Genomic DNA, 113,606 nt, shown 5'->3' with positions numbered 1-113,606 from the left:
TGATCAGTGCCTGGCGGACCTTCGGGTCGTCCATCGGCGCGCGGGAGATGTTGAACCAGAAGTGCTGGCTGGTCGGGATCAGCGGGCCGGCCGAGAATTCCGGGCCGAGATCCTGGATGATGGTCGAGGTGACGAGCTCGGTATGGGCGTTGAACTCGCCCGACTTGATCAGCGACGTCGCAGTGACATTGTCCTCGATCGAGGTGATGTCGATGCGGGCAAGCTTCGGCTTCTGCCCAAAGAAGTTCTCATTCGGCTCGAACGTGATCTTGCCGGCATCGATATCGATGCTCGTCAGCTTGAACGGGCCGGAGAAGACCGGCTCATTCTCAGGCTTGTACCAGTCGATGATTTCCTCGCCATCGCTGCCGCGCGACTGCGATGCCTTTGTGATCGGCGCGATGTGGTTTGCCAGGCGCATGAAGAAGATCGGATCAGCCGCGGCGAGCGTCACGACCACCGTCCCCTCGTCGGGCGTCGCGACACCGGTCAGCTCGTTGCCGGAGCCGGCGGCGATTTCGGCGTAGCCCTTGACCTTGCTCAGCACCTGGTCGGCGCGCTGGCTCTTGGTGTTCGGCATCGAGGCGACTTCCCACGATCCCTTGACGTCGGCGGCGGTGATCTTGCTGCCGTCGGAGAAGACGGCCTTGGGGTCGATCTTGAAGGTCCAGACGGTGTTGTCGGCCGATTCCCAGCTGGTGAAGACGTAAGGCTTGATATTGCCTTCGCTGTCGAAATACATCGGCGCGGCCCACCAGATGGAATTCCAGCGGAAGGTTCTGCCGCCGCCGCGCAGCGGCGACCAGTCCTGATCGAAGGCCGGATGCGCGACCTTCAGCACCTGGCCTTCATCGGCCAGCACGATGCGCGCATTCATACCGAACACGGTGAGGCCGACGCCCGCCGCAAGGCCGAGCTTCAGCGCGTTGCGACGTGAAATATTGGTTTTATCCGATTGATCAAAAGACATGGCATTCCCTCCCACGGTGAATTCGGCAGCGTTCTCCCTGCGCCTGCCGGGCGCAGCACAATCCGTCGCCTATCGTTCACTCGTTAATGTAAATATGTCAACAAAAAATCGCAGTTTTGACCCGTTGAAAATTTTGAGCTTAAAATAATTCAACAATTACAATAATGTAGATTTTCGCTCTCGTATTAATCAATTTTGTCTTCTTGACAAAAGCGTCACGATGGAAAAGTTCTTGGCACTCATCGCCACAGACGAACGACAATTTTTCTGCGCAGCCGGCCCGGCAAGCGCGCCTAAGGGAGGGCGGAATGAGCCATCACAGGATTACAGGCGTTTTCAGCGCGGCCGCTACGCCGCTGACCGCAGATAACGCGCCGGATCTCGCTCTTTTCACCAATCATTGCCGTCGGCTGCTGACCGAGGGCTGCCATGGCGTGGCCCTGCTCGGCACCACCGGCGAGGCCAATTCCTTCTCCGGAGCCGAACGCCGCGCCATTCTGGAAGCGGCGCTGGAAGCCGGCATTCCTGCCGGTAAGCTGCTGCCGGGTACGGGCGTCGTCGCCATTCCCGAAACCGTCGAACTGACCCGGCACGCGCTGTCGCTCGGCGTCACCAAGGTCGTGATGCTGCCGCCCTTCTACTACAAGGGCGTTTCCGACGACGGCCTCTTCGCCGCCTATTCGCAGGTGCTGGACAAGGTCGCCGACACGCGCCTGCAGGTCATCCTCTACCATATCCCGCAGGTCTCAGGCGTACCGCTCTCCATTCCGCTGATCGGCCGGCTGATCGCCGCCTTCCCGGAAACCGTCGTCGGCATCAAGGAATCTGCTGGCGATTTCAACAACATGCAGGCAATCATCTCCGCCTATCCCGGCTTCTCGGTGCTGGCGGGCGCCGATCCGCTGCTGCTGCCACTGTTGAAGGCCGGAGGTGCGGGCTGCATCACGGCAACCTCCAATCTCGTGGCGGATTCGCTGCGCACCGTCTACGACCACGTCCATGACGAGGGGCGTGCCAGCGACGTCGAGGCGGCGCAGGCGCGCATCAACGCCTATCGCACGCTGTCCAACTCCTACGTCCAGATCCCGACGATCAAGGCAATGGTCGGGCTGAAGACAGGCAATCCCGCCTGGAAGCGCACGCGCGCACCGCTGATGCCGCTCAGCGAAGCGGATTATGCCGCACTCGCCGAAAGCTGCGCCAAGCTGCCCTGAGGAGACCCGCCATGAGCTTTACCGGCCTGCGCCCCGAAGCCGTTCCCGCCCTGATGACCGGGATCATCGCTCCTCATCCCTCCTTCAAAGGCCGCGCGGATGCCTATCTGCCCTCGCCCTGCATTCAGAACCACGCGGCAAATCTTGCTTTTCTGCCCGACGGTACGCTGACCTGCGTCTGGTTCGGCGGCACGATGGAGGGCATGGGCGATATCTCGATTTACATGTCGCGGCTGGCGCCGGGCTCCGATCGCTGGTCCGAGCCGGAGAAGATGAGCGACGATCCGGAGAATTCCGAGCAGAACCCATTGATTTTCAACGCTCCTGACGGAAAGACATGGCTGCTCTATACCTCGCAGACCTCGGGCAACCAGGACGGTTCCGTTGTCAAATGCCGGATATCCGAGGATGGCGGCCGGACGTTCGGCCCGGTCCGGCTCCTCTGCGACAGCCCCGGCACATTCGTTCGCCAACAGATCGTCGTAAACGACAGGGGCGAGTGGCTGCTTCCGGTCTTCCGCTGCGTCGGTCTCGACGGACGGCGCTGGAGCGGCGACGCCGATACGGCAGCGGTTCTGATCTCGCGCGACGGCGGTGCGAGCTGGCAGATGCACGACATTCCGAACAGTATCGGCGCCGTGCACATGAACATCCTGCCGCTCGGCGGCGACGAGATGGTCGCCTTCTACCGCAACCGTTTCGCCGAAAACATTCTTTCCAGCCGATCGAGTGACGGCGGCAGGACGTGGAGCGCGCCCGAGCCCACGGAACTGCCGAACAACAATTCCTCGATCCAGGCAACAGTCCTGAATGATGGATCGATCGCAATGGTTTACAATCATTCGAATGCAGCCATGTCGGACGCGCGGCGCCAATCTCTCTATGACGAAATCGAGGGCGACGAGGCTGGAGAAACGGCCGCCGTCCTCGCCGATATAGCTCGCAAGGCGGTCTGGGGTGTTCCTCGTGCGCCCCTGAGCCTTGCGATATCAAGGGATGGCGGCAAGAGTTTTCCGCGTCGCATGGATCTCGATACGGGTGACGGGTTCTGCCTCAGCAACAATTCCAAGGACTCGCTGAACCGCGAATTCTCGTATCCCTCGGTCATCCAAGGCGGCGACGGTACACTTCATGTCGCCTACACCTACTATCGGCGGGCGATCAAATATGTGCGCCTCGCCCCGCCACTCCTGCCGTAGCGAGGCGGCCGCTGGCTTGTTGTAAATTTGCGTCCCATCTAGCGCGAAAAGGTCGCTGGCATGATCGGTTCGGCCGACTGAACGTGGAGAAATTGACAACAGAGTTGGCAGCCTCGTCGCCAGCGCAGTGAAGGCCGGCTCGCACCGTCTACTATCGACGAAGTTCAGCTATATATCTGATTATAATTATCAAACATCAATGCAGATGGCTGCTGAAACCTGAATCCAGCGCATACCAGACGATAAAATTTCGCGCTCTCAGAAATGCCCGCTTGACTTCGATATGACAACTTTACATTAAAGAGGGCGACACTATTGCCGCAAGATCCTGCAGGGAGGACTGGTCATGGCCAGCTTGGGTTCGCCAATCACGATAATTCGGCCGCATCAGATCGAATTCGGCATCGGCACGGCAGGAAAGCTCGGCAAATGGGCTGCCGAGAAAGGTTATCGGCGCACGCTTGTCATCTCGGACGCTTTCAACGCTTCGCGCGTCGACGTGCTGGAACTGAAGGGCGAGGTTGCGGTTTTCTCCGAAGTAACGCCTGAGCCTGATACGGCCAATCTCGACAAAGTGATGACTGCGGCCAACGCCGCCGATGCCGAGCTGGTCGTCGGCTTCGGCGGCGGCAGCGCCATGGATCTGGCAAAGCTCGCCGCCGTTCTCGCCGGTTCCGGGCAGACGCTGCATGAGGTCGTCGGCCCGAACAGGGTACGCGGGCCGCGCAAGGTGGGACTCGCCCAGGTACCGACAACCTCGGGCACCGGCAGCGAGGCCGGCATCCGCGCGCTCGTCACCGACCCTGCGACGATGGCGAAGCTTGCTGTGGAGAGCCTGCATATGCTGGCCGACATCGCAGTCGTCGATCCAGCCCTGACCTTCAGCGTGCCGGCGCGCACCACCGCCGCAACCGGCGTCGACGCCATGGCCCATTGCGTCGAGGCCTTCACCAACCGCAAAGCCCATCCGATGGTCGACATCTATGCGATTGAGGGAACGCGGCTCGTCGGCAGATATCTCGCCCGCGCCGTCAAGGATGGCAACGACGCAGAGGCGCGCGCCGGCCTATCGCTCGCCTCGCTTTACGGCGGCTTCTGCCTCGGCCCGGTCAATACCGCCGGCGGCCATGCTCTCGCCTACCCTCTCGGCACGCGCTGGCACGTGGCGCATGGAGCGGCGAATGCCCTGATCTTCCCGCATGTTCTCGCCTTCAACACGCCGGCGGCCGCGGAGAAGACGAAAGCGGTGATGGCAGCGCTCGGCTATGAAGCCTCGGACAATGCGGCATCGGTCTTCGATGCGGCTTATGCTTTTTGCGCCGAACTCGGCATTGAGATGAAGCTCTCCGGCCTTGGCGTGCCGGAAAGCGATCTCGACGCCATGGCTGACGACGCCTTTGCCATTCGCCGTCTGCTTGATAACAATCCGCGTGATCTCAGCCGAGCCGACATCCGCTCGATTTACGCGGCCGCCTTTTAATACTGTTTCAGAAGGGACTTTGGTGATGGACAGGAATGCGAAAGTCGCCGTGACGTTGGGCGATCCGGCTGGAGTCGGCCCCGAGGTGATCGTCAAGGCCTTGGCGGCGCTTCCGAGTGAAGAGCGCCGCGATTTCGTCATCGTCGGCAACGTGGAAGCGCTGGAGCGGGCTGACCGCGTTAGCGGCACCGGGTTGAAGTTCGTGCCTGCCGATAGATCCGATGACGACAGGATTGCCGTCGATGAAGTCCCGCTCGGCGCACCGCTGCCGGAGATCGGCAAGGTCAGCCCGGTCGCGGGCGATGCGTCCGTGCGCTATATCACCCGCGCCGTCGATCTCGCCATGTCCGCCAAAGCCGATGTCATCGTCACCGCGCCGATCAACAAGGAGGCGATGAACCTTGCCGGTCATCACCATGACGGCCATACCGGGCTTCTCGCGCATCTCACGGGCTCGAAAAGTTCCTTCATGCTGCTGGCCTCCGAGCGGCTGAACACCATCCACGTCTCGACCCATATCTCGCTGAAGGGCGCGATCGAGCGCGCCAAGACCGAGCGGGTGCTGGCAACCATCGAAGCCGGCCACAGGCATTTCCTGCGCCTCGGCAAGACCGCGCGCATTGCTGTTGCCGGCCTCAACCCCCATTGCGGCGAAAACGGCCTGTTCGGCACCGAGGACATGGAGTTTCTGGCGCCGGCCGTCGAGCAGGCACAGGCTCGGGGTATCGATGTCGTCGGCCCGATCTCCGCCGATACGGTGTTTGCCCGTGCCTATAACGGCGCCTTCGATCTCGTCATCGCCCAGTATCACGACCAGGGCCATATTCCGATCAAGCTCGTCGCCTTCGAAACCGCGGTCAACGTCTCGCTCGGCCTGCCGATCGACCGCGTCTCGGTCGACCACGGCACCGCCTTCGACATTGCCGGCACCGGCAGGGCCAACCACGTCAACATGCTGTCCGCCATCGCCTATGCCCGGCTGATGGCCCGCTCGCCGCGGCGGCAGGTGTGATTGCGGCAAGATGTCGAACAGTGCCAACATCATAATCTGCTGACCAAGTCTCATCCGTCCGGCGTTTTGGTCTACTCTGCGGAAAGGTTGATTGAACCCCAACCCCGTCACATGCCCGGCGGTCCCAGAACACGGGGGCGGTGATCGGGGGGAATTCCGGGTGGGCCGGGTTGATCAAGATGTTACGGTCGACGCGGGCGACGACGCTTGTCACCGCAACATGGCGCAGCGTTCTTCTTGCGGCATTTTTCGCCGAAAGACTTGCTACGGCGGCCGGCATGCTGTCCCAACCGGGCAGCGCGGGGCGGCGTTCGCTCGTGCCGGGGCTCAGCTTTGCCCCTGATGCAGCCGACGGAAAATCCGCTCGATCTGGGCAACAACCGCAAAAAAGACGATGCCGGAGAGAGAAGCGAGCACGACGGCGGCAAAGAGCCTTTCCGCCTGATAGTTGAACGTCGACTGAATGATGACAGCGCCCAGCCCCTGGTTCGAGCCGATCCACTCCCCGACGATCGCGCCGATCACACAGGTGGTTGCCGAAATGCGCAGCGACGCAAACAGCAAGGGGGCGGACCGTGGCGCGCGCAGGCGCCAGAACGTTTCCCACCCACTCGCCGAAAGCACATGCATCAGCTCAAGCTCGCTTACAGTAGCCAGATTGAGGCCCCGGGCGGTATTCACCAGAGTTGGGAAGAAGCAGATGAGAGCGGCGATGATGACCTTCGGGAGCATGCCGAGGCCGAAGATGAGAATGATGATCGGCGCGAGCGCCAGCACCGGAATCGTGTTGAAGAGCAGGACAACGGGAAAATAGGCGGCCTGGAAGCGCGGATTATAGACAAAGGCAACCGCCAGTATCACGGCGAGACCATTGCCCAGGAGGAAGCCGAGGCCCGCCTCGCCCCACGTCGGGACGGCGTTCGACAGCAGGAGGCGCCATTCGATGCCAAGCGTACGCATGATCGCCAGCGGCGTGGGAACGATATAACTCGGGACACCGAGCGCCGGCACCAGCCACTGCCAGGCGAGGAGCAGCGAAAGGGCGCCGATAACGGGAAGGCCGATCGCCTCTGTGAGGGACAACGGACGGTGCGTCATGCAGCCGCACTCCCCTCCTGCAGCAATCCCCGCAGATGGGCGGCGGTCTCCTGGACATCGAGGCTCTCGCGCCGGCAGAGGCCGCGCTCGTCTTTCAGCGGTTTTAGGTCGATCAGCGCCTGGACGCGGCCCGGATTGGCGGCCAGGACCAGCACGCGTCCGCCGAGATAGATCGCCTCGACGACGCTGTGGGTTACGAACAGGATAGTCGTGCCGGTCCGTCGCCAGACGTCCAGAAGCTCATCGTTCAATCGTTCGCGGGTAATTTCGTCGAGCGCACCGAAGGGCTCGTCCATGAGCAGGATGTCCGGCTCGCATTGAAGAGCGCGCGCTATGGCGACGCGCTGGCGTTGTCCGCCGGACAATTGATGCGGATAGCGGTCGGCCAGATGCGACAGGCCGACCAGCTCGATCCAATGGTCGGGCCGCGGATCGACCGATCGCGAGATGCTCTTCTTCCCCACCTGCAGCGGCAGCGCGACATTCTCCCTCACGGTCCGCCAGGGTAACAGCGTTGCGTCCTGAAAGACGAAGGCGACCTCGCGTCGCCGGCGCGCCTCAGAGGCAGTCCTGCCGAGCACCGACAACCGCCCGTCAAGGGTCGGAAGAAGATCTGCCACCGCACGCAAGAAGGTCGACTTGCCGCAACCGGAAGGGCCGAGAATGGTCAGAAATTCGCCCCTGCCGACGCTGAGGTCGACGCCGGACAGAATGCGGGTCGTCTCGACAGCGCCAGCATAGCCGATAGTCAGATTCTTGGTTTCGATGGCCACTGCTTCAGGCAAATCCGCTCTCACGCAATCTTTGGGCGGTCACCCGCCGTCATAGCCAATATCTCAGTCGTATAGCAATCCTCCAGCTTCGGCGCGCCGCTCTTGAACTGGCCGATCTTGTCGTAGACGGAAATCTGCTCGGCGAGAGCGGCTGGATCGAAGCTGCCCCAGCCGTTCCTGCCGGTCTCTGCGTCGAAGCTCAGCGACAATATGCGCGGTACCGTCTTCAGTTCCACGGCAAGATCGAGCTGCGGATAGGCCTCCACCGTCAATTTCACCGCCTCTTCGGGATGTTCATGCGTCCAGGCCCAGCCCTTGGCGACGGCACGCAGCACCTTTGCCAGCGTCTCGGCATGGCCGGTCACGGCATCGTCGGTGGCGAAATAGACATTGGCATAAGATGGCAGGCCCGTTTCCTTCATCATCAGATCGATGCGGTCGGGGCCGATGACGGAAAGGGCCTGCGTGTTGGTGATCCATCCGGTGACCGCATCGACCTGGCCGGTCATCAGTGGCGTCATGTCGAAACCGATATTGGTAATGGCGAGGCTCGAGGGATCGATATTGTTCTTCAGCAGGATGGCATCGAGCACGTAACGGGCCGTCGGCTGGATGCCGATACGCTTGCCGACCATATCCTTGACGGTGCGGATCGGCGCCTTGGGCAGCGAATAGAAGGCGAAAGGCGCCATGCGGAAACCGCAGGCGAAGATCTTGATCGGCACGCCGGATGACCGGGCAAGAAGAAGCTGTGCCGAATCCGAGAATTGACCGAGCTGCGCATCACCCGTGATCACAGGCGGCACCGTTGCCGAATTCGGCCCCCCAGGGGAGAACTCGACGTCGAGACCCTCGGCCTCAAACAGGCCTTTCTTGGCGGCAACGATATCGCCGATCTGTCCATTGCTCATCAACCAATCGTATTTGATGACGACTTTGGATGCGGCGGCGTTCGAATGACGCGGTACGAACACGCTGATCCCCGCCGCCGCCGCGGCAAGAGCAAAGGCTCCCCCCTTAAGGACGCTACGTCTGCCGACCATGATTTGTTTGTCATACCCGTTCATTTGCTTGCCTTCCCCTAGTTGGTTTGCCGGGCGGCCGGCTGAGCCGCTTATGCTCGTTATCGCGGTTCGATGTCGCCGATCGGGCCGCCTTCAGACCACGCATAGATCTCCCAGAGATTGTCGTCGGGGTCGGCGAAATAGCAGCATCGCGCATTCCAGACGTAATTCTGCGGCGGCGCGTGGAAGAGCACGCCGGCAGCCTTCAGCTCCGTATAGGCAGCATCGACCTGCTCTGGCGAGGCAAGCTCGATGGCCGCGCAGGCCTTGTGTACGCCCGGAGGAGCCCGGCGGCTTGAGACACCGGTATTCTCGGCGATATGCGCGATCTCCCAGAGCGCCAGCGTGACGCCCGCGCCTTTGAAATCGGCAAAGCCGGGAGCGCGGCGGCGCGGCCTGAAGCCAAGCCGCTCGACATAGAAGGCAGACGCTCTTTCGATGTCCTCGACCAAAAAACAGATGTCGGTGATCGGATTGGTTTGGGCAAAAGCGGTCATACAGGCCTCCTGATGTGAAAAGCCTCGCAGACCACAGCCTCAAGAGATTTCAAATTCGTGCGGTTATCTTTCGCAAAATTGCTGATTCGCCACCGGCGGGCGCCGGCTCAAAGACGGACCGAACGCTGGTATTCCTTCGGTGTCGTCCCCATCAGGCGGCGAAAGACGCTGGAGAAATGCGCCTGGCTGGAAAAGCCTGTGGCGTAAGCGATGCTTGCGAGCGTCTCCTTGCCATCGGCGAGATAAAGTCGCGCCCGCTCGATCCTGCGTTCGAGGACGAAGCGATGCGGCGCCACGCCCGCCGCCCGTTTGAATTCCCGGCTGAAGTGAAAGGGGCTCATATGGGCCACACCGGCCAGCTCCTCCACACTCAGATCGGATTTGCCAAGCAGGTTCTCGATATAATCGATCACGCGCCGGAGATTCTCCGATGTCAGCGGACGATCGCCGGCCTCAGGTCTGGCGCCCAGCAGTTTTACAACGCAACAGGCGAGCGCCATTCCCAGATGCTGCATCAAAAGCAGGTCGTCGTGCCCGGTCTTCTCGACGGCAAAGGCAAGAGAAAGGGCAACCTGCAGCGTTGTCGGATCAGTCGTTGCGCTCAGTGCATCACTATCCCAATGCTCCGGATCGAAGCGAGAGCCCCCGAGGCTGCTGTAGAGCGCAGGTGACTGGAAGATCGAGATATAATCCGCCGCATCGCCCTCGACTTCAAGGACCGTGGCAGCCGGTTGAAATCCCAAGGTGAACGGCGGCCTTTCAACTTTGCGGAAGGCCCCGCTTCCAAGCCGATAGGCATATCTGCCGTGCGCCGTACGGTTGATTGAAATTCTATGAAGCGAGCCCTTCGAAACCATCTGTCCCGCAGCGCTGCGATAGGTCTCAACGATCATGTCGCGTTGCACGAAGGCCCTGTAGCCTCCAAGGGATGGCCGGCTTATTGAGAAAATCTGCGGGTCGATATCGGGCATTGTTTCATTCTCCCTGGCAGAGAAGAGGCAAGTTGCGCGCCAAATGGAAGCCAGGCTTCGCGCTGGATATCGACGTCGTGGGATAAAACCCGACTGTGCCCACTCAAATCGTGGTTTTAAGACCGCTGTCAGCCCACACGGCACCACGGCCTAGCAGGCGTTCATCCACGGCAAATTTGGTCGCATGCGCAAGAATTATGCAATGCATGTTTCTTCCTGATCGGTGGCTGCAGACCATCAGATCGCTCTCAACAGCGCGCGGCATCCGAAATCATTCCCGGTCAACGGCAAACCGCAGCCAGGAATGCGCTTTTGCTCCGTCCACTCTTTTCCCCGGAAATGGTCTTTTTGGAAATTCGTTTCTCCCCATTCCTATTAGTACACTTAATTTATAGACATCATCAATTTGGAGAGTGGCAATGACCATCGAAAAATCCGGAAGCGGTTTCGCAAGACGAGACCTGTTGAAACTGTCCGCCGCGGCCGGGGTTGCCGTCGCCGGTGCTTCGCTCATCGGGCAGAAGCCGGTTTTTGCGGCCGAAGAGCTCTCGCTGAAAGGCAAGCGCATCGCCATCAGCGCCACCGGCACCGATCATTTTTTCGACCTGCAGGCTTACAATGCTCAGATCGAAGAGGTGAAGCGTCTCGGCGGCGAGCCGATCGCCGTCGATGCCGGGCGCAATGACGGCAAGCTCGTTTCGCAGCTTCAGACGCTCATCGCCCAGAAGCCGGATGCGATCGTTCAGATCCTCGGCACACTGAGCGTTATCGATCCCTGGCTGAAGAAGGCGCGTGATGCCGGCATCCCGGTTCTGACCGTCGACGTCGGCTCGACCAATTCGATCAACAATACCACGTCAGACAATTGGGGCATCGGCAAGGATCTGGCGCTGCAGCTCGTCTCCGATATCGGCGGCGAAGGCAATATCGTCGTCTTCAACGGCTTCTATGGCGTGACCCCCTGCGCGATCCGCTACGACCAGCTGGTCAATGTCGTCAAATATTTCCCGAAGGTGAAGATCCTCCAGCCGGAACTGCGCGACGTCATCCCGAACACCGTACAGGACGCCTTCACCCAGATCACGGCGATCCTCAACAAGTACCCGGAAAAGGGCTCGATCAAGGCGATCTGGTCGGCCTGGGACATTCCCCAGCTCGGCGCGACCCAGGCGCTGACGGCAGCAGGTCGTACCGAAATCCGCACCTATGGCGTCGATGGCAGCCCCGAAGTGCTGCAGCTCATCGCCGATCCGAATTCGCCTGCTGGCGCCGATGTCGCGCAGCAGCCGGCAGAAATCGGCCGCACTGCCATCCGCAACGTCGCAAAGCTGCTCGCCGGCCAGACGCTGCCGCGCGAGACCTATGTTCCCGCACTTCTGGCCAACAAGCTCAATGTCGGCGAAGTCACCAAGAAACTCGGCATTGGCTGACGCAGCCTGACGGACGGTCCGGCCATGCCGGACCGCTCAAGATTGGCCACCACGTCGGGATGGATTGCATGACTGCCATTTCCTTCAAGCAGCCGGTGACGGCGCGAGACGACATCATCCGCTTCGAAGGAATCGTCAAACGTTTCGGCGGCGCGCAGGCGTTGGCAGGCGCGTCGCTGATCGTAAAACGCGGAACGATCCACGGTCTCGTCGGGCAGAATGGTGCCGGCAAGTCGACGCTGATCAAGCTGCTTGCCGGCCTCCATCAGCCGGATGACGGGCGGATCGAGATCGAAGGACAGACGTTCGACAGGCTGACGCCGCATCTTGCCGAGGCGCTCGGCATTCACTTCATTCACCAGGAACGGCTGCTGGTGCCGACCTTCACCGTCGGTGAAGCGCTGTTCCTCGGCCGGGAACCGCGCATATCGGGCACGCCTTTCCTCGACCGGCGGCTGATGCAGCGCCGCGCTTCCGAAATCCTCAACGACTATTTCTGCGTCCGATTGCCAAACACTGCCCTGATCGGCGAATTGTCGACGGCCGAAAAGCAGATCATCCAGATCACCCGTGCGCTCCTCAATCAGCCGAAGGTGCTCGTGTTCGACGAGCCGACGGCGGCACTGGTGCGCCGCGAGGCCGATATTCTCTTCCGGCTGATCCGCCGCCTGCGCGATGAAGGCGTAACCATCGTCTACATCTCACACTACCTGAACGAAATCGAGGAACTCTGCGATCACGTCACCGTGCTGCGCAACGGACTTGATGTCGCTTCCGTGCCGATCGGGGAGACTTCGGCCGCGGCGATCGCCCGGCTGATGGTCGAGCGGGATATCAAGGAGATGTTTCCGAAGCCTGCGGTCGCGCCCGGTGAAGAGATCCTCAACGTCGAGCAGCTGTCGGCGCCGGGAAAATACAGCGACATCAGCTTCTCGCTTCGCCGCGGCGAGGTGCTCGGCCTCACCGGCCTGCTCGGCTCCGGCGCAAAGGAACTGGTTCGTGCTCTCTTCGGTCTGGAGTCACCGTCTTCCGGCCGCATCGAAATCAACGGCAAACCGGCCCGTTTTGCCAATCCGACTCAGGCTGCCGGCCACGAGATCGCGCTGGTGCCGGAAGATCGGCGCCGTCATGGCGTTGCGCTCGATCTCAGTGTTGCCGAGAATGCCAGCCTTTCCAGCCTCGGCCGCTTCACGCGCTTCGGCTTTCTCCATCGCAAGCGCGAGCAGCGCGAGATCGATGCCCTGATCACGCGGCTGCAGGTGAAAGCCAGCGGGCGCAATGCGCTTCTGCGCACGCTTTCGGGCGGCAACCAGCAGAAGGTGGCGATCGCCAAGTGGCTGAGCCGGCACTCCGAAGTCTATCTCCTCGACGAGCCGACGGTCGGCGTCGACATCGGCTCCAAGGTCGAGATCTACACACTGATCGGCGAGCTTGCGGCGCGGGGCGCCGGCGTCATCGTGCTGTCTTCGGATCTGCCCGAACTCATCGGCATCACCGATCGTATCCTCGTGCTTTTCCGCGGTCGTGTGGTGCGAGAATTCATCTCGTCGGAGACCACGGCGGATGCCGTGCTGGCGGAATCGACCGGGTCGTCGGAGGGACATCGCCATGTCGGCTGAAGTGGAATTCGCGCCTGCCGGCTTTTCGGCAATAGAACCGCCGCGCCGACCGGCCGGCAACATCGCGGCTGTGGCGCTGCGTTTCGGATCACTGATCGCTTTCGCAGCCATTCTGATCGTCTTCTCGCTCACCGCGCCTTACTTCCTCAGTGTCGGCAATGTCGGCAACGTGCTCGGCCAATCCGCCATATCAGGCGTACTCGCCATCGGGCTGACGGTTGTTCTGATTGCCGGCGGCTCCAACGTCGTCACCGGCGGCATCGATCTCTCGCTCGCGGCCAATATGGGCCTCAGCGCCGCCGTCTACGCCACCTTGACCCAACTCGGCTACGGCGACGCGGCGGCGGCCTCGGCGGCAATCGGGACCGGGGCGCTGATCGGCACGGTCAATGCCTTTGCCGTCGTCTATGCCGGCATCGTTCCGTTGCTGGCCACGCTTGCCGTGATGAACGTCGTTGCCGGACTGGAACTGGTGCTGACCCAGAATACCGTCCTGCCCGCCTCCACGCCCTTTCTCTCGGCGCTTTCGGCGTCTGATCCCCTAGGCCTGCCGGTTCTTGCCTATGTGCTTCTCGGCTTCACGGCACTTGCAACGGCCATCGTCCAATATACGCCGCTTGGCCTGCATCTTTATGCCGTCGGCGAGTTCCCGGAGGCGGCGCGCGCCGCCGGCTTGCCGCTTCGCCGGCTACTATCAGGCGCGTTCATCGCCAGCGGCGTGTCCGGCGGCATTGCCGGTATCCTGTCGGTTTCCTATCTGAGCGGCAGCACGACCGGCTCCGGCGAGATGCTGCTGCCCGTCGTCGTCACCGCTTTGCTCGGTTCGGTCTTTTCGCGCCGGCTGGTTCCCACGATGGCCGGCACTTTCCTCTCGGCTCTGTTGGTCGGCTTCCTCACCAACGGCTTCCAGCTGCTCAACATTTCGAGCACGCTGGTCAGCGGCATCCAGGGCTTGCTCATTCTCATCGTGGTCTCCGCGACCACCCTGTTGCGCCGGCGGGAGGCCTGATCATGTCGCTCCAGAGTTCGACACCTGCCGTTACCGACCTGCCGCGCCTCATCGCTGCCGGCGCGGCGCGCTACGGCCTCGTCCTCGCGCTCGTCGCGGTGTCCACCATCTTCTCCGCGGCGACGCCGACATTTCTGACGCTTGCCAACCTCCAGAGCATCCTGGTCAACAATTTCACGCTGCTTGCCATCGTTTCCATCGCCATGACCTTCGCCGTCTCCTCGGGCGGCATCGATCTCTCTGTGGGAACGGCGATGGATTTTGCGAGCTTCGCCTTCGTCTCCCTCGTGCTGGCAGGTCAGCCGGTGGCGATTGCCGCCCTTGCCGGACTAGCGGCAGGAGCACTCGTCGGTGCCTTCAACGCGCTGCTAATCTCAGGGATCGGTGTCTCCCCCTTCCTTGCAACGCTCGGCACGCTGTTCATCGGCCGCAGCGTCCAGCAATTGCTGACCAATGGCGGCAACCCGGTCTACCTGCCGCCGAGCGGTGTGCCGGAAGCCTTCCGCGTTCTCGGCCACGGCACGATCGGCGGCTTTCCGGTGCCGCTCGCGGTCGCGATCCTCATCATAGCTGCTGCCGCGGTTGTCTTTGCCCGAACGCGTTTCGGCCGCGTCATCCTGTCGATCGGCATCCAGCCGGCCGTCGTTCGCTATTCCGGCATCGCGGCATCGGCCCATATTGCCGCTACCTTCGTCATCGTCGGCTTGATCGCGGCTGTCGCCGGCTTGATCCTGACGGCGACCGTTGCCGTCTATATCCCCTCCTCCGGCAACGCCTTCCTGCTGAATGCCATCGGCGCGACCTTCATCGGCACGACTCTCAGCCCGCTTGGGCGGCCGAACGTCGGCGGCACTGTCCTCGGCGTGCTGCTGCTCAGCATCGTCGCCAACGGGCTGCTGTTGACCGATCTTAATTTCTACTGGCAGCAGGTCGGCACGGGCACGCTGATCTTTGCCGTGCTCGCCCTAAGCTTCATCAACAGGAAATCCGCCGGCCGCGCATAAGAGCTGCCGTATCCGCGGATATGTCAGCCCGCCGAGCTTTCCGAAATCATTCGCGATACGGCGTTTTTCCAGCCGATGATCTTGCCCTGCCGCTCGGTCTCTTCCATCGACGGGCTGAAGCGGCGGTCGCAGGCCCAGGCCTTCGCAAAATCGCGCTTGCCGGGCCAGATGCCGGCCTTCGAACCGGCGAGCCAGGCGGCTCCGAGCGCCGTCGTCTCGCGGATCGCCGAACGGTCGACGGGATTTCCCGTGATGTCGGCCAGGCACTGCATCGTCCAGTCGGACGCCGCCATGCCGCCATCGACGCGCAGCACGGTTTCCAACTGGTTGGCGCCCCAGTCCTTCTTCATCGCCACCAGCAGGTCGAGCGTCTGATAGGCGACGGATTCAAGCACCGCGCGGGCAAATTCCGCCGGGCCGCTGTTGCGCGTCAGGCCGAAGATCGCGCCGCGCGCGGCCGGATCCCAATAGGGCGCGCCGAGGCCGGTGAAGGCCGGAACGATATAGACCTGCTGTCCGGGATCTGCTTTGGTGGCCAGGACCCCAGCTTCGGAGGCCTGGCTGATGATGCCGAGGCCGTCGCGCAGCCATTGCACGGCCGCACCCGCAATGAAAATCGAGCCTTCAAGTGCATAGGTCGTCTCACCGTCGAGCCGGCAGGCAATGGTCGTCAGCATCCGGTTGGAGGAGGAAACGCGGTCCCGGCCGGTGTTGAGCAGAGCGAAGCAGCCGGTGCCATAGGTGGATTTCATCATGCCGGGGTCAAAGCAGGCATTGCCCACGGCCGCCGCCTGCTGGTCGCCGGCGACGCCGAGGATCGGCAGCGCGACCCCGAACAGAGCTTCGTCGACCCGGCCGAAATCATCGGCGCATTCTTTGACCTCGGGAAGCGTGGCTGAGGGAATGCCGAGAATGCCGAGAAGCTCCTCGTCCCAGGCGCCGTCATCGATATTATAGAGCAGCGTTCGCGAGGCATTGGTCGCATCGGTGGCATGCACACGGCCGCCGGTCAGCTTGTAGATCAGCCAGCTGTCGATCGTCCCGAAGCAGACCTCGCCTGCCTCCGCCTTCTCCCGCAGGCCATCGACATTGTCGAGCAGCCAGCGCAGCTTCGTTCCGGAGAAATAGGGGTCGAGCAGCAGACCGGTCTTGGCGCTGAACAGCTTCTCATATCCGTCAGCCTTCAGGCTCTCGCACATTTCGGCCGTGCGCCTGTCCTGCCAGACGATCGCGCGGTGAAGCGGCGTGCCGGACCTGCGATCCCAGACGACCGCCGTCTCGCGCTGATTGGTAATGCCGATTGCCGCGATCACTGCGGCGTCAATACCAGCATCGGCGATCGCCTTGCGCACCGTGTCGATGACGGACTGCCAGATTTCGGCGGCGTCATGCTCCACCCATCCGGGCTGCGGATAATATTGGGTGATCTCCGCCTGCGCCGAGCCGACCATTTTCATGTCGCCATCGAAGATGATGGCGCGTGAAGACGTCGTGCCCTGGTCGATCGAAAGAATATAGCCGCTCATATCCGTCTCCGGCTCGCACGAAACAGCTCAGCCCGCTGCGGAGCAGCAGGATGCGGAGGTTTCATAAGAGAAAGATTGTAGGGCCACCGGCTTGCTGCCGGTGGCAGGAAGTGGTGGCCGGAGACCTTGTCGCCTCCGGCCACGGTCCGCCTTACTTCTTCTGCCAGCTCTTGACGAGCTCGTCGTAGTTGACGGTCTGCGGCTTTTCCTTCTCGTTTTCGATCTTCAGCTGCGGTGCAAGGTTGCCCTTCTTCACCGCATCCGCGTTCCAATAAGCGAGATCATGCTCTTCGGCGAGTTTCGGGCCGATATCGCCCTGGACCTTGGCGCGTTCCAGGCGCTGCAGCACCTTTTCCTGTTCGGAGCAAAGCGAGTCCATCGCTTCCTGCGCCGTCTTGGCGCCGGAGGAGGCGTCACCGATCGCCTGCCACCACAGCTGCGCGAGCTTCGGATAGTCAGGAACGTTCGTACCGGTCGGCGACCACTGCAGGCGGGCCGGCGAACGGTAGAATTCGATCAGGCCGCCGAGCTTCGGCGCGCGATCGGTGAAGGACTTATGATCCAGCGTCGACTGGCGGATGAAGGTGAGGCCCATGTGGCTCTTCTTCACGTCGACAGTCTCGGAAGTGACGAACTGGGCATAGAGCCAGGCCGCCTTGGCGCGATCGACAGGCGTGGACTTCATCAGCGTCCAGGAGCCGGCATCCTGATAGCCGAGCTTCATGCCGTCCTTCCAGTAGACGCCATGCGGGCTCGGCGCAAAACGCCATTTCGGTGTGCCGTCGGCATTGACGACCGGCAGGCCTTCCTTGACGAAGTCGGCCGTGAAGGCCGTGTAGGTGAACATCTGCTGGGCAATTTCACCTTGCGACGGGACCGGTCCGGATTCGGAGAAGGTCATGCCCTGAGCGGCAGCCGGTGCATAAGCCTTCATCCAGTCCAGATACTTCTGGATTGAATAGACCGCTGCCGGGCCGTTGGTATCGCCGCCGCGCGCAACGCACGAACCGACCGGACGGGAGTTCTCGTCGACCTTGATACCCCATTCGTCGACCGGCTTGCCGTTCGGAATGCCCTTGTCGCCGTTGCCGGCCATCGACAGCCAGGCATCGGTGAAGCGCCAGCCGAGCGATGGGTCCTTCTTGCCGTAGTCCATGTGGCCGTAGACCTTCTTGCCGTCGATCTCGCGGCCGGTGAAGAACTCGGCGATATCCTCATAGGCCGACCAGTTGACCGGCACGCCGAGATCGTAGCCGTACTTCGCCTTGAAGTCCGCCTTGTTCTTCTCGTCGTTGAACCAGTCGTAACGGAACCAATAGAGGTTCGCGAACTGCTGGTCCGGCAGTTGGTAGAGCTTGCCATCAGGCGCTGTCGTGAACGACTTGCCGATGAAGTCGTCGACGTCGAGGCCGGGATTGGTGACATCCTTGCCTTCATTGGCCATCCAGTCGGTCAGCGAGCGGGCCTGCTGGTAGCGCCAATGGGTGCCGATCAGGTCCGAGTCGTTGATATAGGCGTCATAGATGTTTTCGCCCGACTGCATCTGCGTCTGCAGCTTTTCGACAACATCGCCTTCGCCGATCAGATCGTGGGTGACCTTGATGCCGGTGATCGCGGTAAAGGCCGGAGCCAGCACCTTCGATTCATAATCATGCGTGGTGATCGTTTCGGAAACGACTTTGATGTCCATGCCGGCGAAGGGCTTCGCGGCATCGACGAACCACTGCATTTCCTTTTCCTGGTCGGCGCGGGAAAGCGTCGAGAGGTCGCCGACTTCCTTGTCGAGGAACGTCTTGGCCTCGTTCATACCGGCATAGGCCGATGCTGTCATCGCCAGCAGCAAGCCTGCTGTCGTCGTCAATAAGTGCCGTCGCATAATATCCTCCCAGGGTTTGCGATTGCAGTTACGTCTCAGGCGGCCAGTACCCCCGGCCATCTGTCTTCTCCTTGCCGTTACACGTAGCGGAACACGCCGATGGCATAGACTACGGAAATGGCAAGAGCCCACCACAGGTTGGGCCCAGCGAGCCCAAGCCATGCAAGATGAATGAACGCTGCGCCAAGCAGCGAAATGAAAAGCCGGTCGCCGCGCGTCGTCTCAAAACGCAGCACGCCCGTGCGCGGCGTGCCGCCCGGCGAAAAATATTCCCAGACGCTCATGGCGATGAGCAGCGTAAGGATCGTCATGAAGAAGAGCGCCGTCGGCAGCGTCCAGGCCATCCAGGTAAAATTCATGACCGTCTCCTCCTCAGACGCGGCCCAGGGCAAAGCCCTTGGCGATATAGTTGCGAACGAAATAGATGACGAGCGCGCCGGGAATGATGGTGAGCACGCCGGCTGCCGCCAGTACGCCCCAGTCCATGCCGGCCGCCGAAACCGTGCGCGTCATGATCGCCGAGATCGGCTTTGCCGCGGTCGTCGTCAGCGTGCGGGCCAGCAGCAGTTCGACCCACGAGAACATGAAGCAGAAGAAAGCGGCGACACCGATCCCGCTTGCAATGAGCGGCATGAAGATCTTCACGAAGAAGCGCGGGAAGGAGTAGCCGTCAATATAGGCGGTTTCGTCGATCTCCTTCGGCACGCCAGACATGAAGCCTTCGAGGATCCAGACCGCAAGCGGCACGTTGAACAGGCAGTGGGCGAGCGCCACGGCGATATGGGTATCGATCAGGCCGAAGGCGGAATAGAGTTGGAAGAAGGGCAGCGCAAAAACCGCCGGTGGCGCCATCCGGTTAGTGAGCAGCCAGAAGAACAGGTGCTTGTCGCCGAGGAAGCGGTAGCGCGAAAAAGCGTAGGCCGCCGGCAGCGCCGCAAGCACTGATATAACAGTGTTCATCACCACGTAAATGATCGAGTTGATGTAACCGTTATACCATGACGGATCGGTGAAGATGACGGCGTAGTTCCGGAGCGTCGGGTTTTGCGGCCACAGCGAGAAGGCGCCGGTGATCTCGGCATTCTCCTTGAAGCTCATGTTGATCAGCCAGTAGATCGGCAGGAGCAGAAAGAGGATGTAGAGCGTCGTAACCACCCAGGAGAGGTTTCCGGCGGGCTTGTATTTCCTTGTCGAACCCATGGATCTCTCCTTTCTCAGGCGTTGGCGTCGCTGCTGGTCATGACCGTGTAGAAGATCCATGACAGCAACAGGATGATCAGGAAGTAGATGATCGACATCGCCGCGGCGGGGCCGAGATCGAATTGCCCGACGGCCATCTTCACAAGATCGATCGACAGGAAGGTCGTCGAGTTGCCGGGACCGCCGCCGGTGACGACGAAGGGCTCGGTATAGATCATGAAACTGTCCATGAAGCGTAGGAGCACGGCGATCAGCAGCACCCGCTTCATCTTCGGAAGCTGGATGTAACGGAATACGGACCAGCGCGAGGCGCCGTCGATCTTGGCGGCCTGATAATAGGCGTCCGGGATCGAGACGAGGCCGGCATAGCAGAGCAGCACGACGAGGCTCGTCCAGTGCCAGACATCCATGACGATGACCGTGACCCAGGCGTCGACCGGATCGCGGACGTAGTTGTAATCGAGGCCGAGCCCCTCGAGCGTATGGCCGAGCAGGCCGATATCGACGCGTCCGAAGACCTGCCAGATAGTGCCGACGACATTCCACGGGATAAGCAGTGGCAGCGCCATCAGAACGAGGCAGACCGGAACGCCGATGCCCTTCTTCGGCATGTTGAGAGCAATGAAGATGCCGAGCGGAATCTCCAGCGCCAGGATGATGAAGGAGAAGAGCAGGTTGCGCTCGAGCGCTTCCCAGAAGCGGTCGGAATGCAGCGTCTGAACGAACCAGTCGGTGCCTGCCCAGAAGAACTCGTTATTCCCGAACGTATCCTGAACCGAATAGTTGACAACAGTCATCAGCGGGATGACGGCCGAAAAGGCGACGAGCAGCAGCACCGGCAGGACCAGAAACCAAGCTTTGTTGTTCCACGTCTTCTGCATGGCTCAGGCCTCCCTGCCGACGCGCCAGCTGTCGGCGTAAATGCTGATGGCGGACGGATCGAAGGTGACGCGGGCATCTGCGGGGATGTCGGCGTCCTCATGCACGACGATCGCAATTGGCTGGCCGGCGAAGCGGGCGCGGACGATCTTCTGCCGGCCGATATCCTCGACCTTGGTGATGTTGACCGGCATGCCTTCCCGCCCGAGGCGGATGAATTCGGGGCGGATGCCGAGCTCGGTCTTGGAACTGCCAGCGGTCCTCGGCGCGTAATCCAGCGTCAAAACCTCGTCTCCGACCTTGACGGCGCTGCCTTCGACCCTGGCGGGCATGACGTTCATACCGGGCGAACCGATGAAATAGCCGACGAAGGTGTGGCTCGGCCGCTCGAAAAGCTCGGCCGGCGTGCCGATCTGAACGATCTGGCCGTCATACATGACGACGACCTTCTCGGCGAAAGTCAGCGCCTCGGTCTGGTCGTGGGTGACGTAGACCATGGTGAAGCCGAACTGCTTGTGAAGCCGCTTCAGTTGCGAGCGCAGCACCCATTTCATATGCGGGTCGATGACGGTCAGCGGCTCGTCGAACAGGATGGCGTTGACGTCGTTGCGCACGAGGCCGCGGCCGAGAGAGATCTTCTGCTTCTGGTCGGCCGTCAGCCCTTGCGCCTTGCGCTTGGCCCAGCCGGCAAGGTCGATCATCTCGAGAATGTCGCGGACGCGGCGGTCGACATCGGCCTCCGCCACGCCGCGGTTGCGCAGCGGAAAGGCGAGATTATCGTAAACGGTCATGGTGTCGTAGATGACCGGAAACTGGAAGACCTGGGCTATGTTGCGGCTCTGCGTCGACAGGTTCGTCACATCCTTGCCGTCGAAGAGGATGCGACCGTGCGAGGGCTGCAGCAGACCCGAGATGATGTTCAGCAGCGTGGTCTTGCCGCAACCGGAGGGGCCGAGCAGCGCATAGGCGCCGCCGTCGTTCCACTCGTGGTCGACTTCCTTCAGCGAATAATCCTTCTCCGTCTGCGGATTAGCTCCGTAGGCGTGGCGGATATGGTCGAGCGTAATGCGTGCCATTGTGCTCTCCTATACCTTTCCGGCTTCAGCGGTAGCGCGGCCAATCGTGGCAATGGCGCCGCCATCGGCGCCGAAGGCCAAGAGGTGACGCGTGTCGAGAAAGGCCTCTATCTCCATGTCCGGGTCGATGTCGTGAATGCCATGGGCGAGCATCACCCAGCGCACGCCGTCGTAGTCCAGGTGAACAAAGCTCTCCGAGCCGGTGATCTCCGAAACCAGCGTGCGCGCCTGCAGGCGGGCAGCCTCACCGGTCTGCGGTTTGAAGCCGAGGTGATGCGGGTGAAAGGCGACGGTCACCGGCCCGTCCGGCACGGCAGCCAGATGCGGGGGAACCGGAAGTGCCGCTCCGCCCGGACGCGTAAAGAAATTGTCCGATTTGGTCACGTCGAGGATATTCAGCGGCGGATCGGCAAAGATGCCGGCTGTGGTGAGATCGGCGGGCCGGCGGTAAACATCGATCGTCGGCCCGAACTGCGTTACCCGGCCTTCGTTCAGCGTCGCCGTGTTGCCGCCGAGCAGGAGCGCCTCTGACGGTTCGGTCGTCGCATAGACGAAGATCGCGCCGGATTGGGCAAAGATCTTCGGCAGTTCCTCACGCAGTTCTTCCCGCAGCTTGTAATCGAGGTTTGCAAGCGGCTCGTCCATCAGAACGAGGCTGGCATTCTTGACGAGCGCGCGCGCCAGCGCGGTGCGCTGCTGCTGGCCGCCGGACAGGTTGAGCGGCGTGCGGTCGAGATAGGGCGTTAGCTTCAAAAGCTCGGCCGCCTTGCGCACTTCACGGTCGATGGTAGCGGCATCCTTGCCCGATATGCGCATCGGGGAGGCAATGTTCTCGTATACCGTCAGCGCCGGATAATTGATGAACTGCTGGTAGACCATCGCGACGTTGCGCTTCTGCACCGGCATGCCGGTGACATCGGCGCCGTCGAATTGGACGGAGCCGGCGGTCGGACGATCAAGCCCGGCCATCAGCCGCATCAGCGACGTCTTGCCCGACAGCGTCGGCCCGAGCAGGACATTCAACGTGCCCCGCTCAAGGACCAGATCGGTCGGATAGATATGATAGTCCGCGCCCACCATCTTGGCGGCGTTTCGCAGTTCCAGCATTCCGATTCCCCTGCCTCCACGCAGCGGGGACCACATGCCGCCTTATCCGGCCATCGCCGGTATGGCAGCCATGTACTCCTCCAGTGACTGGGCCTGCTCCTTCGATAGGCGCAGACCATCCTTTGTTCTCCTCCACAGCACGTCTTCAGCGTGCCGGGCCCATTCATGCTCGACGAGATATTTGACCTCGGCCTCGTAGAGATCGCCGCCGAACAGCCGTCCGAGGTCGTCATGGCCGCGGGCAGCGCCGAGCAATGTCACAGCCCGGGTGCCGTAGCGGCGCACCAGCCGGCGGGCGTGTGCATCGGCAAGGAACGGATAGCGCCGCTTCAGACCGGCGACCTCCGCTTCGTAGCCACGGACCGGGAAGTCGCCGCCGGGCAGATGGCTTTTGGCTGTCCAAGGAGCACCCTTGACACCGATCGCGGCGCCGATCTTCTCCAGCGCATGTTCGGAAAGCCGGCGATAGGTGGTGAGCTTGCCGCCGAAGACGTTGAGCAGCGGCGCGGCCCCGGCTTCGCCCTCCAGCTTCAGCACATAATCGCGCGTCGCTTCCTGCGCCTTCGAGGCGCCATCGTCAAAAAGCGGCCTGACTGCCGAGTAGGTCCAGACGATGTCCTCCGGCCTGACCGGTTCCTTGAAATATTCCGACGCGGCATTGCAGAGATAGACCGTCTCCTCCTCGGAGATCCGGACATCTTTGGGATCGGCGGTGTAGTCGCGGTCGGTGGTGCCGATCAGGGTGAAATCGCCCTCATAGGGGATGGCGAAGATGATGCGGTTGTCGGGATTCTGGAAGAAATAGGCACGAGGGTCGTCGAACTTCTTCCTGACGACGATATGGCTACCCTGAACGAGACGAACGTGGTGGGCCTCGTTCTGGCCGAAGGCGGAACGAATGACATGATCGACCCAGGGACCGGCGGCATTGATCAGCATGCGGGCCTGATGGCTGTCATTGCGGCCAGTGACCGTATCGGTCGTTTCAATGTGCCAGAGTCCATTCTCGCGTCGCGCCGACACTACTTTGGTGCGCGGCATGATCGTCGCCCCTTTGTCGGCAGCGTCGCGGGCGTTCAACACGACCATGCGGGCATCATCGACCCAGCCGTCGGAATATTCGAACGCTCTGGTGAACAGCGCCTTCAGCGGCTTGCCGGCCGGGTCCTTGCGCATGTCGAGCACTGAAGTCGCAGGCAGCAGCTTGCGGCCGCCGAGATGGTCGTAGAGGAAAAGGCCGAGCCGGATCAGCCAGGCCGGGCGAATGCCGCCCTTGTGATACGGCAGTACGAAGCGCAGCGGCCAGATGATGTGCGGCGCCATCGCCCAGAGGATCTCGCGCTCCATCAGCGATTCACGCACCAGGCGGAATTCATAATGCTCGAGATAACGCAGGCCGCCATGAATCAGCTTGGTGGCGCCGGACGAGGTGCCGGAGGCGAAATCGTTCATCTCCGCCAGCGCGACGGAATAGCCGCGCCCGACGGCGTCGCGCGCAATGCCACAGCCGTTGATGCCGCCGCCGATGACGAATATGTCGTGTATCTCCCGGCCCAATTGCCCCCTCCGAGCCCGCTGCCAATTTCGCATCGCACAAATTCTGCGCGATTGCGAAAGTGAGAACAGTTAAAACGAAAGGAATGCGAATGTCAAACGAATGTTTGCTCCGTTCGCATGACTAACGCGATCTGGTGCTCGTTTCGATCAGCTTCACATTGTTTTCGAGGCAGAGATTACGAATCGACGGTACCGGACAGTGGTCGGTGATGAAGGTATGGACCTGGGAAAGCTGGCCGATCCGGACCGGCGCGGTGCGTTCGAACTTGGTCGAATCGGCAACGAGGATGACATGCCGGGCATTGGCGATAATCGCCTGGGCGACCTTCACTTCGCGAAAATCATAATCGAGAAGCGCCCCGTCGATATCGATCGCCGATGCGCCGATGACGGCATAATCGACCTTGAACTGGCGGATGAAATCGACCGCCGCTTCGCCGACGATACCGCCGTCCGAGCCGCGTACGACGCCGCCGGCGATCACCACCTCGATTGCCGGAAAGAGACGCAACCTGTTGGCAACGTTGATGTTATTGGTGATCACCATCAGCTCGTGATGATTGGCGAGCGCCTCGCCCACCGCTTCCGTCGTCGTTCCGATGTTGATGAAGAGCGAGGCTCCGCTCGGGATCAGCTCGACTGCCGCCATACCGATTGCCTGCTTCTCGGAAGCGGCAATCTGCCGCCGCGCCTCGTATTTGACGTTCTCCGTTCCGCTCGGAAACGTGGCGCCGCCGTGGATGCGTGTCAGCACCTGGGCATCGCAGAGATCGTTCAGATCCTTGCGGATCGTTTGCGGCGTCACCGAAAAGCGGGAGGCGAGCTCCTCGACCAGAACCCTGCCGCTCGATTTCGCAATCGCCACGATTTCAGTTTGTCGGTCGGTCAAGAACATCGGTGCCCCTTTCGCTCTGCTTTCGTTTTTAAATAAAGCGAACGGCGGCGCAATGCCTATTTGTCAGCGAGACTTCGTCACCTTTATGTGGCGGCGGTCCGATGCACCTATCTTTTCCGCATCACATTGACCACGAGCACACCAAGGATCGCCATCACGCCGCCGGCAGCACCCAGCGCCGTCGGCGTCTCGCCCAGCCAGACGAACCCGATCAGCGTTGCGACCGGCGGGACGCCGTAGAGAAAATTCGAGGCGCGAGCGGCCGTCAGCCGCTTCAATGCGATGGCCCAAGTGAGATAGCCGATCGCAGTCGGGAAGATGACGAGATAGGCAACGCCCCAATTGACCTCTGCCGGCGCCGCGGCCAGCGCGCGGATCGTTGACGGGACGGCCGGAAACAGCGGCACGGAGCCGATCAACAGGATCCAGGCGGTGACGGCAAGCGCCGGCAGGCGGGCGAGCAGCGGCTTCTGCAGCACGCTGGCGATCGCCGAGCAGAGCGCTGCGCCGAGGATCAGCACGGCGTTCGGATCGAGCTTGAAGCCGCCGTCGGAGGAAAGCGCAATCAGCGCCACGCCGCCGAAGGAAACCGCGGTGCCAACCCACCCCCAGCGGCCGAAGCGCTCGCTAAGCACGAATGTGGCAATCAGGGCTGTGAAGACGGGCATGGTATTGATGATGAAGCTCGCCGGCCCCGCCGCCACAGTCTGCTCGCCGGTGTTCAGGAGAACCGCATAGGCAGCGATGAAGAGGACGGCAGCCACCGAGAGGCGGAGGAAATCACGCTTTTCCGGCATCGGCCGGTAGATGGCGAGATAGAAAAGGGCGAGGACGCCTGCCGCCACATAACGCGCCGTTGCCAGTTCGATCGGCGTCAGCGGTCCGAGACAGATACGGATCACCACGAAGGAAGAGGCCCAGAAGAGAATGGTGACGACAATCGCAGCAAAGGCGATCAGATCGAAGCCGCTTTGCTGTTTTGCCGAAACTGGTGCGCTTGCCGCCATGCTCATGTTCACCTCCATATGTGCTTGCGACAATGAATTAGGCTTTCGATGCATGCTTGAAAAGCACCGCAATCGATGATCAAATGTGAGCATGGTTCACAGCTCGCCAGTGCTCCCCCCGCTCGATACGCTCGAGACCTTTGCCCGCGCCGCTCGGCTCGGATCGTTTTCGGCCGCGGCCGAGGAAAGCGGAATCACCCATGGCGCCGTATCGCGGCAGGTCTCGCGGCTCGAGCGCTGGATGGGTGTGCGGCTCTTCGCGCGTGAAGCTCGCGGTGTGCGCCTCACCCCGGAGGGAATGCGCTTCTTCGCCCGTGCCGAGGAAGCCCTTTCCCTGCTCGGTAACACCGGCGAGCGCTGGCTGCCACGGCCGAACAAGGCGGTGGTGCGCCTTTCAGTTACTCCGTCCGTCGCCTCTCTATGGTTGTTTCCGCGCCTGGCAAAGCTCGAAGGAAATGAGCTGCACGTCGAATTGACGCTCGAACACCGCCTTGCGGACTTCGGCGAAGGCACGGACCTTGCCATCCGCTGCGGCAAGGGACCATGGGCCGGCGTGCGCGCCCTGCCGCTCTGGCAGGAGAAATCTTTTCCGATCGCCTCATCGGCAATGGCAGCACGACTCGGGCAACGCTCGGATGGCCTTTCGCTGCTCGATCTGCCGATCCTTCACGACTCCAATATCGAAGGCTGGCGCCGCTGGCTAGCGCGTGAGGGTGTCGACTATACGCCGCGCGGCCAGGACCGACGCTTCGAGGATTACAATCTGGTGGTCGACGCCTGCGCGCAAGGGCTCGGCATTGCGCTTGCACGGCCGCCGCTATCGGATGCCGCGCTAGCCGCCGGGCGCGTCGTCGCAGTGTCACAGCGTACCCTCGATTCCCATGTCGCTTTTCACCTGATCCGGCCGGACGATGCATTGAGAAGTCCTGCCATCGAATTCGCGAGCCGCTTCCTACGCGAAGCCGGCCATGACGAGGCGGCGATCAACGCCTTTATCGCACCCGGCAAGCCGAAAGCGTAAACAGAAAACGCGCCGCCGCGCACATTCCTCAGCCGCCTGTAGGTGCTTCGGCTACGCGGCTCACTCCATAGGAAACTTCAGCCGCATTTCCTTCGCCAGTTCGAAGCCAGCATTCCGATAGACCGGCTCCCCCACATCCGAGGCATGAATGACGGCAGTCGTGCAGCCGATGGATTTCAGATAATCGACGGCCTTATTCGTCAGCGCCAAAGCGATGCCGCGCCGACGGAAGGCTTCGGCGACATAGACGGACCAGATGTAACCGTGCAACCGCTGTTCCGGCCGAATGACTTCCGGAAACGGCGATTGGTGCAGCTGGCAAGATACGGAACCAGCGATTTCGTCGTCCACAATGGCCAGGAACGAAGCAAGGCGCCGCTCCTCGCGACCGCTTCTCAAGAACGACAATATCCGCGCCACCGCATCCGGCCTGTAATGTTCGGGCGGCGTGCCATAGCTGTCCCAGATTTTCAGATAGTGCCCGACGAGGATTTCATCCTCGTCGGGCGTAGCAACTCGGATATCCATCGTTTCGTCGCCAGCAAGCCCAATCCAATAATCGCGTGACGCCCCCGCTGCGTCGCGGCAGGGGGCGACAAAACCCGTCAATCCGCCGGGATCAGTGTCATCGACGCGCTGCCGGCCGCAACATTCAGGCCCAGCTGGCCGGTCAGGCTAACCGTCTGCAGATGGATTGAACCGGAGGTGCCACCGACCAGGAGGTTGGCGCCGACGCCGGCACCAACCGTCGCCTCTGCGCTGGCACCGACATAAAGTCCGGCGAGCGACCCGCGATGATAACCAGCCGTTGGCGCAAACACCGCCCAGATCAGACGACTGCGCGTGGTGAAGCCGAGATCGACGCCAAGCTTTCGAATTTCGCCGGTGTAGTGATCGAAAAGCTCATTGCCGACAATTGACTGAAAGACACAATCGGCTTCCTTGGACGAACCGAGCACATATCCCGTGCCGCCGCCGATATCGCAAGTGAGATAACCGATCTTCACGCCATTGCGCAGGTCCGGCTCTTCATAGGTTCTGGTGACGGGGTCGGCGGCATTGGCCGCCCCCGCGCCGACAAACGTCAACGATACCGCGGCAAACGCCGTCGCAAGAGTTTTTTTCATAAGTCTCTCCTTCTCAAATCGTGACGGGAACACCCGGCTGGCGGCACCGGATATCGCAGGGGACCGCAGAGCAATCCCGGACGGCGCCGTTTTCGCATCGCGTGTCAAAGCGCGTGGGAGGGCGCAAGCGACAGCCCCACGGTTCAGCCCCATTGGGACATTTCGAAGGCATATGCGACTTGCATGCGGCCTTTCACGATCTTGTTAGGGATGGTTGCACAAAAAGCACATTCGCTCGAGGCTAGTTTCCGCCGGCCGGTGAGGGCCGTCAACAAAAGCAAAACCCGGTGATAAATATCACCGGGCTTTATACTTGATCAATCTTCACTATACTCTGCGCATGAAGCGCATGACAAGCGAGACGACGAACAACACCAGGAAAATGAAGAACAGAACCTGGGCAATGGAAGCTGAAGCCCCTGCGATGCCGCCAAATCCGAGGACACCGGCAATCAAGGCCACAACGAGAAACACCAGAGCGTAGTAAAGCATCGCAATCTCCTTTTACGTTGCTGCGGAGATAACGGCGACCGCCCGTTTTGGTTCCCTCACCCTCATGGCTGGCAGATGGAACGTCGCATCGGCGTCGTTCAGCCGAAATGAAAGACGCCGCTGTACATCCGGTCGCCTTCAGTCGGTTCGGGAGGTTCGGCCGCATCGAGATAGGTCTTGAGCGGCCCGGTCAGCACGAACCAGACACTTGCCCCCAGCATGAAACAGGCGCCCACCGGATCATCGATGCGGGCGATGAAGGGAAGGCAGGCGGATGAAAACAGCACGATGATCCGCACCGACCATTCCGCCTCCCGTTTGGCGACGGCCCGCGCCCTCGAGGACTTGTATTCCCGGGCGCCATAAGCGCTTCCGCCTGCCTTGACCGCCGAAAGCAATTTTTTGGCTGAAGGCAGGGCCAGCATGATCAGCGCGGCGATGCTGAGCGCGAAAGGCTTGCCTGTCATAACCTGTCCGCTGGCAATCAGGAGAAAGGATAGCACGACAAGATTCCAGGTCGGCTCCAGCAGCTCCGGCGACTGCCGCGTACGGATGTGCCACTGCCGCAGCAAGCCTGCCGCGCCGTTCAATAACGGCTGATCGATATGACGATTGATCCAGTCCATGCTGATGTGCCCGCCCCGATTGTTTTAAGAAGGCCCGAACACCACGGAAATTGGTCATCATCGTGGCAGAGAGCCGGCAATATCGGCCGGCGCTATTCTTCGCTCACATGAACGGCCCTCACAGCCGGCGGAAAAATAGCCGTTCAGCTCCGAAGTCCGGGCGCCTCGTGGCCGGTACGCGCTACATATTCCGTATAGCCGCCGCCATATTGGTGGATGCCCTCCGGCGTCAGCTCCAGCACCCGGTTAGAGAGCGCTGCCAGGAAATGCCGGTCGTGGGATACGAACAGCATGGTGCCCTCATATTGCGACAGCGCCTTGATCAGCATTTCCTTGGTGTCGAGGTCGAGATGGTTGGTCGGTTCGTCGAGCACGAGCAGGTTCGGCGGGTCGAACAGCATCATCGCCATGACCAATCGGGCCTTCTCGCCGCCAGACAGCACCCGGCACCTTTTCTCGACATCGTCGCCGGAAAAGCCGAAACATCCGGCGAGCGCCCGCAAAGGCCCCTGCCCGGCCTGGGGAAACCGATCTTCCAGCGATTGGAAGATCGTGCGCTCGCCATCGAGAATATCCATCGCATGCTGGGCGAAATAACCCAACTTCACGCTGGCGCCGAGAGCGACACTGCCTTCGTCGGGCGTTGTGGTGCCCGTCACCAGCTTCAGCAATGTCGATTTGCCGGCGCCGTTGATGCCCATGATGCACCAGCGTTCCCGCCGCCGCACCATGAAATCCAGCCCCTCATAGATGCTTCGGCTGCCATATTTCTTATGGACGTTCTTCAAGCTGATCACGTCCTCGCCGGAGCGCGGCGCTGGCTGGAATTCGAACGCGACCGACTGGCGGCGCTTCGGCGGCTCCACCCGGTCGATCTTCTCCAGCTTCTTCACCCGGCTCTGCACCTGCGAAGCATGCGAAGCGCGCGCCTTGAACCGCTCGATGAACTTGATCTCCTTGGCGAGCATCGCCTGCTGGCGCTCGAACTGGGCCTGCTGCTGCTTTTCGTTCTGCGCCCGCTGCTGCTCGTAAAATTCATAGTCGCCGGAATAAGAGGTCAGCGAGCCGGCATCGATCTCGAGGATCTTGTTGACGATGCGGTTCATGAACTCGCGGTCGTGCGAAGTCATCAGCAGCGCACCCTCATAGCCCTTCAGGAACTCTTCGAGCCATATCAGGCTTTCGAGATCGAGATGGTTGCTCGGTTCGTCGAGCAGCATGACATCAGGGCGCATCAGCAGGATGCGCGCAAGCGCCACACGCATCTTCCAGCCGCCCGACAGCGCACCGACATCGCCGTCCATCATCTCCTGGCTGAAGCTCAGGCCCGCAAGCACTTCGCGGGCTCGGCCGTCGAGCGCATAACCGTCCAACTCCTCGTAACGCGCCTGCACCTCGCCGTAGCGCTCGATGATCTCCTCCATGTCGCCGGCTCTCTCGGGGTCGACCATGGCCGCCTCCAACTCCCGCAGTTCGGCGGCAACGACGCTGACCGGCCCGGCGCCGTTCATCACCTCCGCGACGGCACTGTGGCCCGCCATTTCGCCGACGTCCTGGTTGAAATATCCGATGGTCACGCCCTTCTCGCAGGAGACCTGGCCCTCGTCCGGCTGCTCTTCGCCGTTGATCATCCGGAAGATCGTCGTCTTGCCGGCGCCGTTCGGGCCGACGAGGCCGATCTTCTCGCCTTTGTTGAGAGCGGCCGACGCCTCGATAAAGAGGATCCGGTGGCTGAGCTGCTTGCTGATATTCTCGATACGAATCATGGTCTGCTATGGGCCTGAAAGAAAGTTACGGCGCCCTTACCACGCGCGGAAATGGCGGGAAAGGTCCATTCCCCTGCCCTCTCGATCTCGAAGACCGGATTGGATAAGGTTGTCGCCTGCGCTGATAAGGAATCCGTGCCCATGAGCGTTCGGCCGCCGCGATCTTTGAGACAATCCCAGGAGGATAGGAACGGCCTCAACGTCCTCGAATACGAGCTGATGTCGGAGCGCGCCGATTCACTCGGGCGCCACGGGCTGAAGGTGGAGGCGGCCCTCGCCGCCCTGAAAGCCTGGACCGGCGAACGCCAAAGCGCGCAGGAACGCGAGAAGCTTCTCAATGACGCCTCCGATGCGGTCTGGGCATTCTTCATCCAGCGTGAAATCTGCGGAATGAGAAACAACCGCGACGCCATTCAGCGCTATGGAATTCCGAACGAAGTGATCGCAAGGTTGGGCGCGATACGCAAGTAACGAATGAGCACCAGCTGGCGTGTGATTACCAACCTCACCGATAGAGTAGAAACTCACGGTGCGGAAATGAGATGACTTGGTACCAACCTACGAAAGGGAATTGCGATGCCAGCCTCAATCCGGATCGGCAATCAGGACCTCACCGTCGATGTCTCCTCCCGCGGCGCCGAGATGCAGGCACTTAAATCAAGCGACGGACGCTCCTGGCTATGGACGGGCGACGCCGCCTTCTGGACCGGGCGTTCGCCGATCCTGTTTCCGATCGTCGGCAAGGCCCCGGACGACAAGATCGCAATCGATGGCATGATCTATCCGATGGCCCAGCATGGTTTTGCCCGCCGCAGCGAGTTTTCCCTCGCGGCATCCGCGGCAACGATGTGCCGGTACGAGCTTGCCGCCTCGGAGAGTACCAGGGCGGTCTATCCGTTCGAATTCCTGCTGGCCGTGGAGCATGCGGTAGAAGGCCGGGCGCTGACCGTCAGCGCCGAGGTGACCAACCGCGACCGGAAGACCATGCCCTTCGGGCTTGGATTCCACTCCGCCTTCGCCTGGCCGCTGCCCGGCGCTACCGGACGCGCCCACATCATCACGCTCGACAATCAGGGCGAGCCTGAACTCGTGCGGCTGGCGGGCGGCCTTATAAATCCAACGCCATTGCCCTCACCCTTCGACAAAGGCCGGCTGGTGCTGGATCATGCGATGTTCGAGCAGGATGCGATGATCTTCCCTGTAGGGGCGGGAGAAGGGCTGCGCTACGGTGCCGAAGGCGGGCCGAGCCTGCGGTTCCGCTTCGAAAACCTGCCCAACCTCGCTCTCTGGACCAAGCCGGGCGCGCCCTTCCTCTGCGTCGAGCCGTGGCACGGGACGGCTGCGCAGGCCGGAGCTTCGAGCGAACTCTCGGAACGGCCCTCGACGACGCTACTCGCACCGGGCGCTGTTGCGCGTTTCGCCTTCACGGTCGAGATCGGCCAGTAGCGTTCACGTGTGAACGCCCTCCTTCGCATGGCGTGCAAAGGAGGGCTTTTCTTCAGGAAGATCTTTCTGCGGAATCCGTCGTTTTCAATGGGCGCCCGCACCGCCGCCGGCCTGAGGCTTTTTGGTGAGGAGCAGGGCAAATGCCGCCACTGCAAGCACCACGCCGATGACAGCGAAAGTATCGCTGAAGCCCAAGATCAATGCCTGGCGCTTGACGATCTGGCCAATCGCAACGACCGCCTTTTGCGATGCGACAGCCGGATCGGTGACGCCATGCTGGATGAAGTAGCCGGAAAGCTTGCCCAGGCGATCGCGAACTTCGTCACGGCTCAGCGTGATCGACTGACCGATGATATTGGAATGGAACTGTTCGCGCTTCGTCAGGATGGTGCCGAGAGAGGCGGTGCCGACCGCGCCGCCAAGATTGCGCAGCATGTTGGTCAGGCCAGAGGCGGCGGCGGCATCTGATGGAGCAATGCCGGCCGTCGTAATTGCTGTGATCGGGGTCAGCACCAGGGCCTGGCCAACGGCACGGACAATATTCGGGATCCAGAACTGGTCGCCGGCATTGTCGGCCGAAAGCATGATGTTCATGAAGCAGCTGATCGCGAAGATCGAGATACCGAGGAAGCCGATATAGCGGGCGTCGAAACGCTTCATGAGAACAGGCACCAGCGGAATGAGCAACAGCTGCGGCAGGCCGGTCCAGGCGAGCACGTTGCCGATCTGCTCGGCATTATAACGCTGCACCTGGCCGAGATATTGCGGCAGGATATAGACTGTGCCAAAGAGCGCGACGCCGACCAGGACGTTGACCAGCACGCCGATGCCGAAATTGCGCTGAGTGAGCAGCCGCAGCTTGACCAGCGGCTTCTTGACCGTCAGCTCGATCCAGATGAAGGCGGCGAGAAAGACGAAGGCGACAAGGCTGAGCTTGACGATGAAGGGCGAGGAGAACCAGTCTTCCTTGTTGCCTTCCTCCAGCACGGTCTGCAGCGCCGAGAGGCCGACCGCCATGGTAAAGATGCCGGCCCAGTCGCCTTCCCTCAGAAGGTGAAGCTGCATCGGCTGCTTTTCCAGCGTCACGGCGAGAGCGGCCGCCATAATGAGGCTCGGGATCGTGTTGATGAAGAAGATCGTCTGCCAGCCATAGTTCTCCGTCAGGTAGCCGCCGATCGTCGGGCCGATGGCCGGGGCGAAAGTGACCGACAGCGCGAAGATCGCGAGCCCCAGCGGCTGCTGGGTCTTCGGCAGTTTGGTTAGCACCATGGTGAAGGCCATGGGGATCAGTACGCCACCGGCAAAGCCCTGCAGGCCGCGCAGCAGGATCATCGTGCCGAGATCATGCGCGAAGGCACAAGCCATTGAAAACAGCGGGAAGAGAATGGAATTGACGAGGATATAGCGGCGGAACGAGAAGACATTGCTGAAATAGGCCGTCAGCGGAATGACGACGATCTCCCCGATCAGGTAGGATGTCGATATCCAGGCGCCGTTGTCGACGCCCGTTCCGATGCCGCCCTCGATGTCGAGGAGGGAGGCATTGGTGATCTGGATGTTGAGGATCGCCATGAAGGCGCCGATCATGCCGGCGAGAACGGCGATCCATTCCTTGGTGCCGGCGCCCGGCTGCGATATGGGGGCGGCTGTTGCTGCGATAGTGGACATGACACGATCTCCTAATCCCCGCGCCTAACTGCGGTCGGCATCGGCCTTGGTGTCGATGCTCGGCTGAACGGACATGCCGGGTCGCAGGTCGCCATTGGCGGCTTCGCCGTCCAGCACGATCTTGACCGGAATGCGCTGAACGACCTTGGTGAAGTTGCCGGTCGCGTTGTCGGGGGGCAGAAGCGCGAATTCCTGGCCGCTTGCCGGAGCAAGGCTATCGACATGGCCCCGATAGATGCGGCCTGGGAAAGTATCGACCTCGATATCCACCGGCTGGCCGGCGCGAACATCGGTCAGCTGCGTTTCCTTGTAGTTGGCGATCACATAGATCGCGCTCGTGGGTACAACCGACATCAGCTGGGTGCCCGCCTGCACATACTGGCCGACCCGCAGCGTCCTGTTGCCGACGGTGCCGTCGACAGGGGCGGTAATCGTTGCATAGGAGAGGTTCAGTTCAGCCTGATGCTGGACGGCCCGGTCATGGGCGAGCGTCGCCTTCGCCTGGGCGAGTTCGGCATTGAGAAGGTCGACCTGCTTAACGGCGGCATCGAGCGCAGCATTATCGCGTACAATGGTCGCCTGGGCGGCGGCGATGGCGGAAGCGGCCTGCTGCGCCGTCTGAACCGGCGCATAACCGCTGGTGGCGAGATTGGCGTAACGCTTGTTGTTCTGTTCCGCGAAGGTTTCGTTCGCCTTGTCGACCTCGACCGTGGCGCGGGCTGCGGCAATCGTCGACTGCTGAATATCGAGCGAGGCCTGCTTGGCATTGAGCGTCGCCTCGGCAGCGGCGACATCGGCCTTGGCCTGATCGAGAGCGGCACGGAAATCGCGATCATCGATGCGTGCGAGCGGCTGACCCGCCCTGACCACCTGGTTGTCGCCGACGAGCACTTCCGCAATGTAGCCCGAAATCTTTGGCGCGACGGTCGTATTGTCGGCCTTCACATAGGCGTCGTCGGTGGAGATCTCGAAGCGGCCGACGGTCCAGTAACTATGGCCGTAATAGCTGGCGGCGGCGAGCAGGGCGATGGCGGTCGCGCCCAGCAACAGTCCGCGGCCACGGCGCTTGCGGGCGGGAGGCTCCAAAACTGGGACAGCTTCGGCGATGCGTGGCGTGTTGCCGGCATCAAGGGTTGCCGGTGCGGCTTCCGCCGTGGTTTCGGTGACAGGCGCGTTGTTGTTCAGGGCCTGCAGCGTACTAATGGACATTGCCTTTCTCCTGTTACTGGTCGCTGTCGCTACCGGCTGCGGCCCCTAAATTCACGTCAGTTCCACTTTGGAAACTTGTCATTTTCCAAAATATCCTCTATAAAATCGGTGTCAACAAGAATTTGGAAAATAGTCATGGTCCAAAATCACGAAATCGAGAAGAGACCGCGAGGACGACCGCAAGTCCGCTGCGACGACGATACGAGAAGCGTGGTCATCGAGGCGGCTAACCGGCAGTTCCACGAGAATGGTTATGCCGCGGCAAGCATCGCCGCGATCGCGCAAGGGGCTGGTGTCTCGACCAAGACGCTCTACCGGCTGTTTCCGACCAAGGCGGATCTGTTTTCCGAGATGATCATCGAGCGGACGGGGCGCTTCCTCATGTCGCTCGATCCCGGAACGCTTGCGGTATTGGACCTCAGGCAAGGGTTGGAGCGCATGCTGACGGCCTATGGCATGCTGACGCTCTCGCTGGACACGATCACCGTGACTCGACTCGTCATCAGCGAGTCCGACCGTTTTCCCGAGATCGCCACGACCTTCTATGAGAAAGCGATCGTCAGGACCAACGCGCTGATGGAAGACTGGCTGCGCAGACAGATCGATCGCGGACTGATCGCACTCGACGATCCACATGCCGCCTGCGGGATGCTCCGTGGGATGATGATCATGGAGCCGCAGCGCGCCGCGATGCTGCGCCAGCAACAGCCGCCGGGGATCGAAGAGATCGCCGCGAGGGCGAAGATGTGCACGGATCTGTTCCTGAAGGGTTGCGCGCTCTGAAGTGTCGCTTGGGCTCCAGAGCGCAATGATTTTCTATGCCAGGCGACGCCAATCCCCTCAGGTCGGCGGGGCGTCCAGCGCATGCAGGATGCCGCGAAGCTCGGCAAGGCCGCGCATGCGGCCAATGGCGGGGTAGCCGGGCGTGACCGTTTTGTCGAGATCGTCAAGCATGCGGTGGCCATGGTCCGAGCGGAAGACGATGGTGTCTTCGGGAGCGCGGCGGCGGTCTTCTGCAACCAGTTCGCGGAGAACCGCGACCATGTCGACATCACCTTCCAGATGCGCGCTTTCGTGGAACGTCCGACCGTCGCCTTCACGCGTCGTTGCACGCAGATGCGCGAAGTGGATGCGCGAAGCGAACCGCCGGGCGATCGCCGGCAGGTCGTTGTCGGCGCGCACGCCGAGGCTGCCGGTGCAATAACACATACCGTTCGCCGCCGACGGCACCGCATCGAAGAGAGCGGCATAATCATCGGCCGTCGAGGCGATGCGCGGCAGGCCGAAGAGCGAGCGCGGCGGATCGTCGGGATGCAGCGTCAGCTTGACGCCGCGTGCTTCGGCCGCCGGCGTCACCACCTCCAGAAATTCGATCAGGTGCCGGCGCAGCTTTGCGGCATCGATGCCGCTATAGGCGACAAGCTTTTCCCGGAAGGCCGGAATGGTAAGGGGCTCGGTCGTCGAGCCGGGAAGAGCCGAGGCGATAATGCGGGTGAGGTCGGCGACCTCCTCCTCCGACATGGCCTCATAGACCACACGCGCCCGTTCGCGATCCTCATCGGAATATTGCTGGGCCGCACCCGGCCGTTCCAGAATAAAGAGGTCGAAGGCTGCAAAACGCTCATGATCGAAGCGCATGGCGGTGGCCCCTGTCGGCGTCACGAAATCGAGGTCGGTGCGAGTCCAGTCCACGACAGGCATAAAATTATAGCAGACGATCGGAATGCCGCAGGCGGCGACCGCTTCGAGGCTGGCGATCCACGCCTCGATTTCAGCCTTCGCCTCCCCGCCTCTGCGCTTGACTGCATCAGGGATCGGAATGCTTTCGACGACCGACCAGACGAGTGGCGAGCGGTCCGCCGGCGTCGTCTCGATCAGAGACTGGCGTTCGCGCACTTCCCTTTCCGTCCAGGCCCTGCCGATCGGCACTTGATGGAGCGACGAGACGATATTGGTCGCGCCCGTCTGACGGACATCATCCAGCGTCACCGGCGCTTCCGGTCCGAACCATCTCCAACCCTGTCGCATCCTTCTTCCTTCCCTCGCCTCTTCGTTTTCGTGGTGATCCTGCCGTCAGCAGAAATAATCGGGGTAACGCGAGCGCAGCTCATCGACATCGGGAATGACGGCGCTCAAGTGATGGATCATCGCGCCGCGCGCAGCCGCAGCATCATGGGCGGCGAGCGCGTCGCGAATGACGATGTGTTCGCGGACCACATTGTCCATGCGCCCAAGCGCCGGCAGCGCCAGCCGCCGCGCCCGGTCGATCTGCACCTTGACCGTCTTCAGAATTGCCCAGATGCCCGGATAACCTGCTATCTCAGCGATCGCCTCATGAAAGGCCTCGTCTTCCTCATGAAAGTTCGAGGCGTTGCCGGCCGCGGCATGCGACCGCTGCCGGGAGATGATCGCATCCAGATGGGCAATATCGGCAGCGCGGGCGGTTTCGGCCGCAGTCTCGACGGTCGTACCTTCGAGCGCTTTGCGCACCACCACCGCCTCTGGGATCGACGCGACAGGCACACGCGACACGACCGTGCCTGACTGCGGATAGATGTCGACCAGCCCGCCTTCGGAGAGCCTGAGCAGTGCCTCGCGCACCGGCGTGCGGCTCACCCCGAAATCCTCGGCGATCCGCTTTTCCTGCAGCAACAGGCCAGGCGGCATCCTGAGCGAGACGATGTCGGCATAGAGACGTTCGTAGATGGCACCGGCCGTGGTGACGCGGCGCAACTTCGGGCCGACTTCCTGGGAAATCGAAACCGGAAGCGCTTGGGCTTCTGAGGACTGCCGCATCATTGAGACCAGTGATCGTGTTCTGGCATACTAGTATATCAGCTGGGGCGCCCTGCCAAGGCCTGCGAAGGAATGGATTACATTTGGAGGTTGGGGGTCGCTTGACCGTGCGGTTCGATGCTGGTCGAGACTGTTGGTTGGAACTTAGATCAGCCGAATTGGTTGAGATCCAATCAAGGAGGCGCCGATGAAGAACCCGGTACGAAGCACAAAAAATGAAGACACGACCGACGACACGCGGCTGAAGAAATCTTCACTGGCCGGTGCGCGGAAAGGGAAGATGGCGCGGCAAGCCACACACGAAACCGGCCCGGCGGTGCTCCGCGAGGAGGAGATCCGGAAAAGAGCACATGCGCTGTGGGAGAAGGAAGGCAGGCCGGAGGGCAGGCATCGGGATCACTGGATTCGCGCCGAGCATGAGCTCGATGCGCAATATGGCGGGGGCGACAATCCTCCCAAGCTCGAAGCGCTGCGAGAGGCCGCACGCGAACATAGCGATGCCTTCCTGGTCAAGACGGATCTCGAAGACGCGGACCAACGCGAAGCCTCACCCGGCACACGCGAGCAGGATTAAATTGCTGTCTTCAATGCAGGAAAGGTCTCCCGATATGGTCGATAAAAGAGACTTGGACGCCGGATTTACCGGCACACCCGTCGAGCCGCCGGAAGGACTGGCCAAGGTTGCCCAATCGGCGGCCAGCGGGGTGAAACGTGAGGTCTATGCAGTCACGGCCGGGGCTAGAAACCACCCGCACACCGCAAGCGCATTGCTCACCATTGGTATTCTCGCATTCGGATTCGGCTATCTCCTCGGCCGGTCATCGGTGGAAAGCGCGGCGCGTCCATATTGGCGATAGCTCCAGGTACCAAAAGTGGCTGCGCGACTAGAGCGTCGCTGTCCTATAACGGCCGGACAATTCGGTTGGAATGGCGAGAGATTCAGATCCTGGACTTGAAGACTGTCGATCAGCTTGATTAAGCGGAATCGACGTCCTTATAGTGACGCAGTTCTTACCTGCAAGGATCAGTCGAATCGTTCGGATTGACCGGATGCGCCAGCAGCGGTCATGACATCAAGATTCGTGTGAGTGCGGCCGTCACTTCGCTCTCGACAATCGTTTGAAAATTTTGCTCGACCTCTTTCAGCGCTCGGAGGCTGGGGGGCTTTCAAGGAACGCGGATAATCCGCAGTCGGGCCTACACTGCCCAACGTGGGCTCGATCGCCACGGTGTTGATGTTTGGGTCAGATATTCGGAACGCGATGGCAATCTGGGCGAAATTCAGGCTATGGCATCCTTAGGAAGTCTCTTCACCAAGAAGTCGGTGAACCGCCTGACCTTGGACGCGATGTTCTTGTTGGCAGGATAAACGGCATGGATCGGAACCGAGCCGATCGTCCAGTCGTCGAGGACACGTACTAGGCGGCCCTCGCGAATCTCCTGCGCGATTTCAAACATCGGCAGAAGCGTGACGCCAGCTCCCGCTACCGCAACGTCCCTGAGACTGAGACCATCATTGGCGAGATAGCGCGGAACGATCGGCACGCGCGCGCTCTGCTCCCCCTTGCTGAACATCCAGACATTGCCCCAGCGAAGCCCTGAGAAATGCAGGCACGAATGGTTCGCCAGGTCCATCGGCTCCGATGGCCTCGAATATCTCTCCAGATAATCAGGTGAAGCGCATATTATCATCGGCGAATCCCCGATGTGTCTTGTGATGAGATTGGCCTCAACAACAATCGTGCCCCGGATCGCCAGATCGTATCCCTCCTCGATCAGATTGACGGCGCGATGCGAAAACGTGATGTCGATCGAAACGGCGGGATTCTGCTTCAGGAATTCAGCGATGATCGGGGCCATATGCAATTGTGCGAATTCCGGCGGCACAGTGACTTTCAGGCGACCGACGACTTCGTGCTGATAGCTGAGCGCGGCGCGCTCTGCCTCTTTGATCTGCGGGAGAATGCCCGTAAGCGACTGATAGTACGCGACGCCGGGCTCCGTCAGCACCACGCTGCGTGTTGAACGATGCAGCAGCCTCACCCCGAGCTTTGCCTCCAATGCCTGCACTTGGGTACCTACCGTCGCCCGCGACATGCGGAGCTCTTCTGCCGCCTTCGTGAAGCTGAGGTGTTTTCCGACAGTCAGGAAGGCTGCGATGCCCTCCAACGGATCTAGGGACTTCATGCTGAATTTTCCAAATAATGCTGCGCGATTATCAGTCTTATCATTTGCGCGAATTTCGGTAAATCCGCCCTCAACGTAATCAGAGCAAGGGGTGACAAATGACGAAATTTATGCATGCCGCGATCTCACCGCCCGTGCGAGGCACAGTCGAGGTGATCGCCGGGTTAAACCGGATGAGGATACCCTCGGCTGACACAAACGGCGCTCTGGCCGTGATGGAAATGATCGTTCCCCGCGATGAAGGGCAGCCGAGACACATCCACGCGCTGGAAGACGCGTTTCTTCACGTGCTCAAAGGCAAATTCGGCTTCTGGTGCGCCGATGAATATGTCGAACTGGATCAAGGCGGCTGCATCGCGCCACCTCGCAATGTTCCCCACCAAATCCGCAACGTCGGAAACTCGACGGGCAGGCTGTTGGTCGTCGTCACACCTGGCGGCTCTGAAAATTTCTATCCCGCCCTGGCGAAAACCCCTTCATCGAAAACTGCTGACGTATCGGCGATCGCCGCTGAATTCGGCGTCTCCTTCCGACCTGCCGTGCAATCGGCAATCAACTGAAACACTCTCGCAAGCAAGCAATTCATCAAAAGGAAAATACGATGACCGCGAATACTGATAGCCTCTGGTTCATGACCGCCCATCTCCTCGTGCGCTTGAGGCAGGCGGACAATGCGGAAGGCCTGTCCATAATCGAGCATCGCATGGCAAAGGACTTTGCTCCTCCGTTGCATATCCACCACCAGGAAAGCGAAACCTTCGTCATCCTCGAGGGGCAGTTCCGCTTTCAGCGTGACGGTGAGGTCATCGAGGCCGACGTCGGCGACACGATCCATCTTCCGAGAAACAGCGTGCATGGCTTCCGCGTGCTGTCGGATTACGGCCGTTGCCTGACGATTACGAACGGCCCCTTCGAAAACATGGTCCGCGCGGCGTCCCGCCTTGCGCAGGAAGAAGCACTGCCGGAGCAGCTGCCTCCGACAATTGAGCAGCAGCAAGCCCTAGCAGGAATCTGCAGCGCCCACGCGATTGACCTAGTCGGGGCACCCATTGTTTGATGATAAGCAGTCCACGCCGCTTGCATTCACTGTGAGCGGCGTGGACATTCTTCGTTGTTTGAAACGGCGTCGAAGGCTCGTGATGAGAGGAGACGAGACGTCAGACAACGACCGACGGTTCATGAACGCATTTGCCCCCCTCGCCTGTCGAGTGCCGAAAGCGTTGCGTCTGTTTCTATGATCGAACATCCGCTGAGGGAGGTTTCAATGTCCTCTTCATAGGCATGACGAAGACGAGGCGCTCTACATCATTGACGGGCTGTTCAAGTTTCAGGTTAACGGCGGCGTCACGGTTGTCGCTAAGCGCTGGCTGATTGTCCGCGCCAATGGTTTGCCCACCGTCATTCATCTCGACAATGCTCGGGAATTTCGAGGCAAAGCGCTCGCACGGGGCGCGGCAAAGTCGGCCTCGGGGTCGGCGCCAGATCACTCGGCCCGCGACCAACAGAGACGTTCGCGGATAGCGGGAATGCGCCGCCAGATGACAAAGCTTCTCAATAGGCTCGCACCTCAAACGTGTTTTCTGTTCGGAACAGCTTTGCTGTTGCAGCCTGTTGCGACCGTCGTCGAGCAGGAGCAACGAGCATCCGAATCTGCTGTTGCCGGAATACGACAGTGAAAAAAGCGCAGGTTCGTCCTGCCTTCACGGCTTGACAGCGGTGACAACGGTCCTTAGCGAGGCTGGAAAGCGACACGTCAGGGCTATCAAAGTGAATTATTTCAGGCAACTCGTGATTGCGGTCCTTCATCCCGGGAACGGGTCTGGAAGCGCGCTTGATCGAACCAATGGCATCGCGGTCTTTCTCTTTGCAATCTTGCCCGGGCTTTCACCTAACTTCAACTCCTTCATCCTACTCGGGTCGATGCTATCGGGTCTCTATTGCCTGGCAAGAGCCCGCTTTCCTTTGAACCTGTCGAAGTCCGACCGAGTGGTTGCCATTTGCATGACGATTTACCCGGTGGTGATGGTCATCAGCATATTCGTCAATCCGCCTCTCTCGGAAGAACTGGATTGGATTTTCCGGCTCCTGCCGTTCTTTTCGATCTGGCTGATCTTGCCGCGCATGCGTCAATCTCCCGATGGCCGCCTTGTTCCCCTCTTTATCCTCGGCGCGGGTCTCGGCATGATCGTTACTTTTCTCTTCAGTCTGCTTCAGGTCCTATTCCTGATGCCCAGGGCGGAGGCGGGAACCTCGAACGCGGCGCTGCTGGGCGTTATCGGCGTGCTTTTCGGCGGCGTCGCGCTACTCAATCTTCAATCTCCCAAAAGCATGGAGCAAAAGATCGCGATATTGGGATATGCCGCAGGTCTGGGCTGCGCGTTGCTTTCCGGAACGCGCTCGGCCTGGCTGGTCATCCCCGTCCAGCTGGTCATCTTCCTCTGGTATTTTCCCAAGAACCGATTTCATGTCAGTCTGCGCAGCCTCGCCATCACCGGCTCGGTACTGTTGCTGGGACTTCTCGCCTTGGGCAGCGACCAGGTTGTCTATCGCGTCCGTGAGCTCCAGGAAAATCTGTCATCGCTCGAAAGCACCAATGGCGATATCACCTCGCTGAGCGCGCGGGTTGCTCTCTACAAGGGCGCCCTATCGGCAATCACCAAGGATCCGTTCACCGGCTATGGCCCGCAAAACCGGATGGCTGCTGTCCTGGCAGAAGTCCCTGAGGGCCTAAGGCCGCAACTGCCCTATTCACATGTCCATAACGGCTTTCTCACAGCGGGAATCGACGCCGGCCTTGTCGGCATCGCAGCGCTTTCATTGCTGCTCCTGACACCCGTGATCGGTGCGTGGAAAAAGGAACCTGGCCCTGGCCGGGATCTTGCCATAGCGCTCGCTCTCCTGCTGACCAGCAGCTACATTATAACCGGCAGCTTCGGTATCATGTTCAACCAAAAAGCGCTGGATCCGATCTTCGCCTATATGGTCGCTCTTATTTGCGCGGACCGGGGCAGCACGCGTTATGCACCTGTCGTTCGAAGCTGATTTCCTGCGCCCGAGGCTAGCGCGTTGACATCTTCATGCGCCGGATTGGTTTCGCCGCCGGTGAACGCAAGATCGGAAACTTCACCCGTCGAGGAATAGCCGGAAACAAGTTCTGCCAGGGTCGCGCGGGCCGCGATCATGTCGTTACGATCCAATGCCGCATTGAGCGAATTGAGCTTCTTCGAAAGTTCCGGCCACAAGAGGAAGTCCTCGCGCGCCTTCATGATCCGCGGATGTTCGGTTGTCTCGGGGTTATCCCCGATCAACAATTCTTCATAAAGCTTCTCGCCGGGCCTCAAGCCCGTAACGGAAAGCTCGATGTCCCCTTCGGGATTATCCACGTCCCGGACGGTCAATCCGGACAGTTCGACCATCTTGCGAGCGAGATCCGCAATGCGGACGGGCTCGCCCATATCGAGCAGGAAAACATCGCCGCCCTCGGCCATGGCGCCCGCCTGGATGACAAGTTGCGAGGCTTCCGAAATGGTCATGAAGTAGCGGGTTATTTTCGGATGCGTCAGGGTGACCGGACCGCCTTCCTTGATCTGCTGCCGGAACAGTGGCACGACGGATCCGGACGAACCAAGGACGTTCCCGAAGCGGACCATCGAGAAGTTTGTCCGCAGTCTGTCAGCGGTCAGCTCTGCCGCAAGCGCCTGCAGCACCATCTCCGCCAGCCTCTTGCTGGCGCCCATCACATTCGTCGGACGCACGGCTTTGTCGGTGCTGATCAGCACGAAATTCGAGACGCCGCATCTATTTGCCGCACGTGCGGTGATCAATGTCCCCATGACATTGTTCTTGATGCCTTCGACGGCATTGTGTTCGACGAGAGGCACATGCTTGTAAGCGGCGGCGTGATAAAGCGTCTGAGGCCGCCAGCTCTGCATGATATGTTCCATGCGATCCTGGTCGCGGACTGAACAAAGGATCGGCACGATCTGCAGGCTCTCATGCTCGTAAACTTCGGCCAGCTTCAGCAATTCGGCATGGATGTTATAAAGCGCAAACTCGTTCTGATCTATGAGGATAAGGCTCGAAGGCGCGTTGCGCAGAATCTGGCGACATAACTCGCCGCCGATAGAGCCGCCGGCGCCCGTGACCATGACCACCTTGTTGCGCATTGCCTTGTCGAGCAGCTCTTGCCGCGGCGCAACCGCTTCCCTGCCCAAGAGGTCTTCGATCTCCAGCTCACGAATATCGGAGACCGCGACTCGTCCCTGAGCCAGCGCGGTGAGATCCGGCAATGTCCGGACGTTCACCCTGGCTTTGCGGATATGCTCGAGAATTTCATTGCGACGCTGCCGCGACGCGGATGGGAGAGCAAGAAGCACGTTGTGCACGCCAAGTGCTTCGGCGAGCACCGGAAGATCCGACGGGTCATAGATCGGCAAACCGCCCATGATGCCGCCCTTAAGGCGCGGATCATCATCGAGGTAGCCGACGACATTGAGTTCGGCGCTGTTCGTCAGAGCGCCGGCGAGTTGCCTCCCGGCATTTCCCGCCCCATAGATCAGCACCTTATCGAGCGTATTCTGGTGAAGAATACGCTGATAGGTATCCCCGAGCCAATAGCGGATGCCCAACCGTGACAGGCCGATCGCAATCAGCAGCAGGAAGGGCTGGAGAATGCCGACGGTTCTCGGAACGCCCGGGACGCTGAGCGCCGTAAACATCGTCATGAAGGCGACGCCGTAAATCGCAATTGCTTTTAGAACGGCAATGAAAGCGGCCATGTTGGCATAACGGAAGATCGCCCGATACATGCCCATGACGATGAAGATGGGAAGCGCCATGCACAAGGAAACGAACACCGGTAACCACTGCACGCCAGTTAGCACCGTCCATTCGTTCAGACGAAAGCAATAGGCCAGCCAGATCGTCAGGACACAAAGACCGGAATCCACCAGCAAGGCGAGAGCGCGTTTGGCAGCACGCGGCATGGCCAGCAGAGGGGCGACGAGCGCCTGCATCGGCACCAAGAACCATCTCGAGCGTGGCGTCTCAGTGGGGGTATTTTCAGGCATTGCTTCCCAGCGTCTCGCGGATCAATCAGACAACCACCTTCTTGTCATTTTCTGCAACGAGCGCAACTGAAATAATCGGAAATCAAAGCCTTCCGCACCGCTTATCTATCAGAAGTAGGTAAGCTAGTGCTTTATTCCCTTCCGGCGAACGACCTTCTCGGCCGTCAGAAACAGGATGCGCATGTCGAAACCGACGGAGCGTCGCTCAAGATATTCGACATCGAATTTCACCTTCTCCGGAATCGGCAATTCGTCACGCCCGTTTATCTGCGCCCATCCGGTCAATCCCGGCAGGAGCTTGTCGACGCCGTGCGCCGTCCGCAATTCGATCAGATCATATTGATTGTAGAGCGCCGGGCGCGGCCCGACGAAACTCATCTTGCCCGCCAGAATGCACCAGAGCTGGGGCAGTTCGTCGAGACTGGACTTGCGCAGAAACGAGCCGATGGGCGTCAGAAACCGCTCGGGATTTTCGAGCAGATGTGTCGCGACTGTCGGCGTGTCGACGCGCATGCTGCGGAATTTCGGCATCAGGAAGATCTGATTGAAACGCCCGATACGTTTTGACCAGTAGAGGATCGGTCCTGGCGACGTCAGCCGGACACTGAGAGCGACGACAAGGATCGGAACGAGCAGGATGACCGAAGCCACCAAAGCCAGGAAAAAATCCACCGCGCGTTTCAAGCCCATTCCCCGTACTTCTTCCATTGCCTCTTCAGCGGATTTCCGCCCATACGTCACAGCGCCGTATCGTCAAAAACCCTTTCGCGTCAACTCCAACCGCAAGCTTTCTTCACTGAACGCCGGCCGATCGTCGATCAGATCCTTGCCTTGTATTCCTAGGCAAAGGGGCTCACTTCGAGCTTGGAACGCACGACGTAGCCGCTGCCATCAGATCGCGCCCAACCGCGCCCTATGGTCCACAGGCGCCAATCTCTGGCAGGCCTACAGAAGCGGGCCTCTGGCAGGAAAGGATCTTCGATCAGCGTATGGGCGAAATCCATCACCGTCTCCCGCTCGCCAGCTGCCCTTCGATCGCCTTTGTCGGCATCGGCTTTGGCACCCAAGGTAGCGATGCTGCGGTGGCCGCACCAAGCGCGAATTCCATTATAGATGATATGCTGTTTCTGGTCGCTATGGGCTCGTTCTCATTGTTTACTGCAGTAAACTTCCTGCACGTTTCCGGCCTCACGATTTGTGAATGAGGGCGACGATTTCCGTATTAACCGCCTTCATCGCCTCCCTCGCGCCGTCATAGTCGCGCGGGTAAACTGCCTTCGCTCGGCCTCATAAAGTGCGTGGTTTGTCATCGCCGCATTGGAGATCTCGATGCTGCGCAGCATTGGATTGGTGTGTTGACGTCGCCCTCGACCTGCGCGTGAAAGCCGTGTGGGAGGGGACGCTGCGCATCGAGATTGACGGCAAGAAGCCGGTGACCGCCACGGCAACATGCTGGGCAAGACGCGCGGCACTCGTCGTCTTGCCGCTGCCGTCCCTGAAGACGTGGCGATGACGCATATAACGCGTTCCGGCGCGCGCATTATGCTCAAGGAAGCCACGCATCTCCCCTTTTGCTCCGCCGCATACGATCGGCGGCGCCCTATGCGACCAAGACCGACGGCATAGCAAAATTTGGCAGGGCCCAGCCCTCGTACCGCGGAGGCGCAACTCGCGGTCGGCGAGGATACGATATCCGGCCTCATCTGAACTTGATATCGCTCGCCTTCTGGGAAACGCGGACGTTCCAATCCCGTAGAGCATCGCACGCTTCGGGTCGCGTGGGTGCGCCGAGGCGGCCGCCGAACACTTGGCATTTCAGCGCCGCCGCCATGGACGACAATCGCATCGTCTCTCCGATCGGCATGCCTTCTGCGATCGCCAGCGCGAAAACGCCGTGGAAGATGTCGCCGGCCGCAAGCGTGTCGATGGCCCTCACTTTCGGCGCGGCGAGGTGACGGATGTCGCCGCTTGCATCGTCGAACCACAGAGAGCCGTTTTCCCCAGCCGTGACGCTGATGAAGGCATGTTCGAATTTCCGCTTCAGCCGGCCGACGCTTTCCACAAGATCCGTCGTCCCGGCAAGCCGCTCGGCAGCCGGCTGCGAGAAGACGATGTGGCTCGCCGCCGGCGCCAGCATCTCGATGACGCCCTCGCCCGCAACGTCACCGTCGAGAATGGCCGGCTTGGCCGCCCCCCTCGCCGCCAATAGCGTCGCCAGCGCAAGCTTCGGCCATCGCACGTCAACGAGCACCGCATCGAAGGTGGAGACATCCTGCTCGGTGACCGGTTTGACCGTATCGTGCAGCCGCGCATCGTAGAAGGGCACGATCAGGCGCTCACCCTCATCATCGATGAGGATGGTCGAGACGGCCGAGCGGGCGCCCCGCACAACCGTCATGCCGCTCGTGTCTATGCCGCTATCCGCGAGATCGGTAATAATGCGTTCGCCCGTGGCATCGTCGCCGACCGCGCCCCAGAGGCTGGCATTGCCGCCAAGCCGGGCGACGGCGAATGCCGCGCTCGACGCCATGCCTTCGGCGATCTGCAGCATTTCATAGGGCAGGATCTTGCCCTGGCCGGTGGGCAGCGAGCGCACGCGGAACAAGGTGTCGAGCACCGCCGCGCCGACGCAGAGCACGCGGCGCGCAGGACCGGGAGGCGGCTCGAAGGCGGAAGAAGCCGTCAAAATCTCTGTCTCACCTGCTCACTTGACGGCGCCCGCCGTCAGGCCCGCCACGATCTGCCGTTGCGCAAACACCGTCAAGATCAGGACCGGCAAGGTGACGATCAATGCGGCGGCCGCGAGCGGTCCCCAGCTGACCTGTTCGAAAGACAGCATGTTGTAGACGGCGACCGGCAGCGTGCGCGTCTCGCGACTGGCGAGCACGATGCCGAACACGAAATTGTTCCAGGAAAAGATCACCGACAGGATGAAGGCGACGACGATGCCGGGCCTTGCGATCGGCAGGGCGACCAGGCGGAAAACCTGCCAGGGTGTCGCGCCGTCGATGCTTGCAGCCTCCTCCAGCTCCATCGGCGTCGTCTCGAAATAGCCGATCATGATCCATACCACGATCGGCACGGTGACGACGAGATGGATGATGATCTGGGGCATCAGCGTGCCGAGCAGGTTCAGCCACTGGAACAAGAGGAAGAGCGGAATGAGGAAGGACAGGCCCGGCGTCATGCGCGCGATCATGATGACCATCGCCGATTTCTCCGCCTTCAGACGCGCGATGCCATAGCCGGCCGGCACGCCGATCAAGAGCGCCAGCAGCGTGGCGCTGCCGGTCACCAGCAGCGAATTCCAGAGATAGAGGAAGAAATTATTCTCCTCGAAGACCTTCACATAGTTCGACCAGGCGAAACGCTCCGGGATGAAGATCGGCGGATAGGCGCCGTTGTCGATCTCATATTTCAGCGACAGCGAGATCATCCAGAGGAAAAACAGGACGACCGGCGAGATCATCACCAGCGCAACGAACAGCAGTCCGATGCGATCGAGCGTCTTGCGCTTCATCAGCGTGCCTCCCCGTCAGACCAGTTCACGCGCTGCCGGATCATCATGAGGACGAAGGAGAGCAGCACGATGAGGATGAAGAAGACGACCGCCATGGCCGAGCCGTAGCCGATGTCGTAATAGGCGAAGGCGGTGTTGTAGAGATAGATGTTGATCGTTTCCGAGGCGGTGCCGGGGCCGCCCTGGGTCATGGCATAGATGATGTCGAAGCTCTTCACGGCATCGATGCTGCGGATGATAACCGCAATCATCAGGAAGGGCGCGATCATCGGCAGAGTCAGATAGCGGAATTTTTGCCAGACATTGGCGCCGTCGATCTCGGCGCTCTCATAAGGTTCGCGCGGAACCGCCGCCAGGCCACCGAGCACGATCAGCATGACGAGCGGCGTCCACTGCCAGCTTTCGACAAGGACCAGCGAGGGAATGACGCTCGCCTGATTGTAGATCCACTCCTGCGGGCCGATGCCGATGAAGGAGAGGAGATAATTGAGCACGCCGAGCTGCGGGTGGAACATCATCGTCCAGACCAGCGCGATGGCGACGGGGGTGGCCATCATCGGCATCACGAATATGCCTCGAATGAGGCCGCGCAGCGGGAACCTGGCATCGAAGATCAGTGCGGCGAGCGTCCCCAGAAAAAGGGGAAGCAGCACGGAGAGCGCCGTATAGAGCACCGTATGCCACAGCGACTCCCAGAACCGCATGTCGGTGGCGAGTCTGATATAATTGTCCAGCCCCGCAAAGACCTGCGACTGGCCGAGCGTCCAGCTGTTGACGCTCATCCACACCGTGAACACCCATGGAAAGACGATGACGCCCGAGATGACGATGAGCGCCGGGATGACGAAGGGCCAGTAGTTGGGAGCAAACCGGTCCGGTTTGCTCCCTCCTTTCGACGCCTTGGCCATAGCGGCCGTTTCGATGCCTGCAGAGGCCATTATCCCTCGCTTTTCGCCAGGACCGGTTCGAACTGGGCCGTCGCCTTCTTCAGTTCGGTTTCCGGATCGGCGCCGCCGATCATGTTGGTGAGGCCGACGCCATAGATGTCACGGAACTCGGTGACAGGAATGATGACCGGCAGGGCGAGCTGGGAAATCTTGCCGGAGCCGGCAACGGCATCCAGCCATGAGCCGGGCATCTTGACGCCTTCGCGGACCTTCGCATCCGCAAGGACGGACTGGCGGAACGGAACGCCGGCGCCGGCCTGCAGCAGGCGTGCACCCATGTCGTGCGAAATCGCCCACTGGCAGAACAGATAGGCTGCTTCCTTCTTCTGGCTTGCCGCGACGACGCCGAGACCGTCGCCGAAGGTTCCGGCGGCTTGCGCCTTCGGTCCTTTCGGCATGATGCCGTAACCGACCTGGCCAACGACGCGCGACTTTTCCGGATTCTCGATCGGCGGAGCAAAACCGACGCCATCAAGCCACATGCCGATCTTTCCCTGAAGGAAGGCAGACTGGGCCTCTGCCCAGTTGAAGCCGGAGACGCCGGGAGGCGCGGTCTTGGTCATCAGTCTCTGGTAAAGCTTGGCCGCATCGATCGCTTCCTGCGATGTCGTGCGCAGCTTGCCGTCCGGGCCGAGCGGGCTCGAACCATAGCCGAGCAGCAGTGTCGTCCAGACCGGCGTATTGGCGTTCTTCAGGCCGCGGGCGACGAAGCCGTAGGTGTTGGCGGAGGCATCGGTGAGCGCCTCTGCGGCGCTTGCCAATTCCTCGAAGTTGGTGGGGTAGGCGAGCCCCTTCTTCTCAAACAGCGCCTTGTTCCAGTAGATGATCCAGTAATCGACCGAGAAAGGCAGCGACCGCAGAATGCCGTTGGCATCCTTGGCGAATGCAAGGCCTGCTTCGGCGAAATCGCTTTCCACCAAGGAGGGGTCGGTCAGCGAAGCGTCCTTGAGGAAGCCGCTGATATCGGCAAGCCAGCCGCCTTTCTCGAATTGCCGTTTCTGGACGTGGTAGCTCAGGTGCACAACGTCGAAGCTCGGTTTTCTGGAGCTCAGCTCGATGGTCGTCTTCTGGCGCTGCTGCTGTTCGGGCGTTGCTTCGGCATTGACCTTGATGCCGGTGAGCTCCTCGAATTCGGACAGGTACTTGGTCAGGATTTCGCTGCGCGGGCTCTTGACCAGGTTGGCTTCGAGCGTTGTGCCGGCGAAGCGCTTCCAGTCGACCGCAGCGGCTGCCGGCCGCATGCCGAACATGCTGCTGGCGCCAAGAGCGGCGGTGCCCGCCAGAAATCCGCGCCGCGTCGGGTTGAAGAATGATGGCATGTCTATCCTCCTCTTTTGCCGGTGATCTCCTCACCCCCGGCGGTTTATTCTCGATTATATCCTGAGCGCACGATCCCTTGCATGATTGATGTGTGCGACAAGGCTGTTGACGGCGTCTTCGGCGGATCGTCGTTCGATCGCCTCGAGCACTTTCAGGTGCTCGCCCATGACGGGTCCGACATGGCCGTCGATGCGAAAGCGGTCCTGGCTGATCAGGCGCATCTTGATCGAGTTCACGCGATAGGCGTTCGAAATGATGGTGTTGCCAAGCGCGTCGATAAAGGCATCATGCATGCCCCAATCGACGGCCTGTGCGTGCAGTTCCAACTCATGCGACACGTTGCCGTTTCGGATGGCGTCGGCGATATCCCGATGCTGCTTCAACAGCCCGGCGATCGTTTCGTCCGACGCTGTCTGTGTGAAGAGCGCCACAGCTTCCTTCTCCAGGAATACACGCAGCTGGAACGCCTCGCGGATAAGGTTCAGATCAATGTGAGCGATCTGCAAACCCCGCTGCGGCACGGTCTTGATCAGCCCCTCCGCTTCAAGCCTCGGGATGAGCTCTCGGATGGCGCCAAGCGTCAGCCCGGTCAGCTCGACGAGACGGCGCTGCGACACGAATTGGCCGGGACGCACGTCACGGGCAAGCAGGTGGCGCGTGAAACTTGCATAGGCCTTTTCCCGTAGCGTCGGCTGCTCCTCCGTTTCGTCCATCGCCTCCCCCGCAAACATGGCTAACTATGCCGCCTTCGATTGGAAAAGACGGTCAAAAGCAATCGCAAGCTGTTCCTGCGCTTCGGCGGATAATGGGAGGAGCGGCGGACGAACCGCAACCCAGATGTCCTCCAACGTCGTGCACGCCACCATCGTCTTCACGGCCGGAATGACCGGATGTTTCAGCAATTCGACGACGAAATCGGCGACGCGGTTATCGTCCCTGCCCTCTTCGGCCATCGGCTTGAGTTCGCGAGGCACAAAATTCGCCATGCCCGATATGGCACCCTGGCCGCCGAGCCGCACGGCCCTTGCGAGGTGCCGCTCGTCGCCGACCAGGATGATGAGATCACGATGCGCTTTGAGAAGCGTCGGTGTAGGGCCAGTCGCCGGAGGAATCTTTGACGCCTGTGACGACATGGGGAAAGGCGGTCCGCAGCCGACCGATCAGCGACACGCTCAGCGGCACCATGGTGACCGAGGGAAGATTATAGACGATGATATCCCTCGCCGTGTCGCCCAGCAGGGAGAATACGGCGGAAAACCACTGGAAGACGCCGTCGTCGCTGACGTTCTTGAAATAGGACGGCGGCGCAAGAAGGATGTTGCGGGCGCCATTGGACAGGGCCTGACCGGCCTGCATCGCCGCATCCTCTGCGGCATCGACGAGCACGCCGACGATGATGTTGCCGGGCGCAATGCCGGCATCGAGAAAGGCCGCCACTATGCGTTCCCGTTCGCCATTCCCGATGGAAGACCCCTCACCTGTCGTCCCGAACAGCGTCACGCTGGAGCACCCGGCGGCAAGGCAGCGCCGCGCTTGCGCGATCATCGCCTCGACCGCAATATTGCCATCACTGTCGAACGGCGTGGCGAGAGCGACGGAGAGCCCGAATCTTGATGTCAACCTTGTTCCTCCCAGCTAATGAGTCAGTTGTAGCAGACTGACATGTTAGTTGTAAAGAGCTGACCGTATCGGTCGGTGCGGAACACTCTTGGTGGCCCCGCCCGTCCACAACGTCTTTTGCACCTCCAAAAAGGCTTGAAAGCACCTGAATCGATGGCCCGGATTTAGCGTTGCTTTCAGATACACCAGTAGGCAGCGGGTTTTGAACGATACGCGGCACCGCGATGGCCATCTGCACGTCTGAAAAGGACCAAAGCTCCTGTATCGATGGCTTGGACTTGCTCCCGATACCGATGTTCTCGGCCGTGCAACGTTCGGATGGGCTTCGTGTTAGTCGAAATTAATGGAGAGCCGGAAGGCGACTGACATCTTCCGAATTTTTCGCTTGATCAGGAGGGGGAGCGCTCCAAATGCAGAACTGCTCGCTTCCAGTTCCCTCCGTAAGAATAAAAGGACTGCAAAAAAATGCGCACAACCTGCGTTCTTTACACATTCACGTTTACAATATAAACGAGATACGGTAGTTTAATTCCGTAGTAAGAAGGAGAAATGAGGAGGGAATTGCGAATGCGTTATATGCATCACCGCTATTGGCAATTGTCATCATTGCTCTCCCGGCTTCTGCGCAAGAGAAAATTGTTGTTGGCGACTTTGATCTATGTCAGGCAGATAGATCAAATGTGGACATCTCCGTAAATTACAAGAATACGGTCGATTGGATTTTAGCTCTAAATCCGAGAAGTGCGTCTTCGGCGAACTGGGGCCCTAGTGACGTTCAAAATTCTATCGATGGCTTTACAGAATATAACTTAGCGGCAGAGGTAATTACAGTTCAGTGGCTTGAAGAATCCGAGCAGAACCAAACGCCATTGGCGGGCAGTATCGCCAGCCGGGGTGAAGATGAATACGGGGGCGGACAAAGCGGGCCGATATTTAATCCGCGGCCTGGTCCACGGAAGCGCGTGATTCTAGACGTGATGGCAACTTGTTAGAAATAAGAAGAGTATAGGCGAGAAAAAGCGGCGCATGTCCTCCCCCTTGGACGAAATGCCTCAGTAGTCCATCAATCGCGATCTGCGATTCGAGTATAATTTACGATGCAACTTGAAATATTACTTTCGTAACATTTCGTACGCTTCTGTCAAGGAGGTTCGGAGGTTTTAGAAGGACGTTCGGGTGCGGGTTTCGCATGGGGTGGAGGAGAAGCGATCCTAAAAATGGATTGATCGAACCAGAAAATGGATCATCCATCGCCTCATCTTCAGGACGAGAACCCACAAAGTTCGCCATCGTTGAGGAGGACTTTCGATGTCGGTGCCGAATGGGGGATGCTCTCGCAGCTTGTCCGAAGTTTTGGTAAGTTGAGCTCCCAAGAAGAATGTCGCCGCGTAGTCGCTCTGCGGGAGGATGGCGTTCGAGGCTCAGAGCAGGAAGCCTGGCCTCCCTAGTTCTCCGCTGACGTCCGGTAGGTCTCAAACCCATCCGTTCGTAGTACGACTGAGCGATCGCGTTGTCCTTTCCTGAACGCTTCGATCTTCGTCAGCCCTGCCTCGATCGCAGCCCTGCGAGAGGCGGCGAACAGTGCAGTGCCGACGCCCGTCCGCGCGGCGTCCGGTGACACGTGCGTTCCTATGATGCCCCACCCGACAGGCGTCCCGTAGCGGTTGTCTTCGGTCGCACGGATGAGAGACTGGAACCCAAGAAGGCCGCACTGCTCGTCTTCCGCAAGAGAGCACCGGATACCCGCAGGATTGGCGACGTAGCTTTCGAGAACGAATTCGACGTCTGCTCTCGCCGTCCGCTTACTCGTCGGAGGAATTCCCTGCCAGCCCTATTCTTCTGATGGCAATGGCCTGGGGAAGAATGACGAACGCGATTTGCTGCTAGAAGGTGTCAGGGCGGTGAAGGAATCCCAGCCAAGGGCATTCATCTTCGAGAATGTCGAGGGGCTCCTTCACGGCAAGCATGCGGACCATGTCGCTCACGCTCTGCGGATACTTTCGAAGGCCGGATATTCATCCGAGATCCATCGTATCAACACCAGAGATTACGGTATCGCCCAAGACCGAAGTCGCATCCTGATTGTCGGACTTCGAAAAGGACTGGCCGGCGCCTTCCGAATGCCTCCGAAGTTCCCGCAGTTGGCAACAAACATCGGCGACGCCTTGTTCGACCTGATGGCTGCAAACGGATGGTCGGGAGCCGAGGATTAGCTCCGGGCGATGCGAGAACAGCGTTTCTATGATCGGTTCGGGAATCTCGTCCAGATCGGAGCGCTTTCGTCCACCCTTCGCGGGCGCACGGGCAAGGGACGGTGAACTGTGTCGCCCGCTGGAGCGAAACCTGTGCTTCTGAAAAGATACACGGGACAAGGAGAAGTAATCATTCCTTGAGCATATCGCGGTCGTCGCGGACAACAAGCTCCTGAGATAACTTTGTCAACACGGCCGAGGCGGAGATCAGCTCAGGACTACCTGCGATGTTCACGGGACGGATATGTCACAACGGAAAGAATGGTGCGAAGTTTAATTATGCCATTCATATGTCTTGTGGCACTTCGGACAATATCGGCAGACAAATCGTTCAGCCGCAGACCCTAAAAGCTACAGGAGCCGGGTCGGGGCTTGAAAAAATGAGCGCTTAAGTAAGTGCGGACGGGTAAATCAAAGCGAGTGCTCAAGAAATGCGCCACGCCAACAGCGGCCAGGAGGGTACAGAGCACAGTGGCCGGCCAGGGAATGAATCCGCTGGCGTTCTGGAATTGCTTCCCGAGCTGAATGATCGGCAGATGGACAATATACAGGGGGTAGGACAACTGTCCGAGGTATGCAGCGAATGGCCGCGCCACATTATGCGGTACCGCAGCCGCCAGGGTCACCACGATCGGAATTATGGTAGTGATACATATGGAATCGTAGATTTCTCTTGGAATGGCAAACGGGAAAAATAGAACGGCAATCAGGACGAAAAGCGGGATCTGAGGTGGAACCACACCGACGCGATGAGGGATATCCCAGCGAAAGATCAAGACGCCGCAAAGGAACGAAAAGCCGACCCTCACAAATCCTTCGAAGTACGCTTGCCAGTTCGCAAATCCGACCGGCCCGATGCTATCTTCGATCATGACAACTTGGAAAAGCGCTGCCGCCATCGACGCCAAAACCGCCGCCTCGTGCCAAAAATGAACCCGCCGGCGAGCGACCGAGCCGTAAACGACACTAGCGACCATCTCAAAGCAGAGGGACCACAGCGGGTTGTTGATTGCGAATGCTTCCTGACCGACGAGAAGTCCGAAGGGCAATAGGAATAACGCGCCAGCAGCAAGGATTGAGACATCGAGAAGAGCTATGCTTGGTGTCAAAGCTACTTGCGAGGCAATGACGCCCAGGGCGACGCCAACGACGATCATGGGATAAAGCCGTATCACCCGCTTCAGCAAAAACGTCCGGCTCTGCAGAACACCCGACCTTAGCTTTTCGTCATACCCGCTTGCCAGGACGAAACCGCTCAGGCATAAGAAAAAGTCGACTGCCAGATAGGCGTGGGAGTTAAGACCAAAGCCGAAAATATGGCTGGCATGCAAGAGAACCACCGAAAGCGCAGCTATTCCCCGCAGCTCATCCAGAAAAAGGGAACGGTTTTTCGCTTGATCTGTCTCGCGACTGAGATCTTGTTCATCGATCTGAACCGGATCCGTTGTCCCAGTAAACGCTGAACCGGCAAACGCGTCGGCGATGGTAAGAAGTCGTTCTTCCCTCTGTCTGTGATCAACGCGCTGCATTCCCTATTCTTCCTTGAAGGCCCGCGCTACCTGATCCATGAAGGGCTTCGTCAGATAAGCCAGAGCAGTCCGTTCACCCGTCTGTATGAACGCTTCGACTGGCATGCCGGGAACAGGCGTCACCTGCCCAAGTCTCTGCCACTCGCCCTCGGACACCTCGGCTCGAACGACATAGTAGCTGAGCCCTGATCGCTGGTCCGCCGTCAGGTCTGCCGCCACCCCGGTCACGACGCCATTCAGTTCCGGCGTATTCCTCTGGCTGAAGGCAGAAAATCTGAGATGCACCGCCTGACCAATGCTGACTTGGTCGATATCGCTTGGCGACAGCTTCACCTCCGCGACGAGCGCATCGCGATCCGGAACGATCTGCATGATCGCTTCTCCCGGAGCAACGACGGCGCCGGGCGCGTGGACGGCAAGTTGATGCACGACGCCCCCCTGGGGCGCGCGAATATCGATGCGCTGCAGGTCATCCTCGGCTGCGACGAGGCGTTCGGAAAATTCGCCGATATCGCTCTCGGCCTGGCGAAGCTGGTCGGACACCTCGCTGCGATGATCGTCGTCGATCTGGATGATCTGAAGCTCGGTTTCGGTGATCCTGCCCTTCGCCTGTGCCTCGCTTGCAAGCAGACTGCCGAGCTCACCCGTCAGGCTCGCGGATTCTCGCTGCAGCGCATACACCCGGTTGGCCGGCACAAGCCCCTGATCGAACAATCGCTGAAGGCTCTCCAGCTCCTTCTCGATCAGGCCGATCTCTTGCCGCTTTCCGGTTTGCTGCGCGACCGAGCCTTCAGTTTCCTGTTTGAGCTGCTCAATCCTCTCGCGCAATTGTGCCTTCCGGCTCATGCGCGAAGACTTCCTGTCCTCGAAGAGCCGCTTCTCGCCTTCAATGGAGCGGCTGACTTCGGGATCGTCGGCTTTAGCAAGAAAGTCTTTTGAAAACTCGACCGTTTCTGCCCCGTCGCGTTCCGCTTCAAGCCTTGCCGTTCTGGCGAAAAGCTCGTTGAGACGCTTTCTGACGATGTCGAGATTCGCGCGCGTTTGCGTGTCGTCCAGATGAATAAGGACTTGGCCGGCTTCTACGCGATCGCCATTCTTGACAAAGATCTGGCCGACTGTCCCACCTTTCTGGTGCTGGACCGGTTTCACGTAGCTGTCGACGACAACCGTTCCCGCTGCAATGACGGCGCCTGACAAGTGAGTGGTCGCTGCAAGACCTCCCATGACGCCGCCGAGCAACAGGACGGTGCCAAGGGCAGCCACCGTCAGATTGCGGATGGCGCGTTCCGCCGAAATCGCTGGCCTCTCACTCACGATCCCGTCTCCTCGCCACCGATCAGCAGACGGACGGGTTGAGGCGTTGCCTTTGCGGGCCTTGACGTTGTCTTGCTCAGCACTTCGTCCTTGGGACCGAACGCCTGCATCTGGCCGTTGCCCATGACCAGAACTTTGTCGACCGCCACCAGGGCGCTCGGCCGATGTGCGATCACAATCGCGATTCCTCCCCTCGCCCGGACGCCGGAAATCGCTTTCGTTAGAGCCGCCTCTCCGTCTGCATCGAGGTTGGAATTTGGCTCGTCGAGCACCACCAGGAATGGATCACCATAGAGCGCTCGAGCAAGAGCGATGCGCTGGCGCTGGCCAGCCGAAAGCGCCGATCCATGCTCCCCAATCTTTGTGTCGAATCCATCCGGGAACTGCACGATCATGTCGTAGACTCCCGCTGCCCGTGCTGCAGCGATAATCGCCTCGGAACCGGCCTCTGGATCGAAGCGGGCAATGTTTTGGGCAATCGAGCCGTCGAAGAGCGAGACATCCTGCGGCAGGTAGCCGAGATGGCGGCCGAGCTCTCGCGGATCCCATTGTGCCAGTAACGCCTGGTCGAGCCTCACAGCGCCGATCAGGGGCAACCAAAGGCCCGTGATGGCGCGGGCAAGCGTCGACTTTCCCGATGCGCTTGGGCCGATGACGCCAACGGCCTCGCCCGCCGAAACCTTGAAGGAGACGCCGCGGACAATAGGGCTGCGGCCTCCGGGGGCTGCCACCTGCAGGTTCTCGACGGTGAGGCTTTCTCGTGGGGCCGGCAGGGCGACCTCACGCTCCTCCGAGGACATGAGCGTCATGAGCTTCGTCAGCCGTCCCCAGCTTTGCCGAGCTGCAACGAAACCTTTCCACTGTCCGATCGCAAGCTCGACGGGTGCGAGCGCACGACTCACGAGGATGGAGCTTGCGATCATGATGCCGCCGGTTGCCTCCTGTCGGATCACCAGAAAGGCGCCGACAGCAAGGACGCCGGACTGCAGCATCATGCGCAGGATTTTCGAAGCGGTCGCCAACCCACCCGTGACGGTGCTGGCAGAAACGTGGTTTGCCAGATAGCGCCGGTTGAGCTCGGACCATCGCTCGCCGATGAAATGGCCGAAACCCATGGCAAGGACGGCTTCTGAATTTCGTTTCGTCGCCTCGGCGAGATTGATGCGCTCGGCAGCGAGCTTGGCCGCTTCCTTCGCCGGCCGCCGAGACCGGACCTCGGTGAGCATCGTCAACCCAATAAGCATCAGCGCCCCGGCAAGCGCGGTCACGCCGATCCAGAAGTGGAAGAGAAAGCAAAGGAAGAGATAGAAGGGCATCCAGGGCATGTCGAACAGAGCCGTTGGCCCCGGTCCTGACAGAAAACCACGTACGCTATCGAGATCTCGCACGCATTGCAGCCCATCGCCTGGCATCTGCATGCGCGACGGCAACAGGACCAGCGAACCATAGACGCGGTCACCGAAACGTTCATCGACCGAGGTTCCCACCCTGACGAGGAGCAACGATCTGATCAGTTCCAGAGCGCCCTGGAAGACAAACAGGGTTGCGGCAATGATACCGAGTCCCACCAATGTCGGCAGGCTGCGTCCGGGGATGACCCTGTCGTAGACCTGAAGCATGAAAAATGAGCCGGTCAGGGCGAGGATGTTGATGACACAACTCGTCACGCCGACACCCAGGAAGGCTCGACGAAGCGACGACAGGACCGCCACAAGAAACACTTGTGACGGCTGTTCTGCGGCGTTGTTCAAGACGATTTCCTCTTCGTCACGCTGCAGCCGTGAAGCGGAAGTCGTCCTGATGCAGGCTGGTCAGCGCGACGTTCTTCAGCGTGATCGACGTGTTGGCGTCGTGGGTGATCACTGTATCCGCTCCCACCTGGGTGGCGGCGGCCAGCACAGACGCAAAGTCCGCGAAGAGGTCGTTGCTGATATCAAGGATGTCACCAATGCCCGAACCGGCAGAGAAATCTGTCACCGCATCCTTGCCGAAGCCTGCTTTAAAGACGAAAACGTCATTTCCACCCACCCCCCGAAGAGTATCGTTGCCGGCCCCGCCCTGGATTGTGTCGGCGCCGTAGTTTCCCCAGATGATATCGTCGCCGGCGGTCTCCTGGTCGGCCACATAGTGTGCTGCGATCTGAGTCTTGTTCCAGACGGTGCCGTCGGCAAAGCGAACGAAATCGACACCGGCATCGCTCCAGAGCTGGTTATCGACAACAATGGAGCCGGTCAGTCCGCGGAAAGACAGCTTCATGTCGTTCACATCGCTCGTGACGCGTGAGAAGACGACGTCCGTTACCGCAATTCCGGCACCAAACTCGAGGCCGTTGTTGCGGCTGCTTTGGTAGTCGAAGATAGCGTCGTCGCCATCGCCAACGTTATACACGTAGACGTCGTTGCCGCCACCGCCGTCCAGGCGGTCATTGCCCGTCCCGCCGACCAGACGGTCGTTGCCATCATAGCCGGCAATCGTGTCATTGCCGGCGCCGCCTAATACATTGTCGGATAGGTTGGTTGCCCAAATGGTGTCATCACCATCCGTCGTTTGACCCGCGACATACCTACGGGCGATCTCTGCATCGTCCCAGACGGTGCCGTCGGCGAATCGAATAAACTCAACACCGGCGTCGCCCCAATGCTGATTATCGAGCACGATGGAGCCAGCCATCGACTGAAACGTCAGCTTCATATCGGCCGCGTCGCTTGCGACACGTGAAAACACCACGTCCGCTGCCGAAATCCCGGCACCGAATTCGAGAACGTTGTTGCGGCTGCCTTGGTAGTCGAAGATGGCGTCGTCGCCATCGCCGATGTTGTACACGTAGACGTCGTTGCCGCCACCGCCGTCCAAGCGGTCGTTGCCCGCCCCGCCGGCCAGACGGTCGTTGCCATCGTAGCCGGCAATCGTGTCATTGCCGGCACCGCCGACTACATTGTCGGATAGATTCGTTGCCCAAATGGTGTCATCACCATCCGTCGTTTGACCCGCGACGTATCGACGAGCGATCTCGGCATCATCCCAGACCGTGCCGTCGGCGAACCGAATAAATTCGACGCCGGCGTCGCCCCAATGCTGATTATCAAGCACGATGGAGCCAGCCATCGATCGAAACATCAGCATCATATCGGCCGCATCGCTCGCGACACGTGAAAACACCACGTCAGCCGCGGATATTCCGGCGCCGAACTCAAGGACATTGTCACGGCTCCCGGTGTAATCAAAGATTGCGTCGTCACCGTCGCCAACGTTGTACACGTAGACGTCGGTGCCACCGCTGCCTTCCAGGCGGTCGTTACCTGTCCCGCCGACCAGACGGTCGTTGCCGCCGTAAGTGACGATCGTGTCGTTACCCGCACCACCCGTTGCCAAGTCGGCGAGATTCGTTCCCCAGATGATGTCGTTGCCCGACGTCTGCTGGTCCGCAACATATCGACGCAACATCTCTGTTTCATTCCAGACCGTACCGTCCGCAAATCGAATGAACTCGATGCCAGCATCGCCCCAGAGCTGCCCATCAAGAACAACGGAACCTGAGATCGTGCTGAATGCCAGCTTTATGTCGTTCGAGTCACTCGCGACGCGTGAGAAGACTACGTCCGTCGCAGCAATTCCGGCACCGAACTCCAGGACATTGTCACGGCTGCCTCGGTAGTCAAAGATGACGTCATCGCCGTCGCCGGAATTATAGACGTAGACGTCGCTGCCCTCGGCACCTTCGAGACGGTCGTTGCCTGCCCCGCCGGCCAGGCGGTCATTCCCACTATAGGTCATCAGCGTGTCGTTGCCGGCGCCACCGTTCGCAGCATCGGATAAGTTCGTGCCCCAGATGGTGTCGTCGCCGGACGTCTGCTGATCGGCGACATACCGTCGTGAGATTTCCGTCTCATCCCAGACCGTACCGTCGGCAAACTCAATGAACTCGACGCCGGCATCACCCCAGAGCTGATTGTCGAAGGTCACGGACCCTGCCATTGAGCGGAAGGCGAGTTTCATGTCGTTCGAGTCGCCAGCGACGCGCGCGAACACGACGTCACTCGTTTCTATTCCAGGTCCCAGCATCAATTTATTGTCGCGGGAGCCGCGGTAGTCGGTAATTATATCGCTTCCGCTACCGGCTCGGTAAATGTAGACGTCAGTGCCTTCTTTGCCTTCCAGTCGGTCGTCACCACCACCGGCATCGAAAATATCGTTGTTCGTCGTACCCGTTAGGACATCATCTGCGGACGTGCCGGTGATGGTCGCGGGCGGCAGCCACCCCGCATTGGAGATGGCGGCGAGGATCTGCGTCGCCGACCAGATTGTGCCGTCGGCGAACGAGATCTGCTCGACTCCTTGTTGCGATGTGCTTCCGAGCGTTCCCTTCACCAAAATCAGGCCGCTGTCCGCCGCACCTGCGTGACTTTCCTTGATCTCGATATAGAGGTCGTTCGCGACGCGATGCAGGAGGACCTCTTCCTTGGTGATGTCTACCAGCGTTATGCGATCGCTCACGCCACTGTTGGCATCCTCGGTGATTCGATCGAAACCATCGCCACGACGATAAATATAGTTGTCGTTTCCGCCGCCGGCATTGAGAACGTCGTCGCCCTTTCCGCCGCCAAAATCCCCGGAAGCAGTCGTTCCGGTCAAAGTGTCGTTGCCGGCTGTGGCTCCAGCGTAAACCGATTTCTGCCGAAGAACGGCGGCGTCCCAAATCGTTCCGTCGTCAAATTGAATCTTCTCGATGCCGTACTGGTCGAATTCCACCGGCGTGGCCGCGCCATTGACCAGTGTGATTTGATCACCCGAAGAGCCAGAAAACTGTATTTTGAGATCGTTGCCTTCGCGGACGAGGCTCACCGCTGACGGTGTAATGCCCGACAACTTCAACGTATCGGCAGTGCCCTGGCTCAAGGTCTCGAAGATAACGTCCGCGCCGTCGCCAGCGCGATATACGTACGTGTCGTTCCCTAGTCCGCCGCGCAAAGTATCGGCGCCGACACCACCATCGAGCTGATCGTCACCGGAGCGCCCGTCCATCACGTCATCTCCAGCTCCGCCCTCCAATGTGTTATTGCCGGCGTCTGCAAGCAGGACGTCGGAGAACGCGGTTCCTTTCAGATTCTCGTTGTTGACCAGGGTCGCAATCAGCCGATCCGTAGCTGTGGAGGCAGAAGTCGTGTCACCTGTGCGGGCTTCGCCGTTGTTCGCCACCATGTCGACGTAGACCGAACTCTGGAACTGCTCGAAGGTGACCGTATCAGTGCCGGCGCCCCCATCCAGTTGATCGACCTCTCCCACGTTTGCGACGCTGAGAGCGAGGGTATCGTTGCCGACATCACCGTGAATGATATCCGACCCTCCCTTGCCGTCGATGAAGTCGTTTCCGCTGTTGCCGCTCAGGTTTTGATCGAAATAGGAGCCGATCAGCGTTTCATTCGCGCTTGTACCGCCATAGAAGATCGATCCTTCCTGCGCCCAGTACCTGATGTCCTCGCGGTTCCAGATAGTACCGTCTGCGAATTTGATCTCTTCCAGTCCCTGACCGACGGTCGAGCGATTCCAAAACGCCCCTTCGTCGACGATCTGCTGGCCGCTCGATGTGATCTTGATGATGAGATCCGAACCGCTCTGGCCGAGCATCACGTCGTGAACGTTGATGCCACGAAGTTCCAGGCGATCAATTTCAGACAGCGAGAACGAACCGTCGAAGATCAGGTCATTGCCGTCGCCGAGGTTATAGATGAAGAGATCGTTGCCCGTCGCCCCTCCCCCATTTGCTCCGCCTCGAACAGCGGCCGATACGATGATGTCGTCGCCCAAATCTCCGAAGAAGATATTGTCAATTTTCTCTGCAGTCTGCAGGAGGTCATTGGTGACGCTGCCGCGATACCAGGCATTGTCCCGCATCTGGGTCCGGTTCCAGGAAACGCCGTCGGCAAATTGAACGACGTCGATGCCTTGACCTGCGGAATCCCAATTCCAAAAGAAGCCCTCGTTGATGAGCAGTTGGCCTGTCACCAGGTCCTTCAAGACGAAATCGATGCCGCTTCTAAATGCGATAACCTCGCTCGAACGGATGTCGGTCAGGACGAGGGTGTCGGTTTCGCTCTGAGAATGCGAGCCGTCGAAGAAGAGATCGTTACCGTCGCCGCGGCTGTAGATGAACTTGTCGTTACCGTTAGCGGCACCGCCATTCGCGCCCCCACGGATAGACGCCGAGATGATGATGTCATCGCCCTTCTGGGAAATGAACGTGTTGCCATACCCGTCGTTGTTTTGGATCGTCTCACGCGCATCGCTTCCACGGAAGACCAAGTGCTGGCGCACATATTCACGGTTCCAGATCTCCCCATCATCGAAGATGATCTGTTCCATCCCCTGGCTTGCAGAACCATAATTCCAGAAGAAACCGGCTTCGGTTATCGTTTGATGTGTGGACCCTATAGTCAGCACAAGGTCAATGCCTCGCTGTGTGAGTTCCACATCCTGCGCACCAATATCCAGAAGCAGCAGCTTGTCGACCTCAGTCATCGAGTGTGATCCTTCGAAGATCACGTCGTTTCCGTCGCCGCGGCGATAGACGAATATGTCATTGCCGTTGGAAGCGCCACCGTTAGCCGCGCTGAAAGTTTGAGCGGAAACGATCGTGTCGTCGCCCTTGCCGCCGTCGAAGTAGTCGTCGGGTACACCAGCCTCACCGCCACTCGAGGAACTATCGAAAAGATAGTCGTCGCCCGTGCCGCCATATAACTGATCGATGCCGTCGCCGCCGGAGAGATAATCATTGCCACCGGCCCCATAAAGGGCGTCATTACCTTTGCCGCCGTCTAGCTGGTCATTTCCATCAAGCGAACTTTCGAAGCCTGCCGTGTCGCCATACAAGGTATCGGCACCATCGCCCCCGATAAGGGCGTCGTGCCCGGCCCCACCGGTCAAGACGTCGTTTCCGCCGCGGCCGTCGAAGTAGTTGGCGCCTTCTGTAGAGGCTACAGTAGAGTCTACGGGGTTGACGTTGGCTCCGCCAATCGAATCGTCCGACTCGCTGCCGTATTTTATGTCGTGGATGCCTGAATATTTCATTCCGTTGAAATAGGGCGAAGAGATGTCGATCACATCGCCGCGGTGGCCGAGTTCATCCTCGAAGTATGAAACAATGACGCCCCCGCTCAGCGGATCCTGGGCGAAGAAAATCTCCGTATCCAAACCCACATTGACGATGCCCTTCATGATCGTGTCGCGCGACCATTGGGCGCCGTTGCCGAATTCAATAGCTTCTATACCAAGCTTGGTGCTGTTCCAGCCATCGACGATGTTATCGATGCCGGAGAACTGGTCAGTTATCTCTATCACTTCCCGAGTAGACAGGATCGTGATTTTCAAGCTCGTGCCCGCGCGGGACAGCTCGATGTCGCCGGGACCGACGTCGCTCAGGACGAGCTTGTCGAATCCAACACTGTCAGAGCTGTTGTCGATGATCGTGTCGCTCCCGTCACCTTTGCGCCAGATATAGGTGTCCGATCCCGCTCCACCGGAAATGGAGTCGTTGCCCTTGCCGCCTTGGTATCGATCGCTCGTCGAATAGGCTGCCAGCGCATTTGCCGCGTCGTCGCCGCGAACAACTGAACTCGCTTTGATCGCATCTCTATTCCAGATAACGCCGTCAGCAAATCGGATTTGATCAATTCCCCAGCCACCCGTTGTGGAGATGGTCGTCTCGTTGCGGAAGAAGTAGCGGTCGGTGATGTACTCGCCGCTCGCCAAGATCTTTACGAAGAGAGCATCGTCTACGCGCGAAAGTTCAATGTCCGAGGGTTTAAGCTGGCCGAGATTCAGAACATCCTTTTCCGCGGCATTCCCCGACGTGTCCGTTATAATGTCGAAACCATCTCCCTCCGAATAGAGGATGGTGTCGTTGCCTCCACTGATGCGGATTTCTTCATGGTTGCTCGTCCCATGGATGATGTCGTCAAGCGCGCTGTCGTTTATCTGCGAGGAGCCGGCGCTGGTCGTAGTCGTCCGAGCTCGAATGTCCTCTCGGCTGAGGATCGCGCCATCGCCAAGTATGATGCTGTCGACGCCCCGGTTTTCTTTGCCCCATTCGAGGAAGAAGTCCTCCGAGATTATCGTCTCGCTCTTGCCGACAAATCCAATTCGGAGACTGTTACCCGTCCGTTCGAACGTCAGGTCCGAACTCCGTTGATCGGTCAGGAAGAGGCGATCGTTTTCTACAAGAGAGGCCGAGGAGTCGCGAATATAGTCCGAGCCGTCGCCGGCGCTATAGATGTATAGATCGCTGCCCGCACCCCCAACCGTGACGTCGTTTCCTTTTCCAGCAATAAAGACATTATCTTCCGACGAGCCGATTAGGGCATTAGCTTCGACGCTTCCTTCAAGCACGCTGCCATCGGCGATGGATGTGACGATCGCTGACAGAGTTGAGTCGGCCACAAGATCAAGTTGTGGCCGGAGAGCGGCCAGGTAGGCCACTCGATCACCGTCAAAGGCTGAGGCCGCCATCCCATCCAACCCCAAAAAGCCTTTGACAAGTAACTCGGCGGTGGCGCCCATCTCGCCAAGTCGCGCGCCCAGCAAGAGCGTGGAAGCCTGTTCGACGAGCTCCTTGAGGTCTGGCGCGTCCTCGCTGCCATTCAAGGTTAGCACACCTAACGCGAAGTAAGGGCTGGAAACGAGTGCATTGATGTCGCCCGTTCGAATGAATTTGCTCATGTCTGTTTGGGCGAGGAAATTCGACAATAGAAGATCTGTAATACTGTCGAAACTCGATTCGATACGATCTCCGAATTGCTCGGTGCTCGGCGATGTAGTTGTCTGATTTCCACTTCGGATTTCTTGATATTCGGAACCAAAGAATTTTTCGATAAATACAAGGTGACGGGCGTCGACAAACTGGCCGCGCGACGTCGAATCGATATCGTCCACACCTGCCCACCGAAGCAGAAGCTGTTGGAACTGACTTTTCAGATCATCGAACGAAAGGCCCGCGGCAGCATCGGTCAATGCAAGCCAATCGGATTTGAATTCTGGGTCGTTTGTCGCGACCCATGCTATCGAATTCAACTGTCCCGATCCTGGCAACTGAGGAAGTTGCTTTACGTCCTGGGGTGCAACAAAATCTGGAGTATTGTCCCCGACAGTGTCGCGGTCGTCTGTCTGAAAGTAGATTGTCTGGGAGGCCCCGGTGGTGCCGTCGGCCTGCGTGAACGTCCCCTCATAGCCAACAACATTACCTTGGTTTGTCGATCCCACCGCTTGCCGGATTACCGAAACTGAATTGATACCCAAATCGGAAAGGTGCTTTAGCTCGCCTGCGTCCGCTTGGCCATTTTGGTTGGAGTCTTGCCAAACATACAAATCCTGGAACCCGGCGTCTGCAATGTCGATACGGCCGTCACCGTTCGAATCCATCGTTTCCAGGACGGCGAAACCATCCTGAGTGGGGGATCCGAAAAGCTCGCCAGCGCCATCTACCGTCCCATTTCTGTTAACGTCACGAACAAGAATGCCATCATCGGCGGAAACCCACCCCGTACGCTCGGCGAAACCATCCTGCCCATAATCGAAGTGCGTGGCCGAGCCGGCCAATGCCGTCAGCTCAATGCCGTCGCCATCAAGATCGAGAACAAGTGGATCCCGAAGCAGGTTCACCAGCGGCGAATCTGGGTCGAAAAGCAGATCGCCGATACCTGCGAATGCTTCACCCATATATTTGCCGGCAATGTATGTAGCGCCCGCCAGCAGTATCGCCGAAAGCAAAGGCCCCGCTGTTATTCCGCCACCGAAAAACAGAGCGAGTCCCGCCATGTCGGCTATTGCTGGCGCTAGCGCCGCTCCGACAACGCCGCCTAAGAACTTGGCAGCCGAGTCGCGCAGTTGTTCCGGCAGACCCGCAGTCGGGTCGTCGGGCGTCGCCGCGCCGGCTATCTGGCCGAGACCGTCTATAAGCATTGGCCCTACGTATTTCAGTGCCGGATATTGCGGAAAGTACTGGGCGGCGCCCGCCGCGACGGCTCCCAAATAATCAAAGACGTCAGCCAACTGATCCCAAGTTCTCGTCTCAGCCATTATTCGTTCTCCCTCTAAGCCACCGCTTGGCTATCAAAACAATATTTCCTGTGATCACATAAGATGACAAAAACAATATCGGAAGTTGCATCACAACAGACGCGTAATTCCCCCGCTCGCACAGCGTCTCAATTGAAGATTCGCTCAAGATGAGATTGGATTCGTCCAAGATTGAACCAAAAAATGGATAGTTAAAAATTACGAAGCAAATAAGTATAAATACAATCATGCCTCTATCATAAACATAGCAAAAAATAAGAGAAATAAACGAAATAGCTACCAGCGCAAAGCCAGGGTATTTATACACGGATACTATAGCATTTATTATTGCTGCGACTGACCGATCATCGCATTGTATGTACTTGCCGCCTTTGTAGATTAGCGGGGTACCAACTTGGTTCGAATAGTAAATTGCGAGGACAATTACAGATATCGTCGCAACTCCACTCAAAGCGAGGGGCAACAGCCCCCACTCCTTGTGCAGCGACCTAGGCTCAGATGACATCTTGCTTCCGTATTGTTAATCTTGCACGGGGGTATGCGTCGACGACAATCCGGTTACAGGGATGCCGTCATTCTTGGGAGAACTGCTGGCGCTCATAGGCGCATGACCTGACACATCTCGCAGCTTAATTGGCATCATCTCGATTGCGAGACGACTAGCGCCACACAAGGATACCGATACAGCAATCGTCTAGGAACTGCGATTGAGACTGGTCACGCCCAACGGATGGGTCACCAAAGGAGAGAGACTGAGCCCGCACGATTGGCGCAACTCAGCATGGGTTCATTGGTCCTGCCGTCTGACCCAAACGGATAGCGGCCTTCCCCGCCCCCAATCTGCGCCCATTTTCCTACAGAGATGCAGTTGCTCTCATGCTCCTGTTGCAGCAGCATTCACGTCTTCCCCTACCCCAAGCTGGCTGATCGTAAGTTGTATCCAGAGAGCCACGACAGCAGCGGTGAGATTACAAGTCGAAAATGCAATTGCAAGTGAAATTTTTCTTAATTGCTTGCATGAGTAGAGCCTTTCACAGGTCTAACTCGCCGCTTCCGAAGCCGTCGAAACAGCCACTCCCGCGCGGCGGATAGAATGGCGTAGCGACAAACCGCGCGCGCCGCTGTCGTCGTCCATCATCGCAACAAACGCCGGCGAACCCAGGGCGATCCGATTCGAGCTCGTAGGCGCCCTCTTCTTCATCATACGCAGCGCCCGAACATCACGATAGAGCCGGCAGCCTCTCGCGCATGGATGATGACTGCATTTGGTAGATTCAGACGACCTGCATGGCCTACCGCCAGGCGTCTGCGGTTCTTGGCAGCGCTACCTAACGCATAACGTCAGCCTGACCTAGGCGTGCAAAGCAGGAACGCTTCGCTCCGACGCCTGTAATTCTGCAATGACGGTTAACGAATCCTTTGCGGCAGGCCCCGAAATTTAGCCCTTAGGGCGCCTCGCGGCTAGGAAATTGGCCGCGTCGCCTTTGGATAAGTCCTGCTTCACCTGGAGTTCGTAGATCCCCGTGGTATCGCGAATCTCCTGCGGGCCATCGTTGCGTGCCTGCTCAAGCAACCGCACAAAATTACCTTTGGCTTCCTCGGCGGTCCAGACGCTTCGAGATACCATGAATACTCCAAGGACTCAGTTTCTTAAACGTTTAACAAATGCCGACGCCCTAGCAAAGCTAAAGATCGGTTCGATAGTTTTTCGATGGCGCCCTGATGACAAAGATCATTGTTGATACGAACATCATAGGTGACGCTCACCTTCCGGAACCACCTGATTGGCTATTAGACTGGTTTGGGAGCCTTCCGCGAGGCGCAGTCGCCATTCCCTCCATCGTCATCTATGAAACCGAATACGGAATAAGGCTCGCCGAGCGGCACAATCCCACCAAGGCCGGATATGTGCTTGAATGGTTCGAGGAGCTTCTCGAACAAAACCTCGAGGTCCTCGATCTTGGCATCGCCGGAAGCCGGCTACTTGGTCGGATGGCAGCCTGTCCACCACTTCGACACATCTTCGAGACCCCGCCTCGCATCAACAGGCACGGTGAGGAGATCAAAAACAACAAGATCAGGCTTGGCGCGGATGCGATGATCGCCGCAATCTCGATCGTCCACGGCATTCCAGTTGCAACCCGGAACACGAGGGACTTCCTTCACATCCACTGCTTCTTCCCGTTGCCCGGCCTTTATGATCCTGCCCGCGACAATTGGGATATCGATCCGCCCCCAGGGTGGGGGTATGAGAACAGCCTTCGGCACGGCCATCCTGACTACAAAGGAAGCGGTCGATGAGTTCGACCGGCGCTATGTCGCTGTCTCTGCGATCGCCAAAAAGACGGGCAAGCTACCGGCGGACGTGGTACGCAAGTTTGGAAAAGCTGGTGTCCATCCGGCTATTAGAAGCTCGTGCGGTCGGTCGCTGTTCTTCTATCGGCACGAACTCGATCCTTAAGAACCAGGCATAAGCCCTAATCAAACCCGCCCTCGCCGGCGGGTTTTTCTTTGCCATGTTGTCACTTAGATTCAAAATGAGGGTCATCGATATAAGTGCGAGAACCGTGTTTTAGGTGCGAAAGCCACAAACCAAGTGAGCAAAATCAAAGAGATACAAGGGGCTCGGGGACATTGTCAGCGCGCCGGATCACTTGGCCACAATGGCCATGTGCCACTGGTCGTAAAGCAGATGAACTCGTTTCTCTGGAAACGTGCGGTTAGTAGCAAACACCAATAGCGCAGCCTGCCTTCATCACGATAGACGAAGGCTTTCGGTAGATCAATAAATGTGCTACTGAGTAGCAAACTGGGCTCGATGGAGATAAACGGATGAGTGTCAAATCGTCGATCTCGCTGACCGACCAGCAGGACGCGTTTGCCCGGTCGCTGGTGGAGAGCGGCCGGTATTCCAGCATGAGTTCCGTTCTTCAGCAGGGCCTGGAGCTTCTCCGCCAAAAGACGGAAAGCGAGACCGCCGAAACGGCAGCCCTTCGCGAGTTGTTCCAGCGGCGTTTGAATGGCCCGATGACTTCCACGACGGAAATGGAAAGCCGCGTCGAGACAATGATCGACCGGAAGCGGCGGGCTGTTCGTGTGGACCCTTGAATATTCCGAGGATGTCGCGCGCGATTTTGAGTTGATTTTCGATCATCTCTTCGACTCCTATGTCGAACTCGGAGACTCGCCTGACGAGGCTTTGGAGCGTACCGCTGAACGAATTCGTAAATTGCGTGTCGAAATCGACCGTCTCGTCGATACGCCTTATATCGGGACATTGCGCCCCGACATTTACCCTGGGATCCGGTTTCTTCGGCGGGACAAGGCGGCGGTCTGGTTCTTACCCGTAGAGAATAGTCGCAGGATCATTATTGCCGCAGTTTTCCACGGGGCGCAGGACCATATTAGACATATGCTCGCACGTATGCTGGCGTGACAAGGCCTACATGCACCTAGGCAACTCTCAGTCTGGTGGCGGTGCTATCCAATTACGCAATACCGGAGCATCGGGGACATTGTCAGCGTATCCTGCCTCGCTCTTGATGTCGGCTTTCTGCGTCTTATGATGTTAAGCGGGCGCGGATGGTTCGAAGAGAGCCTTCGACGGCAAGATGCGTTCCGCTCGAGCGTACTCGCGCGATCGCCCATTCGATCACTCGCTTTGTAACGTCATCTTCGCTACTCTGGAGAATGCGACCGCCTGACCGGCCCTTGACGAGACGAATGCTAACGTGAATTTTTAGCCGAAGCTTGGCAGACCACTCTTCGGACTGAAGATGGGCTTGCATGGCGCATTCGTCGCGTCCGCGAGCGAACGCATCCGCATTCCAGGCGAAGGTGCAGACGGTCGATACGACAGGTCACAGCGACAGGGTCGATAGTGCGCTTCGTTCGAGGCCGCAGCGCCTATAACCGAGAGGCGACGGTCTGGCATTCCTGAGCGAAGAGGTTGGCGTATGAAACATGCACTGGTGACAGGTGGCGGCCGCGGTATCGGGCTTTCCGCCGCCCTGGCGCTTCGTGACGCAGGTTATCGTGTGACGGCGACGGGGATCGATGCCGCCGAAATCGCCGCCATGCCGAAGAGAGAGTGTCTTGCCGGCGTCGTGCTCGACGTGCGCGACCAGGCCTCCGTGGAGAGGCTGGTCGGTTCATTCGACAGGCTCGATGCAGTCGTCAATTGCGCCGGGCTCATTCGGCGCGGCGGCGCGGAGTTCGATCCCGCCACCTTCTCGGAGGTCATCGACGTCAATCTCTCGGGCACGATGCGGGTTTGTGTCGCAGCAAGGCCGCTGCTGGCTCGAAAGGGCGGCGCTATCGTCAATACCGCTTCCATGCTGTCATTCTTCGGCGGACCGGCCGTGCCGGCCTACACCGCCAGCAAGGGCGGCGTGGCGCAGCTCACCAAATCTCTGGCCGTTGCCTGGGCGGCTGACAGTATCAGGGTCAACGCGGTGGCCCCCGGCTGGATCGCCACCGAGCTGACCCGTCCCCTCTACGAAGACCCGAGCCGAGCAGAGCCTATCCTGCAGCGCACGCCGATGCGCCGCTGGGGCAAACCGGAAGACGTCGCCGGCCCGATCGTCTTCCTGTGCTCGGAAGCGGCCGGCTTCATGACCGGCGTTATCCTGCCGGTCGACGGCGGTTATGCCGCAGCTTGAAAGGAGAGAGGTTCCGTGGCCTACCAATCTGTCCACCCTATGTCGCCGCCCGAGATCGTCGTCGCGGCGGTTCCCGAAGATGAACGGCTCTGGGTTCCCCAGGCCCCCGATGTCTGGTTCCGCCCGCTGATGCTGAACACGCTGCAGGGCGCATGGTGCAATCTCCTGCGGGTGCGCCGCGCCGGTATCCTCAGCCGCCATCGCCATCCGGCACCCGTTCACGGCTATGTCATCAAGGGCCGCTGGCGCTACCTCGAACACGATTGGATGGCCACCGAAGGAGCCTATGTCTTCGAGCCGCCCGGCGAAACCCATACCCTGACCGTGCCCGACGACGTCGAGGAGATGATCACCTTCTTCAACATTTCCGGCTGCATGTATTATGTCGATGAAAACGGCGATCACACCGGCTTCGAGGATGTCTTCACCAAGATCGACATGTGCGCCGCCCATTATCAGAAGGTCGGCCTCGGCGCCGATTTCGTGAGGCAGTTCGTCCGGTAGCGGTTGACGAGCCGATCGGCATCTTTTCGGCCGGCGGGGATGAAATCCTCACCACCCGCCGCCGAAACGATCGTTGCTACTCCTTCACCGCACCCGTCATCGAGGACACGTAGTAGTCGACGAAGAACGAATAGAGGATGACGACTGGCAGTGAGCCGAACAGGGCGCCTGCCATCAGCGATCCCCATTCGAAGACGTCGCCGCGCACCAGCTCGGTCAGGACGCCCACCGGAATGGTCTTGTTCTCCGAGGACTGGATGAATGTCAGCGCGTAGATGAATTCGTTCCAGGACAGCGTGAAGGCGAAGATGCCGGCCGAGATCAGGCCCGGCACCGCAAGCGGCAGGATGATCTTGACGAGGATCTGCCAGCGGTTGGCGCCGTCCACCAGCGCGCTCTCCTCCAGTTCGAACGGGATCGAACGGAAATAACCCATCAGCAGCCAGGTGCAGAAGGGGATGAGGAAGGTCGGATAGGTGAAGATCAGCGCCAGGCGCGAATCATAGATCCCGAGCTTGAAGACGATGAATGCGAGTGGGATGAAAAGGATTGACGGCGGAATGAGATAGGCGAGAAAGATGACGAGGCCGATCTGCCTGGAGCCGGTGAAGCGCACGCGCTCGATCGCGTAGGCGCCGAACACCGAGGCCACCAGCGACAGCGCCGTCGACCCCACAGCCACCAGCATCGTGTTCCACAGCCAGCCGGGATAAGATGTCTCGAGGAACAGGTATTTGATGTGGTCAAGCGTCGGGCCGACCACCCAGAAGGGGCTGTAGTTGTTGTAATCCGTCAGCTGCTCGTTCGGCTTCACCGCGGTGATCGCCATCCAGTAGAAGGGAAAGAGCAGCACGAAGACGAAGACGGCCATCGGCAGGTAGAGCATCACCACGCGCCGCGGCAGGCGGTTAAGATAGCTCATGCCCTCGGCATTGTCGGTCAGGACCTCATCGGCCGTTTTGAGATTGGTCGACATGGTTCGCTCCTTAATCTTGTCCGCCCTGCTGCCATTTGCGGCGTTGCAGACCGAAGAAACTGAACATGATGGCGCCGAGCAGGAAGGGTATCATGGCGACGGCGATGGCAGCACCCTCGCCGAGCTGCCCGCCCGGAATGCCGCGCTGGAAGGAGAGTGTGGCCATCAGATGCGTGGCGTTGACAGGCCCGCCCTTGGTTAGCACGTAGATCAGCTGGAAATCCGTGAAGGTGAAGAGCACCGAAAAGGTCATGACGACGGCGATGATCGGCGTCAGCATCGGCAGCGTCACATAGCGGAAGCGCTGCCAGCTCGTCGCGCCGTCTAGCGAGGCGGCCTCCTGCAGCGAGGCCGGAATCGTCTGCAGGCCGGCGAGCAGCGAAATAGCTACGAAGGGAATGCCGCGCCAGACATTGGCGACGATGACCGAGATGCGGGCATTCGTGGGATCGCCGAGGAAGTTGATGGGCGCGCTGATCAGCCCGAGCTTCATCAGCGACCACGATATGATCGAGAATTGGGAATCGTAGATCCACCAGAAGGCCAGCGCCGAAAGCACCGTCGGCACCACCCAGGGCAGGAGCACGATCGCCCGGAAGAAGGATTTGAACGGAAGGTGCTGGTTCAGGAGCAGCGCCAGCCAGAGGCCGAGAGCGAATTTCAGAGCCGAGGCGATGACCGTGTAAAGGATGGTGTTGAAGACTGACAGCCAGAAAACCGCGTCATCGGCCAGGAATTCATAGTTCTCCAGGCCGATGAAAATGCCTTCCCGGCCGATCCGCGTGTCGGTAAAACCAAGCCAGACGCCGAGCCCCAAGGGATAAGTGAGAAAGCAGACGAGGAACACGGCGGCCGGCAGCATGAAGAGGAAGCCGAGCACGTTGTTGTTCTGCATCAGCGAGGGGCCGCGCTTATCCCCTGAGTCCAAGGTCGACATTGCTTGTCTCCAGATTGCATTCAGTCCTGATGCATCTCGCCCGGAAGTGTGCAGCGGTTCCGGGACAACGACATGCATAAAAACAAGGAACTGAAGCGCGGCGCATGGATCAAATCTGATGTGACGCGCTTCAGAGGCTCGCGGCATGCCGGACATCAGGCATGCCGCAGGTCCCGGGTCCGGTTCAGACGCGGTAGTAGCGGTTTGCCCGGCGTTCGGCTTCCTTCATCGCGTCCTCGGGCGACTTCTGGCCGGTGACGGCGGCGGCATACATGTCGACCAGCACGTAGTCGGCCATGGTCGCCGCCGAGGCGTAGCCGAGCGGCCCGGCATAACCGTTCGGGCGCAGCTTTTCCGAGGCGCGCGCATAGGGCGCGTGAACCGGATCGGCAGTCCAGACCGGATTATTGGCGAAGGCCTTGAGGGGCTGGCAGCAATAGGCGCTGGAGCCCTGGATCCAGGCATTCATCTGATCGGCTTCCATCATGAACTTGATGTAGGCCTTGGCCGCTTCCGGATATTTGCTGTGCTTGAAGAGCAGCAGCGAGCTCGTCTGGAAAAGCTCGACGCTCTTGCCAACCGGCCCGATCGGGAAGTTCGTCGTGCGGATGTCCTTGGCGATCTCGGCGAGTTTCGGGTCGTTCTTGGCCGTGTAATAGACCGAGACGCCGTTGGCGATCAGCGATACCTGGCCGGCGAGGAAGGCACGGTTGTTGTTGACATCCAGCCAGCTTTCCGTGCCCGGAATGAAGGTCGCGTAGAGCTCCTTGGCGTAGTTGATAGAGGCGAGCGTTTCCGGGCTGTTGATCGTCACCGTGCCGCTTTCGTCGACCATCTTGCCGCCATGGCTCCAGAGCAGCCAATGGGCGTAGTTGTTGCCGTCGCCGACCGCCTTGCCGTGCGGGAAGCCAGCGGGCGTGCCCTTTGCCTTCATCGCCTTGCAAAGCTCGAGGAAGCCTGCGGTATCGTTCGGGAATTCGTTGAAGCCGGCCGCCTTCACATGGCTGTCGCGATAGACGACGGCATTGCCGATTGTTGTCAGCGGCATGGCGATGAACTTGTCGTCGCGGGTGGCGTAACCCTTCAGGCCGTCATACCAGCCCTCGTATTTGTTGCCGAGATAGTTGCCGAGTTCGGTGAGATCGACCAGCTTGTCGGGATATTGGTGCGCGTCGTCGAACCAGCACATGATGAGATCCGGACCGGAGCCGACATTGGCCGCGACCGCTGCCTTCGGACGGATGTCCTCCCAGCTCTCCTTGTCGATGCGCACTTCCACGCCTGTCGCCTCGGTGAACTTCTTGGTATTGGCGAGCCAGGCATCCTCATCGCCCTTCACGAAAGGCGTCCAGCGCAGCAGCCGCAGGCTGGCGCCGCTTTCCGGCGTGTAGGTCGGTTCGGCCTGCGCAAAGGACGGCTTGATGCCAAGGCCGGCGACACCGGCAACGGCTGCCGATGCAGCAAGAAATTCACGTCTCTTGATCGTCATGAGATTCCTCCTCAATGAAACAGCGGGAGCAATTCTCCGGCATTCACCTCCCGCTTGGTGAACGGCGGCCTGGCATCCCGGGGGCGTAAGCTCCCCTGGGAGGTTTGCGCTCCCGTGGGGCTCACCCCTCGAATGCTTGCGCTCCGGCGGAACGGAAGACTCCTCCTCTCCCCTTATCCCGCCGGATGGCGTCAGTCGGTCAATCTCATGCCGCCTTCGGCGTCGAAGAGATGCACATGTTTGGCGTCGATCGCCACGCGGATGGCTTCACCCGGACGGGCATCGACACGCTCGCGGAAGACGCAGCTGACATCGCTGCCGCCGAGGCGGACGGTCAGATGCGTCTCGTAGCCGGTCGGCTCGATCACCACGATCTCGGCCGGCAGGCCGTTGGCATCGAGCGAGATATATTCTGGGCGCAGCCCGTAGACGAGGTCACGGCCGATAGCGCTTGCCGGCGGATTGGAGACCGGCAGCCGCGTGCCGTTGGCGGCGACGAACTGGCTGGGGTTCTCCGGATCGAGCCTGCCGTGGATCATGTTCATTGCTGGCGAGCCGATGAAGCCGCCGACGAAAAGATTGGCGGGGCGGTCGTAAAGCTCGAGCGGGCTGCCGATCTGCTCGACGATGCCGTCATGCATGACGACGATCTTGTCGGCCATCGTCATCGCCTCGATCTGATCATGCGTGACGTAGACGGTCGTCGTTTTCAGGCGCTGGTGCAGTTCCTTGATCTCGGCGCGCATGGCGACGCGCAGTTTCGCATCGAGGTTGGACAGCGGCTCGTCGAACAGGAAGACTTCCGGATTGCGCACGATCGCCCGGCCCATGGCGACGCGCTGGCGCTGGCCGCCGGAAAGCTGGCGCGGATAACGGTCGAGCAGCTTGTCGAGACCGAGGATCCCGGCGGCATATTTCACCCGCTTTTCCGCTTCTGCCTTCGGCGATTTGTTGAGCATGAGCGAGAAGCCCATGTTCTGCTCCACCGTCATATGCGGGTAGAGCGCATAATTCTGGAACACCATGGCAATGTCGCGGTCCTTCGGCGGCAGCGTGTTGACGACGCGCCCGCCAATCCTGATCTCGCCGCCGGAAATATTCTCGAGCCCTGCCAGCATCCGCAGAAGCGTGGACTTGCCGCAGCCGGAGGGGCCGACGAGGATGACGAATTCGCCGTCGGCGATATCGATGTCCACCCCCTTGATGACGGGATGCGCGCCGAATGATTTCCGGACATCCGCGAATTGAACGTTTGCCATACTCCCTCCTCCCAGATCATGAGCACTGCATAACTGCATATAGGTCGCTTCGGCCGCAGCTGCAGGCCTTCTCACCCTCGCCCGACAAAGGGCATTTTTGTCGCCATGACAGTCATGGTCAGCACGTTGGCGCTGAGCGGCAGGCCGGCCATGTAGACGACCGCGTCGGCAATATGGGCCGGGTCGATCGTCGCCTCCGCGGCAATGCTGCCGTTGGCCTGCAGTACGCCGGCCGCAATTCTCGTCGTCATGTCGCTGGCGGCATTGCCGATATCGATCTGGCCGCAGGCGATGTCGAATTCGCGCCCGTCAAGCGCGGTGGATTTGGTCAGGCCCGTAATGGCGTGCTTCGTCGCGGTGTAAGGCGCGGAATTTGGGCGGGGCGTTGTGGCCGAGACCGAGCCGTTGTTGATGATGCGGCCGCCGCGCGGGGTCTGGCTCTTCATCAGTCGGAAGGCCTGCTGGGTGCAGAGGAAGGCACCGGTGAGATTGGCGGCGACGATGGTGCTCCACTGCTCGAAGGAAACCTCCTCGAGCGGCACTCCCGGCACAGTGACCCCGGCATTGTTGACCAGGAGGTCGAGCCGTCCGTATCTCTCCGAGATCGCGTCGAACAGAGCCCGCACCGAAGCGGGATCGCCGACATCGGCAGGAACCGCGAAAAACTCGGCCCCCGTTTCGCTGCCAAGATCGCTCGCCGCCTTCTCAAGCACATCGGCCCGTCGCCCTGAAATCACGACCCTGTAGCCGGCAGCGCCGAGTCCCCTTGATATGGCACGCCCGACACCGGTGCCGCCGCCGGTGACAAGCGCGATCCTTGCTTCTCCTCCCGCCGATATGCTCACGCAACACTCCCGCCGAGTTCATCCTCGATATGCACCTGCAGAATTTCGTCGAAGCTCGTTTCCGCCGTGTAGCCGAGCGAAGAGGCTCTGGTCGCATCGAACTGAGTCGGCCAACCGGCGACGATGCGTTCAATCACGGGGTCGGGCACGCGTTTGATGAGGGCGACCGCCTTGTCGCCGGCCACCCGGCGCAGAGCGTCGATCTCTTCGGAGACCAGCGCGGAAAGGCCCGGCATGGTGAGGTTGCGCCGCGCGCCGATCTTTTCGGTATCGATCGTCGCGGCATGGACAAAAAAGCCGACGGCCGCGCGCGGACTGGCAAACCAGTGCCGCACGCTGTCGCTGACCGGCAATATGGCTTCCTTGCCGACCAGCGGCTCGCGCAGAATGTTGGAGAAGAAACCGGAGGCCGCCTTGTTGGGTGCGCCGGGGCGCACGCAGATGGTCGGCAACCGGATGCCGATGCCGTCGAAGATGCCGCGGCGGGAATAATCGGCAAGCAGCAGTTCGGCGATCGCCTTTTGGGTGCCGTAGCTCGTCAGCGGCGTTGTGAAGAATTCGTCCGGAATGACCTCAGGGAACGGTGTGCCGAAGACGGCGATCGAGGAGGCAAAGACGACGCGCGGTACATAATCGCTCTTGAGGCCGAGCTGACGGATCGCATCAAACAGGGCGCGCGTGCCGTCAAGGTTGACGGCATAACCCTTGTCGAAATCTGCCTCGGCCTCACCCGACACGATGGCGGCCAGGTGAAAAATCAGATCCGGACGGCTTTCAATCAGCCTGTCGGCCGCACCGGCAGAGGCAAGGTCAACCGTCAGTTCCGTCGAGACGGGCCGAAGCGATGCCGGCACCGGCGGCTGAAACGCGTCCACCAGCGTCAGGCGGGTGACGGGCCGGCCGAAAGCGAGCGGCTCGCGCCCGATCTTCTCGACCAGCTTGCGGCCGACCATGCCGGCTGCGCCCAGGATCATCACATGCATATCGGCTCTTCCTCCCGTCGGCCGGTCTCTTCGGTCAAGATCAGGCTACTCTTCGTATTGTCTTGTGGTCACTCCCCGGCCGGCTCGCGAGGCGATCTGGAACCGGCCCGATCGGCATATGCCTGATCGAATTCAGATAGGTTTGCAACCTGCGGGTCAAGTCACCTTTCCTGATCCGCAGATGATCGGTATCGAACGTTAATCAGATGCCGGACCCTCCGAAGTGCTGGCTGTCCGCCCATCGACTCCCATTCGACGACCATGGCTTTCCTTGTCTCCCGCACGGCTTCTCTCCCGTTTCCGATGGCTGGTATCGATACCGGTATCGGTAACAACGCCTATTTTTACCGTGCATGTCAAGTAGCGAGTGTTTTCCTTTTTTGGAAAAGAGCCTATGAGTCTGACGTTGCCCGCTGGCGAGGCAGTTCGACGATGGGGTCGGTGCGATGCGTAAATCCACACTGGAAGAGGTTGCCGCTGCGGCAGGCGTCAGCAAGATGACGGCATCGCGCGCTCTTCGCGGCGCCGCCGACGTCTCCAAGGAGACCCGCGAAAAGGTGCTTCAGCAGGCCGAGCGGCTAAACTATGTCGGCAACCGGCTGGCGCTCTCACTGTCGTCGCAGCGCACCAACCTCGTTGCCGTCGTCGTTCCCAGCATGTCCAACATCGTCTTTCCCGAAATGCTGGCGGGCATTTCCGCTGGGCTGCGGGGATCCGGCATGCAGGCGGTGTTCGGCATCTCCGACTATGACATGGCGAAGGAACGGGAGATCATCCGCGACATGCTCTCCTGGCGGCCCGCCGCCATCATCGTGACGGGCCTCGATCAGCCGGCGGAAACGGTCAAAATGCTGCAGAATGCAGCCATTCCCGTCATCCAGCTGATGGACCTCGACGGCACACCGATCGATTTCAACGTTGGCCTCTCACACGGCAAGGCTGGGGAAGAGATGGCAAAAGCGCTTTTGGCGGCCGGCCGCCGGCGGTTCGGTTATATCGGCAGCGCGATCGACAGAGATCTGCGCGCAGGCAAGCGGAAGGCCGGCTTCGAGAAAGTGCTGCGCGAGAGCGGCCTTTCCTTCGTAGATGAGCGGTTCAACGCCGCCTATTCCTCAGTGGCGCACGGCAAGCGGCTGTCGATGTCCATGCTTGCCGCGACCCGGGATCTCGATTGCATCTATTATTCCAACGATGACATGGCAACGGGCGGCGTCTTCGCATGCCTGGAACTCGGCATTTCCAGCCCTGCCGAAATCCTGATCGCCGGCTTCAACGGATTGGATGTTGCCAGTGCCCTCCCCGTCAGGATTGCGACCTCGATCTCGCCGCGGCGCCAGATGGGCGAAGCCGCCGCCGCGCTTCTGCTAGCCGCGAACAGCGGTGACGAAAACCGGATATGCGAAAAAGTAATTGCTTTCACTCCGGAGATCACCGGAGTCGATCGAGGTTAAAGGCCTCGCGTGCTTCAGAGGATTGAGCGCGTTCACTGGTCTCGACCGAGCTGTTTTACGAGATCGGCAAGCATTGCGGCCTGGCCCTTGAGAATCTTGATCTCAGCCTCTGCGATCGCAAACCACCCAGCGCGGTCGACCTCGGGAAAACTTTGGATCCGACCCGATCGCGGCGGCCATTCGATCTGAAACTCCGAACTCCGTACCTTCTCGACATCAAGCGTGACGTCCGCCTCCACCGACCAGACGACCACCACCTTTCCGCCAGGCTGGCGATATTCTCCGAGCGGGACGAAGCTTCCCTTGATTTCGATGCCGAGCTCCTCCTGCGCCTCCCGGATTGCTGCCGACAGTTCGTCTTCGCCGGCCTCGATCAATCCTTTCGGGATCGACCAGGCGCCCTCGTCCTTCTTTGCCCAGAAGGGACCGCCGGGATGAACGAGCAGGACCTCCAGCTTCCTCTCGCAAAGGCGGTAGATGAGAAGCCCGGCGCTACGGACCGGCATAGGCAACTCCCTCAATGATCATGGTCTTTCCTCGAGGACAACTTTCCGCGCGGTGGCGCGTTAGAGCTGACAGCCACACAGACGCGCGGAGAATATCATGCCCAAAGGATTCCGTTTCGACCTGCTTGCCAAGAGCGGCTATGTGGCGCGCGGTATCGTGTTCCTCCTCGTGGCGGGCCTCGCTCTCTTCTCCGGCGTTGCCGGGGGGAAGCCGGAAACGAAATCGGCACTTTCGACGCTTCTCGAACAGCCCTTCGGCCGCGTCTGGGTCGGGCTCATCGGCGTCGGACTTCTGGGTTTCGTCGCTTGGCGACTGGCGCAGTCGCTCGCCGACAGCGACGGCCATGGCCGCGACACCAAGGCCATCGCCATCCGCGCGGTTTTCTTCGGCAGCGCCGTTGTCTATCTCGGGCTTGCCGGATACGCGCTGGGGCACGCACTCTTCAGCGGCGGCGGAAGCGAAGGCTCGGGTGAGAAGGGATTGGCCCAGTGGATCATGTCGCAGCCGTTCGGCGCCTATCTTGCCATGGCCGTTGGTCTCGGCTTCATCATCGGCGGGGTCGTGACGGCGGCTAAGGGCATCACCAGGAAATTCGAGCGCTATCTCAGGCTCGCCGACGCCAGCGGCGTGGTGACCTCGGTCTGCGTCTACGGCCTCGTCGCCCGCGGCATCGTCTTTGTGATCACCGGAATCTTTTTCGCCTATGCAGGTTTTCGTGTTGACCCTGAGCAGGCAGGCAGCATGGCGGACGCGCTCGAATGGGTGAGACGGCTTCCTTTCGGCGCCATCCTCTATATCGCCGTGGCGATCGGACTGGCGGCCTTCGGGATCTATAACCTCGTCGAAGCGCGCTATCGCATCGTGCACAGCCCCTCCCTTGACGACGTGAAACATTCGATCCCCACACCTGGCCATTAGCAAAAACGGCGGCTTCCCAAGCAGGCGGGCTGCGCCATCTCTGTCAGATGATCTATTTTACCGGCGATACCCATTTTGCAGATCCCCGCGTCCTTCGCATCGACCGACGCCCCTTTCCCGACATGACGTCCCATGACGTGACCCTGATCCAGAACTGGAACGAAATCATTGGCCCGCAGGACGATATCTGGCATCTCGGCGACTTCATGTCGTTCCGCGGTGGGGACTGCGACCAGCTCCTTTCGATGCTGAACGGGCGGAAGCACCTCATCATCGGGAATAATGATCCCCCGGCGACGACAGAGGCGACGGGATGGGCAAGCGTTCAGCACTACAGTGAGATGACGCTGGACGATCATCTGCTGATCCTGTGCCATTACCCCTTCCGCACCTGGAAGAAGATGGGGAAGAAGTCGATCAATCTGCACGGACATTCCCACGGCCGCCTCAAGCCCCTGCCCCGCCAGTACGATGTCGGCGTCGATGCGCAGGGCCTCAGGCCGGTGTCGCTGCAAGCCCTGTTGTCAACGAAGCCGGGGTCATGATGCCGCTGAAAAGCGCTAAGCGACAGAACGAAATGACGGCCTGGTTCTCTTCGCTGGCGCCGGTCCAGCCGAGCGAGATGCTCGGCCTGTGGCGAGGTGCGGGCATACCATCGGATCACCCGCTCGACGGCGTTCTCGAGAACCTCGGCTGGTTCGGCAAGCGGTTCCACGCCGACATGCGCGCGGACGCCCTCCTCTTTCAGTGGCGGTCGGATCGGCTGGTGGCGATCGAACCCGGAATTATCCCAATCAGCCTGGCGATCAAGGCGGCGCCGTTCGGCCGCACTCGGATCGCCCGGAACTGGTTCTCCTATCTGCAGAAGGCACTCCGGGCGCCGGGCACGACCGCCTCGTTGAAGCTTCGGACGTTCGACAACGTCAGCACTGCTGCGATGGTCTACGACAGGCAGCCTATCGCCGACTATTTCCGCAGGATGGGAGATCACGAAGTGGCCGGTATGATGTGCGTCGATAATGATCCCCGTCGCTATTTCTTCAATCTCCGCAAGATCGAAGTCGTATCTCAGCGAGCCGTCCCAGATTGAATAAGGAGGCGACTCCCCGATGCCGCCACGATGGCGCCAGCGCCTCGGCGCCGGGAACAATCTGCCGCGTTCGCCAGTTGTAAGGGCACGCTAGCCTGGGGGATATCATGCGTGCCGTCCTGATCGCGACTTTGCTCTCGCTCTCCTGCTTGCCGTCGAACGTAAAGGCGTCCGAAGCAGGGTTTTTGCAATCCTTGGCAGGTGACTGGAGCGGGGGTGGAATGGTGCTCACCAAGATAGGCGGCACCAATTTCAATGTTTCGTGTACCCTCAGATCAGATGCCAGCGCATCCGCCGTCTCGATGAACGGAAAATGCCGCGGCTTGGCGGTTTTCACCCGAAGTTTCTCGGCGAGTGTGAAGGCAGCCGGGCAGCGTTACACCGGCAATTACATTGGTCCATCGGGGCAGCCGTCCAAGCTTGCCGGCAGCAGAAACGGTGAAGCACTGAACCTGCGTGTGACCTGGGCGCGGATCGTCAATGGCGATCGAGACGCCACGCTGATGATTGAGAAAGTCGGGCAAGACAGGTTGCGACTGCAAACGGTTGACCGAGATCCGGCCTCGGGCCAGTCGGTCGTGACGAGCCGCATCGATCTACAGCGTCCCTCGCCGGCGAAGAAGTGAGGCCTCCTCCTGACATCAAGAGGTTTTCCCGCCGCAGCACCTTCAGTGCTTTTTGGCGTGATGGTCGCCTCGGTCGCCTTCCCCCGGCTTGGTGTCATTCTTTGCCCGCCGCCGCTTGTCTGCCGACAGCGAGCGGCCGACATCGTCGGATTCCTTGAAGCGACCGCGATTGTCGCGGCGGACGTAGCGCTTGTCGGTGCCCGTATCTACCAGTTCACGTTTCGACATGATCGTCTCCTTTGCTGTTGGATTAGGGAAACGCACAAGATTCCAAGAGGATGCATGGCTCAGCTTCCAAAGACGCCTAGGCGACGTTTTTGAAGACCATGCTTTAGGCGGCCATTCTGACGAGCGCATCGGTGAGCTTGCGGATGTCGTAAGGCTTGGAGAAGAAGAGGCCGCGCTCAGGCAGGTCATTCGGGTCCGGCTGCTTCATGCCGGAGGCGAGGATAATTTCCACCGGCGGCCAGCGGTCGCGGACAGCCTTTGCCAGCATCAAGCCATCCATGCTGCCCGGCATGTCGATATCCGTAAACAGGATCCGGATGCCGGGCACTCTTTCGAAAAGCATCAGCGCCTCGTCGGCATTGCGTGCCTCGAGCGCCTCAAAGCCTGCCTCCTCGACGATGGCGACCGCCATCATCAGCAGCAGAGCTTCGTCCTCGACCACGACTACCTTGGTTTTCATGTCTGGCTCGTATGCTTTTCGTCCCGGCTTGGAGGGTCAACTTCGCCTTTGGCAACCGGTTCCCCAATCGAAAATATTACTTCGAAGATGAGGCCTTCGGTCCGGTAGTCCACCCGGGATCGCGCCTGCGCCTTCGAAGGGAAGGCACGTTCTATGAGCACCGAGCCGAAGCCCTTTTTCGTCGGCGTCGAGACCGGCGGGCCGCCGGCTTCCGTCCACAGAAGCTGGACGCGTCCATCCTCATGTTTCCATTCGATGGTGACTGTTCCATTTTCGCTGCCGAGGCTTCCATACTTGGTTGCATTGGTCGCCAGCTCATGAATCACGAGCGAGAGCGGCAGGGCGGTGTCTGCGGGAAGAACGACGTCCGGTCCTTCGAGATGAATGCGCTCGGCTTGCGAGGCGACATGCGCCCGCAGGGCTGCGGAGAGGATATCCCGAATGGGCGAAGCCGACCCCTCCCGCGACAGGATGAGGTCATAGGTGCCGGCGAGGGCTGCGAGCCGCTCGGCGAAGGAACTGTATCTCTCCGGATCGGACCGCGAGAAGGTTTGTCTGGCAATCGCCTGCACGAGCGTGAAGCCATTCTTGACGCGATGCGCCAGCTCGCGGACGAGCAGGCTGCGTTCCTCCTCCGCCTGCTGATTTTGGCGCCTGCGCTCTTCGAGTTCGTCGAGCAGCCGATCGAAGGTTGCGCCGACCTGCCCCAGCTCGCCCGGTCCCTTCATGCCGGTCCGCGCCGTCGTCTGACCGCTGCGCCAACTTTCCATCACATCCGCGATCCTGGAGATCGGTATCAGGATGAAGCGGTTGCCGATAAAAATCGCGGCGAGGAAGGCGAAAAGCGCACCGCCGATGATGGCGAGCGTATTCATCAGCGTCGCCCGGTCGATCGGCGCGAAGGCTTCCGCTTTCGAGAAGCCGGCGCTGACATAGAGTGGGTTGGAAGGCAAGGCTATCGGGCGATAGCCGAGGATATGCGCTGTTCCGTCCTGGCCGGTCATCTCGATGACATCAGGCTGTTCGGCGTGGATCAGCCGCTGGTATTCCTCGGGCATAACCGTACCGACGAACTGTTCGGGAGAGGGAACGTGCGCAATGATAGTCCCTTTGGCGTCGGCGAGCGTCACCGCATTGCCGGGAGCAACACCGCGCTCGGTGATGCGGTTCTGCAGCCAGTCCAGCCGAATTCCGCTGATGATCATCGCCTTGATGGTATCGCCTTCCATCAGCGGCATCGCGAGCGGCAACACCGGGCGATCGGAAAGGCGGCTCTGCGTATAGGTGCCGACGACGAAGTCTTTGGTCTCCAGAGTCTGCCGGAAGTAATCGCGGTCGGAAAACACCACGCCCGGGGGAAAAGCCATGCTTCCGCAGATCGGCCGCCCATCGAGACCGGCGACGAAGATGGTGCGGATGTTGGGGATGCTTTCGACAACCGACTTCAGTGCATCGTTGCAAGCCTGGACGTCGAGGTGCCGGACGGAAGGCATGGCAGATACGGCGACGAGAAGGGCGTGCAGACCCTCGATGATCCGTTCGACTTCCGACGAGGCTTGCCTCGCCGCCTGCGCCGCGGAGGCGCGCACTTCCTCGTTGCGCTGGTGGCGGAGCGCGACTTCGTTGTAGACGAGCATCGCAACCACCGGCGCCAGCGCCGCAACCGCAACTGCAACCAGTTTGAGCCTCATCCTGTCCCCTTTCGGAAAAGGGTTGGTAGCATGAGCGAGACGATCCGGCCCAGACCGCGCGCGCAATCTTGTTTACAAAGTATCAACATACGAATCCCGATGCGGGTACGTAAGCCTTGCCGGGCTTTGCATCGCGGCTAGTTAAATCAAAGATGAGTGATGCCAAAAGCACTTCCTCTGAAACCTCTCCAGCGGGCTCTGTTCCGCCACGGCCGCTGTCTGGCGTAATGGCGGATGAGGTCGAACGTCTTTTATCGGGCCGAACCCGCGATATCCGCCTGACGGGCGAGCTGCGCCGCCGTTTTGACGAAAGGCTGTGGCGGCAGACCGCGAAGGTCATCCGCTCCTGGATGATCTGGGTCGCATTCGTCGATGTTCTGACGCTGGCGCTGAACGCACTCCTGCTTCCCGGGCAGATCGTTCTGTCGATGATTGCCCCCGCCTGCCTTTTGCCGCCGGCGGCAATCTTGACCGCGGTCGTCTGGAACAAGCCGCGGCCGGCGGCCGTTCAGCGGGCGTCACTGCTTGTGGGAATGTTCCTTATTCTCCTCTCGGTCGGGCTCGTCGGCGTTTTTGCCGGCGGCGAATTTTACGAGCGGCATTTGAGCATCATGTTGTTCGTCGCGACGAGCGCAATCACCATCTTCAGCGTACCGCTGGCCTGGACGATTGCAATTGCCTGTTATGCCCTTTGTCTCTACTTCATCCTCCAATGGTACAACCCGCTCTTGGAAGCGGGCAGTGTCGTCGCCGCGACCCTGTTCTTTTCCTGTGGGATCATCGCTACGGTGGTCGCCAGGCGAACGATGAATATCCTGGCGCAGAAGACATTTCTTCTAGACTGCAGGGATCAACGCCGTGTCGCGGAGCTGGCCGACGCGAACGCCCGATTGGAGCGGCTGGCCCGAACCGACCCGCTCACCGGGATCGCCAATCGCCGTTGGATGATGGAAACGCTCGAGGGCCTCTGGCGCAATGGCCGCGAAACTGGCGTCGCCATGCTGATGTGCGATATTGATCATTTCAAGGGGCTGAACGATAAGCTCGGCCATGGCGAAGGCGATCGCTGCCTCGTCAAGGTTGCCGGCATCATCCAGAGCTGCGTGCGCGCAGATCGCGATCTTGTCTCTCGACATGGCGGCGAGGAGTTTCTCATCGTGCTTCCTGATGTCGATGAAGAAGAGGCCGTCGCGGTCGCCAGGCGAGTACGCGAAAGCGTGGAAGCGGCCGCCCTGCCGAACCCGGCCTCCAGCGTTGGCCCCTCGGTGACGCTGAGCGTCGGGGTGGCGTTCAAATCGGCACTCGATACGGATGTTTCGTTGGCCTATCTCCAGCACGAGGCCGACATGGCTCTTTACCGCGCCAAGGAGGCCGGACGCAACCAGGTCTCGATCTTTCGTCGTCCGCCTGCTGCCGCCGGGCAGACCGCCGCGCGACGTCAGGGGTAGCGGATAGGCAGATCTATCAGAGCTCCTTCCCCCGAACGATCATTCAGCCCGCAGCCACATAATTGACGGTCGCGGGAAGGCCGGCCCTATGGCCAGTCGGGTGATCGAGGTCATCGGATCACCAGGATCAATACCATCGCGATGGCGGAGATGAAGCCGGTGACGCTCAAACCGAAGGTCAGATATTCGGCTGTCTTCTGCCCGTGATGGCCAAGCTCCACGTTTCCAAGCACAGCCGCGAAGCCTCCGGCCAACCAGCTCGCCAACGTCAATATGCCAAGGAGAAGCGCCCAATGTGTTGCTGTGTCCATCGTCTTGCTCCCGTTACGGCTACTTTTCCTCGCAAGGGAAACGCTCCTGCGCGTCTGATCAGTAACCACATAGCTGCCGTTTTGTTTCCGTGCGGTATCTGCAATTTCGTCCAAAGCCGCCAACTAGTTCATCGGCCATCAGCGGTCGTGTTTTCGGCAGATCTCTTGGATTCTGCTTCGGTAACCAGTCGGAGAAACAATCTGGTCCTCAATGAAGGCAGCGATCGTCTCAAAACCACGCCCGTTGATCGCCAGCAGCCGAGAAACGAAATTTCGCCCCCCGGGCGTCAGGCCTCCTCCGAAAGCGCGGAAAACTGGCGGGCTTTCAACGTAGACATGGGAATTCTCCTGGGTGAGATCCGATGGGAGCGACCCGGCGCCGAACGCGCCGGGTCGCTGTGTTAGGCTGTCTTCAGGGCCGGAACCGCGCGACGGTCGAGAGCGCCGCTCAACACGGTCAGCAACAGAGCGATGACAACCAGGATGGCACCAACCCAAGGGGTCGCACCGAGGCCAAGCGGCGATCCAACCACCAGACCGCCCAGCCATGCGCCCATCGCGATGCCTAGGTTGAAGGCGGCAATATTGAGAGCCGATGCGACGTCCACGGCACCCGGACGATGTTCCTTGGCCAGTTTGACGACATAGAGCTGGAGGCCCGGCACGTTGCCGAACTGAAGGAACCCGAGCGCAGCAAGGGTGACGATCGCCAGAACCGGCGAGGCCGCGGTAAAGGTCAAGATGACAAGTACAATGGCCTGCAAGATGAACAGACCGATCAATGCCTTGACCGGGTTAAGGTTGGCGATCCTGCCGCCGGCAATGTTGCCGATTGCGATTGCGATGCCATAGAGAACCAGAATAAGGCTGACGCTCTCCTCGGAGAAGCCGGTGATTTCCTGGAGGATTGGCGCCAGGAAGGTGAAGGCGACGAAGGTGCCGCCGTAGCCAAGCGCTGTCATTGCGAAGACGATGAGCAGACGACCAGAGCCAAGAACGCGAAGCTGATCGAGCAGGCTTGCCGGCGGCGCCTTCTTGAGCGTGTTCGGCAACAGGGCGGCAATGGCGAGGAAGGCGATGACGCCGAGTGCGGCAACGGCCCAGAAAGTCGCGCGCCAACCGAGGATCTGGCCAATATAGGTGCCGAGTGGCACGCTCGTGACGATGGCAACTGTCAGGCCCATGAACATCATGGCAATCGCCGAAGCGCGGCGGTTCTCCGGCACGAGATCAGCGGCAATGGTCGAGCCGACCGAGAAGAACACGCCATGGGCGAAGGCGGCGATCACCCGGGCCACAAGCAGCAGATCGTAGCCTGGCGACGACGCCGCGATTGTATTGCCAACGATGAACAAGGCCATCAGGCCGAGCAGCAACGGCTTTCTTTCGATTTTGGCAGTGAGCGCCGTCAGGATCGGCGCGCCAAAGGTGACGCCAAGCGCATAGACGCTGACGATAAGCCCGGCAAGCGGCAGGGTAATGCTGAGGTCTGTGGCAACGGTCGGCAAAAGACCGACAATCACGAATTCTGTGGTACCGATCGCATAGGCCGCGATCGTCAAGGCGAAGATTGCTAAAGGCATTATAAATTCCTTTCCGCTCGCCGTTGAGGTGGCGGCTGCAAAGACAGCAGCGCTGTCAGACGAAGTTGTTGACCGCAATATGATTGCACGGGACTTTTGTGATAATTGGCATTATTGAAGAAAAAGATGTGAATCGAATTCACAGGACAACACGATGGATAATCGCACTGGTGAAATGGAAGTATTTGTAAATGCGGCGGAATTGCAGAGTTTTTCGGCGGCCGGACGGCGCCTGAAACTTTCGCCCTCGGCGGTGAGCAAGCTTGTCACCAGGATTGAGGACCGGCTAGGAACGCGACTGCTCGTCCGCTCAACCCGCACGATGACGCTCACGCCGGAAGGCGAAATTTATCTGGAGAGAGCCCGGCGAATCCTGGGCGACATTGCGGAGACTGAACGGATCATCGCGTCTGGCAGAAAAGTCGCGCCGCGAGGGATTCTCAGGGTCAATGCCTCCGTTGGCTTTGGTGAACGCTATCTCCTCCCGCTCGTCCCGAAGTTCCTCAAACTCTATCCCGAAGTGCAACTCGACATATCACTTTCGGACGGCGTCATTGGCTTGATCGAAGAGCGGACCGACATTGCGATCCGCTCCGGCCCCATGGAAGATTCGTCACTGAAAGCCCGAAAACTCCTTGAAAGCCGGCGCGTCATTGTTGCATCTCAGGCCTATCTGGATGCCCATGGCATACCAAAGACACCGGCCGATCTCGCTGGCCACAATTGCCTGACTTTCAATTTCCGCCGAACGCTCAACGAGTGGCCCTTTCGAGCGCCGGGATCGACCGAGATGTATCGGTTGCCCGTATCCGGCAACAGCGCGGTCAACAGCGGAATGGCCATACGCAGGCTGTGCCTTGCCGGCGTTGGTTTGGCTCGGATCGGCCAATTTCATGTTGAGCCAGAGATCGACTCTGGGTTACTCATCCCCGTGCTGGAAGAATACAATCCTGAAGACATCGAATTGATCCACGCAGTATTCGCCGGGTACGAGCACCTCGCGGCGCGCATTCGCGCTTTCATAGATTTCCTTGCGGAAAACGTCGGCAAAGATCGTCCGCCGGAACAGATCATCTGAAATTCTCGAAAGGTAAGTTTCAAATAGATGGTCTACCCCAAAATACGGTATCAAGCTTGGCCGCTTTGCCCAGCTGCCGAGTGGCGACGTCCGCCAGTCTGTGTCGCACATCCCGGCCGAGCCAATCTCAGGCCTATGCCGAAGCAAGCCGATTGTGCATTCTCGAGCGGCTGATATTCTCACCGCCGCCCATCTGTCGTACCAAGTCAAGCAGATCAAATCGCTGGCCGCGGGGGGAAGGACTTGAGCGGCCCTGCCGCTTTTAAGTGGGTGATCCCTCACGGCAGGATGGGTGGCCCTGGCTAACAGAACGGACGCATGGGCCTTGGTGGATCAAGCAAAATCGCCCGAATGTGCGAAGCGCCAACGACGGCATCGGACAGGCAGCCGGTTGACGCTCGCCGCTTGCGACCCCATCTGCTCCGGTATGCCCAACACGATGGCGAAAAATAACAGCGATGATCCCGAGCTGATCAGGGAGTGGTCACTCCGCGTGGAGGCGACGCTCGGCTCGGCTGTCAGGGTGAAGGGAATCCTGCAAGAAGTCCGGTCTCGCCTGCCTCCCGCGGTCAGAAAGTCGCTGAATATGCAGTCGGGCGCGCTCACCCTAGTCATGGCGGAGTCTTCGAAGACAGCGTTTCGCGCGACCTCGTCGATTGTAACCGAAGCACTACAGGATATCGCCAACCTTCCGATCATTCCTCGCGAGATTGAGGACATCCTGGGGATAACGGCCTCTGAAAGGAAGCGTTGGTTGGAGGACGGGCGTCTTCCAAGCGCTGGAACGAGAACCGTCCGGCTTCAGGGTCGAGCGCGGCGCATCACCTTCCACGTATTCAACCCGCGGATTGTCGAAGACCTGCTCGACCGCGGGGCTGTGGACGAATGGCGTGAAGAAGACGCGAGGACGAAGGCAGAAAACCGCAGCCGCGCCGCTTATCAGGCGAAGCTGACGCGTTCGCTGAGGAAAAAAGAGAAAGTCAATCAAGCTGATCCGAAAGCTGAAGATGCTGCCATCGGGTTGAGCGGCTGGGACGAGTTCGGAAGCGACGGCCTGCTGCGGTAGGATTGGCGGCGTTCGCATCGGCAAATGATCTCTCGAGTTACCTAATTAGCTAATGGATCGGAAGCGGCAGCCCTAGCTGCCACTTCCTTACTTCTGTGTCATGCCGCCGCGGGCCGATTGATTGCCAAGAAGTGCCGGACGACAGGTTTTTCGGCACCGACATGGTAAGCCAAAACCTTCCCTTGCAGATCGGCGTCGGCGTTCGAGACCCGCTTGTGCTGGCGAAGATGTTCAGCCCAGGATTCCACCATGAACCACTCAACGATCTTCTCGGGATCGGCGGAATCCTCGGTGATGCCCCATCCGTAGGCACCATCGCGGCGCCGCTCCCTGGAAAGATGATCGATTGCGTGCAGGAAGGCTGTGCGGTGCTGCTTCTCGACCTTGTATTCGATCAGGATCAGAACCGGGCCGCGGTCATGAGCGATCGGTTCGGCAACAAGCGGCTCCGGCCAGTGGTTGGACGGCACCAGGTCGGCATCCCCCGAGGGAAGCTTCAGTCGGTGCATGATGAACCCGGCGATGAGCAAGCCGCCAGCTCCGATGAGCAGGGTCGACTGGATGCCTACGGCTTCGCCGACAGCACCCCAGCCGAGGCTTCCGGCAGTCATCGCACCATTGAAGACGGTCAGATAGACAGCAAGACCACGACCACGCACCCAGTTCGGGAGCACAGCCTGGGCGGTGCCGTTGAGCGTCGTCAGCGCCGTGATCCACGCTCCCCCGAGGAAAAGAAGGACGACGATCGCAACCCACTTCGGTGGAGCGAGAGCAAGCAGACCCATGACGGCTGCTGTGACAAGCGCTGAGCCGAGGAGCAGGCCGTCCGAGCTCAAGCGTGCACGCAGCTTCGGCATCACCAAGGCACCGCCGATCGCACCAGCACCGACCGCACCAAGCAGGATGCCGTAGAAGCTCGCATCACCACCGAGCAGTTGGCGGGCAACGAGCGGAAGAAGAGCCCAGACTGCGCTGGCGAAGGCAAAGAAGATCGCCGCCCGCATAAGCACGACGTGCAGCGGCTCGCTCGCGCGGGTGTAACGGAGGCCGGCTCGGAACGCACCAAAGAAGTTCTCCTGAAGCGCATCGTTGGAGTTCGTTGCCCGCGGCCACCAGACAAGAGCTGCGATCACGACGATATAGCTGGCCACGTCCGCGCCATAGGTGATCCCGGCTCCGAAGGCTGCGAGAAGCAGGCCACCCGCGGCAGGCCCGATGGAGCGGGCGATGTTGATGCCGAGCGAGTTCAGCGCCACCGCGCTCTTCACGTCCTCGCGTTTCACGAGTTCCGGCACTATCGCCTGCCAGGTGGGTCCCATCAGCGCAGCACCGATCCCGCCGAGGAATGTGAGACCGATCAGCGCGCTGACGGAAAGCATACTCGTCTGAGAGAGAACCATCAGCGCCATGCTGACAGAGGCGAGTAGCACCTGGATGGCGATCAGGAACTTGCGGCGATCGAGGATGTCGGTCAGAACGCCTGCGGGGATGGCAAGCAGGAAGATCGGCAGGGTTCCGGCAGCCTGGACCATGGCGACCGCAGCCGGCGATGCGGACAGATCCGTCATCAGCCAGGAGCTTGCGACATCGCGCATGAAGCTTCCGGTGTTACCAATAACGGTGGCGATCCACAGGACGGCGAACACGGGCTGTGCGAGGGGCGCGAAGGTTCCCCCGGATGATTTTGCGGCGCTCATTTGCCTGCTCCCTTGGTGAGGTCGAATGCTGTAACGAAGACGAATGCGCCTGCGAGGCCGAGGTGCTCGAAGAAGGCATTGGTGGCCATCATGCGGTCCATCCCAGGCGCCATCTCCCAGAAGCGAAGGGCGATGAAGGTTGCAAGTAGGGTGAAGCCTGAAAGCGCAAGCCCGCCCGCCCAGCGCAGGAAACCCGAGATCACCATGGCGGAGGCCGTCAGCTCGAATACGATCACGGCGATCGCGAAGAACGCGGCGGGATGCAGAGCGAAATGATCCATCTCAGCCAGTGCACCGTTGAAGTCGAACATCTTGGTGAGCGGACCCTGGATGTAGGCTGCGCAAAGAGCCAGCAGCGACGCCGTTCGCACCACAGGCGATTCGACGACGCCTGCCACGCGGCTCCGGATTGGATTGGATGATTGAGATTGGTAGGTCATGTCGGCTCCTGTATGTCCGCCGCGAGCGGCTGTGTTCGATGGAGCGATATTGGCTGGCTACCGCCTTGCCAACAATTGCAGCAATAGTTTCGATTTAATTGCAAAAACAGCAATTATGGGCGGCTCTCGGGCGGCAGTTGGCCACCCGAGCTGAATGTTCGTCAGACTGCCCAGCAGGAGCAGCCGAGAGCGCCGAAGAAGCCCTTGAGGTCGGCTATCGGGAGCTTGGATGTCCAGGCTCCGCCATGGTCGTGGCCGTGAACGCTGCAATCGTTGGCGCATCCGCATGTAGAGATAGCGGTGCGGCGCAGCGAACGAGCGCCCGCGCCTTCCGGTTCACCCCAGGCCGCGTATCCGCCGAACTTGCGGACAGGCGACCAGTCGGGCATCGCGGGCGGAATGTCGTTCTCGTCAAGCGTCTTGAAGTCACCCGCGCCGTAGACGATCTTGCCGCCGACCATGGTCAACTCCGAGACGATGAAGGAGATCTCGTCTTCGGCGCAGGAGAAGAAGTCCTTGTCCGGCACCACGAGATCGGCGAACTGCCCTTTCTCGATGCGGCCCTTCTTGCCTTCCTCGTTGGAGAACCATGTGACCTTTTCGGTCCACATCCTGAGCGCCGTCTCGCGGTCGAGGCAATTGGCCCGCGGATAGAGCTGCATGCCGCCGAGCGTCTTGCCAGTCACCATCCACGACAGCGAGACCCACGGATTATAGGAGGCGACGCGGGTGGCATCGGTGCCGGCCGAGACGTTGACGCCCTTGTCGAGCATCTTCCTGATCGGCGGGGTCGCTTCCGCCACGCCGTGCCCATAGCGCTCAACGAAGTATTCGCCCTGATATGCCATACGATGTTGTGTGGCGATACCACCGCCGAGCGCGGCGATACGGTCGATCGAGCGATCCGAGATGGTTTCGGCATGGTCGAAGAACCAGTTTAGTCCCTCGAGCGGAATGTCTTTGTCGACCTTCTCGAACACGTCAAGGGCACGGGAGATCGTCTCGTCATATGTGGCGTGCAGACGCCACGGCCAGCGGTTTTCGGCCAGAACCCGCACGACCTCTTCCAGCTCGCCCTCCATTTCCGGCGCCATTTCCGGGCGCGGCTGCCGGAAGTCCTCGAAGTCGGCGGCGGAGAACACCAGCATTTCGCCGGCGCCGTTGTGGCGGAAGTAATCGTTGCCCTGCTTGTATTTGACCGAGGACGTCCAGTTTAGGAAGTCTTCCTTCTCCTGCTTCGGCTTCTGCGTGAAAAGGTTGTAGGCCAGCCGAACCGTCATCTGGTTCTCGTCGGACAGCTTCTGGATGACCTCATAGTCGTCAGGATAGTTCTGGAAACCACCACCCGCGTCGATCACGCCTGTCACGCCCAGTCGGTTCAACTCGCGCATGAAGTGGCGGGTAGAGTTGACCTGATAGTCCAACGGAAGCTTGGGCCCCTTGGCAAGCGTCGAATAGAGAATGCCTGCATTCGGCTTGGCCAGCAGCATACCGGTCGGATTGCCGTTGGCATCGCGGGTGATCTCGCCTCCGGACGGGTTCGGGGTGTCACGGCTGTAGCCGACAGCGCGAAGAGCCGCACCGTTGAGCAGCGCACGATCATAGAGGTGCAGAAGGAACACGGGTGTGTCAGGCGCGACAGCGTTGATCTCGTCGAGAGTGGGCAGCCGCTTTTCGGCGAACTGATGTTCGGTGAACCCGCCGACGACGCGAACCCACTGCGGCGCGGGCGTGATCGCCACCTGGCGCTTCAGCATGTCCATCGCATCGGCGAGCGAGCGCACGCCGTCCCAGCGCAGTTCCATGTTGTAGTTCAGGCCACCGCGAACGACATGGGTATGGTTGTCGATGAGGCCGGGGAGAACGCGCTTGCCCTTGAGGTCGATGATCTTAGTGCTGGAACCAGCGCGCGCCATGATCTCACTATCGGATCCGACTTCGAGGAACAGCCCATCCTTAATGGCGATTGCCGTAGCATTCGGATTGGTCCGGTCAAGGGTGGTCACGCGGCCATTGTGGAGGATCAGGTCGGGATGCATAGTGTCTACTCCGGTCTGTCTGGCATCGGCAGCTTTCGCTGGTGAGAAGAGGTTCGAGAAGGCCAAACTCGATGCACCTCCGAGAAAGGATCGACGCGTGGTCATCAGCCCCGCTCCTCTACAGTCGCCTTTGCCTTATGAGCAATGTTGATGCGGTCGCCGCCCTTCGGCAGGTGACCGAAGATGTGCGGCTTGATCTGATGAATCCATGAGATCGCCGCCGGCTCGTTTCTCCAAAGCGTCTTCGCGAACGGAATAATTTGTTCGCCGACAAGGATTCCGAGAAGGCCGACCAGGGCAATGACAGGCGGTGCTGGTGATCGGACGTTGAGAAGGCTGTAGACGGTCCCGACGAGCAGGCCAGCACCAAGCGACATTAAATAGATTTTCATGAGATGTTCTCCAATTAAGGAAAGGACCGCTCCGATGGATGATCGGAACGGTCTGATCAGACTGTTACTTTGCGGGATTCGGACCGATGCGCTTGCCGTGCTTGACGCGTTCTTCTGCGCCGTGAACCATTGTGTAGGCGTAGTCGATGCCCATTCCGTACGCGCCCGAATGCTCCTTTACGAGGGCTGTGACCGCATCGTAGGTCTCCTTGCGAGCCCAGTCGCGCTGCCACTCGAGCAGGACCTGCTGCCAGGTGACCGGAATCACGCCTGCCTGCACCATGCGATCCATCGCATATTTGTGTGCGTCCGCGGACGTGCCGCCGGAAGCATCCGCGACCATGTAGATCTCGTATTCCGGGACATCATGGAGGGCCGAGAGCGCGAACGTCGTGTTGCAAACCTCGGTCCACAGACCGGAGACGACGATCTTCTTGCGGCCGTTGGCGGCGTTCTTCGCCAGAGCGTCACGAACGTTCTGGTCATCCCACGAGTTCATCGAGGTGCGCTCAAGGATATCGTTCTCGGGGAACACGGCGAGGAGTTCCGGATACGTGTTGCCCGAGAAGGATTGCGTCTCGACTGTCGTGATCGTGGTCGGGATGTTGAAGATCTTGGCAGCCTTGGCGAGGCCGACGACATTGTTCTTCAGCGTCTGACGATCGATCGATTGGACCCCGAATGCCATCTGCGGCTGCTGGTCAATAAAGATGAGCTGGCTGTTTTCCGGGGTCAGGACTTCGAGCTTGGACATGGTCACTTCCTCTTCGGTTGTTTGGACCGCCTGTTGCGGTGTTATAATGGGCAGCAGCAATTGATCGGACGCGGGTGCGACCTGGTTCGGCGAACCTTGAAGTGTTCCTGGACCCGTCTCGGAGCCGCTCACTCGTTGTCTTGGCTGCTGAAAACAAACTTATCGCACGGCTGATGTCCACGGAATTGCAATAAGACTTTCCATTGAATTGCGGTATCTGCAACAATCGTTAGACCGCAAGCGCGGCCGAAATGGAAAGCGCCGCGGCCCTTTCGGACGCGGCGCTCTTATCGTGGCTTTGACGGGAGATTGCTGCTCACGCCGACAATGGCACGAGGTTGGCCTGAATCTCGGTGCGATAGTTCTCGTATCGGCTTGGGAGCTTGAGAGCCTCCCCAAGATGCGCCGTATCCTCGTCCCGGTTGAAGCCAGGCTCGTTCGTCGCGACCTCGAACAGCACCCCGCCAGGCGTGCGGAAGTAGATGGCCCAGAAATAATCGCGGTCGATGACGGGGGTGACCTGGTAGCCGGTGTCCATCAGCGCCTTGCGCACCTCGAGCTGCTTCTCGCGGTTTTCGACGGCGAACGCGATGTGGTGCACCGAACCTGCGCCCTGGCGCGCAAAAGGCGTCTTCGGCAACGCTGCCAGATCGATCGTGTCCGCTCCATTGCCGTCGGGGATAATGAATCGGGTCACGTCGCCCTCTTTGTCAGCGCGCTGGTAGCCCATGAACCCGAGCAGCTCTTCGGTCGCAGCGGTGTCATGAAGGCTGAAACGAGCGCCAGCGAAACCGCGAATGGCCGCGTCGTCGGGGATTCCATCTGCAACCCACGGCGCCCGCGTGTCACCGGAGGACTCGATCAGCGCAAGGCCGTCGCCGTCCGGCCCCATGAAGCGAAGTCGGTTGGCACCGAAGACGGTGTCAGATTCCAGTCCGTCCACACCTTGAGCGATGAAGCGGTCCAGCCAGAATTTCAGCGAGCCCTTCGGCACGGAGAACTGTGTTTCGCCCACTTCGCCGACGCCGGGACGGCCGAGCATCATGTTCGGGAATGGAAAATAGGTCATCACTGTCCCGGCCGCCCCTGTCTCGTCACCGTAGTAGAGGTGATAGACGCTGGGGTCATCGAAGTTGACCGTCTGCTTCACGCGGCGCAGACCAAGCGTATCGGTGAAGAAGCGATTGTTCTGCCGCGCGTCCGATGCCATCGAAGTCACGTGGTGTAATCCCTTGATGTCCTTAATCATGGAGATGCCTTTCAGTGGGCATTGAAATTGTTCATCTGAAAACTACGCCTGTTGATCGCCATCGGGTATTGCAATATTCCTCTCGAGTGAATTGCAAATCCTGAAACAATGACATGAACGATTACAAAGCCCTCAGAACCTTTCTGCTCGCTGCTGAAAAACGAAATTTCGCCCAGGTCGCCCGCGAGTTGGACATGACGCCGGCAGCCGTCACACGCGCGATTGCAGCACTCGAGGCGGAACTTGGCGTGCAGCTTTTCGTGCGCACGACAAGGCAAGTCTCGCTGACGACTGACGGCGCAATCTTCGCCGCGCAGATCCAGCCAGCGGTGAAGACGCTGGAAGAAGCGCGCCGCGAAGTTATGAATGCACACAAGGCCGACGAAGGGCGGCTGCGGATCAGCGCGCCGACGTGGTTCGGCAAGACCGTGCTGCCGCCGATCCTGTCAGGTTTCAAGGAACGCTATCCGAAGATGAGCTTTGAGATTTCCTTGTCCGACGGTTTGGTGAATATCGTCGATGACGATTACGATCTGGCGATCCGTATCTCATCACAGCCTTCGGACAAGTACACGATCTGGAGAAAAATCAGGGTAGTGCCGCGCATCCTGGTCGCGGCCCCGGGGAGCCGTTTCGCCGATATGCAACATCCCAACGAACTAAAGCCAGACGACTGCCTCGCCTATAGTGGCGAAAGCCGGCGCGAGAACTGGCTATTGTCCGACGGCGGCTCAAGCATCACGATCTCGGCAGGTCGGGCCTTCAGCGCCAACAGTGGCGAGGTACTGGCGGACATGGCCGCCGACGGTGCAGGTGTCGCACTGCTCCCAGGATTCAACATCGCCGATCACATCAGGAGCGGTCGTCTCGTCCACGTCTTCAAGGGGTGGGCGCCGCCTGACCTGTGGCTGACGCTGTTTTACCCGCCGTACCAGGCCCTTCCACCCCGCATCGCTTCATTCTCGAAATTCTTCGAAGAGCAAGTCGCGGCGCAGATGGTCATGCTGGATTGACGTACACCGCCGCGCATCATCACGGATCCTCAGGAGACTTACACCTTCCTCAGATCGAGCCGTCCTGTGAAAGCGCCCTTAGTCTTGCGGCGACGATTTTCTGTAGCTGCCACAGGTTTCGATCGAAGATGTTCCGGTCAGCCAGATCCAAGACCGTCCGATGCAGGTATTCCGCGCAGGATCCCGCCGGTCCGCATGCCTGAGCGATCAACACTGCGGCGTCGTCGAGCGGTATCTTCTCCGTGAGCCGTGATCGCTTCGTGCTCGCCCAAAATGTGAGTGCGCGGCGTCTACCCGTCGGTGTCTCGACCGAAACCCATCGCACCATGTCGCACACCTCGGCATATCGGATTTCGCGCGCCAGAAGCGTACGCAGATCCTGCCTTTTCGTGGCGCAGGGGAGCTTCAGCACGAGGCCAGAGCAACTCCCTCCCGGCCGAAGCGCCAGCATCAGACCCGGCGCATCGGAGGTAGCCCTTAGCCGTTCTATCCTCAACGAGAACGCACGATGCCACCCGTACGCAATGGCTTCTTCACTTGTCGCTACTTCGAAGCCCGGGTTCCACATCAAAGACCCATAAGCGAACACCCATATCTCCTCGTCACCAGCCTCCCGCTCTACTCTGCTGACGAGTTCATCGAGTCGCTGACCCGAGATTGGAGTCCAGTTAGGCTCTGGGCCCTCGTCCTCGACGGGCTTGAAGGTTTTGGCTACGAGGTCCGGGGTCAGTTGCATGGCAACAGGTACCGGTGTCTTGGCGGTGGTTGTTTTTCGCATGGCGGCAATTATTTCAACGAGATAAACGCCGAAGGACCATCGCATCCGGCAGTTCTTGGGGGTCGCCTGATCATTTAACGGGGACTGTTTCTATCGAAGAGGGTAGCGCGCCGAGCGCCTGTGGATCTTTGTGAGGCGACGGGTGCGTGGGAGGCCGCCCCCGTCGCCAGGACCGATCAGGCCTGGACGAAGGCCAGCAGGTCGGCGTTCAGCACGTCGGCATTCACGGTCAGCATGCCATGCGAAAACCCCGGGTAGGTCTTCAGCGAACCTTTCTTCAGAAGCTTCATCGACTTCAGCGCCGAGTCCGCAATCGGAACGATTTGGTCGTCTTCCCCATGCAAGACGAGCGTCGGAACGGTGATTGCCTTCAGGTCCTCCGTCTGGTCGGTTTCGGAGAAGGCCCTGATGCCATCGTAATGGGCCTTGGCGCCGCCCATCATGCCCTGACGCCACCAGTTCTGGATCACGCCTTCCTGCACCTTGGCGCCTTCCCGGTTGAAGCCGTAGAACGGCCCGGTCGGAACGTCGCGAAAGAACTGCGCGCGGTTGGCGGCAAGTGCCGAGCGGAAACCGTCGAACACTTCCATCGGCAGGCCTTCGGGATTGGCCTCTGTCTTGAGCATGAGCGGCGGCACGGCCGAAACGAGAACCGCCTTGGCGACGCGGCCGGCAGGTTGGCCGTGCTTGGCCACATAACGGGCGACCTCGCCGCCACCGGTGGAATGACCGATATGGACGACATTCTTCAGGTCGAGCGCCTCGACGACGGCAAAGGCATCGGCTGCGTAATGGTCCATATCGTGACCGTCGGCCACCTGGGCGGATCGGCCATGGCCACGCCGGTCATGGGCGACGACGCGAAAACCTTTCGACAGGAAAAACAGCATCTGCGCATCCCAGTCGTCGGACGACAGCGGCCATCCATGGTGGAACATGATCGGCTGGGCATCCTTAGAGCCCCAATCCTTGTAGAAGATTTCGACGCCGTCTCTGGTGGTTACATATGGCATGTTCTTGGATCCTTCGATTGGGTTTATGATGGGAGCCGCATTGGCTGCGAAACTGAGAGAGGGTGAAATTGCCATGGCTGCTGCGGCGGCGCCTATTGACAACAGCGCGTCTCGGCGGGTCATGGAATGGTGAGGTTGGGTCATCTTCGTCCTGCGATTTCGTTATTGAAAACTTCAGCTAACTTGTGTTCGTCTGACAGGGGTAATATTGCCGTCATCTCCTCACGTCCACAATTGCGAGAATAATTGCGAGTTTATTGCGTCGCGTGAAATAATGGGGCCCGGGCCTGACGTGCTCCCGTCGTGAGGCCATCTGTATTCCTGAAGCAGGCGGCGGACGGCAAGATGAGCCCGGCGCCAAAAGCGTCGCCGGGGCTGATTGACGAGGACGTGAAGACGCTCGCCGCCGACAGTGTCAATCAGGCCATGCACAAATTCATGACCCTGTCGACGCCGCTGCAATAACCTATCTTCTTGATCTGCACCGCCGCATCGGGCCGATCTGCGCCTACTTCGATGAGCTTTACAAGGTTTGAAAAAGCACTGAGACAGCCAGGCTTGCGAGGAGCTTACCGATCCGAACGAGCTGCGCTCACTTCCGATCGAACGAATCGCCGCCTGCCGGCGGCACGAACGCGTTCATGTCCTGGCGATCGGATTGCTGAACGGGCCTCAGTGCATTCTAGGAGGTCTCCGCCCGCGCGGAGCCGATGTGACAGCGATCGGCTTAGTCCAAGCCTTCGCAACCTGGCGCGATCCGCATTTGACAGTGTCGATCAACGGTTGCCAAGCCAGGCCAGAAACTCCCGATAATTCTCAGTGCAAAAGCAGGAGATGCAAAGAAAATTCGAACATGCAACTTGGCAACCGAGATCGTCGCTCTTTCCCGATTGGATCAGCTCGCCCGGGAGACGCCGGCCCGACTCGAAGCCTCGCTGCCCGAGAAGATGATGACGGCGAACATCAGCACGCCGGCGAAGGCGATGAGCGAGGAAATGGCGACAATCGGTTCCATTGCCATGTTTCCGGAAAGCAGCAGATAGAGGGACGGGATCAGCACCGCGACACCGAAGGTATAGACGACGTACTGGATCATTGCCAGGCGCTTCTCGGCCTTGTGTGGATTGAGCGCGTGGTAAACGCCGAAGAGCGCCATGGTGACCCAGCCGAGCAGATTGGCGTGGGCATGGGCCCCGGTCGGTGCGTGGTTACCTGAAATCGACATGTGAAGGCCGACCGAGATACCGGCGATGAGAAAAATGATGGCGGTCTTGAAGTAAAGATTTGCGATGCGTGGCATTGGTTTTCCCCTCTGTAGCCGACGAAACTTAGCACGTTTTCAAGTTTCTGAGAAAGAGCGCATCAGAGGATCTTTGGAGCGCCAGCCCTGTCATCGATATCAGAATGGAAATATTGCCGGGAAGCCAGGCGACACTAGAACAACATTGCGGGGGCGAGCAGGTTAACCCTGATGGCAGTGTCAGTGGGAACTTGTTACAACGGCTTGCCGCAGGCACGCTCCGCCTAGAACAGGTTGGTCGAACTAAGCCACAAGTGTCGCGGAACCGAGAACCAACCGCGGGCGTTTGTTGGATCATGTTGAAGCAGCAGGTATTTCGCCCCCGGATCGGAACGGTTCACCAGATTGACAAGCACCAGGTGCATGTTCTGGAGAGCGGCGACTTGAACGCCAGGCCGATCGTTGTCCTCCATGGCTGTGGGAGCCTGGCTGAAGAGGTTCTGCTTCCGTTTGCTCAGAGCCCGTTCCGAATGGTAGCCCCGGATCGCCCGGGCTATGGTTTCAGCAGCCCTCTTCCTCTCGCTGAACGAGGACCAATAGGCCAATCCTTTTGGCTTGAGCGTCTGATCGATGCAATGGACCTGCATTGCGTCTCGATTGTAGCCCACTCCATCGGCAGCGCGCCGGCACTTCATTTGGCCGCGCGCCGGCCGGAGCTGGTGAACGGATTGCTTCTGATTTCGCCGTGCTGCAGGCCCGTCCCACCGAAACCGCTGCCCATCCTCCGGGCATCCGTCGCCCCGGTGGTGGGATCCTTGATCCGCCAGCACGTAATCAGCCGATGGGCAGCGTTTTTTCTCGAGCGTGGTCTGCGATCGTCGTCCTTTCCAAACCCTTTGCCTCCCCAGCTGTCGATATTGCCCGCCGCTCATATGGTTAATCCGGGCGCAATTGAAACAATGGCTAACGAGCTGCGAGCCTTCAACAAAGACATGGAACTTCAGCCGACGCTGCCCGGCAATCTTCCATTACACGTCCTGTTCGGTTCGGAGGATCGCATAGTTCAGCCGGCCTGGCACATCGATGGCGTTCGGCAGAAGCATCCGAGGCCGACGATCAGGGTGATCGAGGGCGTCGGCCACCTTCCACATCATGTTTTGCCAGCCGTAGCCCGACAGATGCTGAGCGACCTTGCGAGGGAGCAAGCACAGCAATCGTCTGAGCGGCAGCATTTGGCTGGTGTCGCGTGAGCGGGCCCACCTATCCCTCGCCTGAACTCTCGAGTAGGCAGAATAGGGTGATCTGGCCGCGGAGGGGCGCTGATCTCCGCGAATGAACCCCGACTGAATGGTGTCTTCAGCTTCCGTTCCGAAGAGAGCGTCTAGAAGAAAGACGTTCAACCGCGGTCTTATCCGCCTGAGGAGACATGTTCATGATCCGCACGTCTATCATTGCAACTGCACTCGTCGCTCTCGTCGGCATTGCCGCCGCAGCCCCCGCCATGGCCAATGATGTTCGTATCGAACAATATGGCTGGTCGAACTCTGCCGGTGGGGCACAGGAAGGATACGGAAACCGGATCAGAACCTATCAGAACGGTGGCTACAACCGAATTCTCGGCCGTCAATATGGGCGACATAATCTTTCAGCTGTCGGTCAGGAAGGCAATGACAACTATGGCGCCACCTATCAGCGCGGCAACCGCAACGTAGCGGGCATTGGCCAATTCGGCTCCAGCCACACGACCATTCTTACCCAGGACGGTAATGGCAACATCGCGGCCGGCGTCCAGGTCGGCCATGGCTGCAGCGCGAATGTCAGCCAGGGCGGCAACGGCAATGTCGCGGCCTTCGTCCAGGCCTGCCCTTAGGCGCCTGCACGATGATGTAAAAGAGGTCAAGATCGCAACAGCAGACCATCAGGGGAAACGACCATGCCAAATAGCATCAAACATCCGCACCGCATGATGACGATTCTCGCGCTGGTCCTGCTTCCCGTCGGCGCGGTTTCCGCCATGACGAAAGCCAACCAATCTGACCGGGTGCAGCTTTGCGAAATCAAAGCAACCCCGGGGGCAGGTATGGTGAGACTGGACGCGCTCGTCCACGCCGACAAGCATGTCGGCGGGACTTACACCTTCCATGTCAAAAAAGTGGGAGACGGCGGAAGCTCTACGATCAACCAGAGTGGCGATTTTGATGCAGTCGAGGGACATGCGACAATCCTTGGTTCGGTTTCGCTCGACTCGAAAGGAGCCAAATACAAAGCCACGCTGGACGTCGTCGTCGGGGATGAGAGTTTCAGCTGCGTGAAGCAGATCGGCGGCAACTAATCGGCCTCCAAATTCTCCAGTTTTCCTAAAGGGCGCCGTTTACGGCGTCCTTTTGCTTCTACCGGGCCGAAGCGACTGAACGACAACTGAACGGGCAATTCCGACTGGGTTCAGCTGCAAGATGTGAAAGTTGATCATCGGCTGAGGCAGCCGCAAATGGAGATCAGAATGACCCGCAACCTGTTTAAGATCCTTGCCGTCACCCTTCTTGCCGGGAGCCTCGGCCAAGTAGCCTTGTCTGCGCCAGCCTATGCCGGCGGCAGGATCTCGTTCAACCTCGCACCGGACAATGCGCGGGATGCCGGACTTTTTTCAACCGGGTTGCGCGTCTATTCGCTCTATCGCGGTTTGAAAGACGCTGACATCAAGCAACTGGGTCGGGGTAACGCGGCTGGTATCGCTCAGGCTGGCCGCGGCAACCTCGGCTTTGTCAGGCAACGGGGCAATGGTCATTCCGCGACGTTGCGGCAGAACGGCAACAACAATGCCTATGGCATTTTCCAGTATGGGCGAAATACTGAAACCGACGTGGTGCAAGATGGGGATAACGGCAGTGGCGCTACCTTCAGCTATGGCTGGTAAGGCGGTTCACAGGCCGGGCGCGACCAGCCAGCGCCTATACGGAATCTCTACGGCGAGTTTTAAGCCGCTAAAACGTAAGCTGTACCTTACAGGCGGCCGTACGGTCGCCGGCAAGGGTGAAGGCGGCGGCGGCTTCTTCCAAGGGTAGACTGTGGCTGATGATCGGCCGGACATCGATCTTGCGGCTTGCGATCAGCCTCGCGGCTGTGGCGAATTCCTCGTGGAACCTCTGCGTGCCGTGGATATGCAGCTCCTTGCTGACAATGGCGTTGAGCGGGACCGGGATCTCGCCCGTGACGCCGACCTGCACGAGGGTGCCGCGCGGCCGGATGGCGGCGATTGCGCTTCGGATCGCGGGTGCGGCGGCCGAGCATTCGAAGACGAGATCGAAATAGCCCTTGCCCGCCTCGAATTTGCCAAACGCTGCCGCATCCCCGGAAACATTGATCGTGCGATTGGCGCCCATCGCTTTCGCCCGCTCCAGCGCCGCATCGGCGAGATCGGTCACGACGATCTCGGCCGCACCGTGATGCCGCGCGGCGGCAACCATCAGACAGCCGATCGGGCCGGCGCCGGTGACGAGGGCGCGTTTGCCTGATATCTCGCCGGCGCGCGATGCGGCATGCAGGCAGACGGCAAGCGGCTCGGTGCAGGCCGCTTCCTCGGCCGTCGTCTCGGCTCCCATTTCGAAACATTGCCGGGCCGGCACCACCAGCCACTCCCGGAACATGCCCTGCTCATGCGGCAGGCGCATCGCGCTGCCCATGAAGCGCATATCGAGGCAATGGATCGGCAGCCCCGTCACGCAGTATTCGCAATGGCCGCAAGGCCGGCTTGGATTGACTGCGACCAGTATGCCGGCTTTGAGATCGACCCCCTCGCCCGCTTGGTTCACCCTCCCCGAGGCCTCGTGGCCGGGGATGATCGGCTCGCGCACCCTGACCGGCCCGAAGCCGCCGTCCTGATAATAATGCAGGTCGGAGCCGCAGATGCCCGCGGCCGCCATCTTGAGAAGCACCTCGCCTGGACCGGGAGCTGGAACCGTGTCCATTTCGACCCTGAGATCGCCCTTCTGGTAAAGCCGCGCCAGACGCGTCTGCATCCTATTCTCCTATCTCAACAGTCCGAGCTGCTGCGGCAGCCAGAGGGATACCGCGGGAATGAAGGTGATCAGGATCAGCGCCACGAACAGCGGCACCAGCCAGGGCACGATCGCCATCGTCGTGCGTTCGACCGAAAGCTTCGCGACGCGCGACAGCACGAACAACACCATGCCGAGCGGCGGGTGAAGCAAGCCGATCATCAGGTTCAGCGTCATGATCAGGCCGAACTGAACGGGATCGATGCCGAACTTCGCGACAATCGGCAGAAGGATCGGCACGAGGATGGTGATTGCGGCGATCGTATCGAGGAAGCAGCCGACGAAGAGCATCAGCAGGTTCACCAGGATCAGGAAAACCCATTTATTGTCGGTGATCGACAGGATCGCATCGGAAAGCAGCTGCGCGGCCTGGCTGACCGTCAAGAGCCACGCGAAAACCGAAGCGGCCGTGACGATGAAGAGCACCGACGCCGTCGTTTCGATCGTATCGAAGCTGGCTTTGGCAAGCGTCGAGAGCGTCATCGTGCGGTAGCGTACGAGGCCGAGGAACAACGACCAGAGCACGGCGGCGACAGCGGCCTCGGTCGGCGTGAACCAGCCCATCGTCATGCCGCCGATCAGGATGACCGGCGTCATCAGCGCCATGACGGCGGAGAAGCCGAAATACCAGTCGAGCGCCAGGAGCACGAGAAGGGCGATGCCGGCCGCGGCATTCATCGAGAGACCGGCGCGCATCATCAGATAGATCGCCACAGGCACCATCAGGACGACGACGATTTCCACGCCGGCCGACAGGAGCTCGCGCACATTGAACGGCGCGTCCGAACCCCAGCGCTTGCGGTAGGCGAAGGCGGCGACGGTGACCATCATCAGCAGCGTCATGACGACGCCGGGCAGGATGCCGGCCATGAAGAGGGCGCCGATCGAGACATTCGCCATCATGCCGTAGATGACGAAGGGCAGCGACGGTGGGAAGATCGGCCCGAGTGTCGCCGAGGCCGCCGTGACACCGACAGCGGCCTCGACGGGATAGCCATGGTCCTTCATCGCCTTGATTTCGATCGTGCCGATGCCGGCCGCATCGGCAAGCGCGGTGCCGGACATGCCGGAGAAGATGACGGAGCCGATGATGTTGACTTGCGCCAGCCCGCCCTTCATCCAGCCGACGAGAGCGACCGCGAAGGAATAGATACGGCCGGTAACGCCGGCGGAATTCATCAGATTGCCGGCCAGGATGAAGAAGGGCACGGCGAGCAGCGGAAAACTCTCGACGCCGGCGATCATGCGCTGGGCGACGATGATGTCTGGCGCCACGCCGTAAAGGACGATGTAAAGCACGGAGGCGACGGCCATCGAGATGGCGACGGGCACGCCGACCAGCATCAGCAGCAGAAACGAGCCAAGAAGCAGCAGCATCGGGTCATCCTTCGACGGATTGGAATTCTTCCGGGCGCTCCAGGACGGAGTAGCCGCGGCGCATATTGGCGATGAAGACGATGACCGCACGGATCAGCATCAGCACGAAGGCGACGAGAACGGAGTAAAAGACGATGTTGCGCGGCAGGTCGATGGTGACCATCTGCTCGTCGGCGACGATGTCGACGTAACGCCACATCAAATAGCAGCCATAGGCGAAGAAACCGATGCGGACGATATCGACGAAGGTCGCGAGCACGCGCGCCAGCCCTGCCGGCATATAGTGATAGAACACATCCACCTGAATATGCCGCGAGGTGCGCACGCACATGACCGCGCCGAGAAAGACGACGCCGATCAGGCAGTTGATGGCGATTTCCTCGGTCCAGGCATAGCTGTCATTCAGCACATAACGCGTGAAGAACTGCAGGAAGACGCAGCCCGCCATCAGCCAGAAGACGATCAACGTGATCCAGTCCTCGACAGCATAGTCTGCGACATGTGCGGTCGGCGCGTGCCCTTCGAATTCGTGGCCGATTTCCTCGGCCGTGATTGGCGTATGAATTTCTTGCGACATGATCGGCCTTGTTCCGGTTGGAGAAGATGGGCGCGGCGTGTGGCGGCGCGACCTTCATATTGTTGGCAAGCCTTGTGCCGCTGCTGCCCTTGTTCGTGCCGAAGGCTGCCCCTCACCCTAACCCTCTCCCCGTCTTGACGGGGCGAGGGGACGTGCCACACGAGACGTTGGAGAGGAACGGAAAGGCGGCGGCATATCCCCTTCGCCCCGCAAGGCGGGGAGAAGGTGGCGGCAGCCGGATGAGGGGCTGGCCGCGCTCTCAGGCTCCTACTGAATCGCCCGGATCGCTTCCCAATCGGCCTTCTCGTAGCCGAAGTCTTCGAACTTCACCTTTTCCATCACATTCTTCTCGAAATCGCTCTTGTCGACCTCGGCGACGTTGAGCCCCTTCTCCTTGAAGGTCGCAACCAGGCTGTTTTCCTTGCCGGCGATCGTCTTGCTCGTGCGCTCGGCTGCCTGCTGCATCACTTCACCGAAGATCTTCTTGTCCTCGTCGGAGAGCTTCGCCCACAGCTGCTTCGAGATCACGGTGTTCAGGTGATCGACGATATGGCCGGTGAGGATGATGTTTTTCTGGACCTCGTAGAACTTCTTCGCCTCGATCGTCGTCAGCGGGTTTTCCTGCGCCTCGACCGTCCCGTTCTGCAGAGCGAGATAGACCTCGGCAAAGGCAATCGGCGTGGTGTTGGCGCCGCATGCTCGCGGCATGGCGAGATAGGCCGGAACGTCGGGCACGCGGATCTTCAGACCCTGCATGTCGGCGCATTTGGCAATCGGTTTATTGGAGGTGGTGTGGCGCGTGCCGTAATAGCTGACGGCGGCGATATGGTTGCCGGTCTTGTCCTCATAACCCTTGGCAAGACGCTTGAAGACGTCGCTCTTGGTATAGGCGATCAGATGATCGGGGTTGCGGAAGATATAGGGGAAGTAGGTGACGCCGATCGGCTTGTAGTCGCGTGCGGCAAAGCTCGATCCAGAAATGATGATGTCGACCGTACCGAGCTTGAGCCCCTGGTTGATGTCGGCTTCCTTGCCGAGCTGCGAAGCCGGATAGACCTCGATCTTGTAGCGCCCGTCGGTACGCTTGGCGATCTCTTCCGCGGCCCAGACGGAATCAGTGTGGAAGGGCTCCGAGGTTTCATAGACATGTGCCCATTTCAGTACGGTCTGGGCATGCGCAACCGCCGTCGTCGCCATGATCGCGGCTGCGGTGCACAGTATCGTTGCCAGTCTCATCTTCATTGCGCTCTCCTCCCGTGCTCGGGTTTAAGTCTTGGTGGTTCCTTTCGCGGGCGCCTTGTCGCGGCCGCGCTCCTCCTCTCCCGAGAACTCCTCCCCGAAGCTCTCGGAAAATCTCTTCTGCGATAGGGTGAGATGGCTGCGCATTGCAGCCTTCGCGCCGGCGGCATCGCCGGCGGCGATTGCATCGCGGATGGCCCGGTGCTCATCGACGGCGCTGCGCCATGTCGTCGGCCCCTCGAAATGGCTGGCGAGCTTGGCGAAATAGGGAGTCATGCGCATGTCGAACATCTCGCCCGTCACGCGGGTCAACGTCGAATTGCCGACAATGGCGGCAATGCCGGTGTGAAAGGCGCGGTCGGCGGCGAGCACCGTCGCCGCATCGTTGACGCCGCCGCTCATGCGCATCAGCGCCTCGTCAAGCACGGCAATGTCTTCAGGCCTGGCCCGGGTTGCCGCTTCTTCGGCTATGGCGCATTCGATGATCGCGCGCGCCTGCAGCAATTCGAAAGGCCCCTCCACTGGCTCGCTTTCGCTTGTCGCCATGCTGATGCCCTGCCGGCGCACCACATAGATGCCGGAGCCCATGCGGATGTTGACGAGACCCTCGACCTCCAGAACGATCAGGGCTTCGCGCACGGTCGGGCGTGATACCGACAGTTGCTCTGCCAGCTCGCGCTCGGCCGGCAGCTTCTGGCCGACGACAAGCTCGCCGCCGGCGATCATTGAACGAATCTGATCCGCCACCTGCCTGTAGAGGCGGCGCGATTCAACGGGCGAAAACATCTTGGCCTCCCCGGCGGCTTCTCCTCAAGCACGCCGCTGGTCAACTGGCCTGACCAATTCCTTGGTAGCACCGTGGCAGTTGTGCGTCAATGCGCCGCATGAAATTCAAGCGCGCATCGCCCGCGCGTCAACGACCGTGGGAACCTACACCATCTTCACGGGTTCGGGGCCTGACATTGGGAGCATGATGATGAATTATCTCTGGCTTTTTGCGGTATCGGGAGGGGCGGCCTTTCTCGGAATTGCTCTTGCTTTCGGAATGATCAAGCAGGATGGGCGACGATCGGTCGCCGCCATCGCCGGCGCTTTTGTGGTCGCCATCGGCGCGCTCGGACTCGGCATCTATGTCCAGAAGGCGCCCACAGCTCCTTTGCGCGCGTCCGATAGGGAGGGGTCGCAGAACCGCCTTCCGGCAGCTGCGACGACCGAAAAGGATCTGCCGGGTAAGTGACGCGTGGGTATCGCCGACTTCGGTGCACGCCGGCTTCAGCGCCTCAGCGCCAGAGATGGGCGGTCGATCAGCGGCAGCCGCGTCCTGTGGTACCAGGGAGGTCGTAGGCCTCTGCGGCGAAGGCTTCGAGGGATGCGCGGTTCTGGATGATCACCAGGCCGCGGGTGAAATAAATGAGATGCTTACCCTCCAGGATGCGTAAGGCATCGGTGACACTGGAACGGCGCACTCCGAGCAACGTGGCCACATATTCGTGCGTGATTTCAACCTCTTCGTCATTGAGGCGGTCGTTGCACATCAGAATCCATTTCGCCAGGCGAACATCGATCTTGTGCACGGCGTTGGAGGGCGCGGTGTTGGCGACCTGCGGGAACAAGTTATGGAGAAAACGCGAAAGCAGCCGGCGGACCGCAGGCCGATCGGCGAGGAAGCATGCCAGGGCGCCGGCTTCCGCACGGCGCCCATCACAGCCCAACCTGCATCGTGACGTCGAATGAAAACTGCTCCGCGTCCACCGTCAGAGCCGGCGGCAACATCCCGTCCCTGCCAAGCACGCCGATCTCGACTTTGCTGCCCTCAGGACTCGTCGCCTACAATGGAAGCAATGCCGGTTCCCGGATCCGCCAACTGCGACAGAATGAGATTTTCGCTTTCGAACGCTCGCATCACGCTGCCCTTTGTTTGGCAAGAGGACACGTCAATGGCCGAGTGCAAGGCACCTCGCCGTAAACTGCTATTATCGACAGAAGGCTCCGTAGCCACTTTGTACGCAAGCGCACTTGGGTGAGAATATACTGTAGTAAGTGCTAATGTAACTGACGGCAATTCCATGGGGGCGCAGACATGGATCAATATCCCCTTTCGAGCGACGAGGCGGAAATCTATCGGCACATCATTGAGAGCGCCCGGGACTATGCAATCTTTGCGATGGATCGCGACGGCACTGTCGTGACGTGGAGCGCCGGCGCGGAAAATCTCTTCGGCTATTCGCCGCCCGAAATCATCGGACAGAGCGGTGCCGTGATCTTTACGTTCGAAGATCAGCTTGCCGGGGCAATGCTTAAGGAGATCAGGCTTGCCTTGACCACCGGCCGCGCCGACGACAATCGCTGGCATGTGAGAAAGGACGGCAGTTCGTTCTGGGCTTCGGGACTGATGATGCCGCTTCGCAACGATGCCGGCGAGACCTATGGCCTTCTGAAAATCGTCCGCGACCGAACGCAGATGCTGCATGAGGACGAAGCTCGGCGCGCCAGCGAAGAGCGCCTCCAGCTTATTCTCAAAAGCGCGATCGACTATGCGATCTTCGCCTTCGGCCGCGATGGGCGGATCATCAGCTGGAACACCGGCGCGTGCCGCATCTTCGGCTACGAGGAGAGCGAGATCCTCGGTCGCGACGCCCGCATCCTGTTCGTTCCCGAGGACCGCGAAGAGGGCGCGCTGGAGCGCGAGATGGAGGCGGCGGCCGAGCGCGGCCGCGCCGAGAACGAGCGGTTTCACTTGCGTAAGGACGGCTCGACATTCTGGGGCAGCGGCTTGACCATGCCGCTGCGCGCCCAGCGCGCCGGTTTTCTCAAAGTGCTCCGGGACGATACCGAGCGGCATTTCGCCGACGAGCATCAGCAGATCATGCTGCGGGAGATGAGCCATCGCGTCAAGAACAGCCTGGCTCTGGTTGCGGCCATGCTCGCCATGCAGGCCCGTTCGACCAAACAGGAGGAGGTCGGACAGGCGCTTCGCGATGCGGAAGCGCGTGTCGGAACCATCGCCCAGGTGCACGATCAATTATGGCGTCAGCCGGATATCGAAACGGTGGATCTGGCGGATTTCCTGTCGAGCCTCTGCCAGCGCCTGCAGCAATCGACCTCCCGCCACGCAGTATCAGTCAACGCTGATCAATGCATGGTCGATGCCGACCGGGCGATCCAGATCGCCCTCCTCGTCAATGAGCTGGT

106 protein-coding genes and 2 pseudogenes (2 of these 108 cut by a window edge) are annotated in these 113,606 nt (G+C 60.0%); 41 read left to right on the top strand and 67 right to left on the bottom strand.

All coding sequences use genetic code 11. The annotated features are described in order from the left end of the window. Positions 1-970 carry the 5' portion of an ABC transporter substrate-binding protein gene (locus NXC14_RS28840; RefSeq protein WP_085781446.1) on the bottom strand. It extends 668 nt beyond the left edge of the window, so the window shows 970 of its 1,638 coding nt (coding positions 1-970); its start codon is at positions 968-970; the stop codon falls past the left edge of the window. 308 nt (positions 971-1,278) lie between these two features. On the opposite strand from NXC14_RS28840, the gene NXC14_RS28835 reads away from it, so the two are divergent. From NXC14_RS28835 to pdxA, 4 genes are all read left to right on the top strand, one after another. Beyond that, positions 1,279-2,184, top strand: a complete 906-nt coding sequence (locus tag NXC14_RS28835; RefSeq protein WP_085781445.1) for a dihydrodipicolinate synthase family protein — start codon at positions 1,279-1,281, stop codon at positions 2,182-2,184. 11 nt (positions 2,185-2,195) lie between these two features. Beyond that, complete coding sequence (locus NXC14_RS28830; RefSeq protein WP_085781444.1) at positions 2,196-3,383, top strand: exo-alpha-sialidase; 1,188 nt, start codon at positions 2,196-2,198, stop codon at positions 3,381-3,383. Positions 3,384-3,729: 346 nt separating this feature from the next. After that, positions 3,730-4,863: an iron-containing alcohol dehydrogenase gene (locus tag NXC14_RS28825; protein ID WP_085781443.1), complete on the top strand. Its 1,134-nt coding sequence runs from the start codon at positions 3,730-3,732 to the stop codon at positions 4,861-4,863. A 25-nt stretch (positions 4,864-4,888) separates the two neighbouring features. Further along, a complete protein-coding gene (gene pdxA / locus NXC14_RS28820; RefSeq protein ID WP_085781442.1) occupies positions 4,889-5,875 on the top strand; it encodes a 4-hydroxythreonine-4-phosphate dehydrogenase PdxA in 987 nt (328 codons plus the stop codon). A 327-nt stretch (positions 5,876-6,202) separates the two neighbouring features. On the opposite strand, the gene NXC14_RS28815 is transcribed toward pdxA, so the two are convergent. The 5 genes from NXC14_RS28815 to NXC14_RS28795 all read right to left on the bottom strand — a co-directional run bounded on the left by NXC14_RS28815 (position 6,203) and on the right by NXC14_RS28795 (position 10,278). Continuing rightward, positions 6,203-6,973 carry an ABC transporter permease gene (locus NXC14_RS28815; RefSeq protein ID WP_085781441.1) on the bottom strand — a complete coding sequence of 257 codons (771 nt, stop codon included), beginning with the start codon at positions 6,971-6,973 and terminating at the stop codon, positions 6,203-6,205. Further along, positions 6,970-7,758 carry an ABC transporter ATP-binding protein gene (locus NXC14_RS28810; protein ID WP_085781440.1) on the bottom strand — a complete coding sequence of 263 codons (789 nt, stop codon included), beginning with the start codon at positions 7,756-7,758 and terminating at the stop codon, positions 6,970-6,972. Before NXC14_RS28810 ends, NXC14_RS28815 begins: the two co-directional genes overlap by 4 nt. A gap of 8 nt (positions 7,759-7,766) precedes the next feature. After that, positions 7,767-8,813 carry an ABC transporter substrate-binding protein gene (locus NXC14_RS28805; RefSeq protein ID WP_085781439.1) on the bottom strand — a complete coding sequence of 349 codons (1,047 nt, stop codon included), beginning with the start codon at positions 8,811-8,813 and terminating at the stop codon, positions 7,767-7,769. A 56-nt stretch (positions 8,814-8,869) separates the two neighbouring features. Further along, positions 8,870-9,307, bottom strand: coding sequence for a VOC family protein (locus NXC14_RS28800; protein ID WP_085781438.1), 438 nt, complete (start codon positions 9,305-9,307; stop codon positions 8,870-8,872). A gap of 107 nt (positions 9,308-9,414) precedes the next feature. Further along, a complete protein-coding gene (locus NXC14_RS28795; RefSeq protein ID WP_085781437.1) occupies positions 9,415-10,278 on the bottom strand; it encodes an AraC family transcriptional regulator in 864 nt (287 codons plus the stop codon). Positions 10,279-10,697: 419 nt separating this feature from the next. On the opposite strand from NXC14_RS28795, the gene NXC14_RS28785 reads away from it, so the two are divergent. From NXC14_RS28785 to NXC14_RS28770, 4 genes are all read left to right on the top strand, one after another. After that, complete coding sequence (locus NXC14_RS28785; RefSeq protein WP_085781436.1) at positions 10,698-11,708, top strand: sugar ABC transporter substrate-binding protein; 1,011 nt, start codon at positions 10,698-10,700, stop codon at positions 11,706-11,708. Between the two features lie 68 nt (positions 11,709-11,776). Further along, positions 11,777-13,327 (top strand): sugar ABC transporter ATP-binding protein, encoded by a 1,551-nt coding sequence (locus NXC14_RS28780; RefSeq protein WP_085782035.1) that lies wholly within the window; start codon positions 11,777-11,779, stop codon positions 13,325-13,327. Continuing rightward, positions 13,317-14,336: an ABC transporter permease gene (locus NXC14_RS28775; RefSeq protein ID WP_085781435.1), complete on the top strand. Its 1,020-nt coding sequence runs from the start codon at positions 13,317-13,319 to the stop codon at positions 14,334-14,336. Before NXC14_RS28780 ends, NXC14_RS28775 begins: the two co-directional genes overlap by 11 nt. A 2-nt stretch (positions 14,337-14,338) precedes the next feature. Then, positions 14,339-15,340 (top strand): ABC transporter permease, encoded by a 1,002-nt coding sequence (locus tag NXC14_RS28770; RefSeq protein WP_085781434.1) that lies wholly within the window; start codon positions 14,339-14,341, stop codon positions 15,338-15,340. 23 nt (positions 15,341-15,363) lie between these two features. Here the strand turns inward: NXC14_RS28770 and glpK are convergent, their stop codons facing one another. The 10 genes from glpK to NXC14_RS28720 all read right to left on the bottom strand — a co-directional run bounded on the left by glpK (position 15,364) and on the right by NXC14_RS28720 (position 26,481). Beyond that, positions 15,364-16,866 (bottom strand): glycerol kinase GlpK, encoded by a 1,503-nt coding sequence (glpK, locus tag NXC14_RS28765; RefSeq protein ID WP_085781433.1) that lies wholly within the window; start codon positions 16,864-16,866, stop codon positions 15,364-15,366. A gap of 151 nt (positions 16,867-17,017) precedes the next feature. Beyond that, a complete protein-coding gene (locus NXC14_RS28760) occupies positions 17,018-18,742 on the bottom strand; it encodes an ABC transporter substrate-binding protein (protein WP_085781432.1) in 1,725 nt (574 codons plus the stop codon). A 77-nt stretch (positions 18,743-18,819) separates the two neighbouring features. Next, entirely contained in the window at positions 18,820-19,101 is a 282-nt protein-coding gene (locus tag NXC14_RS28755) for a DUF2160 domain-containing protein (protein WP_085781431.1), read from the bottom strand. Positions 19,102-19,114: 13 nt separating this feature from the next. Then, on the bottom strand, positions 19,115-19,942 hold the full coding sequence (locus NXC14_RS28750) for a carbohydrate ABC transporter permease (RefSeq protein WP_085781430.1): 828 nt from the start codon (positions 19,940-19,942) through the stop codon (positions 19,115-19,117). A gap of 14 nt (positions 19,943-19,956) precedes the next feature. After that, complete coding sequence (locus NXC14_RS28745; RefSeq protein ID WP_085781429.1) at positions 19,957-20,823, bottom strand: sugar ABC transporter permease; 867 nt, start codon at positions 20,821-20,823, stop codon at positions 19,957-19,959. Positions 20,824-20,826: 3 nt separating this feature from the next. Next, a complete protein-coding gene (locus tag NXC14_RS28740; protein ID WP_085781428.1) occupies positions 20,827-21,897 on the bottom strand; it encodes an ABC transporter ATP-binding protein in 1,071 nt (356 codons plus the stop codon). A gap of 9 nt (positions 21,898-21,906) precedes the next feature. Then, positions 21,907-23,004, bottom strand: coding sequence for an ABC transporter ATP-binding protein (locus NXC14_RS28735; RefSeq protein ID WP_085781427.1), 1,098 nt, complete (start codon positions 23,002-23,004; stop codon positions 21,907-21,909). A gap of 42 nt (positions 23,005-23,046) precedes the next feature. Beyond that, positions 23,047-24,561 carry a glycerol-3-phosphate dehydrogenase gene (gene glpD / locus NXC14_RS28730; RefSeq protein WP_085781426.1) on the bottom strand — a complete coding sequence of 505 codons (1,515 nt, stop codon included), beginning with the start codon at positions 24,559-24,561 and terminating at the stop codon, positions 23,047-23,049. A gap of 121 nt (positions 24,562-24,682) precedes the next feature. Next, positions 24,683-25,456 (bottom strand): DeoR/GlpR family DNA-binding transcription regulator, encoded by a 774-nt coding sequence (locus NXC14_RS28725; protein WP_085781425.1) that lies wholly within the window; start codon positions 25,454-25,456, stop codon positions 24,683-24,685. A 107-nt stretch (positions 25,457-25,563) separates the two neighbouring features. Next, complete coding sequence (locus NXC14_RS28720) at positions 25,564-26,481, bottom strand: DMT family transporter (protein WP_085781424.1); 918 nt, start codon at positions 26,479-26,481, stop codon at positions 25,564-25,566. Between the two features lie 73 nt (positions 26,482-26,554). Between NXC14_RS28720 and NXC14_RS28715 the strand changes: the two genes are divergently transcribed. Further along, on the top strand, positions 26,555-27,484 hold the full coding sequence (locus NXC14_RS28715; protein WP_085781423.1) for a LysR family transcriptional regulator: 930 nt from the start codon (positions 26,555-26,557) through the stop codon (positions 27,482-27,484). A 60-nt stretch (positions 27,485-27,544) separates the two neighbouring features. On the opposite strand, the gene NXC14_RS28710 is transcribed toward NXC14_RS28715, so the two are convergent. The 5 genes and pseudogenes from NXC14_RS28710 to NXC14_RS28690 form a co-directional block, all read right to left on the bottom strand. Beyond that, positions 27,545-28,012 carry a GNAT family N-acetyltransferase gene (locus NXC14_RS28710; protein ID WP_085781422.1) on the bottom strand — a complete coding sequence of 156 codons (468 nt, stop codon included), beginning with the start codon at positions 28,010-28,012 and terminating at the stop codon, positions 27,545-27,547. A gap of 77 nt (positions 28,013-28,089) precedes the next feature. Next, the gene (locus NXC14_RS28705; protein ID WP_085781421.1) at positions 28,090-28,611 is read right to left on the bottom strand and encodes a DUF992 domain-containing protein; all 522 of its coding nucleotides are present in this window, start codon (positions 28,609-28,611) and stop codon (positions 28,090-28,092) included. 327 nt (positions 28,612-28,938) lie between these two features. Further along, the gene (locus tag NXC14_RS28700; RefSeq protein ID WP_003571841.1) at positions 28,939-29,103 is read right to left on the bottom strand and encodes a DUF1328 domain-containing protein; all 165 of its coding nucleotides are present in this window, start codon (positions 29,101-29,103) and stop codon (positions 28,939-28,941) included. 98 nt (positions 29,104-29,201) lie between these two features. Then, positions 29,202-29,790: pseudogene (locus tag NXC14_RS28695) on the bottom strand (hypothetical protein). A gap of 82 nt (positions 29,791-29,872) precedes the next feature. Further along, the gene (locus NXC14_RS28690; protein WP_085781419.1) at positions 29,873-31,495 is read right to left on the bottom strand and encodes an ABC-F family ATP-binding cassette domain-containing protein; all 1,623 of its coding nucleotides are present in this window, start codon (positions 31,493-31,495) and stop codon (positions 29,873-29,875) included. A gap of 141 nt (positions 31,496-31,636) precedes the next feature. Between NXC14_RS28690 and NXC14_RS28685 the strand changes: the two genes are divergently transcribed. Further along, positions 31,637-31,966 (top strand): DUF6665 family protein, encoded by a 330-nt coding sequence (locus NXC14_RS28685; RefSeq protein WP_085782034.1) that lies wholly within the window; start codon positions 31,637-31,639, stop codon positions 31,964-31,966. 105 nt (positions 31,967-32,071) lie between these two features. Next, positions 32,072-32,941: an aldose 1-epimerase family protein gene (locus NXC14_RS28680; RefSeq protein ID WP_085781418.1), complete on the top strand. Its 870-nt coding sequence runs from the start codon at positions 32,072-32,074 to the stop codon at positions 32,939-32,941. 84 nt (positions 32,942-33,025) lie between these two features. Here NXC14_RS28680 and NXC14_RS28675 read toward each other — a convergent pair whose 3' ends face one another. Together NXC14_RS28675 and NXC14_RS28670 are read right to left on the bottom strand one after the other, a co-directional pair. Beyond that, the gene (locus tag NXC14_RS28675) at positions 33,026-34,609 is read right to left on the bottom strand and encodes a DHA2 family efflux MFS transporter permease subunit (RefSeq protein WP_085781417.1); all 1,584 of its coding nucleotides are present in this window, start codon (positions 34,607-34,609) and stop codon (positions 33,026-33,028) included. Positions 34,610-34,633: 24 nt separating this feature from the next. After that, positions 34,634-35,818 (bottom strand): HlyD family secretion protein, encoded by a 1,185-nt coding sequence (locus NXC14_RS28670; RefSeq protein ID WP_085781416.1) that lies wholly within the window; start codon positions 35,816-35,818, stop codon positions 34,634-34,636. Positions 35,819-35,953: 135 nt separating this feature from the next. Here NXC14_RS28670 and NXC14_RS28665 point away from each other — a divergent pair, with 135 nt between their 5' ends. Continuing rightward, positions 35,954-36,601: a TetR/AcrR family transcriptional regulator gene (locus tag NXC14_RS28665; protein ID WP_085781415.1), complete on the top strand. Its 648-nt coding sequence runs from the start codon at positions 35,954-35,956 to the stop codon at positions 36,599-36,601. A 57-nt stretch (positions 36,602-36,658) separates the two neighbouring features. On the opposite strand, the gene uxuA is transcribed toward NXC14_RS28665, so the two are convergent. Next, on the bottom strand, positions 36,659-37,846 hold the full coding sequence (gene uxuA, locus NXC14_RS28660; RefSeq protein ID WP_085781414.1) for a mannonate dehydratase: 1,188 nt from the start codon (positions 37,844-37,846) through the stop codon (positions 36,659-36,661). Positions 37,847-37,891: 45 nt separating this feature from the next. Next, the gene (locus tag NXC14_RS28655) at positions 37,892-38,614 is read right to left on the bottom strand and encodes a GntR family transcriptional regulator (protein ID WP_085782033.1); all 723 of its coding nucleotides are present in this window, start codon (positions 38,612-38,614) and stop codon (positions 37,892-37,894) included. A 187-nt stretch (positions 38,615-38,801) separates the two neighbouring features. Between NXC14_RS28655 and NXC14_RS28650 the strand changes: the two genes are divergently transcribed. Then, positions 38,802-39,188, top strand: a complete 387-nt coding sequence (locus NXC14_RS28650) for a DUF2934 domain-containing protein (protein WP_085781413.1) — start codon at positions 38,802-38,804, stop codon at positions 39,186-39,188. Between the two features lie 34 nt (positions 39,189-39,222). Next, positions 39,223-39,471: a hypothetical protein gene (locus tag NXC14_RS28645; RefSeq protein ID WP_085781412.1), complete on the top strand. Its 249-nt coding sequence runs from the start codon at positions 39,223-39,225 to the stop codon at positions 39,469-39,471. Positions 39,472-39,895: 424 nt separating this feature from the next. Here NXC14_RS28645 and NXC14_RS28640 read toward each other — a convergent pair whose 3' ends face one another. Next, entirely contained in the window at positions 39,896-40,801 is a 906-nt protein-coding gene (locus NXC14_RS28640) for a LysR family transcriptional regulator (protein WP_085781411.1), read from the bottom strand. Between the two features lie 110 nt (positions 40,802-40,911). On the opposite strand from NXC14_RS28640, the gene NXC14_RS28635 reads away from it, so the two are divergent. From NXC14_RS28635 to NXC14_RS28625, 3 genes are all read left to right on the top strand, one after another. Next, positions 40,912-41,361 carry a cupin domain-containing protein gene (locus NXC14_RS28635; protein WP_198175593.1) on the top strand — a complete coding sequence of 150 codons (450 nt, stop codon included), beginning with the start codon at positions 40,912-40,914 and terminating at the stop codon, positions 41,359-41,361. A 41-nt stretch (positions 41,362-41,402) separates the two neighbouring features. Further along, positions 41,403-41,858, top strand: coding sequence for a cupin domain-containing protein (locus tag NXC14_RS28630; protein WP_085781409.1), 456 nt, complete (start codon positions 41,403-41,405; stop codon positions 41,856-41,858). Between the two features lie 710 nt (positions 41,859-42,568). Beyond that, the gene (locus NXC14_RS28625) at positions 42,569-43,843 is read left to right on the top strand and encodes an O-antigen ligase family protein (protein ID WP_085781408.1); all 1,275 of its coding nucleotides are present in this window, start codon (positions 42,569-42,571) and stop codon (positions 43,841-43,843) included. On the opposite strand, the gene NXC14_RS28620 is transcribed toward NXC14_RS28625, so the two are convergent. Next, a complete protein-coding gene (locus NXC14_RS28620) occupies positions 43,819-45,870 on the bottom strand; it encodes a nucleoside-diphosphate sugar epimerase/dehydratase (RefSeq protein ID WP_085781407.1) in 2,052 nt (683 codons plus the stop codon). The two genes, NXC14_RS28625 and NXC14_RS28620, sit on opposite strands and share 25 nt — an antisense overlap. Before the next feature lie 123 nt (positions 45,871-45,993). After that, the gene (locus NXC14_RS28615) at positions 45,994-46,560 is read right to left on the bottom strand and encodes a sugar transferase (RefSeq protein ID WP_085781406.1); all 567 of its coding nucleotides are present in this window, start codon (positions 46,558-46,560) and stop codon (positions 45,994-45,996) included. Positions 46,561-46,859: 299 nt separating this feature from the next. Here NXC14_RS28615 and NXC14_RS28610 point away from each other — a divergent pair, with 299 nt between their 5' ends. Next, entirely contained in the window at positions 46,860-47,075 is a 216-nt protein-coding gene (locus tag NXC14_RS28610) for a hypothetical protein (RefSeq protein WP_085781405.1), read from the top strand. 137 nt (positions 47,076-47,212) lie between these two features. Continuing rightward, positions 47,213-47,383: a hypothetical protein gene (locus NXC14_RS32770; RefSeq protein WP_157131522.1), complete on the top strand. Its 171-nt coding sequence runs from the start codon at positions 47,213-47,215 to the stop codon at positions 47,381-47,383. Between the two features lie 186 nt (positions 47,384-47,569). On the opposite strand, the gene NXC14_RS28600 is transcribed toward NXC14_RS32770, so the two are convergent. The 6 genes and pseudogenes from NXC14_RS28600 to NXC14_RS28575 form a co-directional block, all read right to left on the bottom strand. Then, positions 47,570-48,556 (bottom strand): sugar kinase, encoded by a 987-nt coding sequence (locus NXC14_RS28600; RefSeq protein ID WP_085781404.1) that lies wholly within the window; start codon positions 48,554-48,556, stop codon positions 47,570-47,572. Positions 48,557-48,574: 18 nt separating this feature from the next. Next, positions 48,575-49,390: a carbohydrate ABC transporter permease gene (locus tag NXC14_RS28595; RefSeq protein ID WP_085781403.1), complete on the bottom strand. Its 816-nt coding sequence runs from the start codon at positions 49,388-49,390 to the stop codon at positions 48,575-48,577. Continuing rightward, positions 49,390-50,328, bottom strand: a complete 939-nt coding sequence (locus NXC14_RS28590) for a sugar ABC transporter permease (RefSeq protein ID WP_085781402.1) — start codon at positions 50,326-50,328, stop codon at positions 49,390-49,392. The genes NXC14_RS28595 and NXC14_RS28590 overlap by 1 nt, the downstream gene beginning before the upstream one ends. Next, complete coding sequence (locus tag NXC14_RS28585) at positions 50,328-51,656, bottom strand: sugar ABC transporter substrate-binding protein (RefSeq protein WP_085781401.1); 1,329 nt, start codon at positions 51,654-51,656, stop codon at positions 50,328-50,330. Before NXC14_RS28585 ends, NXC14_RS28590 begins: the two co-directional genes overlap by 1 nt. Positions 51,657-51,710: 54 nt before the next feature. Beyond that, on the bottom strand, positions 51,711-52,388 hold the full coding sequence (locus NXC14_RS28580) for a GntR family transcriptional regulator (RefSeq protein ID WP_198175592.1): 678 nt from the start codon (positions 52,386-52,388) through the stop codon (positions 51,711-51,713). A 6-nt stretch (positions 52,389-52,394) separates the two neighbouring features. Next, a pseudogene (locus NXC14_RS28575) lies at positions 52,395-53,277 on the bottom strand (dihydrodipicolinate synthase family protein). 590 nt (positions 53,278-53,867) lie between these two features. Between NXC14_RS28575 and NXC14_RS32765 the strand changes: the two are divergent. Then, entirely contained in the window at positions 53,868-54,269 is a 402-nt protein-coding gene (locus NXC14_RS32765) for a hypothetical protein (protein WP_157131521.1), read from the top strand. A 452-nt stretch (positions 54,270-54,721) separates the two neighbouring features. On the opposite strand, the gene NXC14_RS33730 is transcribed toward NXC14_RS32765, so the two are convergent. Then, on the bottom strand, positions 54,722-55,018 hold the full coding sequence (locus NXC14_RS33730) for a GNAT family N-acetyltransferase (RefSeq protein ID WP_245362263.1): 297 nt from the start codon (positions 55,016-55,018) through the stop codon (positions 54,722-54,724). 76 nt (positions 55,019-55,094) lie between these two features. On the opposite strand from NXC14_RS33730, the gene NXC14_RS28565 reads away from it, so the two are divergent. Further along, positions 55,095-55,490, top strand: a complete 396-nt coding sequence (locus tag NXC14_RS28565; protein ID WP_085781399.1) for a DNA cytosine methyltransferase — start codon at positions 55,095-55,097, stop codon at positions 55,488-55,490. A 383-nt stretch (positions 55,491-55,873) separates the two neighbouring features. Here NXC14_RS28565 and NXC14_RS28560 read toward each other — a convergent pair whose 3' ends face one another. The 5 genes from NXC14_RS28560 to NXC14_RS28535 all read right to left on the bottom strand — a co-directional run bounded on the left by NXC14_RS28560 (position 55,874) and on the right by NXC14_RS28535 (position 70,067). Continuing rightward, positions 55,874-57,058 carry an acyltransferase gene (locus NXC14_RS28560; RefSeq protein ID WP_085781398.1) on the bottom strand — a complete coding sequence of 395 codons (1,185 nt, stop codon included), beginning with the start codon at positions 57,056-57,058 and terminating at the stop codon, positions 55,874-55,876. A gap of 3 nt (positions 57,059-57,061) precedes the next feature. After that, positions 57,062-58,372, bottom strand: coding sequence for an HlyD family type I secretion periplasmic adaptor subunit (locus tag NXC14_RS28555; protein WP_085781397.1), 1,311 nt, complete (start codon positions 58,370-58,372; stop codon positions 57,062-57,064). Beyond that, on the bottom strand, positions 58,369-60,123 hold the full coding sequence (locus NXC14_RS28550; RefSeq protein WP_085781396.1) for a type I secretion system permease/ATPase: 1,755 nt from the start codon (positions 60,121-60,123) through the stop codon (positions 58,369-58,371). Before NXC14_RS28550 ends, NXC14_RS28555 begins: the two co-directional genes overlap by 4 nt. Before the next feature lie 16 nt (positions 60,124-60,139). Further along, positions 60,140-68,440 (bottom strand): calcium-binding protein, encoded by an 8,301-nt coding sequence (locus NXC14_RS28545; RefSeq protein WP_085781395.1) that lies wholly within the window; start codon positions 68,438-68,440, stop codon positions 60,140-60,142. Between the two features lie 1,438 nt (positions 68,441-69,878). After that, positions 69,879-70,067 (bottom strand): hypothetical protein, encoded by a 189-nt coding sequence (locus tag NXC14_RS28535; RefSeq protein ID WP_085781393.1) that lies wholly within the window; start codon positions 70,065-70,067, stop codon positions 69,879-69,881. 95 nt (positions 70,068-70,162) lie between these two features. Between NXC14_RS28535 and NXC14_RS28530 the strand changes: the two genes are divergently transcribed. The 5 genes from NXC14_RS28530 to NXC14_RS28510 all read left to right on the top strand — a co-directional run bounded on the left by NXC14_RS28530 (position 70,163) and on the right by NXC14_RS28510 (position 73,605). Beyond that, positions 70,163-70,741, top strand: coding sequence for a PIN domain-containing protein (locus NXC14_RS28530; protein ID WP_085781392.1), 579 nt, complete (start codon positions 70,163-70,165; stop codon positions 70,739-70,741). Positions 70,742-71,272: 531 nt separating this feature from the next. Beyond that, entirely contained in the window at positions 71,273-71,548 is a 276-nt protein-coding gene (locus NXC14_RS28525) for a type II toxin-antitoxin system ParD family antitoxin (protein ID WP_085781391.1), read from the top strand. Beyond that, on the top strand, positions 71,529-71,876 hold the full coding sequence (locus tag NXC14_RS28520) for a type II toxin-antitoxin system RelE/ParE family toxin (RefSeq protein WP_157131519.1): 348 nt from the start codon (positions 71,529-71,531) through the stop codon (positions 71,874-71,876). The genes NXC14_RS28525 and NXC14_RS28520 overlap by 20 nt, the downstream gene beginning before the upstream one ends. Positions 71,877-72,396: 520 nt before the next feature. Then, the gene (locus NXC14_RS28515) at positions 72,397-73,101 is read left to right on the top strand and encodes an SDR family oxidoreductase (RefSeq protein WP_085781389.1); all 705 of its coding nucleotides are present in this window, start codon (positions 72,397-72,399) and stop codon (positions 73,099-73,101) included. 39 nt (positions 73,102-73,140) lie between these two features. Further along, positions 73,141-73,605, top strand: coding sequence for a 2,4'-dihydroxyacetophenone dioxygenase family protein (locus NXC14_RS28510; RefSeq protein WP_085781388.1), 465 nt, complete (start codon positions 73,141-73,143; stop codon positions 73,603-73,605). A gap of 76 nt (positions 73,606-73,681) precedes the next feature. Here NXC14_RS28510 and NXC14_RS28505 read toward each other — a convergent pair whose 3' ends face one another. The 6 genes from NXC14_RS28505 to denD all read right to left on the bottom strand — a co-directional run bounded on the left by NXC14_RS28505 (position 73,682) and on the right by denD (position 80,094). Next, entirely contained in the window at positions 73,682-74,581 is a 900-nt protein-coding gene (locus tag NXC14_RS28505) for a carbohydrate ABC transporter permease (protein WP_040112047.1), read from the bottom strand. Between the two features lie 10 nt (positions 74,582-74,591). Then, positions 74,592-75,518, bottom strand: coding sequence for a sugar ABC transporter permease (locus NXC14_RS28500; protein WP_085781387.1), 927 nt, complete (start codon positions 75,516-75,518; stop codon positions 74,592-74,594). Between the two features lie 184 nt (positions 75,519-75,702). Next, positions 75,703-77,007: an ABC transporter substrate-binding protein gene (locus NXC14_RS28495; RefSeq protein ID WP_085781386.1), complete on the bottom strand. Its 1,305-nt coding sequence runs from the start codon at positions 77,005-77,007 to the stop codon at positions 75,703-75,705. Between the two features lie 191 nt (positions 77,008-77,198). Continuing rightward, positions 77,199-78,266 carry a sn-glycerol-3-phosphate ABC transporter ATP-binding protein UgpC gene (gene ugpC / locus NXC14_RS28490; RefSeq protein WP_085781385.1) on the bottom strand — a complete coding sequence of 356 codons (1,068 nt, stop codon included), beginning with the start codon at positions 78,264-78,266 and terminating at the stop codon, positions 77,199-77,201. 71 nt (positions 78,267-78,337) lie between these two features. Then, on the bottom strand, positions 78,338-79,111 hold the full coding sequence (locus tag NXC14_RS28485; protein WP_085781384.1) for an SDR family oxidoreductase: 774 nt from the start codon (positions 79,109-79,111) through the stop codon (positions 78,338-78,340). Next, on the bottom strand, positions 79,108-80,094 hold the full coding sequence (denD, locus tag NXC14_RS28480; RefSeq protein ID WP_085781383.1) for a D-erythronate dehydrogenase: 987 nt from the start codon (positions 80,092-80,094) through the stop codon (positions 79,108-79,110). The genes NXC14_RS28485 and denD overlap by 4 nt, the downstream gene beginning before the upstream one ends. 446 nt (positions 80,095-80,540) lie before the next feature. Between denD and NXC14_RS28475 the strand changes: the two genes are divergently transcribed. Continuing rightward, positions 80,541-81,545 carry a LacI family DNA-binding transcriptional regulator gene (locus NXC14_RS28475; protein ID WP_085781382.1) on the top strand — a complete coding sequence of 335 codons (1,005 nt, stop codon included), beginning with the start codon at positions 80,541-80,543 and terminating at the stop codon, positions 81,543-81,545. A 32-nt stretch (positions 81,546-81,577) separates the two neighbouring features. On the opposite strand, the gene NXC14_RS28470 is transcribed toward NXC14_RS28475, so the two are convergent. Beyond that, positions 81,578-82,051 carry an NUDIX domain-containing protein gene (locus NXC14_RS28470; RefSeq protein ID WP_085781381.1) on the bottom strand — a complete coding sequence of 158 codons (474 nt, stop codon included), beginning with the start codon at positions 82,049-82,051 and terminating at the stop codon, positions 81,578-81,580. Between the two features lie 97 nt (positions 82,052-82,148). Between NXC14_RS28470 and NXC14_RS28465 the strand changes: the two genes are divergently transcribed. The 4 genes from NXC14_RS28465 (at position 82,149) to NXC14_RS28450 (ending at position 84,686) form a co-directional block, all read left to right on the top strand. Continuing rightward, positions 82,149-82,970 (top strand): DUF1206 domain-containing protein, encoded by an 822-nt coding sequence (locus NXC14_RS28465; RefSeq protein WP_085781380.1) that lies wholly within the window; start codon positions 82,149-82,151, stop codon positions 82,968-82,970. 47 nt (positions 82,971-83,017) lie between these two features. Beyond that, entirely contained in the window at positions 83,018-83,515 is a 498-nt protein-coding gene (locus NXC14_RS28460) for a metallophosphoesterase family protein (RefSeq protein WP_085781379.1), read from the top strand. Continuing rightward, positions 83,515-84,060 (top strand): GXWXG domain-containing protein, encoded by a 546-nt coding sequence (locus NXC14_RS28455; RefSeq protein ID WP_085782032.1) that lies wholly within the window; start codon positions 83,515-83,517, stop codon positions 84,058-84,060. The genes NXC14_RS28460 and NXC14_RS28455 overlap by 1 nt, the downstream gene beginning before the upstream one ends. 107 nt (positions 84,061-84,167) lie before the next feature. Beyond that, complete coding sequence (locus NXC14_RS28450) at positions 84,168-84,686, top strand: hypothetical protein (RefSeq protein ID WP_085781378.1); 519 nt, start codon at positions 84,168-84,170, stop codon at positions 84,684-84,686. 42 nt (positions 84,687-84,728) lie between these two features. Here NXC14_RS28450 and NXC14_RS28445 read toward each other — a convergent pair whose 3' ends face one another. The 3 genes from NXC14_RS28445 to NXC14_RS28435 all read right to left on the bottom strand — a co-directional run bounded on the left by NXC14_RS28445 (position 84,729) and on the right by NXC14_RS28435 (position 87,065). Beyond that, a complete protein-coding gene (locus NXC14_RS28445; RefSeq protein ID WP_085781377.1) occupies positions 84,729-84,914 on the bottom strand; it encodes a hypothetical protein in 186 nt (61 codons plus the stop codon). Positions 84,915-85,017: 103 nt separating this feature from the next. Continuing rightward, positions 85,018-85,374, bottom strand: a complete 357-nt coding sequence (locus tag NXC14_RS28440) for a response regulator (RefSeq protein ID WP_085781376.1) — start codon at positions 85,372-85,374, stop codon at positions 85,018-85,020. Next, positions 85,371-87,065, bottom strand: coding sequence for a cache domain-containing protein (locus NXC14_RS28435; RefSeq protein ID WP_085781375.1), 1,695 nt, complete (start codon positions 87,063-87,065; stop codon positions 85,371-85,373). The genes NXC14_RS28440 and NXC14_RS28435 overlap by 4 nt, the downstream gene beginning before the upstream one ends. Before the next feature lie 152 nt (positions 87,066-87,217). On the opposite strand from NXC14_RS28435, the gene NXC14_RS28430 reads away from it, so the two are divergent. After that, positions 87,218-88,513, top strand: a complete 1,296-nt coding sequence (locus NXC14_RS28430; RefSeq protein ID WP_085781374.1) for a GGDEF domain-containing protein — start codon at positions 87,218-87,220, stop codon at positions 88,511-88,513. A 110-nt stretch (positions 88,514-88,623) separates the two neighbouring features. Here the strand turns inward: NXC14_RS28430 and NXC14_RS28425 are convergent, their stop codons facing one another. Both NXC14_RS28425 and NXC14_RS28420 read right to left on the bottom strand, forming a co-directional pair. Further along, the gene (locus tag NXC14_RS28425; protein ID WP_085781373.1) at positions 88,624-88,824 is read right to left on the bottom strand and encodes a hypothetical protein; all 201 of its coding nucleotides are present in this window, start codon (positions 88,822-88,824) and stop codon (positions 88,624-88,626) included. 401 nt (positions 88,825-89,225) lie between these two features. Further along, positions 89,226-90,407 (bottom strand): MFS transporter, encoded by a 1,182-nt coding sequence (locus tag NXC14_RS28420; RefSeq protein ID WP_085781372.1) that lies wholly within the window; start codon positions 90,405-90,407, stop codon positions 89,226-89,228. Between the two features lie 154 nt (positions 90,408-90,561). Here NXC14_RS28420 and NXC14_RS28415 point away from each other — a divergent pair, with 154 nt between their 5' ends. Both NXC14_RS28415 and NXC14_RS28410 read left to right on the top strand, forming a co-directional pair. Beyond that, complete coding sequence (locus NXC14_RS28415; protein WP_085781371.1) at positions 90,562-91,485, top strand: LysR family transcriptional regulator; 924 nt, start codon at positions 90,562-90,564, stop codon at positions 91,483-91,485. A gap of 439 nt (positions 91,486-91,924) precedes the next feature. Then, positions 91,925-92,551 carry a hypothetical protein gene (locus NXC14_RS28410; protein ID WP_085782031.1) on the top strand — a complete coding sequence of 209 codons (627 nt, stop codon included), beginning with the start codon at positions 91,925-91,927 and terminating at the stop codon, positions 92,549-92,551. A 98-nt stretch (positions 92,552-92,649) separates the two neighbouring features. Here the strand turns inward: NXC14_RS28410 and NXC14_RS28405 are convergent, their stop codons facing one another. From NXC14_RS28405 to NXC14_RS28380, 6 genes are all read right to left on the bottom strand, one after another. Continuing rightward, entirely contained in the window at positions 92,650-94,248 is a 1,599-nt protein-coding gene (locus tag NXC14_RS28405) for an MFS transporter (protein WP_085781370.1), read from the bottom strand. Then, positions 94,245-94,688 (bottom strand): DoxX family protein, encoded by a 444-nt coding sequence (locus NXC14_RS28400; RefSeq protein ID WP_085781369.1) that lies wholly within the window; start codon positions 94,686-94,688, stop codon positions 94,245-94,247. Before NXC14_RS28400 ends, NXC14_RS28405 begins: the two co-directional genes overlap by 4 nt. Positions 94,689-94,849: 161 nt before the next feature. Continuing rightward, the gene (locus tag NXC14_RS28395; protein ID WP_157131518.1) at positions 94,850-96,832 is read right to left on the bottom strand and encodes an amidohydrolase; all 1,983 of its coding nucleotides are present in this window, start codon (positions 96,830-96,832) and stop codon (positions 94,850-94,852) included. Next, positions 96,832-97,119 (bottom strand): XapX domain-containing protein, encoded by a 288-nt coding sequence (locus tag NXC14_RS28390; protein WP_085781367.1) that lies wholly within the window; start codon positions 97,117-97,119, stop codon positions 96,832-96,834. The genes NXC14_RS28395 and NXC14_RS28390 overlap by 1 nt, the downstream gene beginning before the upstream one ends. A 64-nt stretch (positions 97,120-97,183) precedes the next feature. Continuing rightward, positions 97,184-97,873 carry a hydrolase gene (locus NXC14_RS28385; protein WP_085781366.1) on the bottom strand — a complete coding sequence of 230 codons (690 nt, stop codon included), beginning with the start codon at positions 97,871-97,873 and terminating at the stop codon, positions 97,184-97,186. 316 nt (positions 97,874-98,189) lie between these two features. Then, positions 98,190-99,122 (bottom strand): VOC family protein, encoded by a 933-nt coding sequence (locus NXC14_RS28380; RefSeq protein ID WP_085781365.1) that lies wholly within the window; start codon positions 99,120-99,122, stop codon positions 98,190-98,192. Between the two features lie 113 nt (positions 99,123-99,235). On the opposite strand from NXC14_RS28380, the gene NXC14_RS28375 reads away from it, so the two are divergent. Beyond that, entirely contained in the window at positions 99,236-100,135 is a 900-nt protein-coding gene (locus tag NXC14_RS28375; protein WP_085781364.1) for a LysR family transcriptional regulator, read from the top strand. Between the two features lie 49 nt (positions 100,136-100,184). On the opposite strand, the gene NXC14_RS28370 is transcribed toward NXC14_RS28375, so the two are convergent. The 3 genes from NXC14_RS28370 to NXC14_RS28360 form a co-directional block, all read right to left on the bottom strand. After that, entirely contained in the window at positions 100,185-100,913 is a 729-nt protein-coding gene (locus tag NXC14_RS28370; protein WP_085781363.1) for a gamma-glutamylcyclotransferase, read from the bottom strand. A gap of 176 nt (positions 100,914-101,089) precedes the next feature. Beyond that, complete coding sequence (locus tag NXC14_RS28365; RefSeq protein WP_348630268.1) at positions 101,090-101,926, bottom strand: alpha/beta hydrolase; 837 nt, start codon at positions 101,924-101,926, stop codon at positions 101,090-101,092. Between the two features lie 895 nt (positions 101,927-102,821). Then, on the bottom strand, positions 102,822-103,226 hold the full coding sequence (locus NXC14_RS28360; RefSeq protein WP_085781361.1) for a hypothetical protein: 405 nt from the start codon (positions 103,224-103,226) through the stop codon (positions 102,822-102,824). Between the two features lie 296 nt (positions 103,227-103,522). Between NXC14_RS28360 and NXC14_RS28355 the strand changes: the two genes are divergently transcribed. The 4 genes from NXC14_RS28355 (at position 103,523) to NXC14_RS28340 (ending at position 106,080) form a co-directional block, all read left to right on the top strand. Next, the gene (locus NXC14_RS28355; RefSeq protein ID WP_085781360.1) at positions 103,523-104,416 is read left to right on the top strand and encodes an alpha/beta hydrolase; all 894 of its coding nucleotides are present in this window, start codon (positions 103,523-103,525) and stop codon (positions 104,414-104,416) included. Positions 104,417-104,598: 182 nt separating this feature from the next. Continuing rightward, positions 104,599-105,036: a curlin gene (locus tag NXC14_RS28350; protein ID WP_085782030.1), complete on the top strand. Its 438-nt coding sequence runs from the start codon at positions 104,599-104,601 to the stop codon at positions 105,034-105,036. Positions 105,037-105,099: 63 nt separating this feature from the next. Continuing rightward, on the top strand, positions 105,100-105,498 hold the full coding sequence (csgH, locus tag NXC14_RS28345; RefSeq protein ID WP_085781359.1) for a curli-like amyloid fiber formation chaperone CsgH: 399 nt from the start codon (positions 105,100-105,102) through the stop codon (positions 105,496-105,498). Between the two features lie 168 nt (positions 105,499-105,666). Then, a complete protein-coding gene (locus NXC14_RS28340) occupies positions 105,667-106,080 on the top strand; it encodes a curlin (protein WP_085781358.1) in 414 nt (137 codons plus the stop codon). Positions 106,081-106,147: 67 nt separating this feature from the next. Here NXC14_RS28340 and NXC14_RS28335 read toward each other — a convergent pair whose 3' ends face one another. The 5 genes from NXC14_RS28335 to NXC14_RS28315 form a co-directional block, all read right to left on the bottom strand. After that, positions 106,148-107,182, bottom strand: a complete 1,035-nt coding sequence (locus NXC14_RS28335; protein WP_085781357.1) for an L-idonate 5-dehydrogenase — start codon at positions 107,180-107,182, stop codon at positions 106,148-106,150. Between the two features lie 9 nt (positions 107,183-107,191). Continuing rightward, positions 107,192-108,598, bottom strand: coding sequence for a TRAP transporter large permease (locus NXC14_RS28330; protein WP_085781356.1), 1,407 nt, complete (start codon positions 108,596-108,598; stop codon positions 107,192-107,194). Positions 108,599-108,602: 4 nt separating this feature from the next. Next, on the bottom strand, positions 108,603-109,175 hold the full coding sequence (locus tag NXC14_RS28325; protein WP_085781355.1) for a TRAP transporter small permease: 573 nt from the start codon (positions 109,173-109,175) through the stop codon (positions 108,603-108,605). A 267-nt stretch (positions 109,176-109,442) separates the two neighbouring features. Continuing rightward, positions 109,443-110,417, bottom strand: a complete 975-nt coding sequence (locus tag NXC14_RS28320) for a sialic acid TRAP transporter substrate-binding protein SiaP (RefSeq protein ID WP_085781354.1) — start codon at positions 110,415-110,417, stop codon at positions 109,443-109,445. Between the two features lie 24 nt (positions 110,418-110,441). After that, complete coding sequence (locus tag NXC14_RS28315; RefSeq protein ID WP_085781353.1) at positions 110,442-111,200, bottom strand: FadR/GntR family transcriptional regulator; 759 nt, start codon at positions 111,198-111,200, stop codon at positions 110,442-110,444. Position 111,201: 1 nt separating this feature from the next. On the opposite strand from NXC14_RS28315, the gene NXC14_RS33725 reads away from it, so the two are divergent. Then, entirely contained in the window at positions 111,202-111,651 is a 450-nt protein-coding gene (locus tag NXC14_RS33725) for a hypothetical protein (protein ID WP_245362249.1), read from the top strand. 67 nt (positions 111,652-111,718) lie between these two features. On the opposite strand, the gene NXC14_RS33720 is transcribed toward NXC14_RS33725, so the two are convergent. Next, complete coding sequence (locus NXC14_RS33720) at positions 111,719-112,027, bottom strand: helix-turn-helix domain-containing protein (RefSeq protein ID WP_245362248.1); 309 nt, start codon at positions 112,025-112,027, stop codon at positions 111,719-111,721. 467 nt (positions 112,028-112,494) lie between these two features. Between NXC14_RS33720 and NXC14_RS28300 the strand changes: the two genes are divergently transcribed. After that, positions 112,495-113,606, top strand: the 5' portion of a protein-coding gene (locus NXC14_RS28300; RefSeq protein ID WP_085781351.1) for a PAS domain S-box protein. 262 nt of this gene lie beyond the right edge of the window; 1,112 of the gene's 1,374 nt are visible here — the first part of the coding sequence; its start codon is at positions 112,495-112,497; its stop codon lies off the right edge, out of view.

It is taken from the genome of Rhizobium sp. NXC14, from assembly GCF_002117485.1.
In the GTDB taxonomy this organism is placed as follows: domain Bacteria; phylum Pseudomonadota; class Alphaproteobacteria; order Rhizobiales; family Rhizobiaceae; genus Rhizobium.
This window is presented reverse-complemented; position numbering and strand designations above follow the sequence as displayed.

Excerpts from the sequence above, each read along its gene's own strand:
- NXC14_RS28440 (WP_085781376.1), bottom strand. The coding sequence starts at position 85,374 with ATGAAAACCAAGGTAGTCGTGGTCGAGGACGAAGCTCTGCTGCTGATG.
- NXC14_RS28755 (WP_085781431.1), bottom strand. The coding sequence starts at position 19,101 with ATGAATTTTACCTGGATGGCCTGGACGCTGCCGACGGCGCTCTTCTTC.
- NXC14_RS28690 (WP_085781419.1), bottom strand. The coding sequence starts at position 31,495 with ATGATTCGTATCGAGAATATCAGCAAGCAGCTCAGCCACCGGATCCTC.
- NXC14_RS28775 (WP_085781435.1), top strand. The coding sequence starts at position 13,317 with ATGTCGGCTGAAGTGGAATTCGCGCCTGCCGGCTTTTCGGCAATAGAA.
- NXC14_RS28635 (WP_198175593.1), top strand. The coding sequence starts at position 40,912 with ATGCATGCCGCGATCTCACCGCCCGTGCGAGGCACAGTCGAGGTGATC.
- NXC14_RS28375 (WP_085781364.1), top strand. The coding sequence starts at position 99,236 with ATGAACGATTACAAAGCCCTCAGAACCTTTCTGCTCGCTGCTGAAAAA.
- NXC14_RS28335 (WP_085781357.1), bottom strand. The coding sequence starts at position 107,182 with ATGCAGACGCGTCTGGCGCGGCTTTACCAGAAGGGCGATCTCAGGGTC.
- NXC14_RS28535 (WP_085781393.1), bottom strand. The coding sequence starts at position 70,067 with ATGGTATCTCGAAGCGTCTGGACCGCCGAGGAAGCCAAAGGTAATTTT.
- NXC14_RS28615 (WP_085781406.1), bottom strand. The coding sequence starts at position 46,560 with ATGGGCTTGAAACGCGCGGTGGATTTTTTCCTGGCTTTGGTGGCTTCG.
- NXC14_RS28415 (WP_085781371.1), top strand. The coding sequence starts at position 90,562 with ATGGATAATCGCACTGGTGAAATGGAAGTATTTGTAAATGCGGCGGAA.
- NXC14_RS28700 (WP_003571841.1), bottom strand. The coding sequence starts at position 29,103 with ATGCTTTACTACGCTCTGGTGTTTCTCGTTGTGGCCTTGATTGCCGGT.
- NXC14_RS28530 (WP_085781392.1), top strand. The coding sequence starts at position 70,163 with ATGACAAAGATCATTGTTGATACGAACATCATAGGTGACGCTCACCTT.
- uxuA (WP_085781414.1), bottom strand. The coding sequence starts at position 37,846 with ATGCGACAGGGTTGGAGATGGTTCGGACCGGAAGCGCCGGTGACGCTG.
- NXC14_RS28630 (WP_085781409.1), top strand. The coding sequence starts at position 41,403 with ATGACCGCGAATACTGATAGCCTCTGGTTCATGACCGCCCATCTCCTC.
- NXC14_RS28620 (WP_085781407.1), bottom strand. The coding sequence starts at position 45,870 with ATGCCTGAAAATACCCCCACTGAGACGCCACGCTCGAGATGGTTCTTG.
- NXC14_RS28425 (WP_085781373.1), bottom strand. The coding sequence starts at position 88,824 with ATGGACACAGCAACACATTGGGCGCTTCTCCTTGGCATATTGACGTTG.
- NXC14_RS28385 (WP_085781366.1), bottom strand. The coding sequence starts at position 97,873 with ATGTCCAAGCTCGAAGTCCTGACCCCGGAAAACAGCCAGCTCATCTTT.
- NXC14_RS28585 (WP_085781401.1), bottom strand. The coding sequence starts at position 51,656 with ATGCCATCATTCTTCAACCCGACGCGGCGCGGATTTCTGGCGGGCACC.
- NXC14_RS28715 (WP_085781423.1), top strand. The coding sequence starts at position 26,555 with ATGGTTCACAGCTCGCCAGTGCTCCCCCCGCTCGATACGCTCGAGACC.
- NXC14_RS28770 (WP_085781434.1), top strand. The coding sequence starts at position 14,339 with ATGTCGCTCCAGAGTTCGACACCTGCCGTTACCGACCTGCCGCGCCTC.
- NXC14_RS28460 (WP_085781379.1), top strand. The coding sequence starts at position 83,018 with ATGATCTATTTTACCGGCGATACCCATTTTGCAGATCCCCGCGTCCTT.
- NXC14_RS28720 (WP_085781424.1), bottom strand. The coding sequence starts at position 26,481 with ATGGAGGTGAACATGAGCATGGCGGCAAGCGCACCAGTTTCGGCAAAA.
- NXC14_RS28340 (WP_085781358.1), top strand. The coding sequence starts at position 105,667 with ATGACCCGCAACCTGTTTAAGATCCTTGCCGTCACCCTTCTTGCCGGG.
- NXC14_RS28445 (WP_085781377.1), bottom strand. The coding sequence starts at position 84,914 with ATGTCGAAACGTGAACTGGTAGATACGGGCACCGACAAGCGCTACGTC.
- NXC14_RS28400 (WP_085781369.1), bottom strand. The coding sequence starts at position 94,688 with ATGACCTACCAATCTCAATCATCCAATCCAATCCGGAGCCGCGTGGCA.
- NXC14_RS28470 (WP_085781381.1), bottom strand. The coding sequence starts at position 82,051 with ATGCCGGTCCGTAGCGCCGGGCTTCTCATCTACCGCCTTTGCGAGAGG.
- NXC14_RS28815 (WP_085781441.1), bottom strand. The coding sequence starts at position 6,973 with ATGACGCACCGTCCGTTGTCCCTCACAGAGGCGATCGGCCTTCCCGTT.
- NXC14_RS28760 (WP_085781432.1), bottom strand. The coding sequence starts at position 18,742 with ATGCGACGGCACTTATTGACGACGACAGCAGGCTTGCTGCTGGCGATG.
- NXC14_RS28590 (WP_085781402.1), bottom strand. The coding sequence starts at position 50,328 with ATGGCCTCTGCAGGCATCGAAACGGCCGCTATGGCCAAGGCGTCGAAA.
- NXC14_RS28830 (WP_085781444.1), top strand. The coding sequence starts at position 2,196 with ATGAGCTTTACCGGCCTGCGCCCCGAAGCCGTTCCCGCCCTGATGACC.
- NXC14_RS28380 (WP_085781365.1), bottom strand. The coding sequence starts at position 99,122 with ATGATTAAGGACATCAAGGGATTACACCACGTGACTTCGATGGCATCG.
- NXC14_RS28665 (WP_085781415.1), top strand. The coding sequence starts at position 35,954 with ATGGTCCAAAATCACGAAATCGAGAAGAGACCGCGAGGACGACCGCAA.
- NXC14_RS28780 (WP_085782035.1), top strand. The coding sequence starts at position 11,777 with ATGACTGCCATTTCCTTCAAGCAGCCGGTGACGGCGCGAGACGACATC.
- NXC14_RS28560 (WP_085781398.1), bottom strand. The coding sequence starts at position 57,058 with ATGCAGCGCGTTGATCACAGACAGAGGGAAGAACGACTTCTTACCATC.
- NXC14_RS28610 (WP_085781405.1), top strand. The coding sequence starts at position 46,860 with ATGGGCGAAATCCATCACCGTCTCCCGCTCGCCAGCTGCCCTTCGATC.
- NXC14_RS28325 (WP_085781355.1), bottom strand. The coding sequence starts at position 109,175 with ATGTCGCAAGAAATTCATACGCCAATCACGGCCGAGGAAATCGGCCAC.
- NXC14_RS28465 (WP_085781380.1), top strand. The coding sequence starts at position 82,149 with ATGCCCAAAGGATTCCGTTTCGACCTGCTTGCCAAGAGCGGCTATGTG.
- NXC14_RS28450 (WP_085781378.1), top strand. The coding sequence starts at position 84,168 with ATGCGTGCCGTCCTGATCGCGACTTTGCTCTCGCTCTCCTGCTTGCCG.
- NXC14_RS28750 (WP_085781430.1), bottom strand. The coding sequence starts at position 19,942 with ATGGGTTCGACAAGGAAATACAAGCCCGCCGGAAACCTCTCCTGGGTG.
- NXC14_RS28545 (WP_085781395.1), bottom strand. The coding sequence starts at position 68,440 with ATGGCTGAGACGAGAACTTGGGATCAGTTGGCTGACGTCTTTGATTAT.
- NXC14_RS28825 (WP_085781443.1), top strand. The coding sequence starts at position 3,730 with ATGGCCAGCTTGGGTTCGCCAATCACGATAATTCGGCCGCATCAGATC.
- NXC14_RS28505 (WP_040112047.1), bottom strand. The coding sequence starts at position 74,581 with ATGTCGACCAATCTCAAAACGGCCGATGAGGTCCTGACCGACAATGCC.
- NXC14_RS28435 (WP_085781375.1), bottom strand. The coding sequence starts at position 87,065 with ATGAGGCTCAAACTGGTTGCAGTTGCGGTTGCGGCGCTGGCGCCGGTG.
- NXC14_RS28685 (WP_085782034.1), top strand. The coding sequence starts at position 31,637 with ATGAGCGTTCGGCCGCCGCGATCTTTGAGACAATCCCAGGAGGATAGG.
- NXC14_RS28580 (WP_198175592.1), bottom strand. The coding sequence starts at position 52,388 with ATGTTTGCGGGGGAGGCGATGGACGAAACGGAGGAGCAGCCGACGCTA.
- NXC14_RS28320 (WP_085781354.1), bottom strand. The coding sequence starts at position 110,417 with ATGAAGATGAGACTGGCAACGATACTGTGCACCGCAGCCGCGATCATG.
- ugpC (WP_085781385.1), bottom strand. The coding sequence starts at position 78,266 with ATGGCAAACGTTCAATTCGCGGATGTCCGGAAATCATTCGGCGCGCAT.
- NXC14_RS28680 (WP_085781418.1), top strand. The coding sequence starts at position 32,072 with ATGCCAGCCTCAATCCGGATCGGCAATCAGGACCTCACCGTCGATGTC.
- NXC14_RS28360 (WP_085781361.1), bottom strand. The coding sequence starts at position 103,226 with ATGCCACGCATCGCAAATCTTTACTTCAAGACCGCCATCATTTTTCTC.
- NXC14_RS28705 (WP_085781421.1), bottom strand. The coding sequence starts at position 28,611 with ATGAAAAAAACTCTTGCGACGGCGTTTGCCGCGGTATCGTTGACGTTT.
- NXC14_RS28670 (WP_085781416.1), bottom strand. The coding sequence starts at position 35,818 with ATGTCCATTAGTACGCTGCAGGCCCTGAACAACAACGCGCCTGTCACC.
- NXC14_RS28355 (WP_085781360.1), top strand. The coding sequence starts at position 103,523 with ATGTTGAAGCAGCAGGTATTTCGCCCCCGGATCGGAACGGTTCACCAG.
- NXC14_RS28495 (WP_085781386.1), bottom strand. The coding sequence starts at position 77,007 with ATGACGATCAAGAGACGTGAATTTCTTGCTGCATCGGCAGCCGTTGCC.
- NXC14_RS28525 (WP_085781391.1), top strand. The coding sequence starts at position 71,273 with ATGAGTGTCAAATCGTCGATCTCGCTGACCGACCAGCAGGACGCGTTT.
- NXC14_RS28390 (WP_085781367.1), bottom strand. The coding sequence starts at position 97,119 with ATGAAAATCTATTTAATGTCGCTTGGTGCTGGCCTGCTCGTCGGGACC.
- NXC14_RS28640 (WP_085781411.1), bottom strand. The coding sequence starts at position 40,801 with ATGAAGTCCCTAGATCCGTTGGAGGGCATCGCAGCCTTCCTGACTGTC.
- NXC14_RS28675 (WP_085781417.1), bottom strand. The coding sequence starts at position 34,609 with ATGTCCACTATCGCAGCAACAGCCGCCCCCATATCGCAGCCGGGCGCC.
- NXC14_RS28455 (WP_085782032.1), top strand. The coding sequence starts at position 83,515 with ATGCCGCTGAAAAGCGCTAAGCGACAGAACGAAATGACGGCCTGGTTC.
- NXC14_RS28650 (WP_085781413.1), top strand. The coding sequence starts at position 38,802 with ATGAAGAACCCGGTACGAAGCACAAAAAATGAAGACACGACCGACGAC.
- pdxA (WP_085781442.1), top strand. The coding sequence starts at position 4,889 with ATGGACAGGAATGCGAAAGTCGCCGTGACGTTGGGCGATCCGGCTGGA.
- NXC14_RS28805 (WP_085781439.1), bottom strand. The coding sequence starts at position 8,813 with ATGAACGGGTATGACAAACAAATCATGGTCGGCAGACGTAGCGTCCTT.
- NXC14_RS28410 (WP_085782031.1), top strand. The coding sequence starts at position 91,925 with ATGGCGAAAAATAACAGCGATGATCCCGAGCTGATCAGGGAGTGGTCA.
- NXC14_RS28595 (WP_085781403.1), bottom strand. The coding sequence starts at position 49,390 with ATGAAGCGCAAGACGCTCGATCGCATCGGACTGCTGTTCGTTGCGCTG.
- NXC14_RS28800 (WP_085781438.1), bottom strand. The coding sequence starts at position 9,307 with ATGACCGCTTTTGCCCAAACCAATCCGATCACCGACATCTGTTTTTTG.
- NXC14_RS28740 (WP_085781428.1), bottom strand. The coding sequence starts at position 21,897 with ATGGCACGCATTACGCTCGACCATATCCGCCACGCCTACGGAGCTAAT.
- NXC14_RS28655 (WP_085782033.1), bottom strand. The coding sequence starts at position 38,614 with ATGCGGCAGTCCTCAGAAGCCCAAGCGCTTCCGGTTTCGATTTCCCAG.
- NXC14_RS28785 (WP_085781436.1), top strand. The coding sequence starts at position 10,698 with ATGACCATCGAAAAATCCGGAAGCGGTTTCGCAAGACGAGACCTGTTG.
- NXC14_RS28710 (WP_085781422.1), bottom strand. The coding sequence starts at position 28,012 with ATGGATATCCGAGTTGCTACGCCCGACGAGGATGAAATCCTCGTCGGG.
- denD (WP_085781383.1), bottom strand. The coding sequence starts at position 80,094 with ATGCATGTGATGATCCTGGGCGCAGCCGGCATGGTCGGCCGCAAGCTG.
- NXC14_RS28395 (WP_157131518.1), bottom strand. The coding sequence starts at position 96,832 with ATGACCACGCGTCGATCCTTTCTCGGAGGTGCATCGAGTTTGGCCTTC.
- NXC14_RS28500 (WP_085781387.1), bottom strand. The coding sequence starts at position 75,518 with ATGTCGACCTTGGACTCAGGGGATAAGCGCGGCCCCTCGCTGATGCAG.
- NXC14_RS28515 (WP_085781389.1), top strand. The coding sequence starts at position 72,397 with ATGAAACATGCACTGGTGACAGGTGGCGGCCGCGGTATCGGGCTTTCC.
- NXC14_RS28370 (WP_085781363.1), bottom strand. The coding sequence starts at position 100,913 with ATGCGAAAAACAACCACCGCCAAGACACCGGTACCTGTTGCCATGCAA.
- NXC14_RS28645 (WP_085781412.1), top strand. The coding sequence starts at position 39,223 with ATGGTCGATAAAAGAGACTTGGACGCCGGATTTACCGGCACACCCGTC.
- glpK (WP_085781433.1), bottom strand. The coding sequence starts at position 16,866 with ATGAGCGGCTATATTCTTTCGATCGACCAGGGCACGACGTCTTCACGC.
- NXC14_RS28330 (WP_085781356.1), bottom strand. The coding sequence starts at position 108,598 with ATGCTGCTGCTTCTTGGCTCGTTTCTGCTGCTGATGCTGGTCGGCGTG.
- NXC14_RS28365 (WP_348630268.1), bottom strand. The coding sequence starts at position 101,926 with ATGCCATATGTAACCACCAGAGACGGCGTCGAAATCTTCTACAAGGAT.
- csgH (WP_085781359.1), top strand. The coding sequence starts at position 105,100 with ATGCCAAATAGCATCAAACATCCGCACCGCATGATGACGATTCTCGCG.
- NXC14_RS28735 (WP_085781427.1), bottom strand. The coding sequence starts at position 23,004 with ATGCTGGAACTGCGAAACGCCGCCAAGATGGTGGGCGCGGACTATCAT.
- NXC14_RS28475 (WP_085781382.1), top strand. The coding sequence starts at position 80,541 with ATGCGTAAATCCACACTGGAAGAGGTTGCCGCTGCGGCAGGCGTCAGC.
- NXC14_RS28430 (WP_085781374.1), top strand. The coding sequence starts at position 87,218 with ATGAGTGATGCCAAAAGCACTTCCTCTGAAACCTCTCCAGCGGGCTCT.
- NXC14_RS28510 (WP_085781388.1), top strand. The coding sequence starts at position 73,141 with ATGTCGCCGCCCGAGATCGTCGTCGCGGCGGTTCCCGAAGATGAACGG.
- NXC14_RS28725 (WP_085781425.1), bottom strand. The coding sequence starts at position 25,456 with ATGTTCTTGACCGACCGACAAACTGAAATCGTGGCGATTGCGAAATCG.
- NXC14_RS28420 (WP_085781372.1), bottom strand. The coding sequence starts at position 90,407 with ATGCCTTTAGCAATCTTCGCCTTGACGATCGCGGCCTATGCGATCGGT.
- NXC14_RS28835 (WP_085781445.1), top strand. The coding sequence starts at position 1,279 with ATGAGCCATCACAGGATTACAGGCGTTTTCAGCGCGGCCGCTACGCCG.
- NXC14_RS28405 (WP_085781370.1), bottom strand. The coding sequence starts at position 94,248 with ATGAGCGCCGCAAAATCATCCGGGGGAACCTTCGCGCCCCTCGCACAG.
- NXC14_RS28350 (WP_085782030.1), top strand. The coding sequence starts at position 104,599 with ATGATCCGCACGTCTATCATTGCAACTGCACTCGTCGCTCTCGTCGGC.
- NXC14_RS28795 (WP_085781437.1), bottom strand. The coding sequence starts at position 10,278 with ATGCCCGATATCGACCCGCAGATTTTCTCAATAAGCCGGCCATCCCTT.
- NXC14_RS28745 (WP_085781429.1), bottom strand. The coding sequence starts at position 20,823 with ATGCAGAAGACGTGGAACAACAAAGCTTGGTTTCTGGTCCTGCCGGTG.
- NXC14_RS28315 (WP_085781353.1), bottom strand. The coding sequence starts at position 111,200 with ATGTTTTCGCCCGTTGAATCGCGCCGCCTCTACAGGCAGGTGGCGGAT.